This window comes from Rubrivivax gelatinosus, from assembly GCF_004340905.1.
Lineage (GTDB): Bacteria > Pseudomonadota > Gammaproteobacteria > Burkholderiales > Burkholderiaceae_C > Rubrivivax > Rubrivivax gelatinosus.
In genome coordinates, this window is sequence record NZ_SLXD01000001.1 from 1 (window position 1) to 112913 (window position 112913).

103 protein-coding genes, 2 tRNA genes and 2 pseudogenes (1 of these 107 running past the window's edge) are annotated in these 112913 nt (G+C 71.1%); 48 read left to right on the plus strand and 59 right to left on the minus strand.

Annotation, left to right across the window (positions count from 1 at the left end; translation table 11 throughout):
• Positions 1–90: 90 nt before the first annotated feature.
• The gene (locus EV684_RS00005; protein ID WP_132644162.1) at positions 91–348 is read right to left on the minus strand and encodes a hypothetical protein; all 258 of its coding nucleotides are present in this window, start codon (positions 346–348) and stop codon (positions 91–93) included.
• Between the two features lie 470 nt (positions 349–818).
• Positions 819–4031, minus strand: a complete 3213-nt coding sequence (locus EV684_RS00010) for a DUF3427 domain-containing protein (protein WP_132644163.1) — start codon at positions 4029–4031, stop codon at positions 819–821.
• A gap of 143 nt (positions 4032–4174) precedes the next feature.
• Between EV684_RS00010 and EV684_RS00015 the strand changes: the two genes are divergently transcribed.
• Positions 4175–4360, plus strand: coding sequence for a hypothetical protein (locus EV684_RS00015; protein WP_132644164.1), 186 nt, complete (start codon positions 4175–4177; stop codon positions 4358–4360).
• A 111-nt stretch (positions 4361–4471) separates the two neighbouring features.
• On the opposite strand, the gene EV684_RS00020 is transcribed toward EV684_RS00015, so the two are convergent.
• From EV684_RS00020 to hrcA, 3 genes are all read right to left on the minus strand, one after another.
• Positions 4472–4548, minus strand: a tRNA-Ile gene (locus tag EV684_RS00020).
• Positions 4549–4569: 21 nt separating this feature from the next.
• On the minus strand, positions 4570–8256 hold the full coding sequence (locus EV684_RS00025) for a response regulator (protein WP_242478639.1): 3687 nt from the start codon (positions 8254–8256) through the stop codon (positions 4570–4572).
• 245 nt (positions 8257–8501) lie between these two features.
• Complete coding sequence (gene hrcA / locus EV684_RS00030) at positions 8502–9527, minus strand: heat-inducible transcriptional repressor HrcA (protein WP_132644165.1); 1026 nt, start codon at positions 9525–9527, stop codon at positions 8502–8504.
• A 47-nt stretch (positions 9528–9574) separates the two neighbouring features.
• Here hrcA and EV684_RS00035 point away from each other — a divergent pair, with 47 nt between their 5' ends.
• The 4 genes from EV684_RS00035 to EV684_RS00050 are packed head-to-tail and all read left to right on the plus strand — an operon-like array spanning position 9575 to position 13635.
• Entirely contained in the window at positions 9575–10450 is an 876-nt protein-coding gene (locus tag EV684_RS00035; RefSeq protein WP_132644166.1) for an NAD kinase, read from the plus strand.
• A gap of 2 nt (positions 10451–10452) precedes the next feature.
• Complete coding sequence (gene recN / locus EV684_RS00040; RefSeq protein WP_132644167.1) at positions 10453–12111, plus strand: DNA repair protein RecN; 1659 nt, start codon at positions 10453–10455, stop codon at positions 12109–12111.
• Entirely contained in the window at positions 12108–13031 is a 924-nt protein-coding gene (gene rapZ, locus EV684_RS00045; RefSeq protein ID WP_132644168.1) for an RNase adapter RapZ, read from the plus strand. The genes recN and rapZ overlap by 4 nt, the downstream gene beginning before the upstream one ends.
• Complete coding sequence (locus tag EV684_RS00050; protein ID WP_132644169.1) at positions 13024–13635, plus strand: LON peptidase substrate-binding domain-containing protein; 612 nt, start codon at positions 13024–13026, stop codon at positions 13633–13635. The genes rapZ and EV684_RS00050 overlap by 8 nt, the downstream gene beginning before the upstream one ends.
• Here EV684_RS00050 and mutY read toward each other — a convergent pair.
• From mutY to mutM, 3 genes are all read right to left on the minus strand, one after another.
• Positions 13625–14683 (minus strand): A/G-specific adenine glycosylase, encoded by a 1059-nt coding sequence (mutY, locus tag EV684_RS00055; protein WP_132644170.1) that lies wholly within the window; start codon positions 14681–14683, stop codon positions 13625–13627. The two genes, EV684_RS00050 and mutY, sit on opposite strands and share 11 nt — an antisense overlap.
• Positions 14683–16635 carry a dynamin family protein gene (locus tag EV684_RS00060; RefSeq protein WP_132644171.1) on the minus strand — a complete coding sequence of 651 codons (1953 nt, stop codon included), beginning with the start codon at positions 16633–16635 and terminating at the stop codon, positions 14683–14685. The genes mutY and EV684_RS00060 overlap by 1 nt, the downstream gene beginning before the upstream one ends.
• Positions 16636–16710: 75 nt before the next feature.
• Positions 16711–17535 (minus strand): bifunctional DNA-formamidopyrimidine glycosylase/DNA-(apurinic or apyrimidinic site) lyase, encoded by an 825-nt coding sequence (mutM, locus tag EV684_RS00065; RefSeq protein WP_132644172.1) that lies wholly within the window; start codon positions 17533–17535, stop codon positions 16711–16713.
• Positions 17536–17551: 16 nt separating this feature from the next.
• Between mutM and EV684_RS00070 the strand changes: the two genes are divergently transcribed.
• From EV684_RS00070 to EV684_RS00105, 8 genes are all read left to right on the plus strand, one after another.
• Positions 17552–19378, plus strand: a complete 1827-nt coding sequence (locus tag EV684_RS00070) for a tetratricopeptide repeat protein (protein WP_242478640.1) — start codon at positions 17552–17554, stop codon at positions 19376–19378.
• Positions 19379–19391: 13 nt separating this feature from the next.
• Positions 19392–19898 carry an outer membrane lipoprotein LolB gene (locus EV684_RS00075; RefSeq protein WP_242478641.1) on the plus strand — a complete coding sequence of 169 codons (507 nt, stop codon included), beginning with the start codon at positions 19392–19394 and terminating at the stop codon, positions 19896–19898.
• A 58-nt stretch (positions 19899–19956) separates the two neighbouring features.
• Positions 19957–20838 (plus strand): 4-(cytidine 5'-diphospho)-2-C-methyl-D-erythritol kinase, encoded by an 882-nt coding sequence (gene ispE, locus EV684_RS00080; RefSeq protein ID WP_132644741.1) that lies wholly within the window; start codon positions 19957–19959, stop codon positions 20836–20838.
• Positions 20839–20876: 38 nt separating this feature from the next.
• Positions 20877–20953 (plus strand) — tRNA-Gln (locus EV684_RS00085).
• Between the two features lie 50 nt (positions 20954–21003).
• Positions 21004–21966: a ribose-phosphate pyrophosphokinase gene (locus EV684_RS00090; protein ID WP_132644175.1), complete on the plus strand. Its 963-nt coding sequence runs from the start codon at positions 21004–21006 to the stop codon at positions 21964–21966.
• 80 nt (positions 21967–22046) lie between these two features.
• Positions 22047–22691 carry a 50S ribosomal protein L25/general stress protein Ctc gene (locus EV684_RS00095; RefSeq protein ID WP_132644176.1) on the plus strand — a complete coding sequence of 215 codons (645 nt, stop codon included), beginning with the start codon at positions 22047–22049 and terminating at the stop codon, positions 22689–22691.
• 92 nt (positions 22692–22783) lie between these two features.
• Positions 22784–23425 (plus strand): aminoacyl-tRNA hydrolase, encoded by a 642-nt coding sequence (pth, locus tag EV684_RS00100; RefSeq protein WP_132644177.1) that lies wholly within the window; start codon positions 22784–22786, stop codon positions 23423–23425.
• Between the two features lies 1 nt (position 23426).
• Positions 23427–23792: a hypothetical protein gene (locus tag EV684_RS00105; RefSeq protein ID WP_132644178.1), complete on the plus strand. Its 366-nt coding sequence runs from the start codon at positions 23427–23429 to the stop codon at positions 23790–23792.
• Here the strand turns inward: EV684_RS00105 and EV684_RS00110 are convergent.
• From EV684_RS00110 to EV684_RS00180, 15 genes are all read right to left on the minus strand, one after another.
• Positions 23789–24046, minus strand: a complete 258-nt coding sequence (locus EV684_RS00110; RefSeq protein ID WP_132644179.1) for a YfhL family 4Fe-4S dicluster ferredoxin — start codon at positions 24044–24046, stop codon at positions 23789–23791. The two genes, EV684_RS00105 and EV684_RS00110, sit on opposite strands and share 4 nt — an antisense overlap.
• Before the next feature lies 1 nt (position 24047).
• Positions 24048–24551, minus strand: a complete 504-nt coding sequence (coaD, locus tag EV684_RS00115) for a pantetheine-phosphate adenylyltransferase (RefSeq protein WP_132644180.1) — start codon at positions 24549–24551, stop codon at positions 24048–24050.
• Position 24552: 1 nt separating this feature from the next.
• Positions 24553–25146, minus strand: a complete 594-nt coding sequence (rsmD, locus tag EV684_RS00120) for a 16S rRNA (guanine(966)-N(2))-methyltransferase RsmD (protein WP_132644181.1) — start codon at positions 25144–25146, stop codon at positions 24553–24555.
• Positions 25143–25922 carry an imidazole glycerol phosphate synthase subunit HisF gene (hisF, locus tag EV684_RS00125; RefSeq protein WP_014427077.1) on the minus strand — a complete coding sequence of 260 codons (780 nt, stop codon included), beginning with the start codon at positions 25920–25922 and terminating at the stop codon, positions 25143–25145. The genes rsmD and hisF overlap by 4 nt, the downstream gene beginning before the upstream one ends.
• 33 nt (positions 25923–25955) lie before the next feature.
• The gene (hisA, locus tag EV684_RS00130; protein WP_132644182.1) at positions 25956–26702 is read right to left on the minus strand and encodes a 1-(5-phosphoribosyl)-5-[(5-phosphoribosylamino)methylideneamino]imidazole-4-carboxamide isomerase; all 747 of its coding nucleotides are present in this window, start codon (positions 26700–26702) and stop codon (positions 25956–25958) included.
• Between the two features lie 34 nt (positions 26703–26736).
• A complete protein-coding gene (gene hisH, locus EV684_RS00135) occupies positions 26737–27378 on the minus strand; it encodes an imidazole glycerol phosphate synthase subunit HisH (RefSeq protein WP_132644183.1) in 642 nt (213 codons plus the stop codon).
• Positions 27375–27980 carry an imidazoleglycerol-phosphate dehydratase HisB gene (gene hisB / locus EV684_RS00140; protein ID WP_014427074.1) on the minus strand — a complete coding sequence of 202 codons (606 nt, stop codon included), beginning with the start codon at positions 27978–27980 and terminating at the stop codon, positions 27375–27377. The genes hisH and hisB overlap by 4 nt, the downstream gene beginning before the upstream one ends.
• 9 nt (positions 27981–27989) lie before the next feature.
• Entirely contained in the window at positions 27990–29078 is a 1089-nt protein-coding gene (gene hisC, locus EV684_RS00145; RefSeq protein WP_132644184.1) for a histidinol-phosphate transaminase, read from the minus strand.
• Positions 29079–29135: 57 nt separating this feature from the next.
• Positions 29136–30458, minus strand: a complete 1323-nt coding sequence (gene hisD, locus EV684_RS00150; protein WP_132644185.1) for a histidinol dehydrogenase — start codon at positions 30456–30458, stop codon at positions 29136–29138.
• Positions 30455–31096, minus strand: a complete 642-nt coding sequence (gene hisG / locus EV684_RS00155; protein ID WP_132644186.1) for an ATP phosphoribosyltransferase — start codon at positions 31094–31096, stop codon at positions 30455–30457. The genes hisD and hisG overlap by 4 nt, the downstream gene beginning before the upstream one ends.
• Positions 31093–32358 (minus strand): UDP-N-acetylglucosamine 1-carboxyvinyltransferase, encoded by a 1266-nt coding sequence (gene murA / locus EV684_RS00160; RefSeq protein ID WP_132644187.1) that lies wholly within the window; start codon positions 32356–32358, stop codon positions 31093–31095. The genes hisG and murA overlap by 4 nt, the downstream gene beginning before the upstream one ends.
• An 82-nt stretch (positions 32359–32440) precedes the next feature.
• Complete coding sequence (locus EV684_RS00165) at positions 32441–32701, minus strand: BolA family protein (protein WP_132644188.1); 261 nt, start codon at positions 32699–32701, stop codon at positions 32441–32443.
• Positions 32701–33306, minus strand: a complete 606-nt coding sequence (locus tag EV684_RS00170; protein ID WP_132644189.1) for a ClpP family protease — start codon at positions 33304–33306, stop codon at positions 32701–32703. The genes EV684_RS00165 and EV684_RS00170 overlap by 1 nt, the downstream gene beginning before the upstream one ends.
• A gap of 57 nt (positions 33307–33363) precedes the next feature.
• Positions 33364–34134, minus strand: coding sequence for an ABC transporter permease (locus EV684_RS00175; protein ID WP_132644190.1), 771 nt, complete (start codon positions 34132–34134; stop codon positions 33364–33366).
• Positions 34131–35042, minus strand: coding sequence for an ABC transporter ATP-binding protein (locus tag EV684_RS00180; RefSeq protein ID WP_132644191.1), 912 nt, complete (start codon positions 35040–35042; stop codon positions 34131–34133). The genes EV684_RS00175 and EV684_RS00180 overlap by 4 nt, the downstream gene beginning before the upstream one ends.
• A gap of 57 nt (positions 35043–35099) precedes the next feature.
• Between EV684_RS00180 and EV684_RS00185 the strand changes: the two genes are divergently transcribed.
• The 7 genes and pseudogenes from EV684_RS00185 to EV684_RS24145 form a co-directional block, all read left to right on the plus strand.
• Positions 35100–35756 carry a TetR/AcrR family transcriptional regulator gene (locus tag EV684_RS00185; protein ID WP_132644192.1) on the plus strand — a complete coding sequence of 219 codons (657 nt, stop codon included), beginning with the start codon at positions 35100–35102 and terminating at the stop codon, positions 35754–35756.
• Positions 35756–36532 carry a tetratricopeptide repeat protein gene (locus tag EV684_RS00190; protein ID WP_132644193.1) on the plus strand — a complete coding sequence of 259 codons (777 nt, stop codon included), beginning with the start codon at positions 35756–35758 and terminating at the stop codon, positions 36530–36532. The genes EV684_RS00185 and EV684_RS00190 overlap by 1 nt, the downstream gene beginning before the upstream one ends.
• A gap of 291 nt (positions 36533–36823) precedes the next feature.
• Positions 36824–37333, plus strand: coding sequence for a sigma-70 family RNA polymerase sigma factor (locus tag EV684_RS00195; protein WP_132644194.1), 510 nt, complete (start codon positions 36824–36826; stop codon positions 37331–37333).
• A gap of 122 nt (positions 37334–37455) precedes the next feature.
• Complete coding sequence (locus EV684_RS00200) at positions 37456–38421, plus strand: FecR domain-containing protein (protein WP_165908351.1); 966 nt, start codon at positions 37456–37458, stop codon at positions 38419–38421.
• Between the two features lie 201 nt (positions 38422–38622).
• Positions 38623–41154: a TonB-dependent siderophore receptor gene (locus EV684_RS00205; protein WP_132644196.1), complete on the plus strand. Its 2532-nt coding sequence runs from the start codon at positions 38623–38625 to the stop codon at positions 41152–41154.
• A 107-nt stretch (positions 41155–41261) separates the two neighbouring features.
• A pseudogene (locus tag EV684_RS24505) lies at positions 41262–41501 on the plus strand (DUF190 domain-containing protein); the annotation flags it as partial.
• Between the two features lie 75 nt (positions 41502–41576).
• Positions 41577–42126: pseudogene (locus EV684_RS24145) on the plus strand (IS5/IS1182 family transposase); the annotation flags it as partial.
• 158 nt (positions 42127–42284) lie between these two features.
• Here the strand turns inward: EV684_RS24145 and EV684_RS00215 are convergent.
• Positions 42285–43745 carry a wax ester/triacylglycerol synthase family O-acyltransferase gene (locus EV684_RS00215; protein ID WP_132644197.1) on the minus strand — a complete coding sequence of 487 codons (1461 nt, stop codon included), beginning with the start codon at positions 43743–43745 and terminating at the stop codon, positions 42285–42287.
• An 84-nt stretch (positions 43746–43829) separates the two neighbouring features.
• On the opposite strand from EV684_RS00215, the gene EV684_RS00220 reads away from it, so the two are divergent.
• The gene (locus EV684_RS00220; RefSeq protein ID WP_014427063.1) at positions 43830–44084 is read left to right on the plus strand and encodes an acyl-CoA-binding protein; all 255 of its coding nucleotides are present in this window, start codon (positions 43830–43832) and stop codon (positions 44082–44084) included.
• A 140-nt stretch (positions 44085–44224) separates the two neighbouring features.
• On the opposite strand, the gene EV684_RS00225 is transcribed toward EV684_RS00220, so the two are convergent.
• From EV684_RS00225 to EV684_RS00235, 3 genes are read right to left on the minus strand one after another with little or no spacing between them, the layout of a single operon-like run.
• Complete coding sequence (locus EV684_RS00225; RefSeq protein ID WP_132644198.1) at positions 44225–44542, minus strand: polyhydroxyalkanoic acid system family protein; 318 nt, start codon at positions 44540–44542, stop codon at positions 44225–44227.
• A complete protein-coding gene (locus EV684_RS00230) occupies positions 44539–45618 on the minus strand; it encodes an aminopeptidase (RefSeq protein ID WP_132644199.1) in 1080 nt (359 codons plus the stop codon). The genes EV684_RS00225 and EV684_RS00230 overlap by 4 nt, the downstream gene beginning before the upstream one ends.
• Positions 45618–47663 (minus strand): molybdopterin-containing oxidoreductase family protein, encoded by a 2046-nt coding sequence (locus EV684_RS00235; RefSeq protein WP_132644200.1) that lies wholly within the window; start codon positions 47661–47663, stop codon positions 45618–45620. The genes EV684_RS00230 and EV684_RS00235 overlap by 1 nt, the downstream gene beginning before the upstream one ends.
• Before the next feature lie 146 nt (positions 47664–47809).
• Here EV684_RS00235 and EV684_RS00240 point away from each other — a divergent pair, with 146 nt between their 5' ends.
• The 4 genes from EV684_RS00240 to EV684_RS00255 all read left to right on the plus strand — a co-directional run bounded on the left by EV684_RS00240 (position 47810) and on the right by EV684_RS00255 (position 51093).
• The gene (locus EV684_RS00240) at positions 47810–49006 is read left to right on the plus strand and encodes a M20 aminoacylase family protein (protein WP_132644201.1); all 1197 of its coding nucleotides are present in this window, start codon (positions 47810–47812) and stop codon (positions 49004–49006) included.
• 114 nt (positions 49007–49120) lie between these two features.
• Complete coding sequence (locus tag EV684_RS00245; protein WP_132644202.1) at positions 49121–49678, plus strand: cysteine hydrolase family protein; 558 nt, start codon at positions 49121–49123, stop codon at positions 49676–49678.
• On the plus strand, positions 49675–50646 hold the full coding sequence (locus EV684_RS00250) for a GlxA family transcriptional regulator (RefSeq protein WP_132644203.1): 972 nt from the start codon (positions 49675–49677) through the stop codon (positions 50644–50646). Before EV684_RS00245 ends, EV684_RS00250 begins: the two co-directional genes overlap by 4 nt.
• A gap of 30 nt (positions 50647–50676) precedes the next feature.
• Positions 50677–51093 carry a cytochrome C gene (locus tag EV684_RS00255; RefSeq protein ID WP_242478642.1) on the plus strand — a complete coding sequence of 139 codons (417 nt, stop codon included), beginning with the start codon at positions 50677–50679 and terminating at the stop codon, positions 51091–51093.
• Between the two features lie 9 nt (positions 51094–51102).
• On the opposite strand, the gene pgi is transcribed toward EV684_RS00255, so the two are convergent.
• Positions 51103–52692 (minus strand): glucose-6-phosphate isomerase, encoded by a 1590-nt coding sequence (pgi, locus tag EV684_RS00260; protein ID WP_132644204.1) that lies wholly within the window; start codon positions 52690–52692, stop codon positions 51103–51105.
• A complete protein-coding gene (tal, locus tag EV684_RS00265; RefSeq protein WP_132644205.1) occupies positions 52689–53642 on the minus strand; it encodes a transaldolase in 954 nt (317 codons plus the stop codon). The genes pgi and tal overlap by 4 nt, the downstream gene beginning before the upstream one ends.
• A gap of 152 nt (positions 53643–53794) precedes the next feature.
• Between tal and EV684_RS00270 the strand changes: the two genes are divergently transcribed.
• The 4 genes from EV684_RS00270 to EV684_RS00285 all read left to right on the plus strand — a co-directional run bounded on the left by EV684_RS00270 (position 53795) and on the right by EV684_RS00285 (position 58592).
• The gene (locus EV684_RS00270) at positions 53795–55387 is read left to right on the plus strand and encodes an ExeA family protein (protein ID WP_132644206.1); all 1593 of its coding nucleotides are present in this window, start codon (positions 53795–53797) and stop codon (positions 55385–55387) included.
• Between the two features lie 4 nt (positions 55388–55391).
• Positions 55392–56096 carry a general secretion pathway protein GspB gene (locus EV684_RS00275; protein ID WP_132644207.1) on the plus strand — a complete coding sequence of 235 codons (705 nt, stop codon included), beginning with the start codon at positions 55392–55394 and terminating at the stop codon, positions 56094–56096.
• Between the two features lie 94 nt (positions 56097–56190).
• Positions 56191–57636, plus strand: coding sequence for a glucose-6-phosphate dehydrogenase (zwf, locus tag EV684_RS00280; RefSeq protein ID WP_132644208.1), 1446 nt, complete (start codon positions 56191–56193; stop codon positions 57634–57636).
• A 59-nt stretch (positions 57637–57695) separates the two neighbouring features.
• Positions 57696–58592: a MurR/RpiR family transcriptional regulator gene (locus tag EV684_RS00285; RefSeq protein WP_132644209.1), complete on the plus strand. Its 897-nt coding sequence runs from the start codon at positions 57696–57698 to the stop codon at positions 58590–58592.
• 6 nt (positions 58593–58598) lie between these two features.
• Here EV684_RS00285 and EV684_RS00290 read toward each other — a convergent pair whose 3' ends face one another.
• The 18 genes from EV684_RS00290 to EV684_RS00375 form a co-directional block, all read right to left on the minus strand.
• A complete protein-coding gene (locus EV684_RS00290; RefSeq protein ID WP_132644210.1) occupies positions 58599–58859 on the minus strand; it encodes an STAS domain-containing protein in 261 nt (86 codons plus the stop codon).
• Between the two features lies 1 nt (position 58860).
• On the minus strand, positions 58861–59481 hold the full coding sequence (locus EV684_RS00295; RefSeq protein WP_132644211.1) for an MlaC/ttg2D family ABC transporter substrate-binding protein: 621 nt from the start codon (positions 59479–59481) through the stop codon (positions 58861–58863).
• Between the two features lie 68 nt (positions 59482–59549).
• The gene (locus EV684_RS00300) at positions 59550–60317 is read right to left on the minus strand and encodes an MlaA family lipoprotein (RefSeq protein WP_132644212.1); all 768 of its coding nucleotides are present in this window, start codon (positions 60315–60317) and stop codon (positions 59550–59552) included.
• Complete coding sequence (mlaD, locus tag EV684_RS00305; protein WP_132644213.1) at positions 60314–60808, minus strand: outer membrane lipid asymmetry maintenance protein MlaD; 495 nt, start codon at positions 60806–60808, stop codon at positions 60314–60316. Before mlaD ends, EV684_RS00300 begins: the two co-directional genes overlap by 4 nt.
• Positions 60809–60830: 22 nt before the next feature.
• The gene (gene mlaE, locus EV684_RS00310; protein ID WP_132644214.1) at positions 60831–61613 is read right to left on the minus strand and encodes a lipid asymmetry maintenance ABC transporter permease subunit MlaE; all 783 of its coding nucleotides are present in this window, start codon (positions 61611–61613) and stop codon (positions 60831–60833) included.
• Positions 61610–62422, minus strand: coding sequence for an ABC transporter ATP-binding protein (locus EV684_RS00315; RefSeq protein WP_132644215.1), 813 nt, complete (start codon positions 62420–62422; stop codon positions 61610–61612). Before EV684_RS00315 ends, mlaE begins: the two co-directional genes overlap by 4 nt.
• 153 nt (positions 62423–62575) lie before the next feature.
• Complete coding sequence (locus tag EV684_RS00320) at positions 62576–64042, minus strand: glutamate synthase subunit beta (RefSeq protein ID WP_132644216.1); 1467 nt, start codon at positions 64040–64042, stop codon at positions 62576–62578.
• Positions 64043–64064: 22 nt separating this feature from the next.
• Positions 64065–68798, minus strand: a complete 4734-nt coding sequence (locus EV684_RS00325) for a glutamate synthase-related protein (RefSeq protein ID WP_132644217.1) — start codon at positions 68796–68798, stop codon at positions 64065–64067.
• 342 nt (positions 68799–69140) lie between these two features.
• Positions 69141–69809 carry a transposase gene (locus EV684_RS00330; protein ID WP_132644218.1) on the minus strand — a complete coding sequence of 223 codons (669 nt, stop codon included), beginning with the start codon at positions 69807–69809 and terminating at the stop codon, positions 69141–69143.
• A gap of 3 nt (positions 69810–69812) precedes the next feature.
• Positions 69813–70964: a deoxyguanosinetriphosphate triphosphohydrolase gene (locus EV684_RS00335; RefSeq protein ID WP_132644219.1), complete on the minus strand. Its 1152-nt coding sequence runs from the start codon at positions 70962–70964 to the stop codon at positions 69813–69815.
• The gene (gene aroB, locus EV684_RS00340) at positions 70961–72052 is read right to left on the minus strand and encodes a 3-dehydroquinate synthase (RefSeq protein ID WP_132644220.1); all 1092 of its coding nucleotides are present in this window, start codon (positions 72050–72052) and stop codon (positions 70961–70963) included. The genes EV684_RS00335 and aroB overlap by 4 nt, the downstream gene beginning before the upstream one ends.
• A gap of 32 nt (positions 72053–72084) precedes the next feature.
• Positions 72085–72663 (minus strand): shikimate kinase, encoded by a 579-nt coding sequence (locus EV684_RS00345; protein WP_132644221.1) that lies wholly within the window; start codon positions 72661–72663, stop codon positions 72085–72087.
• Positions 72660–74768: a hypothetical protein gene (locus EV684_RS00350; protein WP_132644222.1), complete on the minus strand. Its 2109-nt coding sequence runs from the start codon at positions 74766–74768 to the stop codon at positions 72660–72662. The genes EV684_RS00345 and EV684_RS00350 overlap by 4 nt, the downstream gene beginning before the upstream one ends.
• Positions 74769–74798: 30 nt before the next feature.
• Positions 74799–76955, minus strand: a complete 2157-nt coding sequence (pilQ, locus tag EV684_RS00355; protein ID WP_132644223.1) for a type IV pilus secretin PilQ — start codon at positions 76953–76955, stop codon at positions 74799–74801.
• On the minus strand, positions 76952–77470 hold the full coding sequence (locus tag EV684_RS00360) for a pilus assembly protein PilP (protein WP_132644742.1): 519 nt from the start codon (positions 77468–77470) through the stop codon (positions 76952–76954). Before EV684_RS00360 ends, pilQ begins: the two co-directional genes overlap by 4 nt.
• Before the next feature lie 11 nt (positions 77471–77481).
• The gene (locus EV684_RS00365) at positions 77482–78171 is read right to left on the minus strand and encodes a type IV pilus inner membrane component PilO (RefSeq protein ID WP_132644224.1); all 690 of its coding nucleotides are present in this window, start codon (positions 78169–78171) and stop codon (positions 77482–77484) included.
• A 7-nt stretch (positions 78172–78178) separates the two neighbouring features.
• Positions 78179–78802 carry a PilN domain-containing protein gene (locus tag EV684_RS00370; RefSeq protein WP_132644225.1) on the minus strand — a complete coding sequence of 208 codons (624 nt, stop codon included), beginning with the start codon at positions 78800–78802 and terminating at the stop codon, positions 78179–78181.
• Positions 78799–79878, minus strand: coding sequence for a pilus assembly protein PilM (locus tag EV684_RS00375; RefSeq protein ID WP_132644226.1), 1080 nt, complete (start codon positions 79876–79878; stop codon positions 78799–78801). The genes EV684_RS00370 and EV684_RS00375 overlap by 4 nt, the downstream gene beginning before the upstream one ends.
• A gap of 265 nt (positions 79879–80143) precedes the next feature.
• Between EV684_RS00375 and EV684_RS00380 the strand changes: the two genes are divergently transcribed.
• Positions 80144–82525: a penicillin-binding protein 1A gene (locus EV684_RS00380; RefSeq protein ID WP_132644227.1), complete on the plus strand. Its 2382-nt coding sequence runs from the start codon at positions 80144–80146 to the stop codon at positions 82523–82525.
• 26 nt (positions 82526–82551) lie between these two features.
• Here the strand turns inward: EV684_RS00380 and cyaY are convergent, their stop codons facing one another.
• Complete coding sequence (gene cyaY, locus EV684_RS00385; RefSeq protein ID WP_242478442.1) at positions 82552–82875, minus strand: iron donor protein CyaY; 324 nt, start codon at positions 82873–82875, stop codon at positions 82552–82554.
• 26 nt (positions 82876–82901) lie between these two features.
• Between cyaY and lptM the strand changes: the two genes are divergently transcribed.
• Together lptM and lysA are read left to right on the plus strand one after the other, a co-directional pair.
• Positions 82902–83048, plus strand: coding sequence for an LPS translocon maturation chaperone LptM (gene lptM / locus EV684_RS00390; protein ID WP_207184346.1), 147 nt, complete (start codon positions 82902–82904; stop codon positions 83046–83048).
• Positions 83045–84319, plus strand: a complete 1275-nt coding sequence (gene lysA / locus EV684_RS00395) for a diaminopimelate decarboxylase (protein WP_132644229.1) — start codon at positions 83045–83047, stop codon at positions 84317–84319. The genes lptM and lysA overlap by 4 nt, the downstream gene beginning before the upstream one ends.
• On the opposite strand, the gene EV684_RS00400 is transcribed toward lysA, so the two are convergent.
• From EV684_RS00400 to EV684_RS00415, 4 genes are read right to left on the minus strand one after another with little or no spacing between them, the layout of a single operon-like run.
• Positions 84316–85284, minus strand: a complete 969-nt coding sequence (locus EV684_RS00400) for an ABC transporter ATP-binding protein (RefSeq protein WP_132644230.1) — start codon at positions 85282–85284, stop codon at positions 84316–84318. The genes lysA and EV684_RS00400 overlap by 4 nt on opposite strands.
• Complete coding sequence (locus tag EV684_RS00405; RefSeq protein WP_132644231.1) at positions 85281–86261, minus strand: ABC transporter ATP-binding protein; 981 nt, start codon at positions 86259–86261, stop codon at positions 85281–85283. The genes EV684_RS00400 and EV684_RS00405 overlap by 4 nt, the downstream gene beginning before the upstream one ends.
• Positions 86261–87205: an ABC transporter permease gene (locus tag EV684_RS00410; protein WP_132644232.1), complete on the minus strand. Its 945-nt coding sequence runs from the start codon at positions 87203–87205 to the stop codon at positions 86261–86263. Before EV684_RS00410 ends, EV684_RS00405 begins: the two co-directional genes overlap by 1 nt.
• Before the next feature lie 7 nt (positions 87206–87212).
• Positions 87213–88196, minus strand: coding sequence for an ABC transporter permease (locus EV684_RS00415; protein ID WP_132644233.1), 984 nt, complete (start codon positions 88194–88196; stop codon positions 87213–87215).
• A gap of 133 nt (positions 88197–88329) precedes the next feature.
• On the opposite strand from EV684_RS00415, the gene coq7 reads away from it, so the two are divergent.
• Positions 88330–88974, plus strand: a complete 645-nt coding sequence (gene coq7 / locus EV684_RS00420) for a 2-polyprenyl-3-methyl-6-methoxy-1,4-benzoquinone monooxygenase (protein WP_132644234.1) — start codon at positions 88330–88332, stop codon at positions 88972–88974.
• Here the strand turns inward: coq7 and EV684_RS00425 are convergent, their stop codons facing one another.
• Positions 88975–89397, minus strand: coding sequence for an OsmC family protein (locus EV684_RS00425; protein WP_132644235.1), 423 nt, complete (start codon positions 89395–89397; stop codon positions 88975–88977). It lies immediately after the preceding gene.
• A 325-nt stretch (positions 89398–89722) separates the two neighbouring features.
• On the opposite strand from EV684_RS00425, the gene ilvA reads away from it, so the two are divergent.
• Together ilvA and EV684_RS00435 are read left to right on the plus strand one after the other, a co-directional pair.
• Positions 89723–91264: a threonine ammonia-lyase, biosynthetic gene (gene ilvA, locus EV684_RS00430; protein ID WP_132644236.1), complete on the plus strand. Its 1542-nt coding sequence runs from the start codon at positions 89723–89725 to the stop codon at positions 91262–91264.
• 27 nt (positions 91265–91291) lie between these two features.
• Entirely contained in the window at positions 91292–92368 is a 1077-nt protein-coding gene (locus tag EV684_RS00435) for a nicotinate-nucleotide--dimethylbenzimidazole phosphoribosyltransferase (RefSeq protein ID WP_132644237.1), read from the plus strand.
• Positions 92369–92392: 24 nt separating this feature from the next.
• Here EV684_RS00435 and EV684_RS00440 read toward each other — a convergent pair whose 3' ends face one another.
• Positions 92393–93007, minus strand: coding sequence for a hypothetical protein (locus EV684_RS00440; protein ID WP_132644238.1), 615 nt, complete (start codon positions 93005–93007; stop codon positions 92393–92395).
• Between the two features lie 52 nt (positions 93008–93059).
• On the opposite strand from EV684_RS00440, the gene gspG reads away from it, so the two are divergent.
• Genes gspG through gspF form a run of 11 tightly spaced genes read left to right on the plus strand, consistent with a single transcriptional unit; the run spans position 93060 to position 103225 of the window.
• Entirely contained in the window at positions 93060–93488 is a 429-nt protein-coding gene (gene gspG, locus EV684_RS00445) for a type II secretion system major pseudopilin GspG (RefSeq protein ID WP_132644239.1), read from the plus strand.
• The gene (locus EV684_RS00450) at positions 93469–93942 is read left to right on the plus strand and encodes a prepilin-type N-terminal cleavage/methylation domain-containing protein (protein WP_132644240.1); all 474 of its coding nucleotides are present in this window, start codon (positions 93469–93471) and stop codon (positions 93940–93942) included. The genes gspG and EV684_RS00450 overlap by 20 nt, the downstream gene beginning before the upstream one ends.
• Positions 93939–94298: a type II secretion system minor pseudopilin GspI gene (gspI, locus tag EV684_RS00455; protein WP_132644241.1), complete on the plus strand. Its 360-nt coding sequence runs from the start codon at positions 93939–93941 to the stop codon at positions 94296–94298. The genes EV684_RS00450 and gspI overlap by 4 nt, the downstream gene beginning before the upstream one ends.
• Before the next feature lie 2 nt (positions 94299–94300).
• On the plus strand, positions 94301–94924 hold the full coding sequence (locus EV684_RS00460; protein WP_132644242.1) for a prepilin-type N-terminal cleavage/methylation domain-containing protein: 624 nt from the start codon (positions 94301–94303) through the stop codon (positions 94922–94924).
• Positions 94921–95871, plus strand: a complete 951-nt coding sequence (gene gspK, locus EV684_RS00465) for a type II secretion system minor pseudopilin GspK (protein ID WP_310733518.1) — start codon at positions 94921–94923, stop codon at positions 95869–95871. The genes EV684_RS00460 and gspK overlap by 4 nt, the downstream gene beginning before the upstream one ends.
• Positions 95872–95890: 19 nt before the next feature.
• Positions 95891–97129, plus strand: a complete 1239-nt coding sequence (gene gspL, locus EV684_RS00470; protein WP_132644243.1) for a type II secretion system protein GspL — start codon at positions 95891–95893, stop codon at positions 97127–97129.
• On the plus strand, positions 97126–97611 hold the full coding sequence (gene gspM, locus EV684_RS00475; RefSeq protein ID WP_132644244.1) for a type II secretion system protein GspM: 486 nt from the start codon (positions 97126–97128) through the stop codon (positions 97609–97611). Before gspL ends, gspM begins: the two co-directional genes overlap by 4 nt.
• A complete protein-coding gene (gene gspN, locus EV684_RS00480) occupies positions 97608–98411 on the plus strand; it encodes a type II secretion system protein N (protein WP_132644245.1) in 804 nt (267 codons plus the stop codon). The genes gspM and gspN overlap by 4 nt, the downstream gene beginning before the upstream one ends.
• Positions 98408–100585, plus strand: a complete 2178-nt coding sequence (gene gspD, locus EV684_RS00485; protein WP_132644246.1) for a type II secretion system secretin GspD — start codon at positions 98408–98410, stop codon at positions 100583–100585. Before gspN ends, gspD begins: the two co-directional genes overlap by 4 nt.
• Before the next feature lie 4 nt (positions 100586–100589).
• Complete coding sequence (gene gspE / locus EV684_RS00490; protein ID WP_132644247.1) at positions 100590–102008, plus strand: type II secretion system ATPase GspE; 1419 nt, start codon at positions 100590–100592, stop codon at positions 102006–102008.
• Entirely contained in the window at positions 102008–103225 is a 1218-nt protein-coding gene (gene gspF / locus EV684_RS00495) for a type II secretion system inner membrane protein GspF (RefSeq protein ID WP_132644248.1), read from the plus strand. The genes gspE and gspF overlap by 1 nt, the downstream gene beginning before the upstream one ends.
• Here the strand turns inward: gspF and EV684_RS00500 are convergent, their stop codons facing one another.
• From EV684_RS00500 to EV684_RS00515, 4 genes are all read right to left on the minus strand, one after another.
• The gene (locus EV684_RS00500) at positions 103226–104785 is read right to left on the minus strand and encodes a methyl-accepting chemotaxis protein (RefSeq protein ID WP_132644249.1); all 1560 of its coding nucleotides are present in this window, start codon (positions 104783–104785) and stop codon (positions 103226–103228) included.
• A gap of 114 nt (positions 104786–104899) precedes the next feature.
• Positions 104900–106468, minus strand: coding sequence for a methyl-accepting chemotaxis protein (locus EV684_RS00505; protein ID WP_132644250.1), 1569 nt, complete (start codon positions 106466–106468; stop codon positions 104900–104902).
• 151 nt (positions 106469–106619) lie between these two features.
• Positions 106620–108179 carry a methyl-accepting chemotaxis protein gene (locus EV684_RS00510; RefSeq protein WP_132644251.1) on the minus strand — a complete coding sequence of 520 codons (1560 nt, stop codon included), beginning with the start codon at positions 108177–108179 and terminating at the stop codon, positions 106620–106622.
• A gap of 49 nt (positions 108180–108228) precedes the next feature.
• Positions 108229–108438 carry a hypothetical protein gene (locus tag EV684_RS00515; RefSeq protein WP_132644252.1) on the minus strand — a complete coding sequence of 70 codons (210 nt, stop codon included), beginning with the start codon at positions 108436–108438 and terminating at the stop codon, positions 108229–108231.
• Positions 108439–108658: 220 nt separating this feature from the next.
• Here EV684_RS00515 and EV684_RS00520 point away from each other — a divergent pair, with 220 nt between their 5' ends.
• Positions 108659–109660 (plus strand): AAA family ATPase, encoded by a 1002-nt coding sequence (locus tag EV684_RS00520; protein WP_132644253.1) that lies wholly within the window; start codon positions 108659–108661, stop codon positions 109658–109660.
• Between the two features lies 1 nt (position 109661).
• Here the strand turns inward: EV684_RS00520 and EV684_RS00525 are convergent, their stop codons facing one another.
• Positions 109662–111461, minus strand: coding sequence for a diguanylate cyclase (locus tag EV684_RS00525; protein WP_132644254.1), 1800 nt, complete (start codon positions 111459–111461; stop codon positions 109662–109664).
• An 82-nt stretch (positions 111462–111543) separates the two neighbouring features.
• Here EV684_RS00525 and EV684_RS00530 point away from each other — a divergent pair, with 82 nt between their 5' ends.
• Positions 111544–112913, plus strand: the 5' portion of a protein-coding gene (locus EV684_RS00530) for a patatin-like phospholipase family protein (RefSeq protein WP_242478434.1). Its footprint extends 823 nt past the window's final position; 1370 of the gene's 2193 nt are visible here — the first part of the coding sequence; it begins with the start codon at positions 111544–111546; its stop codon lies beyond the right edge, outside the window.

The window sequence follows — 112913 nt, forward strand, 5'->3', positions numbered from 1 at the left end:
TTCATCGCCATCAGCGTCTCCTCGTGAGCGGTGCTGCCAGCGTAGAAGTTCACTGGCTCACTGCGTGAGACTGCTGAGGCACGTTGCTAATCAGGTCGGGTCTTCGAGCAGGCTGAGTGAGGTCGGGCCATCGTCGAAGCCGATCTCGGTGATGGTCCGGCCCTCGACGACGTGGCGGGCGGTGACGAATACGCCCTCGCCGACATGAAAGCATGTGCCGATTCCCTGCGCGCCGTCGAGGCCCTCGGTCGCAATGAATGCGACGCAACCCCGGTACTTCATGAACGCGTCATTGCCCCAGCGTGTCGCCGGGTCCCGAAGGATCCCAACCTGCTTCATCGTTGCCATGGCCGTGATGTACCCATCCATTCTTACGCGAAGCAAGCAGGGCCCATCGTGACAGTACCGGCATTGGACTCTTACTCTGCCGTAGTCGGCAATGTGACCCATATCGGCCATTGCGCGCAGGCCTGCCGAAGACAGCAACCGCTGTGGCGCCGAACTCCTCCAACCAAATTGAACTTCAGCTTCCTGCACCTTTCAGTCGCCGAGGAAGGATGCGCGTAGGGCAGCCATGGGTCGGCAGCGCCGGTTCGCAGTCGGCGAGAGCTGCCGCTGGCCGGTCGCGAGGTGCGGGCCCCGACAGGGTCGCCGACCTGATCGCCCGTACGACAGCTTTCGAAGGCACCGCGGCCAGCCGCCCAAACGGCACCGGATGGCAGGTTCGGGCAGTCAACGCCGTTCAGCGGCCGGATCCTAGGTGACGCCAGCCAGTCTATTGCTGACCTTCCTCCACCCAGACAGCAGCCCAGGCCCCCTCACGCACCCCTCAACACACTGAACTCCCTGAACCATCTCGCCGGCAGCGCCGCCACCAAGCGCCACACGATGCTCATCGGTCGATCCCCTTCCGCCGATTCCAGCACCACCCGCCCGCATGCCCGATAAGGCTCGCCCTTGCGCGGCCGCACGAACAGCTGGAACTGCCAGCCATTGGCCGCGCTGTCCAGGTAGCGCCGCCCGCCTGGCGTGTCGGGGCCGGCGCTGTTCTGGCTCTGCCAGTGGAAGCGCTCGGCGCTGATGGCGTAGTCACGGTAGGCGATGCGGTCGTGGTAGCCGGCGCTCTTGTCGAGGGTGACGAACAGCAGCTCGGTCTTGCGCTCGGCCAGCGGCAGCACCCCTGCCTGGAACGGTGCGCGGCGGCTGGCCGTCAACCAGCCCACCGCCGTCAGCACCTCGCGCACGCCGTAGGCGGCATGCAGGCACAGCGGCGTGTCTTCCAGACCTGGTACGGGCTGCGGGTTCAGGTTGCTGCGCGCCTGCAGCAGGGCCGACAACTCGGTCAGCTCGTCGCCGATGGCCGGGTGGGCGGCCAGGCGCTGCGCAAAGGCATCCGGCCCGGCAGCCTGGCGCTGGCCGCCGTCGATCTGGTACGCCAGCATCTGCACCTGAGTACGCAGCAGCGATGCGGCTCGCGGGCCGTCTGCCGCCGGTTGGGCTGCCGAAGCGGCCGGCGGCTGCTCCGCCAGCCGTGCCGGCAGGCTGCGGGCGGCCGCCATCGTCGCCAGGCGCGCGGGGTCGTCCACATGCAGCAGGTCGCCCAGTCGCCGGCTGAAGTAGTCCTCTTCCGGACCGGGCTCGGCCACCAGCAGGCCGGCGTCGCGGCGCAGCGCCGTCCAGCCGCTGCGGCCCTGGCCGGTGCCGCTGCGGTAAACGTCCTCCAGCTCCAGCGCCTGGTCGTGCAGAAATTCGGCCAGCCGCACCGTGCGGCCCTTCAGCGCCGCATAGCTCTGCAGCTCGGCCTTCAGCCTGCGCCAGTTCTGCGCCGTCAGCGCACGCAGGCTCTGCAGCACCTGCTCGCGTGTCTGGCGCTGCAGGTGGATGTGGCAGCCGGGCGGCAGGCTGCCGAAGCCTTGCTCCACACCGTCCACCAGTTCGCGGCGTGACAGGCCGGTCAGGCCGGACAGCAGGCGGTCGAAACGGAAGTCGGCGCGGTGCTGGCCCACGAAGTCCAGCACCAGGCAGCTCTCCTTGCCCGGCGCCAGCCGCAGGCCACGGCCGATCTGCTGCTGGAACAGCACCGGGCTTTGCGTGGGCCGCAGCAACAGCAGCGTGTCCACCATCGGCAGGTCCACGCCTTCGTTGTAGAGGTCCACGGTCACCAGCGCGCACAGCTCGCCGCTTTGCAGCCGCTGCGGCGCGCGGCGGCGTTCTTCGGCATCGGTGCTGCCCACCACGCAGGCCGCGGCCAGGCCGGCGCGGTTGAGCCAGTCGGTCATGAACTGCGCGTGTGCCACCGACACGCAGAACACGATGGCCCGGCTGCGCGCCGCGTCCGACGCCAGCCGCCGCCACTCGTTGACCACCAGGCGGGCGCGCACGTCGTTGGCGGTGACCAGTTTGTCCAGCGCCTCGCGCTCGCCCGGCTTGTCCCAGGGCACGGCCGAGAAGTCGGTGGTGTCGTCGCAGGCGTAGTACTCGAAGGGCGCCAACAGCTGCAGGTCCAGCGCATGCCACAGGCGCAGCTCCACCGCCGGGCTGCCGTCGGGGCGGGCGTCGAAGTAGCGCGCAATCGGCTGGCCATCGCTGCGCTCGGGCGTGGCGGTCAGGCCCAGCAGCAGGCGCGGGCGCACCGCGCTGGCGAAGGCGTCGAAGCGCTCGGCCGCCAGGCGGTGGCATTCGTCGATCACGACGGTGTGCCAGTGCTCGGCGCCCCTGCTTGCCACCAGATCGCGGCTGGTCACGCTGTCGATGGTGGCGAACAGGTGGTCCAGGCGCTGCGGCTGGTGGCTGCCCGTCAGCAGCTCGCCGAACTCCGGGTCGCGCAGCACCTCGCGGTAGGTGCGCAGCGCCTGGCGCAGGATCTCCTCGCGATGGGCCACGAACAGCAGCCGCGGCCGCCCGCCTTCGGCTTGGCAGGTGCGGCGGTAGTCGAAGGCGGCCACCACGGTCTTGCCGGTGCCGGTGGCCGCCACCAGCAGGTTGCGCATGCGGCCGCGGGCGCGTTCGGCTTCGAGCTGCTCCAGCATCTCCTGCTGGTAGGCCTTGGGCTGCAGGTCGAAGAAGCTGACGGGGGTCGACGTCTCGGCGCCGAAGGACTCGCGGCCCAGCGCGGCGGCCAGCGCCCGGCGGTGGCCTGCGTCGTCGGGGTCATAACGCTGGAACTCGCTGTCGGCCCACAAGGTCTCGAAGTGGGCCACGGCGCGCGCGAACAGCGCCTCCTGCCCACGCTGCGCCAGCTTCACCGTCCATTCCAGCCCACCGGTGAGTGCGGCGCCGGACAGATTGGCGCTGCCGACGTAGGCCGAGCCGAAGCCGGTCTTGCGGTGGAACAGCCAGGCCTTGGCGTGCAGCCGCGTGCGCCGGCCATCCAGCGACACCCGCAGCTCGCAGCCGGGCAGCCGGGCCAGCTCGTCCAGTGCGCGGGCCTCGGTGGCGCCGGTGTAGGTGGTGGTCAGGATGCGCAGCCGCGTCGCCGGCCTGGCCCGGGCGCCAAGCGCGGTGATCTGCTGCAGCACGTCCTGCAGCTTGCGCACGCCCGACACGGTGATGAAGCTGACCAGGATGTCCACCTGGTCGCTGGAGGCGAGTTCGCGCCGGATCTCCTGCAGCAGCGACGGCGATCCCTTGCCGGCGGTGAACAGCCAGGGCACGGCCAGGCCGATCTCGGGCGGCAGCGCGAACTGCCCGTCGCGCTGCACCGCGCGCAGCACGCGCAACGGCGGCGACAGCAGGTCGACCGCGCCATCCGGGGTGCCGCTGGCCGCGCCGGGGGAGTCGCGCTGCAGCCGGCGTCGCAGCATCACCAGCAGGTCGTTCACCAGCGCCAGCTGCTGCCGGGCCCTGTCGGGGTCGTCGCCGGGCAGGTCGTCGAGGATGGCCGCCAGCTGGCGCGAGACGGACTCGGCCAGTGCCTCGCCAACCTCGCCGTTCAGCGCCCTCACGTCGGCACGGTCGGCGCCGATACCGGCCAGCGACCGGGCCAGACTTTCGGTCAGCAGTTGGTCGTAAAGGCCGTCCGGTAATGCCATCGTGGGCTCTGCTCCCTCGGGACACGGTTGTACCAGGGTGCCCGTGGCCGCCATTTGCCGGCGACCAGCCTGTCCCGCCATCGAGCGGCAACCTCTGCAGGGCGGCGCTGGCTTTTCATCATGGCGATAACGCAGCCGCCGGGATGCAGATCGTGCTCAAGCGGACCACCCCAGGCCGGATGGCCGCAACCGGGCGCCAGCGCAGCTGCGCTGGCGCAGGACTCCGCGCGGATGCGCGCGATGTTCATGGCTGCCACCCGGATTTCACCGCAGTGCACGGCAGGCTGGCCGATGCGCAGCAGACGCTGAACGCCATCGGCGGGTCTTGATCAGGGCGTGGGCCGGCAGGACCGGACGAGCGGGCATCTGCCTCAGGACTGGCAGCAGTTGGAAGATTGTTTCGCGCGGTCAGTGGTCACTACCGCAGAACACCTTGCAACTGGTAGGCCGTCGGGGGCTCGAACCCCGGACCAAAGGATTATGAGTCCTCTGCTCTAACCGACTGAGCTAACGGCCCCCGCGCGCAAAGACGGCGATTCTAGGAGCCCTGGTCGGGCGCGGGCAGCGCGGCGCGCACGGCCTCGTCCAGCGCGGCCAGCGCGACCTCCAGGTCGGCCTGCTGGGCCTGCAGCCGCTCGGGGCCCGCGCCTTCGCGCAGCGACTGCTCCAGCGCCGCGGCCAGCGCGCTGACGGCGGCCGCGCCGATCTGCGCTGCACCCCCCTTCAGCGTGTGCGAGGCCAGGCGCGCGGCCGCCATGTCGCCCGTCGACAGGGCCTCGGCGAGGCGCGCCGCGGCGTTGGCCCGGCCTTCGGCAAAACGGCGCAGCAGCCGCTCGTACAACACGCGCCGGCCACCGGCCAGGCGCAGGCCGGTCTCGGTGTCCAGCACCCCGGTGTCGGCCTGCGCCACCGCGGCCGGCGCGGGCGCCGGCGGCGCGGGCCGGCGAAGCAGGCAGGCCTGCAGCTGCGAGGCCAGCCGGCGCGGGTCGATCGGCTTGGCGATGTGGTCGTCCATGCCGGCGTTCAGGCAGCGCTGCACGTCGCCCTGCATGGCGTTGGCCGTCATCGCGACGATCGGCAGCCGGGCGGCACCGGGCAGCGCCCGTATCGCACGGGTGGCGCTCAGGCCGTCCATCTCGGGCATCTGCATGTCCATCAGCACCAGGTCGTAGCGCCCGGCACGCACCTTCTCGACGGCGATGACGCCGTTGGCCGCGACATCGACCTCCATGCCCAGGCCGGCCAGCAGTTCGACGGCCACCTGCTGGTTCAGCTCGTTGTCCTCGGCCAGCAGCACGCGGTGGCCGCGCAGCGGCGCCGCGCCGTCGTCGGCGGCCGGCGCGGCCTCGGCCGCCGGGCGGCCGTCCGCCGGGTCCTCCAGCAGATGCATCAGCGTGTCCAGCAGCCGCGAAGGCGTCACCGGCTGGTGCAGCAGCACCAGGCCGGCGTCCTCGTCGGCGACGGCATTCGGCGCCGCGACGACGAGCAGGCGCGGCGCCGGCTCCAGGGCCAGCGCCTCGAGCGCCGGGGCCACGCCGCCGTCCCCGGCGAGCTGGCGCTCGACGACGGCCAGTTCGACGGGACGGCCGCACGCGGCCGCCTCGTGCAGCAGGCGCGCCGCGGCCGGCCAGTCCTCGGCCACGGCGACATGCAGGCCGAAGCCGCGCAGCATCGACACCATCACCTCGCGTGCCCGCGGATGCGCGTCGGCCACCAGCGCGCTGCGGCCACGCAGCGCGGCATCGCCCCAGCTGCGCACGCCACGCGACGCGGTGAGGCCGAGGTGCACGGTGAACCAGAAGTTCGAGCCCGCCCCCGGCGTGCTGTCGACGCCGATCTCGCCACCCTGCAGCTCCACCAGCCGCTTGGCGATCACCAGGCCCAGGCCCGTGCCGCCGTAGCGCCGGGTGATCGAGCTGTCGGCCTGCTGGAAGCTCTGGAACAGGCGTGCACGCTGCTCGGCGTCCAGGCCGATGCCGCTGTCCTGCACCGCGCAGCGCAGCATCACGCATTCGTCGGTGCGGCGCTGCACGCGCAGGCGCACGCAGACCCCGCCCTGTTCGGTGAACTTGACCGCGTTGCCGCACAGGTTCAGCAGCACCTGGCCCAGCCGCAGCGGGTCGCCGATCAGGCGCCGCGGCACCTCGGGCCCCAGGTCGACGACGAACTCCAGCCCCTTGGCCACGGCGCGCCCGGCCAGTTGGTCGCTGACGTCGCCGATCACGTCCTCGAGGTCGAACTCGCGGCGTTCGATCTCCAGCTTGCCGGCCTCGATCTTGGAGAAGTCGAGGATGTCGTTGATCGTCGCCAGCAGGCTGCGCCCGGCCGACTGGATCTTCTGCAGGTAGTCGCGCTGGCGCGGGCTGAGATCGGTGTTCAGCGCCAGCGCCGTCATGCCGATGATCGCGTTCATCGGCGTGCGGATCTCGTGGCTCATGGTCGCCAGGAACGAACTCTTGGCGGCACTGGCGGCTTCGGCCAGCTCCTGCGCACGCTTGAGGGGCGTGATGTCGGCCATCGTGACGACCGTGCCGTCGCCCAGCAACTGGCCGCCCACCAGCAGCACCAGCTCGACACCGCCGCGCGCCGTGGCACGGATCTCCATCTCGCGCAGGCGGCCGCCTTCGGCGCAGGCGCGTTCGACCGCCTCGCGCCAGGCCGTCTGCAGCCCGGCACGCGCGGCGGCATCGGCGCAGACCAGGCGCCACCAGGCGTCGAAGGTATCCAGGTCGCGTTCGTCGACGCCGAAGAGCTCGCGGAACGCGAGGTTGGCCGACTCGACGCTGTCGCCACGCAGGTAGAGCATGGGCACCGGTGCGGCGTCGCTCAGCGCCCGCAGCCGCAGGTCGCGCTCGGCGATGACCTCGTGTTCGCGCGCAAGCAGCAGCGCTTCCTCGGCGGCGCGGCGCCGGGTGATGTCGCGCGACAGCGTCAGCACGTGGCCCGCGTCCTTGCGTGTCGTCGACAGCTCGAACCAGTGCGGGCGGCCGTCGAGCTCGAGCTCCATCGTGCGGCCGTAGTCGGCGCCGTCGCGCAGCGCGGCGGCGATCGACTCCAGCACCGTGGCCGCGGCGACGGCGGGCAGCACCTCGTCGACACGCCGGCCGATGACCTCGTCGGGATGCCGGTACAGCAGCCGCGAGCTGGCACCCGAATAGATGTCGAGATAACGCCCGCTGGCGTCGAACTCGAACAGCAGGTCGGGGATGGCCGACAGCGTGGCGGCGAGGTTGGCGCGCACCGATTCGGCGGCCTTGTGCGCCTCGCGCAGCTCGCCCAGCGCGGTCTGCAGCTCGGCCGTGCGCCCGGCCACGCGCCGGCGCAGCGACACGTTCCACAGCAGCAGCGCCGCGCCCAGCGCCAGCACCGCCGGCCCGATCCACCAGAACTCGTCGGCGTAGGAGCTGACGCGCAGCGGAGCGCCGAACCAGGTCTGGCGCAGGGCGTTGTCCTCCTGCGGATCGATCGCGCCGACGCCGCGCTCCACCAGTTCCAGCGTCGCGGCGTCGCCCTTGCGCACCGCACGATGGAACTGGCCGGTGTACAGCTGGAACGCCTGTTTGAAGTCGCGCTCGGCGCCGAACTTGTAGAGGTAGAAGTTGGCCGGCGCCTGGTCCAGGCAGAACAGGCGCACCTCGGCGCGTTTGGCTCCGGCGATCAGCGCGTCGTAGTTGCGGTACAGCACCAGCGTGTCGATGCCGTGCTCGCGCAGCTTGTCGATGCAGGCGTCGCCCTCCTGCACCCCCACCGGCATGCCCTTGAGCGTGGCGACGCTGTTCACGCCGCTGAGGCCGACGTGGCTGTAGATGTTGACCGGCAGCTCGGCGTGCGGCGACGAGAAGTCGTAGATCGCCTCGCGCGCCGGGGTGCGGTAGATCAGGTCGATGACGTCGGCCTCGCCCGCCTGCACGCGGCGCTGGGCCTCGACCCAGCCGGTGGCGATCAGATCGACACGCACCCCGGTGCGCCGCTCCCAGAGCTTCCAGTAGTCGACCAGATAGCCCTGCATCTGACCGTCGACGTCGCGGAAGAGGAAGGGCGGGTAGTTCTCGTCGCTGACGACGCGCAGCACCCGCGCGCCGGCCTCCGGCGGGGCGGCAAAGGCGGCGCCGGCGCCGGCAACGGCAACGACAAAGCCCAGGACGGCCCGCACGAAGGCGGACGACAGCGTACGGACAGGCGCCAGGCCCAGGCTGCGCGCCAGGGCCCCAACGGATGCGAACAACCGAACTCCCGAATCGGGGTACCGGTGCGTGCACCCCGTTTGTATCGCCTCCGGCCTGCGTCTGTTGCGCCGAGTCCGTACCGGAGAAGACGGTGGCCGATAGAGAACCGCCCACGGCCTGGACGAGTTATACCGGCCACCCGTTACAGCGTGTACCGGGTGGCCCCCCGATGGGCCTGACAAATCTCAATGCGAATGGGCAATCCCTCACGGGGGCCTCGCATGGGCGGGGCCGACAGAGGCCCTCAGCGCGACGACAGCGCGTTGCCCACCAGCCGGGCCGTGATGTCGACGATGCGGATCATGCGGTCGTAGGCCATGCGCGTCGGGCCGATGACGCCCAGCGTGCCGACGATGCGGCCGTCGACCTCGTAGGGCGCGGTGACGACCGACAGTTCCTCGAACGGCACGACCTGGCTCTCGCCGCCGATGTAGATGCGCACGCCCTCCGCACGGCTGCTGACGTCGAGCAGCCGCATCAGCTCGGTCTTGTGCTCGAAGACGTCGAACAGCCGGCGCAGCCCGGCCATGTCGTGGCCCAGGTCCTGCACGCCCAGCAGGTTGTGCTCGCCGGAGACGACGACGTTCTCGCTTCGGCCGGCCAGCTCTTCGCCGGCCTGCACCGCGGCCTGCATCAGCTGGGCGATCTCGCCGCGCAGCGCGTCGACCTCGTGTTTCAGGCGCTCGCGCACCTCCTCGATCGCCAGCCCGGTGTAGTGCGCGTTGAGGAAGTTCGTGGCCTCGACGAGTTCGGTCTGGCTGTAGTCGCGCGCGGTGAAGATGACGCGGTTCTGCACGTCGCCGTCGGGCGCCACCAGGATCACCAGCACGCGGCGCTCGCCCAGGCGCAGGAACTCGATGTGGTGGATCAACCCGGCCTTGCGCGGCGCGCTGACGACGCCGACGAAGCTCGACAGGTTGGACAGCAGCGAGGCCGCCTGGGCGATGACACGCTGCGGCTGGTCGGGATGCAGCTGCTCGCGCGCGGCGGCCAGCTCGGGCGCGACGGTCTGCAGGTCGATCGGCCGCGCGGTGAGCATCGTGTCGACGAACAGCCGGTAGCCGCGCGCCGTGGGGATGCGGCCGGCGCTGGTGTGAGGGCTGGCGATGAGGCCGAGTTCTTCGAGGTCGGCCATCACGTTGCGGATCGTCGCCGGCGACAGGTCCAGCCCGGAGGCGCGCGACAGCGTGCGCGACCCCACCGGCTGGCCGTCGGCGATGTAGCGCTCCACGAGGGCTTTCAGCAGCGTCTTGGCGCGGTCGTCGAGCATGGTTTCGGATTGTAGGGAGCAGTTTTCCCTATGGTGTAATGCGCCGCATGCCGGCCCCGTTCCGCCACGCTGCCATCGTCGGAAAGTACCAGGCCCAGGGCATCGCCCCGGTGCTGATGGAGATCGCCCGTTTCCTGCAGGAGCAGGACGTGGCGGTGTACTTCGAGCGCGAGACGGCCGAGGCGACCGGCATCACCGAATTTGGCGCCCACGACGCGCCGGCGCTGGGCGAATGCTGTGACTTCGCCGTCGTCGTCGGTGGCGACGGCACGATGCTCGGCATCGCCCGCGAGTTCTCGCGCCACAACCTGCCGCTGGTGGGCATCAACCAGGGCCGGCTGGGTTTCATCACCGACGTGCCGGTGGGCCAGTACAAGGAAGCGCTGGCGACGATGATCGCCGGCGACTACGAGGAAGAGCACCGCTCGATGCTGGAGGGCCAGGTCTTCCGCAACGGCCTGCACGTCCACGAGGCGCTGTCGCTCAACGACGTGGTGGTGGCCCGCGGCGTGACGGCCAGCATGGTCGAGCTGCGGGTCGACGTCGACGACGACTTCGTCGCCAACCTGCGCTGCGACGGCCTGATCATCGCCACGCCCACCGGCTCCACCGCCTACGCGCTGTCGGCCGGCGGGCCCATCCTGCATCCGGGCATCGCCGGGCTGGTGTTCGCGCCGATCGCCTCGCACACGCTGTCCAACCGGCCGATCGTGCTGCCCGACAGCGCGACGGTGCGCATCACGCTGGTCGCCGGGCGCGACGCCTCGGCGCACTTCGACATGCACAGCCTGGCCAGCCTGGCGCACGGCGACTGCGTGCAGGTGCGGCGCTCGGCCTACAAGGTGCGTTTCCTTCATCCGCGCGGCTGGAGCTACTACGCCACGCTGCGCCGCAAGCTGCGCTGGTACGAAGGCGTGGTCTAGAGATGCTGCGCCGTCTTTCTCTTCGCGACGTCGTCATCGTCGAACGCCTGGAGATCGAGCTCGACGCCGGCTTCAGCGTGCTCACCGGCGAGACCGGTGCCGGCAAGTCCATCCTGATCGACGCGCTGCAGCTGGCGCTGGGCGCACGCGGCGACGCCGCGCTGGTGCGCGAAGGCGCGGCGCGCGCCGAGGTGGCCGCCGAGTTCGACGCCCCGGCCTCGCTGGCCGCCTGGCTGGACGAAGCCGGTTTCGCCGCCGAGCCGACGCTGCTGCTGCGCCGCACGATCGACGCCCAGGGCAAGAGCCGGGCGTGGATCAACGGCAGCCCGGCCACCGTGACGCAGCTGCGCGAGGCCGCCGACCACCTCGTCGACATCCACGGCCAGCACGCCTGGCAGAGCCTGACACGCCCGGCCGCGGTGCGTGCGCTGCTCGACGCCCAGGCCGGCGCCGACACCCGCGCGATGGCCGCACGCTGGGCCGCCTGGCGCCAGGCACTGGCCGCGCTGGACGCCGCCCGCGCGCAGCGCGACACGCTGGAGCGTGAACGCGAGCGCCTGGCCTGGCAGATCGCCGAACTCGACAAGCTCGCCCCCGGCGAACACGAGTGGGACGAGCTGAACGCCGAACACCAGCGGCTGGCGCACGGCCAGGCGCTGCTCGACGGCGCCCGCGCGGCGCTGGACGCCACCGCCGAAGGCGAACCCTCGGCCGACGCGCTGATCTCGCGCGCCATCGACGCGCTGGAGGAAGTGCAGCGTTACGACGCCGAGCTGGCCTCGGTCGTCGAGGTGCTGCGCGGCGCGCAGGCGCAGATCGAGGACGCGGCGCACACGCTGGGCGCCTATCTCGGCCGCCGCGAACCCGACCCCGAGCGTCTGGCCGAACTCGACACCCGCCTGGGCGCCTGGGTCTCGCTGGCGCGGCGCTACCGCCGCCAGCCGGCCGAGATTCCGGCGCTGCTGGCCGGCTGGAAGGCCGAACTGGCGGCGCTGGACGCCGCGGCCGACCTGGACGCCCTGGAACGTGCCGCCGCCGAAGCCGAACGCGCCTGGCGCGACGAGGCCAAGAAGATCGGCCGCGCCCGCGCTAAGGCGGCGCCGAAGCTCGCCGACGCGGTGACGCAGGCGATGCAGCAGCTGGGCATGGCCGGCGGGCGTTTCGAGGTCGCGCTGCTGCCGCAGGACGAGCCGCAGGCCTTCGGGCTGGAGACGGTCGAGCTGCGTGTCGCCGGCCACGCCGGCAGCACGCCGCGCGCGATCGCCAAGGTGGCCTCGGGCGGCGAGCTGTCGCGCCTGGCGCTGGCGATCGCCGTGACGACCGCCGCCGCGGCGCCCGGCGACGGCGCGCAGACGCTGATCTTCGACGAGATCGACGCCGGTGTCGGCGGCGCCGTGGCCGACAGCGTCGGCCGGCTGATGAAGCAGCTCGGCGGCTCGACGCAGGTGCTGGCCGTCACCCACCTGGCGCAGGTCGCGGCCTGCGCCGACCACCATTTCGTCGTCGCCAAGGCGCTGCAGGGCAAGGCGACGGTCAGCGAGGTTCACGCCGTCACCGGCGAGGCACGTGTGGCCGAGGTCGCACGCATGCTCGGCGGCGAACGCCTGACCAGCACCAGCCGCGCCCACGCCGAAGCGATGCTGGCGGGGAACAGCAGATGAGCGGCTTCGTCGACCCGCCGCCCAGCGAATGGGCGCCGCTGCCCGACGGCAGCGGCAACGAGGTCTTCCTCGTCACCGGGATCTCGGGCTCGGGCAAGTCGATCGCCTTGCACGCGCTGGAGGACGCCGGCTACTTCTGCGTCGACAACCTGCCGCCCGAGCTGCTGCGCGAGTTCATCCGCCTGGAGCACGAGCGCTGGACGCGGCGCGTGGCGGTGGCGGTGGACGTGCGCACCGTCGGTTCGCTGCCGCTGCTGCCGCCGCTGATCGACGCGCTGCGTGCCGAAGGGCTGAAGGTGCGCTCGCTGTTCCTGGACGCCAGCACCGACGCGCTGGTGCGGCGTTTCTCCGAGACGCGCCGGCCGCACCCGCTGTCCTCGGTGCCGGCCGGCGGCGACGCCTCGCGCGCGCTGGTCGAGGCGATCGAGCTCGAGCGCGAGCTGCTCGCCGGGCTGCGCGAGAAGTCCACCGTCATCGACACCAGCCAGCTGCGCCCCGGCGTGCTGCGCGCCTGGGTGCGCGGGCTGGCCGGCGCACGCGAGTCGGCGCTGACCCTGGTCTTCGAGAGCTTCGCCTTCAAGCAGGGCGTGCCGCTGGACGCCGACTTCGTCTTCGACCTGCGGGCGCTGCCCAACCCGTACTACGTGCGTGAACTGCGTGCGCTGAGCGGGCGCGACGAGCCGGTGGCGGCCTACCTGCGGGCGCAGAGCGACGCCGCCGAGATGCTCGAGCAGATCGCCACCTTCATCGAACGCTGGCTGCCGTCGTTCGAGGACAACCAGCGCAGCTACCTGACGGTCGCGCTGGGCTGCACCGGCGGCCAGCACCGCTCGGTCTACGGCGTCGAGCAGCTGGCGCGGCGCTTCGAAGGCCGCCAGGCGACCTTGATCCGCCACCGCGAACTGGACGCCCGTGGCTGAACCGCTGCCGCTGTTCCCGCTGCAGGCCGTGCTCTTCCCCGGCGGGCTGGTGGGGCTGAAGGTCTTCGAGGCGCGTTACCTGGATCTCGTCGCCCGCTGCCTGCGCGAAGGCACCGGCTTCGGCATCGTCTGCCTGCAGCAGGGGCGCGAGACGGGCAGCGCGGCGCAGGGCGTGAAGCTCGAACGCGTCGGCGTCGTCGTGCGGCTCGACGAGGTCGACGCCGACGGCCCCGGGCTGCTGCGCGTGCGCGGCACCGGGCTGGAACGTTTCCGACTCACCGGCAAGCCCGGGCAGCAGGCCGACGGGCTGTGGACCTGCGAGGTCGAGGACATCGCCGCCGACGCCTTGCGCGCGCCGGGCGAGGCAATGCAGCCGACCGTGCAGGCGCTGCAGGAGGCGATCCGCAAGCTCGACGAACAAGGCCACCAGCCGTTTGCCGAGCCCTACCGCTTCGACGACGCCGGCTGGGTGGCCAACCGCTGGTGCGAGCTGCTGCCGGTGCCGCTGTCGGCCAAGCAGAAGCTGATGGAACTGGAAGACCCGGTGATCCGGCTGTCGATCGTCGACGGCTATCTGCGCGACAAGTCGATCGTCATCGGCTGAGCGGCGCGTCGGCTTCGAGCAGGCGGCGCACCGGCGCCGGCAGCCCGGCGGCCAGCGCCTGGGCGCGTGTGAACCAGCGCCCGGCCGGCAGCGCGGCCTCGACCGCGCCCGGCTCGGCGGCCAGCGCCGGCGGCAGCGTCCAGCGCAGCGGCTCCAAGGTCCAGTCGAGGTGGGTCAGCACGTGCACGAAAGGGTCCAGCCACGCGCCCTGCCCGGGCCAGCCGGCGACCAGCGCCTCCAAGTCCTCGGCCGACTCGTACTCCGGCAGGCTCCACAGCCCCGCCCAGACACCGCTGTCGGGGCGCTGCACCAGCCAGACCGCGTCGCCCCGGCTCAGCCACAGCAACGCGTGGCGGCGCCGGCCGCGGCGCAGCGTGCGCGTCTTCACCGGGTAGCGTTCGGGCGCGCCTTCGGTACGTGCGACGCAGACTTCGGCCAGCGGGCACAGCAGGCACTGCGGCCGGCGCGCCAGGCAGACGGTCGCGCCCAGGTCCATCAGGCCCTGGGTGTAGCGTTCGATGCCCTGCTCGGGCAGCAGCGCCTCGGCCTCGCGCCACAGCGCGCGCTCCTCGGCCGGGCGCGCCAGGTCGCCGGCGAAGCCGATCGCACGCGTCAGCACACGCTTGACGTTGCCGTCCAGGATCGCGGCCCGCTCGCCGTAGGCGAAGGCGGCAATCGCCGCGGCGGTCGAGCGGCCGATGCCGGGCAGCGTGGCCAGCGCGGCGGCGTCGGGCGGGAACCGCCCGCCGTGGTCGGCGACGACGGCCTGGGCGCAGCGGTGCAGGTTGCGCGCGCGGCTGTAGTAGCCCAGCCCGCTCCACAGCGCCAGCACCTCGTCCAGCGGCGCGGCGGCCAGCGCGGCGACGTCGGGGAAACGCTGCAGGAAACGGTCGTAGTAGCCCAGCACCGTCGCCACCTGGGTCTGCTGCAGCATCACCTCGGACAGCCAGATGCGGTAGGGGTCGCGCGTGTTCTGCCACGGCAGCGTGTGGCGGCCGTGCTCGCGCTGCCAGCGCACGACACGCGCGGCGATCCCGGCGGCCGGCATCAGGCGGCGTCGAGCGCGGGCGGCGCCGTGGCCACGGCCTCGCGCGCGCTGGCGACGAGCTCGTCGACCAGGCGGTCCAGCCCGGCGTGCAGCGCCAGCAGGTGCTGGTCCTGCTGCTCGACCTCGGCGATGCGCGCCTCCAGTTCGCCGGCGGCGGCCTGGATGCGCTCCAGCGCCTCGCGGCGGCGGCGGAAGGCTCGGCGGCGCTCCCGCAGCTGCTCGTCGACCTGCGACGACTGCGACTTGCTCCAGACCTCGACGTCGTGCGCCGCGCTCTCGAACACCGTGCGCAGCGCCGCCAGCAGCATGCGGCGGAACTGCTCGCCCGCCCCGGGCAGCGCGAGGCGCCAGGCCTGCGTCAGGCCGAGGTGGCGGGCGTAGTTGCGCTCGAGCTGATCGAGCGCGTCGACATAGCGGTTGAGCGGCGGCGGCGGCTGCAGCGCGAAGGCGAAGCCGTGGTCGGCATTGAGCTGCACGAAGCTGGAGTCCAGCATGCGCCGCATCTCGTCGCCGAGCACGCTGGCGTCGGACAGCGCGGCACGCAGGCGCTTGAACAGCGTCGCGAAGGCCTCGCGCGCGCCGCCGGTGAAGGCACGCCCGCCGACGGCCGAGAGCATCGCCGACACCTCGGTGCGCAGCGCGTCGCTGCCCAGGCGGTCCTGCAGCGAGGCGAGCTGGCGGGACTGGACCGAACGCAGCGCAGCCAGACGCTTGACGCAGCCGTCGAACTCGTCCGACTCGGCGTCCACGCGTTCGAGCATCAGCCGCACCTTGGCCGCGCTCTTGCCGCGCAGGCCACGCAGCTCGAGCAGCTGCTCGGCGAGCTGGCGGCGACGGTCGGCCAGGCGGCGCGCGGCGGCACTGCGCATCTGCTGCGCGCTGCCGGCGGCGGCCTGCGCCAGCAGCTCGTGCTGGCGCGGGATCAGTTCGGCCGTCAAGGCCGCTTCCAGCGCCGGAAGGCGGCTGGCCGCCAGCGCGCGCGTGTCGCCGGCCACGCGCGCGGCCAGCGCCTCGCGCGCCGACAACGGGAACACGCGTGAGCGCGTGATGCCCAGCGCCGCGGCGCTGGCGTCACGCTGGCGCTCGATCTGCGCGGCCACGACGGCCGGCTCGGCCAGCGGGTCGGCCAGCGTGTCGATCTTGTTGAGCACGACGAAACGTTCCAGCCCGTCGCTGCCCAGGTGCTCGCGCCAGATCGCCAGGTCCGAGCGCGTGACGCCGGCGTCGGCGGCGAGCACGAAGACGCAGGCGTGCGCCGAAGGCAGCAGCGACAGCGTCAGCTCGGGCTCGGCGCCGATCGCGTTGAGCCCCGGCGTGTCGACGACGACCAGGCCGCGCGAGAGCAGCTCGTGCGGGAAGTTGATCAGCGCATGGCGCCAGGCCGGCACCTCGACCTGGCCGTCGGCCAGCACCGGCGGGTTGTCCTCGGCGCGCTCGTCGTGCCAGAAGCCGAGGGCACGCGCCTCGCCGACGCTGACGCGGCGCGTGCGCGTCACGGCGGCCAGCGTCGCGGCCAGCGCGTGCGGGTCCTGCGGGTCCAGCGGCAGCACCTGCCAGGACTCGTCGTGGCGGCGCAGCTCGGACAAGGCGTGCCCGGCCAGGCGGGTCTCGATCGGCAGCAGCGCCAGCCGCGGCGGCTGCGCCGGGTCGTGGAACAGCTCGACCGGGCACATCGTCGTGCGCCCGGGTGTCGCCGGCATCACGCGCCGGCCGGCGGCGGCGAAGAAGATCGCGTTGATCAGCTCGGACTTGCCGCGCGAGAACTCGGCGACGAAGGCCAGCACGATGCGCTCGCCGGACAGGCGCTCGCGCAACGAGGCCAGCAGCTCGGCCTGCGCGGCGTCGCTCAGCTCGTGGTCGGCGAGGAAACGCACGAACGCCGCCACGCGGCGGTCCACGCCGTGGCGCCAGGCGGCAAACGATTCGAGCGTCGAGACGAGTGGACTCTGCATCGGCCGGCGCATGCTAGCGCAGCCCCCCCGCGGACACGGGGCCTCGGCACGCCGGGGCTGCGCAATCCGTCTCGCTCAGGGCCGCTGGCAGGCGGCGCAATAGTAGGTGGCGCGTTGCGCCTGCACGATACGGCGCACCGCGGCGCCGCAGCGCGGGCAGGCTTCGCCGGCGCGGCCATAGACACGCGCGTGCTGCTGGAACGCACCGTCCATGCCGTGCGCGTCGCGGAAGTCGCGCAGCGTCGAGCCGCCGAGCTCGATGGCCTGTGCCAGCGTCTCGCGCAGCGCCTGCAGCAGCCGCGCGGCACGCACCGGGCCGATGCGCCGGCAGGGTGTCGCCGGGTGGATGGCGGCCGCATGCAGCGCCTCGCAGGCGTAGATGTTGCCGGCCCCGACGACGATGCGGCCCGACAGCAGCATCGCCTTGATCGGCGCCCGGTGGCGCTGCAGCGCGGCGTGGAAGGACGCCGGCGTGAGCGCCTCGTCGAAGGGCTCGGCGCCCAGCGTGGCCAGCAGCGTCGCGGCCGGCGCATCGACCGTCGAGGGCGACCAGACGACGGCGCCGAAGCGGCGCGGGTCGGTCAGCCGCAGCGTGCCCTGCGAGGTGACGAGGTCGAAATGATCGTGCGCGCCGGGCGGGGGTGCCACGGCATGCAGCGCCAGCGATCCGGACATGCCCAGGTGCAGCAGCAGCCCGCCGCCGCAGCCGCCGAGCAGCGGCAGCCAGAGGTACTTGCCGCGGCGCTGCACCGGCAGCACGCGGGCGCCGACCAGGGCCTCGGGGGCGACGCCCAGCCCCCAGCGCAAGGCCTTGCCCAGGCGCACCGCGAGCACCTGGGCGCCGCGCAGCGGCTCGTCGATGCCCCTGCGCGTGACTTCGACTTCGGGCAATTCGGGCATGCGGCATTATGTCGAGATGCCTTCCCGATCCCTTGCCGCCGCCCGCCGCCGCGGTGCCCGCCCGCTGGCCGCCGCGCTGGCCTTCGCCGCCGTCTCCGCCTGGGCCCAGGACGCCGCGCCGCCGGCAGCACCTGCGTCGTCGCCGCCGGCGCCGGTGCGCAACTCGCTGCTCGACGCGCCGCTCTTCTATCAGCTGCTGATCGGCGAGATCGAGGCGCGCCAGGGCCAGCCCGGCACCGCCTACCAGGTGATCCTGGACGCGGCGCGGCGCAGCCGCGACGAGACGCTGTTCCGTCGCGCCGTCGAGATCGCGCTGCAGGCGCGCGCCGGCGAGGAGGCGCTGACAGCCACACGCGCCTGGCGCGGCACGCTGCCGACCTCGCAGGAAGCCCTGCGCACCGAGCTGCAGATCCTGTCGGCACTGAACCGGCTGGACCAGGCCGCCGAGCCGCTGCGCGCACTGCTGCTGCTGGCCACGCCGGCCGAGCGCAGCGGACTCATCGCCGCCGTGCCCCGGTTCCTGCAGCGCGCGGCCGACCCGGCGCACGGCGCGCGCCTCGTCGAGGAGGTGCTCCAGCCCTACCTGGAGCAGCCGGTCACGCGTGTCGCCGCCCAGGTGGCGATCGGCCGCGGCTGGCTGGCCGCCGCCGACAGTGACCGCGCGCTGGCGCTGGCGCAGCAGGCGCACGCCGACGCCCCCACGGCCGAGGCCCCGGTGCTGCTGGCGCTGGAACTGCTGCCCACGCGCCGCGAAGCCGAGCCCATCGTCAACGACTACGTCGTGCGCCCCGACGCCGAGCCGGCGCTGTTGCTGCTGTACGCACGCGCCTTGATGACGCTGCAGCGCTACCCCGACGCGCTGCAGCAGCTGCAGACCGTCAGCCGACGCAAACCCGACCTGGCCCCCCCCTACCTGACGCTGGGCGCGCTGTACCTGGACCTGAAGCAGCCGGCCGAAGGCGAAGCGGCGCTGCAGCGCTACCTCGCGTTGACCGAGGCCAACGCCGACGCATCCGACGACGACGGCGCGGATGCCCCCGACGGTGCCGACGAGGCGCGCGCGTCGAGCCCGGCGCAGGGCCGGGTGCAGGCCTGGCTGATGCTTGCCGCGTCGGCCGACCAGCGCGGCGACTACGCCGCCGCCGAACGCTGGCTGGCGAAGGTCGATGACCCGCAGCGCGCGCTGGAGGTGCAGGCGCGGCGCGCATCGATGCTGGCCCGCCAGGGCCGTGTCGACGAGGCGCGCAGGCTGCTGCAGACGGCCCCCGAACGCGGCCCGCAGGACGCACGCGCCAAGCTCGACGCCGAGGCGGCCATGCTGCGCGAGGCCCGGCGCTGGAAGGAGGCCTACGACGTGATGGGGCAGGCGCTGCAGCGCGAGCCGGACGACCCCGAGCTGCTCTACGAACAATCGATGATGGCCGAGAAGCTGGGCCGCATCGACGAGATGGAGCGCCTGCTGCGCCGCGTCATCGAGCTCAAGCCCGACAACGCCCACGCCTACAACGCGCTGGGCTACTCGCTCGCCGATCGTGGCAAGCGCCTGGGCGAAGCCCGCGACCTGATCGCACGTGCGCTCGAACTCGCGCCCAACGACCCCTTCATCACCGACAGCCTGGGCTGGGTCGAGTTCCGCCTGGGCAACCGGGCCAGGGCGCTGGAACTGCTGCGCCGCGCCTACGCCTCGCGGCCCGACGCCGAGATCGCCGCACACCTGGGCGAGGTGCTGTGGGCCGACGGCCAGCAGGACGAGGCCAGACGGATCTGGGCCGAGGCGCGGCGCCGCGACGGCAGCAACGAGGTGCTCGCCGAGACGCTCAAGCGCCTGAAGGTGCGCCAGTGAGCGCCGCCGCATGATGCGTGCGTTGCTCGTGGCGGCGGCACTCACGCTCGCCGGCTGCACGACCGTGCCGCACGAAGCGGGCGGCTGGCTCGCCGGCAGGCTCTCGGTGGAGGTGCACCCGGCCGACGCGCCGCAACGCCGCATGGCCAGCGGCTTCGAGCTGCAGGGCGACGGCGAACGCGGCGAGCTGCGCCTGACTTCACCGCTGGGCAGCATCGTCGCCACCGCGCGCTGGGCGCCGGGCGAGGCGGTGCTGACGACCTCCGACGGCAGCACGCGTTACGGCGGCCTGGACGAACTCTCGCGCGAGGCACTTGGAGAGGCGCTGCCGCTGGCCGCCCTGCCCGACTGGCTGGCGGGCCGGCCCTGGCCCGGCGCCGAGTCGCAGCCGACCGCACGCGGCTTCGAGCAGATGGGCTGGACCATCGACCTCGCGCGCCGCGACGAAGGCTGGGTCGAGGCTTCGCGCGCCTCGCCGCCGCCGGTGATGGTGCGCGTGCGCCTGGAGACGCCGGGCTGAAGCGCGCTTGGCGGCGCGCAAGCGCCGGCCGCTGGGTGACGGCTTAGAGTCGCGGCCCATGACCTTGCGATCGCTGCTCGACGTCCCGGCCCCGGCCAAGCTGAACCTGTTCCTGCACATCGTCGGGCGCCGCGCCGACGGTTACCACCTGCTGCAGTCGCCGTTCGTGCTGATCGACTGGGCCGACCGGCTGCACTTCGAGCGCCGCGACGACGGCACGATCGTGCGCCACGACCTGGGCAGCGCGCTGCCGCCCGAGGACCTCTGCCTGCGCGCCGCGCGCGCACTGCAGGCCGCCAGCGGCACGTCGGCCGGTGTCGACATCACGATCGACAAGCAGCTGCCGGCCGGCGCCGGCATGGGCGGGGGCAGCTCCGACGCGGCGACGGTGCTGCTGGCGCTGAACCGCCTCTGGGGCCTGGACTGGCCGCGCGAGCGCCTGCTGGCGCTGGGCGCGACGCTCGGCGCCGACGTGCCCTTCTTCGTCGGCGGCCGCAACGCCTTCGTAGAAGGCATCGGCGAGAAGCTCACGCCGATCGTGCTGCCGCGCCAGTGGTACGCGGTCGTGAAACCCGCCGAAGGCATCTCCACGAAAGAAATCTTCGAACACCCCCTTCTCAAACGGGATACATCTGCTATAGTCTTGGGCTCTCCCGCAGAGGACAAAGTTGTCGCGGAATTCAGCGCAGGCTACGGTTGCAACGACATGCAGCCACCCGCGCAGGACCGATGCAGCGATGTGGCGCAAGCCCTGGGCTTTCTGGAGCAACGTTACGGCAACAGCCGCATGACGGGCTCGGGCAGCGCAGTCTTCGCGAGAGCTGGCACAGGCGATCGACCCCTGGCGACATTTTCGGAAGCCGAGCTTCCGGAAGGTTGGGTCGGACGGATGTGCCGCAGTCTGGAGCATCATCCGCTGGTCGGCTGGGCTCGTGACTGAGACGGTTTCAAGGGCACGGCGTCAGCCGGGTCCTGTGTAGGGGAGTCGCCAAGTTGGTTAAGGCATCGGATTTTGATTCCGACATGCGAGGGTTCGAGTCCTTCCTCCCCTGCCAAAATTCTCTCTGACGGCGCGTCGCCGTCAGCGCTCCCGGAGATCCCCATCGTGCTGTTCAATACCGTGCTCTTCACCGGCAACGCGAACCCGGTGCTGGCGCAGGAAATTGCCACGCATCTGAGCGTCGAGCTCGGGCGGGCCTCGGTGGGTCGCTTCTCCGACGGCGAGGTCACGGTCGAGATCCGGCAGAACGTGCGTGCCCGCGACGTCTTCGTCGTGCAGCCGACCTGCAGCCCGACCAACGAGAACCTGATGGAGTTCCTGATCATGGTCGATGCGTTGAAGCGCGCCAGCGCTCGCCGCATCACCGCCGTGATCCCGTACTTCGGCTACGCCCGCCAGGACCGCCGCCCGCGCAGCACCCGCGTGCCGATCAGCGCCAAGGTCGTCGCCAACCTGCTCGAGACGGTGGGCGTCGAGCGCCTGCTGACGATGGATCTGCACGCCGACCAGATCCAGGGTTTCTTCGACATCCCGGTCGACAACATCTACGCCAGCCCGGTGCTGCTGTCGGACCTGAAGAGCAAGGCCTACAAGGACCTGGTCGTCGTCTCGCCGGACGTCGGCGGCGTGGTGCGCGCCCGTGCGCTGGCCAAGCAGCTGGGCTGCGACCTGGCGATCATCGACAAGCGCCGCCCGGCGGCCAACGTCTCCGAGGTGATGCACATCATCGGCGAGATCGACGGCCGCAACTGCGTGATCATGGACGACATGATCGACACCGCCGGCACGCTGGTGAAGGCCGCCGAGGTGCTGAAGGAACGCGGCGCCAAGAGCGTCTACGCCTACTGCACGCACCCGGTGTTCTCCGGCCCGGCCGTCGAGCGCATCAAGAACTCGCAGATCGACGAGGTCGTCATCACGAACACGATCCCGATGAGCCCGCAAGCCAAGGCCTGCCCGAAGATCCGCCAGCTCAGCGTCGCCTTCCTGTTCGCCGAGACCATCCGCCGCATCAGCGACGGCGAGTCGGTGACCTCGCTCTTCGCCGAGCAGAACAGCAATTTCTGACGGGAAAGCGGGCTCGCTTCGCGAGCCCTTTCCTTTTTGGGGCCTGGTCGCGGGCCCTTTTTCGCAACTGTGGAGTCCACATGAAATTCACCGCTTTCGAGCGTAGCGTCCAGGGGACCGGAGCGAGCCGCCGCCTGCGCAACGCCGCCAAGGTTCCGGGCATCGTCTACGGTGCCGGCGAACCCAAGATGATCGAGCTCGATCACAACGCCCTGTTCTTCGCGCTGAAGAAGGAAGCCTTCCACTCGTCGATCCTCGAGATGGAACTGGCCGGCCAGGTCGAGAAGGTCCTGCTGCGCGACTTCCAGATGCACGCGTGGAAGCCGATCGTCATGCACGTGGACTTCCAGCGTGTCGACGAGACGACCCGCCTGCGCAAGAAGGTGCCGCTGCACTTCGAAGGCGAAGAGAACTCGCCGGCGGTGAAGACCGACAAGTGCGTGATCAGCCACGTCGCCACCGAACTCGAGATCGAGTGCCTGGCTTCGCAACTGCCCGAGTTCGTCACGATCGACCTGTCGGGCCTGGTGAAGAACCAGACCCTGCACCTCAACGACCTGAAGCTGCCGGCCGGCATCAAGGCCGTGCGCCACGGCACGCTGAACCCGGCGATCGTCTCGGTCGCGCTGCCCAAGGTCGAGGAAGAAGTGATCGCCGCACCGGTGGTCGCCGCCGAAAAGGGCAAGGGCAAGGCCAAGAAGGACGAGAAGCAGAACAAGAAGTGATGCCGCGGCCGGGCTTGCCCGGCCTCGCACACCGTTTGGGGCCCCACCTCGGTGGGGCTTCGTCGTTTCCGGCCTCCGGATAATCCTCGACCATGATTCGTCTGTTCGTCGGCCTGGGCAACCCGGGCCCTGAGTACGAGGCCACGCGCCACAACGCGGGCTTCTGGTGGCTGGAGGCACTGGCCGACAAGCTCGGCGCACGCCTCGTGCCCGAACGCGGCTACCAGGCGCTGGCCGCGCGCGTGAACACGCCGCAAGGCCCGGCCTGGCTGCTCGAGCCGATGACCTACATGAACCGCTCGGGCTTCTCGGTCGCGACGCTGGCGCGTTTCTTCAAGATCGCGCCGAACGAGATCCTCGTCGTGCACGACGAACTCGATCTGCAGCCCGGCGAGGCCAAGATGAAGCTCGGCGGCAGCGCCGCGGGCCACAACGGGCTGAAGGACATCCACAGCCAGCTCGGCACGCTGGACTTCTGGCGCCTGCGCCTGGGCATCGGCCACCCCGGCGTGCGCGCCGAGGTCGTCAACTGGGTGCTGAAGAAGCCCTCGCCCGACCACCGCGAGGCGATCGCCAAGGCGATCGAGCAGTCGCTCGCGGCTTCCGAGCTGATGCTCGCCGGCGAGATGGACCGCGCGCTGCAGAAGATCCACGCCAAGCCGCCACGTCCCAAGCCGCCGAAGCCGCCGCGCCCCGAAACGCCGCCGGCGCCGGACGTCCCGCCGGCCGACTGACATGCGCACCACGCTCGCCCTCGTCTTGTCGATGCTGGTGGGCGGCTTGGCCGAGGCGGCCGATGTGCAGCGCATCTGGCGCTGCGGGCCCGACGGGCGCGTGCTGCAGGACCGCCCCTGCCACGGCGGCGAAACACTGGCCGTGCGAGACCAGCGCCCCAGCGCCGCCGACGAAGCCGCCGCGCGTGAGGTGGCGCGTCGTGAAGCGGCACTTGCCGAACAGCTGCGTGCCGAACGCCTGGCGCGGGAACAGGAAGCCGTGCCGGCGCCCGGCGGTTTCGTCGAGCCCGAGAAACCCGCCGCGCAGAGTGTGCTGAAGAAGACCGCGAAGACGAAGCCGCGGAAGAAGAAGGCGCGCCGCGACTAACCGGCAGCGCCCGCCTGCAGCGCCCGGAACTTCAGCTGCAGCTGCTCAGGCGTCTCGACGTGCGCCGGGTTCACCGGGATGCACTCCACCGGGCAGACCTGCACGCACTGCGGCTCGTCGAAGTGCCCGACGCACTCGGTGCAGCGGCCCGGGTTGATCTCGTAGTGCTCCTCGCCCATCGAGATCGCCTGGTTCGGGCACTCGGGCTCGCAGACGTCGCAGTTGATGCACTCGTCGGTGATCCACAAAGCCATGTCACGTGCTGGGCTGGTTGACCCGTTCCTGCAGCCGCTGAAGCACCGACGGTGCCACGAACTTGGAGACATCGCCGCCGAGGGTGGCAATCTCGCGGATGAAGGTGGCGCTGACGAACTGGTACTGGTCCGAGGGCGTCATGAACACCGTCTCGACGTCGGGCATCAGCTGGCGGTTCATGCCGGCCATCTGGAACTCGTACTCGAAGTCGCTGACCGCACGCAGGCCGCGCACGATGACCTTGGCGCCGTTGGCGACGACGAAGTCGCGCAGCAGGCCGCGGAAGGCGACGACCTCGACGTTGGCGTAGGGCGCCGCGATCTCGCGCGCCATGGCCAGCCGCTCCTCGACCGTGAACATCGTGCGTTTGTGGTGCCCGGCCGCCACCGCCAGGATCAGCCGGTCGAACAGGCGCGAGCCGCGGCGCATCAGGTCTTCGTGGCCCAAGGTCATCGGGTCGAAGGTGCCGGGATAGACCGCGGCAAGCGGGGTGACGGTGGTCACGTCAGGGTCCTGTAACGGAAACCGGCGCAGTGTAGCCGCGGCGCAGCAGCTGGTAGTGCACCGCACCGGCGCGGCCTTCGCGCCAGGGCTCCAGCCCGGGCGGCAGTTCGGCCAGCGCCTCGCCGCTCTCGACGTAGACGAAACCGCCCGGCACGACCAGGCGCGCGGCCGCGTGCGCGGCCGGCAGCGCGAGCCCGGCGGCGAACGGCGGGTCCAGCAGCACCAGTTCCCAGGACTCGGGCACGGCCGCGGCCATCCAGGCCATCGCATCGGCGCGGCGCGCTTCCAGCCCGGCGGCACCCAGGCGTTGCGCATGGGCCTTGAAGCCGGCGACGAGCTGCGTGTCCTGCTCCAGCAGCAGCACCTGCGCCGCACCGCGCGACGCGGCCTCGAAACCGAGCGCGCCGCTGCCGGCGAAGGCGTCGAGCACGCGCCAGCCGGTGAGGTCCTGGCCCAGCCAGTTGAACAGCGTCTCGCGAACGCGGTCGGGTGTCGGCCGCAGGCCGGGCCGGTCGGGCACCGGCAGCTTGCTCCGCTTCCAGGCGCCGCCGATCAGCCGCACCTCGTTCGGGCGGCCGCGCTGCGGCGGCTTCACGGGCGGACCGGGATGCCGTCGCGCGCCATCAGCGCCTTGGCCTGGGCGACGGTGAACTCGCCGTAATGGAAGATGCTGGCGGCCAGCACCGCGTCGGCGCCGCCCAGGCGGATGCCTTCGGACAGGTGCTCCAGCGTGCCCACGCCGCCCGAGGCGATCACCGGCACCGGCACCGCGTCGCTGACGGCGCGCGTGAGTTCCAGGTCGAAGCCGCTCTTCGTGCCGTCGCGGTCCATGCTGGTCAAGAGGATCTCGCCGGCGCCGTGTTCGGCCATGCGACGCGCCCACTCGACGGCGTCCAGGCCGACGTTCTTGCGCCCGCCGTGGGTGTAGACGTCCCAGCCCGGGCCGCGCGCGGCCAGGTCCTCGCCCTGGCGGCGCTTGGCGTCGATCGCGACGACGATGCACTGCGCGCCGTACTTCTCCGACGCGTCGCGGATCACCTGCGGGTTGGCCACCGCCGCCGAGTTGAAGCTCACCTTGTCGGCGCCGGCGTTGAGCAGCCGGCGAACGTCCTCGACCGTGCGCACGCCGCCGCCCACCGTCAGCGGGATGAAGACCTGCGAGGCCACGGCCTCGATGATGTGCAGGATCAGGTCGCGGCCGTCGCTGGTCGCGGTGATGTCCAGGAAGGTCAGTTCGTCGGCGCCCTGCTCGTTGTAGCGTGCGGCGATCTCGACGGGGTCACCCGCGTCGCGCAGTTCGACGAAGTTGACGCCCTTGACGACCCGGCCGCCGGTGACGTCCAGGCAGGGAATGATGCGTTTGGCCAGCATGGGAACGCCCGGCGAGGGGCGGCGCGAAAGAGGTTAGGCGGCGCCGTTGAGCTCGTCGGCGCGCGCCTGCGCGGCGGCGAAGTCGAGCGCGCCGGTGTAGATGCTGCGCCCGCAGATGACGCCTTCGACGCCCTCCGGCTCGACGCCGCACAGGCGTTCGATGTCCGCCAAGTCCGACAGGCCGCCCGAGGCGATGACGGGAATGGACAGCGCCTGTGCCAGCTTGACGGTGGCCTCGATGTTGATTCCGGTGAGCATGCCGTCGCGGCCGATGTCGGTGTAGACCACGCCTTCGACGCCGTAGTCCTCGAATTTCTTCGCCAGGTCGACGACCTCGTGGCCGGTCAGCTTGCTCCAGCCGTCTGTCGCGACCTTGCCGTCCTTGGCGTCCAGGCCGACGATGATGTGGCCGCCGAAGGCCGTGCAGGCGTCCTTCAGGAAACCCGGGCTCTTGACCGCCGCGGTGCCGATGATGACGTAGCTGATGCCGTCGTCGAGCAGGCGCTCGATCGTGTCCAGGTCGCGGATGCCGCCACCCAGCTGCACCGGGATCTCGTCGCCGACCTCACGCAGGATGGCCTTGACGGCCACCTCGTTGATCGGCCGGCCGGCGAAGGCACCGTTGAGGTCGACCAGGTGCAGACGGCGTGCGCCGGCGTCTAGCCAGCGGCGCGCCATCGCGGCAGGGTCGTCGCCGAAGGTCGTGGAAGCGTTCATATCGCCCTGTTGCAGGCGGACGCACTTGCCGTCCTTCAGGTCGATGGCGGGGATCAGCAGCATGGCTCGTCGGCGCCGTGGAGAGGGGAAAGACGGATCACGGTTTCCAGCCCAGGAAGTTGCGGTACAGCGCGAGGCCGTGCGCAGCGCTTTTCTCGGGGTGGAACTGGGTGGCAAAAATATTATCCCGCGCGATAGCGCAGGTAAAGCGCGCGCCGTAGTCGGTTTCGCCCGCCGTGTGGGCGGGATCTGCCGGTGACGCGTAATAACTGTGTACGAAATAGAAGAAAGCGCCGTCGGGCACGCCGTGCCACAGCGCGTGCGGGCGCTGCCAGACCTGGTTCCAGCCCATCTGCGGCACCTTGAAGCGGCTGCCGTCGTCCTGCAGCCGGCCTTCGAGGCGGAAACGCTTGACCTCGCCGGGGATCAGGTCCAGCCCGGGCGTGTCCTGCTCCTCGCTGTGCGTCAGCAGCATCTGCATGCCGACGCAGACACCCATCAGCGGCTTGTTCGCGGCGGCGTCGAGCACCGCCTCGAGCAGGCCGGAATCGCGCAGCTCGCGCATGCAGTCGCGGATCGCGCCCTGCCCCGGCAGCACGATGCGCTCGGCGGCGAAGACGTCCTCGGGCCGCGAGGTGACGACGACCTCGTGCCCGGTGCCGGCGGCGACGTGCATCACCGCCTGCGACACCGAGCGCAGGTTGCCCATGCCGTAATCGACGACGGCGACGACGCTCACAAACAACCTTTCGTCGACGGCACGATGCCGGCCGCACGTTCGTCGGCGGCGAGCGCCATGCGCAGCGCGCGGCCGAAGGCCTTGAACACCGTCTCGCACTGGTGGTGCGCGTTGACGCCCTTCAGGTTGTCGACGTGCAGCGTGACCAGCGCGTGGTTGACGAAGCCCTGGAAGAACTCGTAGACGAGCTGGGTGTCCAGCGCGCCGATCATGCCGGCGCTGAACTTGACGTCGAAGGCCAGCCCGGGGCGGCCGGAGAAGTCGACGACGACACGCGACAGCGCCTCGTCCAGCGGCACGTAGCTGTGGCCGTAGCGCGTGATGCCGCGCTTGTCGCCCACCGCCTTGGCCACCGCCTGGCCCAGCGTGATGCCGATGTCCTCGACGCTGTGGTGGCCGTCGATGTGCAAATCGCCCTCGCACTCGACTTCCAGATCGATCATGCCGTGGCGCGCCACCTGGTCGAGCATGTGGTCAAGAAAGCCGATGCCGGTGGCGAGCTTGGCGTCGCCGCGGCCGTCGAGGTCGACGCGCACGCGGATGCGCGTCTCGCGGGTGTCGCGCCGGACTTCGGCAGTGCGGGCGTCGGTGCGGGTGTCCATGGCGTCCTTCTACAGGCTGGCGCGCAGCGCGTCGATCAGTCGGGTCGTCTCGTCGGGGGTCCCGACGGTCAGGCGAAGACAGTTGGCGAGCGAGGGGTGCAGCGCCGAGACGTTCTTCACCAGCACGCCGCGCGACTTGATGCCGGCGAAGGCCGCTGCGGCGTCGGGCACACGCGCGAGGATCATGTTCGCTTCGCTCGGCCAGGGGTGCACGCCGGGCATCGCCAGCAGCGCCTCGTACAGGCGCTGGCGCTGGGCGCGGATCTCGGCGGCTTGGCGCGCGTACTCGTCGGCGTGTTCCAGCGCGAACAGCGCGGCCTCGGCGTTGAGCACGCTGACGTTGAACGGCGGGCGCAGCTTGTCGATCTCGGCGATCAGCGCGCTGCGGCCCATCAGGTAGCCGATGCGCACGCCGGCCAGGCCGAACTTGCTCATCGTGCGCATCACCAGCACGTGCGGGTGGGCCGCCAGCCGCGCCATCGAGTCGCGCGCGGCGAAGGGCTGATAGGCCTCGTCCATCACGACCAGACCGCCGGCTTCGCCCATCGCCGCGATCAGGCGGTCGACGACGGCGTCGTCCCAGAGGTTGCCGGTCGGGTTGTTCGGGTAGGAGAGATACAGCAGCGAAGGCCGGTGCTCGGCGATCGCCGCCAGCATCGCCTTCTCGTCGAGCTCGAAGTCGGCGGCCAGCGGCACGCCGACGAAACGCACGCCCTGCAGCGCCGCCGACAGCCCGTACATCACGAAGCTGGGCAGTGGCGACATGAAGACCGCGCCCGGCACCGCGCAAGCGAGGCTCAGCATCGTGATGAGCTCGTCGGAGCCGTTGCCCAGCGTCAGCGCGCAGCCTTCGGGCAGGCCGGCGAACGCCGCCAGCGCCGCCTTCAGGTCCTCGGTGCGTTCGGCCGGGTAGCGGTGGATCGCCACGCGGCCCAGGCGCTCGCCCAGCGCCTGCTGCAGCGCCGGCGGCAGCGGGAACGGGTTCTCCATCGTGTCCAGCTTGACGAAGCCGGCCGAGGGCTGCACCGCGTAGGCGTGCAGGCCCTGGATGTCCTGGCGCACGACACGGGCCATCAGGGACGGGAGATCGGGAGTCATCGCGGGCTTTCCGGCCTGGGGCTGCGAAGGGATCGTCGGGTTGAGCTCAGGCCGCGCTCAACAAGGCTTCTTCAGACGGAACTCGGCAGCCTGGGCGTGGGCCTGCAGCCCTTCGCCGTAGGCCAGTTCGGCGGCGATCGGGCCCAGCACCTGGGCACCGGCTTCGCTCACCTCGATCAGGCTGCTGCGCTTCTGGAAATCGTAGACGCCCAGCGGCGACGAGAAGCGCGCGGTGCCCGAGGTCGGCAGCACGTGGTTCGGGCCGGCGCAGTAGTCGCCCAGGCTCTCGCTGGTGTAGGCGCCGAGGAAGATCGCGCCGGCATGGCGCAGCAGCGGCTCCCAGCGGCCGGGTTCGGCCGAGCTGACTTCCAGGTGCTCGGGCGCGACGCGGTTGGCGATCTCGCAGGCTTCTTCCATCGAGCGCGTGTGGATCAGCGCGCCACGGCCTTCGAGCGAGGCGCGGATCGTCGCCTGGCGCGGCATCGTCGGCAGCAGGCGCTCGATGGCGGCCTGCACCGCGGCGATGTAGCCGGCGTCCGGGCACAGCAGGATGCTCTGCGCGAGTTCGTCGTGCTCGGCCTGGCTGAACAGGTCCATCGCCACCCAGTCGGCCGGCGTCGTGCCGTCGGCCAGCACGAGGATCTCGCTGGGGCCGGCGATCATGTCGATGCCGACCTGGCCGAAGACGCGGCGCTTGGCGCTGGCGACGTAGGCGTTGCCCGGGCCGGTGATCTTGTCGACCCGCGGCACGGTCGCCGTGCCGTAGGCCAGCGCGGCCACGGCCTGGGCGCCGCCGATCGTGAAGACGCGGTGCGCGCCGGCGACCGCGGCCGCGGCCAGCACCAGCGCGTTGCGCTCGCCGCCGGGCGTCGGCACGACCATCACGATCTCGCCGACGCCGGCCACCTGGGCCGGGATCGCGTTCATCAGCACGCTCGACGGGTAGGCCGCCTTGCCGCCGGGCACGTAGATGCCGACGCGGTCCAGCGGCGTGACCTTCTGGCCCAGCAGCGTGCCGTCGGCGTCGCGGTAGCTCCAGCTCTGGCCGCAGGCCTGGAGCTGGCGCTGGTGGTAGTCGCGCACCCGCTCGGCGGCGGCTTCGAGCGCCGAGCGCTGGGCCGGCGTGATCGAGGCCAATGCGGCGCGCAGTTCGTCGGCGCCGATCTCCAGCGCGGCGACCGAGTCGGCCTGCAGGCGGTCGAAACGTGCCGTGTATTCCAGCACCGCGGCGTCGCCGCGCTGGCGCACGTCGTCGAGGATGCCGGCGACGCGGCCCTCGATCTCGGCGTCGGTCTCGGCCGACCAGTGCAGCACACGCTGGAAACCGGCTTCGAAACCGGCGTCGGCGGTGGACAGGCGGGTGATCGCAACTGGGCTCATGCGCGGGACTCCACGGCTTGCTCGAAGGCGTCGATCAGCGCGCGCAGCGGGGCGCGCTTCAACTTCAGCGCGGCCGGGTTGACGACCAGGCGCGACGAGATGTCCATGATCTTCTCGACCTCGACGAGCTGATTGGCCTTCAGCGTGCTGCCGGTCGAAACCAGGTCGACGATGGCATCGGCCAGACCGGTCAGCGGCGCCAGCTCCATCGAGCCGTAGAGCTTGATCAGGTCGACGTGCACGCCCTTGGCGGCGAAGTGCTGGCGCGCGATCTGGGTGTACTTGGTGGCGACGCGGATGCGGGCGCCCTGGCGCACGGCGCTCGCGTAGTCGAAGTCGGCACGTGTGGCGACACTCATGCGGCAGCGTGCGATGCGCAGGTCCAGCGGCCGGTACAGGCCGTCGCCGTGCTCCAGCAGCACGTCCAGGCCGGCGACGCCCAGGTCGGCGCCGCCGTGCTGCACGTAGGTCGGCACGTCGCTGGCGCGCACCAGCACGACGCGCACGTCGGGCCGCGTGGTGCCGATGATCAGCTTGCGGCTCTTCTCCGGATCCTCCAGCACCTCGATGCCGGCGGCCGCCAGCAGCGGCAGCGAGTCCTCGAAGATGCGGCCCTTGGACAGTGCGAGCGTGATCATCGGATTCTCTCGATGTCCGCCCCGAGGGCGCGCAGCTTGGCTTCCATGCGGTCGTAGCCCCGGTCGAGGTGGTAGATGCGCTCCACCGTGGTCTCGCCTTCGGCCACCAAGCCGGCGATGACCAGGCTGGCCGAGGCGCGCAGGTCGGTCGCCATCACGGTGGCACCCGAGAGCGTCGGCACGCCCTGGATCATCGCCGTGTGGCCGTCGACCTGGATGCTCGCGCCCAGGCGCACCAGCTCGTTGACGTGCATGAAGCGGTTCTCGAAGATCGTCTCCGAGACCTTGGCCGCGCCTTCGGCGACGCAGTCCACGGCCATGAACTGGGCCTGCATGTCGGTCGGGAAGGCCGGGTACTCGCTGGTGCGGAAACTCACCGCCTTCGGGCGCGCGTCGGCGCGCACGCGGATCCAGCCCTCGCCCGCTTCGATCGCGACGCCGGCCTCGCGCAGTTTGGCGATGACGGCGTCCAGGTGCTCGGCACGCGCGTCGCGCAGCACGGCCTCGCCGCCGGCGGCGGCCACCGCGCAGAGGAAGGTGCCGGCTTCGATCCGGTCGGGCACGATGCGGTGCGGCGCGGCCGGCGCGTGCAGGCGCTCGACACCCTGGATGCGGATGCGGCCGCTGCCGTGGCCTTCGATCTTCGCGCCCATCGAGATCAGCAGCTCGGCCAGGTCGGTGACCTCGGGCTCCTGGGCAGCGTTCTCCAGCACCGTCTCGCCTTCGGCCAGCGCCGCGGCCATCAGCAGGTTCTCGGTGCCGGTGACGGTGATCATGTCGGTTGTGATGCGCGCGCCGCGCAGGCGGCCGGCGCTGGCGACGATGTTGCCGTGTTCGACCTTGACCGTCGCGCCCATCGCCTGCAGGCCCTTGATGTGCTGGTCGACCGGGCGCGAGCCGATCGCGCAGCCGCCGGGCAGCGACACCGTCGCGCGGCCGAAACGTGCCAGCAGCGGGCCGAGCACGAGGATCGACGCGCGCATCGTCTTCACGAGCTCGTAGGGCGCGACCGGGTCCAGGCTGTCGGGCGCGGCGAGCGTCACGCGGGCCGGCTGGTCCTCGGGGCGCTCGACGGCGACGCCCATGCGGCGCAGCAGCGACAGCATCGTCGCCACGTCCTGCAGGCGCGGCACGTTGTCCAGCGTCAGCGGCCCGGCGCACAGCAGCGCGGCGCACAGCTCGGGCAGCGCCGCGTTCTTGGCGCCGGAAATCGACACCTCGCCTTGGAGGCGGCGTCCGCCGCGGATCAGGAGTTTGTCCATGCTGGTGCTCGGAAAAAGCACGCGGCACGGGACGGGCGGCAGCGCAGCACGCGGCCACCCGCGGCGCGCCGCAGGTGCCGTGTCAGGGGTGGTGGGTGGCGCCTTGGGCCGAGTACTCGGCCGGCGTGAGCGTCTTCATCGACAGCGCGTGGATCTGCTCGCGCATTCTATCGCCCAGGGCCGCGTAGACCCGCTGGTGGCGGCGCACGCGGTTCAGGCCCTCGAAGGCCGACGAGACGATGGTGGCGAAGAAGTGGCGGCCGTCGCCTTCGACCTGCAGGTGCTCGCAGGGCAGCCCGGCCTGGATGTAGCCGCGGACCTCGGCGACGGTCGGCTCGGCCATCAGGCGAGTTCCGTCTGACGTTCGATGACGCGCGAGACGATGCCGTAGGTGATGGCCTCGTCGGCGCTCATCCAGTAGTCGCGCTCCATGTCGGCCATGACCTTCTCGATCTTCTGGCCGGTCTGGGTGGCGACGACACGCGCGATGCGCTCGCGCGTCTTGATGATTTCCTTGGCCTGGATCGCGATGTCGGTGGCGCGCCCGCCGGCGCCGCCCGCGGGCTGGTGGATCATGAAACGCGTGTTCGGCAGGCAGACCCGGCGCTCCTTGGGCGCGGCCAGGTAGATGTGCGTGCCGGCGCTGGCGACCCAGCCGCTGCCGATGGTCGTCACCGGCGCGCTGATGAAACGGATCATGTCGTGGATCGCGTCGCCGCTTTCCACGTGGCCGCCCGGGCTGCTGATCAGCATGTGGATCGGCGCGTCGGAGTCCTGCGCCAGCGCGATCAGGCGCTCGCAGGTGGCGCGCGCCAGCTTGTCGTCGATCTCGCCGAAGACGAGGACGAAGCGCGACTTGAACGACAGCTGTTCCTGCAGGCCGCCGGCGGGCTTGGCGGCGTCCTTGTCGGCAGGCTTGGCGTCGCAGGCGGCGTGGATGTGCGTCATGCTCGGAGGCTCGTGCAGGGGTTGGAGGGCGATTATCTCAGGCCGCCGCGGCGGGCGTCAGGAGCGCAGCTTGTAGCCCGACGCCAGCAGGCGCAAGGCGATCGCCGAGACGAGGACGAAGCTGGTGCCGACGACCGCCAGGCTGAGCCAGGGCGAGACGTCGCTGGCGCCGAAGAAGCCGCGGCGGAAGCCGTCGATCATGTAGAAGAAGGGGTTCAGGTGGCTCACCGCCTGCCAGACGCCGGGCAGCGACTTCACCGAGTAGAAGACGCCCGACAGAAAGGTCATCGGCATGACGATGAAGTTCTGGAACGCGGCAAGCTGGTCGAACTTCTCCGCCCACAGCCCCGCGATCAGCCCGAGCGCGCCCAGCATGCCGGCGCCGAGCGCGGCGAAGACCAGCACCCACCACGGCTCGGCCAGGTGCAGCGGCGCGAACCAGACGGTGACCCCCAGCACGCCCAGCCCGACGACCAGCCCGCGCACCGCCGACGCGCCGACGTAGGCGACGAACCAGGCCCAGTGCGACAGCGGCGTCAGCAGCAGGAACACGAGGTTGCCGGTGATCTTGCTCTGGATCAGCGAGGAACTCGTGTTGGCGAAGGCGTTCTGCAGCACGCTCATCATCACCAGCCCGGGCACGAGGAAGCTCGTGTAGCCGACGCCGGGAAACACCTCGACGTGGTCTTCCAGCACGTGGCCGAAGATCAGCAGGTACAGCACCGCCGTCAGCACCGGCGCGGCGACGGTCTGGAAGGCCACCTTCCAGAAGCGCAGCACCTCCTTGCGGAACAGCGTGCCGGCGCCGGCGAGGTCGATGCCGCTCATCGTGCGCCCTCCCCGCCCATGATGCCGAGGAAGACGTCCTCGAGGTCGGCGCGGCCGATCTCCAGGTCCTCGACGGCGACGCCGGCCTGGCGCAGCGTGGCCAGGTCGTGTTCGACCTCGGCGGCGTCGTGGGCCTTGATCTGCACGATGCGGCCGGTGACGCGGGCGCGCGCGGCCAGCGCCGGCGGCAGCACGCCGTCGGTCTTGAAGCGCAGCATCGTGCTGGCCATGCCCGACAGCAGCGCCGAGGTGCTGTCCAGCGCGACGACGCGGCCCTGCTTCAACATCGCGATGCGGCCGCACAGGGCCTCGGCTTCTTCGAGGTAATGCGTGGTCAGCAGCACCGTGTGGCCTTCGCGGTTCAGGCGTGCGACGAAGTGCCACAGCGTCTGGCGCAGCTCGACGTCGACGCCGGCGGTCGGCTCGTCGAGCACGATGACCGGCGGCCGGTGCACCAGCGCCTGGGCGACGAGCACCCGCCGCTTCATGCCGCCGGAGAGCTGGCGCATGTTGGCGCCGCCCTTGTCGGCCAGGCCCAGGTTGGCCAGCAGCTCGTCGATCCAGTCGTCGTTGTGCTTGAGGCCGAAGTAGCCGCTCTGGATGCGCAGCGTCTCGCGCACGCTGAAGAAGGGGTCGAAGACCAGCTCCTGCGGCACGATGCCCAGCGCCCGGCGCGCGGCGGCAAAGTCGGCGACGACGTCGTGGCCCATCACCTCGACCCGTCCGCCGCTGGCTTGCGCCAGCCCGGCGAGGATGGAGATCAGCGTCGTCTTGCCGGCGCCGTTGGGGCCGAGCAGGCCGAAGAACTCGCCCGGCTCGATGTCGAAACTGACGCCGTCCAGGGCCTGGACGGTGCCGCGTGCGCCGCGGAAGGTCTTGGTGACGTGATCGAAACGGACAGCGGGCATGGGGGGCGGATTGTAGGCAGCGCACCCCAGACCCCACGGTGCACAATGCGCCGCACCATGCCGACGCCCAAGAAGCCGCGGCGCACCGCCGAACGCATCCTCGAGGTGACGCTGGACCTCTTCAACCGGTTCGGCGAGCCGAACGTCAGCACGACGCTGATCTCGGCCGAGCTCGGCATCAGTCCCGGGAACCTGTACTACCACTACCCGGCCAAGGACGAGCTGATCAACGCGCTGTTCGACCGTTACGAACGGGCGCTGGACGAGTTGCTGCGCGCCGCCGACGGCGTGCGCAACGTCGAGGACGCGTGGCTGTTCCTGCACATGTTCTTCGAGCTGGTCTGGCAGTACCGCTTCCTGTACCGCGACCTGAACGACCTGCTCAGCAAGAACCGGCGTCTGGAGACGCACTTCCAGTTCGTGCTGCGCCACAAGGGCGAGGCGGTGCGCCAGCTGCTGGCCGGGCTGTCGGGCGCCGGCGCGGTGCGGCTGACGCCCGAGGAGACCGAGCCGCTGGCCACCGCGATGGTCGTCGTGCTGACCTACTGGCTGAGCTACGAGTACGTGCGCGACCCGCGCCGCGCGCTGGAGCCCGAAGGCGCCGGCGCGGCACTGGCGCGTGGCGCCTGGCACACGATGAGCCTGCTGCTGCCTTATCTGGACGCCGAGTCACGCGCGCACCTGAACGCGCTGGCCGCGCCCTACCGCGCCTGATGGCGCGCTGGGTGCGTTTCCCCTGGCCCGACCCGGGCTACGTGCACGAGCCGGCGGCGCTGCGCCGGCGCTGGAAGCGGTTGCACCTGGGCGACACCGAGCCGCTGCCGCGCGATGCGGCACTGCTCGCGGCCTGGGCACGGTTCCACGCCGGCGAGTTCCGCGCCGCCTACGACGCCGCGCTGGCGCTGGGCCCGGCCGGCGTCTCGCTGGCCAACAAGGCCCAGGCGCTGCAGGCCACCTACCTCGAACGCACCGAACGCACGCGGCTGGCGATGTACGACGAGGTCGCGCGACGCGCGCTCGCCCAGCAGAAGGCCGAGCCCGCCAACCCGGCGGGCTGGTTCTGGCACGCCTACGCGCAGGGCCGGCGCGCCGAGTCGCTGGACCTGCTGAAGCTCGTCGCCGAACGCCTGGCACCGCAGGTGCGGCAGTCGCTGGAGCACACGCTGAAGCTGGCGCCCCGACACCCCGAAGCCCATCTGGCGCTGGCCACCTTCCACGCCGAGGCCATCACCCGCGTCGGACGGCTGCTGGCGATGACCGAAGGCGCCGATGCCGGCAAAGGCCTGGCGCACTACCGCCAGGCGCTGGCGCTGAACCCGGCAAGCGCGATCGTCAAGGTCGAGGTCGCGCGCGGGCTGCTGATCCTCGAAGGCGAGGCGGCACGGCCCGAGGCCCGGCGACTGCTCGCCGACGCAGCGCGCCACGTGCCGGCCGACGCGCTCGAACGGCTGGAGCTCGAGGCGGCGAAGCTGGCGCTGCAGGCGGCTTAGGCGCCATTACTGGAGGCGGTGTGGTGGTGGAGCTTCGTTCGCACCTGCCCACCCAGCGGCCAGTGCGCGTGATCGGCCCCACCCGGTCGACCTGCAGCTCATCGGCGGCGGCACGGGCATCGGCAGCCTGGGTTTCGGTCGTCGGTGACCTGGCAACTGGGGGGCCAGCGAGGGACCTCCCTTTGATCCCGGTGGGTCTCGGCAGAGCCTAGAGCAGTCGAGTTTCATCATCTGCTACGATGCGAATACGTCTCAATACCGCTTTACGACGCAAATCGCGATCGGCGTGTTATGTCGGCCAGCGAAACCTCACTGGATGTGCAAACCCTTTACAGTGACCACCACGGCTGGTTGCAGGGGTGGCTGCGCCGCAAACTCGGAAACGCACTCGATGCTGCAGACCTGGCGCACGACACCTTCGTGCGCGTACTGGGCAAAGGCCCGGACCAAGTCGTCCATGAACCCCGCGCCTACCTGAGCACCATCGCTGGCGGCCTGGTCGCCAGCCATTGGCGGCGCTACGCACTGGAACAGGCATGGCTCGAAGCGCTCGCCGCGCGGCCCGAGCCGCTCGCACCGTCACCGGAAGAGCGGTATCTCATTCTCGAGACCCTTGAAGAAATCGCAAGTCTGCTCGACGGCTTGCCCGCACAGGTGCGCGAAGCCTTCCTGCTGTCGCAGCTCGACGGCCAGACCTACCCGCAGATCGCCGCGCAGCTCGGTATCAGTGTCAACGTCGTGCAAAAGGCCATGACGCGCGCTGTGGCCCATTGCTACAAGGCGCTCTACGCCACCCGCTGACGCGGCGGCTTGCGGACGAAACACAGGAGGCAGCACTGTTTTCCTCACGCCAGGGTCCAAACCCCGGTGCCGCGGCCAACCATGATGACGACCCGGTTGCGGACGGCATCGTCGAGCAGGCTGTGGGTTGGTACGTTCGGCTCGCCTCTGGCCAACAAACTCCGCAGGACCAGGCCGAATTCGAGCAATGGCAGGCTGCGCATGCCGAGCACGCACGTGCCTGGCGGCGCTTGCAGTCCATGGGCGGACGGCTGCAGGCCAGTACCCTGCACGTTGCGCCGGACGTCTCGCGCGCCACGCTGGCCCGCGCTGCCGAACTCGAGCCCGCGCGGCGCCGCGCATTCAAGACGCTGATGTGGGTGGGCACCGGCGGCGCCGCCTTGTATCTGGTGCAGGATCAGGTGCCCTGGCGCGCCCAACTCGCATCGGCCATGGCCGACGAGCACACGGCCACTGGTGAGCGCCGCAGCCTGGTGCTGGTCGACGGCACACAACTGATGCTCAACACCGCCACGGCGCTGGACATCCAATTCACCGCGCAGCAGCGCCGCATTGTTTTGCGCACCGGAGAGATCCTGGTGACCACGGCCCCCGATGCGCAAGGACGACCCTTCGTCGTCTCGACCCGGGAAGGCACGCTCATCCCGGTGGGCACGCGCTTTTCCGTGCGCCGCGATGAAAGCCCGGCCGAAGGCAGCACGCGGCTCGCCGTTGCAGAAGGCGCTATGGAGGTTCGTTTGGCGGGGGCGGCTTCAGATGCCCCGACGCTCGTCAGGGCGGGTCAGCAGGTTCGTTTCAACCGGCAGCAGGTTTCGTCCGTTGAGCCGCTTCGCGATGCGGCCCTGTCCTGGGCCGACGAGGTCCTGACTGCGGAGAGCACGCCGCTGGGCGAGTTCATTGCCGACCTCGACCGCTACCGGCACGGCCGGCTGCGCTGCGCGCCGGAAGTCGCGCATCTGCGCATCACGGGCTCCTGGCCGCTGAGCGGCGTCAACCCCACCGAACGTATCCTTTCCTCGCTGGAGCGGCAGTTGCCGGTACGGGTGAACCGCGTGACGCGGTATTGGGTGACGGTTTCCGCGCGCTGAGACCTCCCGCGCGATGTGGTGCGGCCCTCCCCTCCGGCCAGATGCCGGCCCGGCTCTTCGGGCTGTTACAAATCAGTCGGCAGTTTTTTGAATCTCGTGCGGCTTTACATGTGAAGCCAGGCGAGACGGCGCCTCTGCCCAGGTAGTTGTCGTTTTGCTGTGCTTTCTTCCACAACAGCATTCGCACAAGGAAACCTGCACATGGCGGCCGTTCGCGCTCAATCTCCGATCACTCAGCCCGGCAAGCATTTGGACCAGCCGCGCGCAGCCACCGCCACGCGATTCCCGTTGACCCCTGTGGCACAAGCTCTGCTGGGCTTGCTGCTGAGTGCGGCTTTGGGGGCGCCTGCGCCCTCTGCCTGGGCCCAAGGCATCCCGGCGGCGGCAGATGCTCGCCGCAGTTTCGACGTTCCGGCCGGCTCACTCGACCAAGCGTTGAGCCGCTTCGGCCGCCAGGCCGGAGCCCAGATCGCGGTCAACGCTGAACTCACGGCAGGGTTGAAGAGCCCAGGGGCTACCGGTAGCCTGACTGAGGAAGAGGCTTTGCGCCAAGTGTTGGCCGGTACCGGCTTGCAGGCAGTGCGCGACACCAGCGGCGAATACACGCTACGCAAAGCTCCTGCGCTATCTCCGAGTGAAGCAACATTGCCTGAAGTCCGGGTGCGAGAAACGACTTTGCCGGCGGTGACGGTCAAGGCGAAAGCAGAGGTCAGCGCGACCACTCAGGGCAGCGGCAGCTACAGGGCGGCAGGCCCGAGCTCCACGGCCACGGGGCTGGCCCTGACGCAGCGCGAAACCCCGCAGTCGATCAGCGTCGTCACCCGGGAAAAAATCGACGACTACGCGCTGAGCAGCCTCAACGAGGTGCTGGAGCAGATGCCGGGCGTTCATGTTTCCTCGCTGGATTCCGAGCGGACGACTTACTCCGCACGCGGCTTCGGCATCGAAAATTTCCAGTACGACGGCGTCCCGACGACCATCAACTCCGCCTTCTCGGCCGGCAACAATCTGAGCAGTACGGCCATCTATGACCGCGTCGAAGTGCTCAAGGGCGCGGCAGGCCTTCTCACCGGTGCGGGACAGCCAGGCGCCATCATCAATCTCGTGCGCAAGAAGCCGACGGCGACATCGCAGAAGCAGGTCAGGGTCGGGGCGGGCTCCTGGGACAACTACAGCGCTGAACTCGATGTGAGCGCGCCGTTGAGCACCGACGGAAGAATCCGCGGTCGGGGCGTCGTCGCGTTTCAGGACCAGCATTCGTTCCTCGATGGCAGCCAGCGCAAGACCTCCGTGCTTTACGGCATGCTGGAAGCCGATCTGACGCCAGACACACTGTTGAGCATCGGATTCGATTATCAGAACACCGACCCGCAGCGATCGAGTTGGAGTGGCACCCGGCCCATCTACGACAGGTACGGCAACCGGATTTCCCTGCCCCGCTCGTACAACAGTGGCGCCAACTGGAGTGGCTGGGAACAGACTTCAGGCTCGGCATTCGCATCGCTCACGCAGTGGCTCTCGGACAGGTGGAAGCTCCAGGCCTCGTTGACCCACCAGTACAACGGCTATGACGCGAAGCTGGGGTCGATCCAGAGCGGTCCGTTTGCGGATGGCACGTCCACCATCTTCGCCAACAAGTATGTGGGGAGAACGAATACCGACACTTTCGATTTTGCAGTCGACGGCTCTTTCTCCTGGCTGGGGCGGGAGCACGAACTGGTGCTGGGTGGACAGGTCTCGCGAGCGCACTGGACGGGCACCACTTATGCGAACGTGAGCTATCCCCAGCGGATCGTCAGCGACTTCTGGAACTGGAATGGAGACATCCCGGAGCCGCTGTGGGGCACGCCTTCGTCGTACCAGGACGAGACAACGCGCCAGGAAGCCGTCTATGCGGCCACCCGCCTCTCCGCCACCGACTCCCTGAAAGTTCTGCTGGGAGGCCGGTTCGCCAACTACCGCTACACAGCGCCCAATTCATCCATCGACTTCCAGAAGAACGGCAATTTCGTGCCTTATGCCGGGCTCATTTATGAAATCAACAAGAACATTTCCTGGTACGCGAGCTACACGACCATCTTCAAGCCTCAGAGCTATCGCGACGTCAGCGGCAACCTGATCGACCCGCTGGAAGGCAAGAGCTACGAAACCGGGTTGAAAGGGGAATTTTTCGATGGCGCCCTGAACGCCAGCGCGGCGTACTTCGAGATCCACCAGGAAAACTATCCCGAGCAACTCGAAGACACCTACGCGCCCGACGGGAATCCAGCCTATCGCGGCATTCAGGGCGTGAAGGCCAAGGGCTTCGAAGCCGAGGTGACGGGCGCGCTGACGCGCAACAGCCAGCTTCAAGGCAGCTTCACCCATGTGAAGGCGCGCCAGGATGGAAAACTGGTCTCGACCACAGCGCCGGCCAACCAGTTCAAGCTGTACGCGAGCTACAGGGCTGATGCCCTGCTGCCGGGGCTGAAGCTGGGCGGCGGAGGCCGCTGGCAAAGCCGCACGTATCAGACCATCATGAACTACGGGCTGGGGCGGCAGGAAGAGTACAGCCAATCGGCCTATGCGGTTTTCGACCTGATGGCACGCCACGAAATTTCCAGGCAACTGACGGCGGGGTTGAAGATCAACAATGTCTTCGACAAGGCATACCGGACGAATGTCGGGTTCTATCGCACCACGTCCTATGGGGAGCCGAGGAACATTCACCTCAATCTCACCTATAAGTTCTGATGTCCGCTGCGCGCGCTCCAGCGCCTGCAGAAACACGGCCGGGTACCGGCAACTGAGGGACTTTCTGTCGCGCTGCTTCGTACCGCCCGCACTGCAGGAGGCTGACCATGAACGGCGACCAGATCACGTTCTTCACCGTCGAAGGGCGGCGCCACGGCAGGCAGCCGATGGGCCGCTGGCTGCTCGAGGCCGTCAAGGCGCTCGGCATCACCGGCTCGACGATGACGGCCGGCGTCGACGGGATCGGCCGCAACGGGCGGCTGCACTCGGCGCACTTCTTTGAACTGGCGGACCAGCCCGTGGAGGTGACCGTCGCCGTCACGGAGCTGCAATGGGAGGCGTTGCGCGAGCGGCTCGAGCACGAGCAGGCCAACGTCTTCTACGTGAAGACGGTCTTCGAGTACGGTGTCCTTGGCGGGCACCACTCGGTGTTCAGCAAGAACCGCGACCGGCTCATCGAGCACGACGCGGTAACGGACCTGTTCAACGAGACGGTAGAGATGGCGCACAAGCGCGACCTGCTGTCGGGCGAGCACTTCAGCGTCGATGGCACGCTCATCCAGGCCTGGGCCAGGCCAGCCAGGCCGATGGCACGGCCGAGCGACGTCGCCGCGCAGATGCTGACCGACGTCGCCAGCCCGGGCAAACGCGTGACGGTTGCCGCAGGCAAGGCGTACGACACCAAGGGCTTCGTCAAGGCACGCCGCGAGATGAACGTCACGCCGCACGTCGCGCAGAACACCGCCCGCAGCGGCGGCAGTGCCATCGACGGGCGCACGACGCGGCATCCCGGCTACGTCACGCAGAAAGCGCATCGAGCAGTGCTTCGGATGGGGCAAGGTCGTCGGCTCGATCCGCCAGGTGATGGTGCCGGGACTGGACAAGATCGACCAGCTTTTGACGCTGACGATGGCCGCCTACAACCTCTCGCGGTTGCGCACCTTGGCCCCACTGCGCCCGCAGTGCGCGTAATGAACGTCGGGATGGCCGAATGACCACCTTGAAGCGCCTGAATCCCGTCGAAATAGCCTGTCTTCGGCGTCGGCGACCGAAGCGTCGGGCTGTATGAGCGTTTCGACCTCGAACGCGGTGGGCGACCTCGGCTTCACGGGTGGTTTTTCAACGGCCTGTTAGGCGGCCGCCCCGTCCTCGCCCGGCCAGGGCAGCATCATCGTCAGCCAGAGCAGCTTCTCGAACTCGGGTTCGAAACGTTCGACGATGGCCTGCGGGTCAGGGCACAGCGCGGTGTCGGCGATCAGCCCGAACTGCACGCCGCCGCCGTAGCTGAGCACGCTGACGCCCAGGCCGACATCGCCCGAGGCCGGCACCCAGAACATGGTCTGGCGCAGCGTCGAGCCGCAGAACTTCAGCGGCTCGCGCGGGCCGGGCACGTTGGTCATCACCGCCGTCGTCTTGCGCGCGAACAGGTTCAGCACCGCGTCCTGCACCGGCTTGACGAGGAAACCCGCCATCGCCAGCACGGCGAAGGCCAGCAGCGGCTGGTAGCTGCCCTTCAGCTCGGCCATGCGCTGTCGCACCGCGTAGACCCGCTCGATCGGGTTGTCGATGCCGATCGGCAGTACCAGCGGCGCCAGCCCGAAGCGGTTGCCCAGCTGCCAGGCCTTGTCGCTCGAGCGCAGGTTGACCGGCACCATGGCCCGGATCTCCTTGCCCGCCGGGTCGTCGCCGAGATCGTGCAGGTAGCGGCCGATCGCGCCGGCGGCGCAGGCCAGCAGCACGTCGTTGATCGAGCAACCCAGGGCCTTGCCGACGGCCTTGACGGTGTCCAGCGGCAGCGGTTCATTCCAGGCGACGGCTTTCAGGCCGCCGGGTTTGCCTTTCAGCGCGGTCGGCGAGTCGTCGGTCATCAGCGCCAGCGCGGCGGCGTCGTGCACCACCTGCCAGCCGTGGCGCGCCACCGCCAGCGAACCGAGGAAACGCGTCTGCGGGTGCGCCAGCATCTCCATCGAACGCGCGACGCCGTTGCCGTACATGCCGATGGCCTTGACCGTCAGGTCCGTGATCGGGCGCAGCACCGCGTCGGCGAGCCAGTCGTGTTCGTGGCCGTGTTCATGGCCATGCTCCTGGCCGTGCGCGTGTCTCGGGTGCTTCGGCGGCTCGGCGCCGCCGTCGGTGATCGACAGCATCACCGAGATCAGCGCGATGCCGTCGGCGATGCAGTGGTGCAGGCGCACGACGATGGCCGAGCCACCTTCGTAGCGTTCGATCAGGTGGAACTGCCACAGCGGGCGCTGCGGGTCCAGCGGCGTCGCGGCCAGCTCCGCGCACAAGGCCTTCAGCGCCGCACGTTCGTCCTGGCCGCGGCGGCGCGGCAGCTTGGTGGTGACGACGTGGCGCGAGAGGTCGAAGTGCTCGTCCTCGACCCAGGAGGCGCCCAGCAGGTCGGGCACGGCACGCTGGCGAAAACGCGCGTAGCGCAGGAAGCGCTCCTCGACACGACGGCGCAGCGCCGCCAGCGTGATGCCGGGTTCCAGCAGCCAGACCCCGACGATCATCATCAGGTTGACGTCGTTGTCCATGCGCAGCCACGCGGTGTCCACGCGTGACATGCGCTCGGCGTCAAGACTCATGCGCTCCTCCGCTTTTTCGGGGCACGATGGCCGCTAACATCGGGAGCGTCAAGCCCGGATCACGGGTCAGAGGAGACCTGCACCATGCCGCAACTCAAGGCTGCGTTCGAAAAGGCCGTCGCGGAGAGCAAGTCGCTGCCGGCCAAGCCCGACAACGCGACGCTGCTGAAGATCTATTCGCTCTACAAGCAGGCCACGGTCGGCGACGTCGAGGGCGACCGCCCGGGTTTCACCGACTTCGTCGGCCGGGCGAAGTACGACGCCTGGGCAGGCTTGAAGGGCACGTCGGCGAACGAGGCGATGCAGCAATACATCGACCTCATCGAAGACCTGAAGTAGACGGCGCCCGCGGCCGCCTGGCGGCCGCCCCCCGAGGGGGCTCCGAACCCGACCGGGAGACCCGGATCGGGTCCGGCCCGCATGCAGAGGTCGCTCCCCCTGGTCGCCTGCGGCGACCTGTCCCCGGGGGGGGGAAGGCCTCAGCCGCGCTTCGTCGCATCGCCCGCATGGCGGGCGAGCTGCTGGTCGAGGTTGCTGCGGATCTCGCGTTCGATCGTCTTGCTGAAGGCGCCGAGCAGGAAGCCGAGCTTGGCGTCGAGGTCGAAATGATCGGCGGCGACGACGAGGCGGCCGTTGACGCCGCTGCGGCGGAACTCGACCGTGTCGCTCGTTTCGCCGCGCACGATGCGGCACTGCATGTCGAACTGCGTGCGGCACTGTTCTGCCCAGTCGTCGGCCACCGCGCGGGCCACGTCCAGGCCCAGCTCGTGTTCGCGTCGGATGCGGATATCGCTCACTCGTCAACTCCTGTCGCCGCGGCGGCGGCCAGTGCCGCACGTCGCTGGGCCTTGGGCAGCGCGGCCAGCCGCGCCACCTCGGCATAAAAACGTTTGAAATCGGCGCCTTGGGCCTCGAAGAGCCGCTCGAACGCCGGCACCCACTCGTCGTAGGCCGCCTGCACGCCCAGCGCCGCGTTGTTCGCATTGTCGAACCAGGCGTCGTAACCGGCATAACCCGCCCACTCGCCAGCCTTCAGCGCCGCGTGGCGCGCACGCATCGCGGCCATCAGCTCGGCCTTGCGGGCGCGTTTCGTCGCCTCGTCGGCGTCGCTGGCGTACAGCGTGCGCAGCGCCTCGCGCGTCTCGCCGACGAGCGCGCGGAAGGCGCGCCGGCGGGCGTCGAAACGTTCGTACTCGGCACGTGCCGCGGCGTCGGCCTGGGTGTCCAGCCAGCGCCGCACGCCCAGGCGCTCGACCGCGGTGGCGAAGGACTCGTTGAACGGCGTGTCGTCCTGCGCGTAGGCGACCTGGTGCGCGAGTTCGTGGAACACCAGCCGCGCCAGCTCGCCTTCGGACCAGCCGATGAAGGTCGACAGCAGCGGGTCGCCGCCCAGCCATTCGCTCCAGCCCAGTGACGAATACGCCGGCACGCCGTAGACCCAGACCTCGCGGCCGTCGGCACGCAGCTCGGCGGCCAGCGCGTCGGCGCCTTGGCGGCTGAAGTAGCCGCGGTAGCCGACGCAGCCCATCACCGGCCAGCACCAGGTCTGCAGCTTCAGCGACAGCTCGGGCGCGGCGACGACGTTCCAGACGACGGCCTTGCGGTCGAGCTCGGCGTAGCGCTTGTAGCTGCGGTTGTCGGGCAGCTTCAGCTCGCTGACAGCGAAGGCACGCAGACGCTGCGCCAGCGCCAGCCGGGCCTGCAGCGTCGGTGGCGTGGCCGGGTCGGCCAGCCAGTCCTCGACGGGGCGAGAACGCTGCAGCAGGTCCAGGTGACCTTGCAGCGCCTGGGCGACGTAGCCGACGTTGCTGCAGCCGGCCAGCGCCGCCACGGCGGCCAGCGCCACGATCAGGCCCGCACGTCGCCCGCGCATCAGGCGGCCGCCACCTCGACGAGGCAGTCGTAGAAACTCGGTGCGCGGCCGATGTCGGTCAGGCGCTGGTGCGTCAGCTCGTTGACATTGGTGCCGTCGCGGCCCAGCTTGCGCCACCAGACGCCCAGCCCGACGACGACGCCCGGCCGCGCCCGCGTGCTGACCGCTGCGGCACAGCGGTACTCGCCGCGTTCGTTGAACACCCGCACCTCGGCACCGTCGGCGATGCCGCGTGCGGCGGCGTCGTCGGGGTGGATTTCCAGCAGCGGCTCGCCTTCGACGGCGCGCAGGCTCTTCACGTTGACGAAGGTCGAGTTCAGGAAGTGGCGCGCCGGCGGCGAGATCATCGCCAGCGGGAAGCGCGCCGCCAGCTCGGGCGTCGTCTCCGCGCATTCGTGGTTCGGCACGTGGTCGGGCACACCCAGCCCCGGCACGTCGACGACGGCCTTGCCCGACGGCGTCGGAAAGCCCTTGGCGAACGGCGCGTCGGCCACGTCGAGCTTGGCCCAGCCGCGCTGCTCCAGCGAACCGAGGTCGACGCGGTCGGCGAGGAAGGCGCGCCGCGCCAGCGTCTCGTCGTCGTCGGCAAAACACGGGTCGTCGAAACCCATCCGTTCGGCCAGCGCGCGGAAGATCGCGGCGTTGGAGCGCGCTTCGCCCAGCGCTTCGATCGCGGGTTTGTTCAGCAGCGCGTAGGTGTGGCCGTAGGCGGTGTGCGCGTCCCAGTGTTCGAGCTGGGTCGTGGCCGGCAGCACGAAGTCGGCGTGGTCGGCGGTGTCGGTCAGGAAGTGCTCGAGCACGACGGTGAACAGGTCCTCGCGCGCGAAGCCGGCAACGACCTTGCGGCTCTCCGGCGCCACCGCCACGGGGTTGCTGTTGTAGACGACGAGCGCCTCGATGCGCGGGCCGAAACCGGGCGAGGCCTCGCGCAGCAGGTCGTCGCCGATCGTGCTCATGTTGATCGTGCGCGGCTGGCGGCCGGCCAGCAGGTCGGGGCGCTGCAGCCAGGCGTCGTCGCGCCGGCCGGCGAACCAGCCCGAGGCCGACAGCAGCAGGCCGCCGGCGCGGTGGCGCCAGGCGCCGGTCAGGCAGGGCAGCAAGGCGATCAGCCGCACCGCGCTGCCGCCGCCGTGCACACGCTGCATGCCGTAGTTCAGGCGGATCGCGGCCGGTTGGGTCGTGCCGTAGTCGCGCGCCAGGCCGCGGATCTGCTCGACGGTCAGCCCGCAGACCGCGGCGGCGCGTTCGGCCGGCCACTGCAGCGCACGTTCACGCAGCGCCGGCCAGCCGTCGACGTAACGTTCCAGGTAGTCGTGGTCCAGCCAGTCGTGGGCGATCAGTTCGTGCATCAGCGCCAGCGCCAGCGCGCCGTCGCTGCCCGGGCGCAGCGCCAGGTGCTCGTGGCACTTCTCGGCGGTTTCGGTGCGGCGCGGGTCGATGCAGACCAGCTTGGCGCCCTGGCGTTTGGCGGCCTGGGCGATGGTCCAGAAGTGCAGGTTCGAGGTGATCGAGTTGCTGCCCCAGATCAGGATCAGCCGGCTCTCGGCGAAGTGCTCGACGTGCATGCCGGCCTTGATGCCGTAGGTCGCCAGCAGCGCTTCGCTGCCGGCCGAGGCGCAGATCGTGCGGTCCAGCCGCGACGCGCCGAGCTTGTTGAAGAAACGCGCGGCCATGCTCTCGCCCTGCACCAGGCCCATCGTGCCGGCGTAGCTGTACGGCAGGATGGCCTCGGGGTCGCGTGCGGCGATGGCCTTCAGGCGTGCGGCGATCGTTTCCAGCGCCTCGTCCCAGGACACCGGCACGAACTCGCCGCGACCCTTGGGGCCGATGCGCTTGAGCGGCGTCAGCACACGTTCGGGGTGGTAGGTGCGCTCGGGGTAGCGGCTGACCTTGGTGCACAGCGCGCCGTTCGTCGTCGGGTGCTCCGGGTCGCCCTGCACACGCACCGCGCGGCCGTTCTCGACGGTGACCAGCATCGCGCAGGTGTCGGGGCAGTCGTGCGGGCAGGCGGCGTGCACGACGCGGGTCTCGGGGGCGGCATTCATGGTCGGGGCGTGGCGGGTGGCGGCGCGAGGCCGGCATGGTGCCACGCACACGGCCGCCCGCCCCGCGACGCGGCCATGCCCCCGGCGCCCGAGCGCGCACCGGAACGGGGCTAGCATCGCCTTTTGAGCCGCCTCCGCCCTGCCCGATGAAACTGATCGATTCCATCGTCGCCGACGCCGCCGGCATCGCCACGCTGCGGCGCGACCTGCACGCCCACCCCGAGCTGTGTTTCGAGGAGCAGCGCACCAGCGACCTGATCGCCGCCGCGCTGGAAGGCTGGGGCATCCCGGTGCACCGCGGGCTGGGCAAGACCGGCGTCGTCGGCATCGTGAAGCACGGCAGCTCGGCACGCGCCGTCGGCCTGCGTGCCGACATCGACGCGCTGCCGATCACCGAGAAGAACACCTTCGCGCACGCCAGCCGCCACGCCGGGCGCATGCACGCCTGCGGCCACGACGGCCACACGGCGATGCTGCTGGCCGCCGCACAGCATCTGGCGAAGAACAGGAACTTCGACGGCACCGTCTACCTCGTCTTCCAGCCGGCCGAAGAAGGCGGCGGCGGCGCGCGCGAGATGATCCAGGACGGGCTGTTCGAGCGTTTCCCGATGGAGGCCATCTTCGGCGCGCACAACTGGCCAGGCCTCGAAGCCGGCCAGTTCGCCGTCAAGACCGGCCCGGTCTTCGCCAGCAGCAACGAGTTCAAGGTGACGATCCGCGGCAAGGGCGCGCACGCCGCGATGCCGCACAACGGCATCGACCCGGTGCTCGTCGCCTGCCAGCTGGTCAGCGCCTGGCAGGGCATCGTCACGCGCAACAAGCGCCCGATCGACACCGCGGTGATCTCGACGACGATGATCCACGCCGGCGAGGCGACCAACGTCATCCCCGACAGCGTCGAGCTGCAGGGCACGGTGCGCACCTTCACGACCGAGGTGCTGGACCTGGTGGAGCGCCGCATGAAGCAGGTCGCCGACGCCACCTGCGCGGCCTACGACGCGGCCTGCGAGTTCGAGTTCCACCGCAACTACCCGCCGACGATCAACCACCCGGCCGAGACCGAGTTCGTGCGCCGCACGCTGACCGAGGTGGTCGGCGCCGCGAACGTGCTCGAGTTCGAGCCGACGATGGGCGCCGAGGACTTCAGCTTCTACCTGCTGGACAAGCCCGGCTGCTACTTCGTCATCGGCAACGGCGACGGCACGCACCGCGAGGCCGGCCACGGCCTGGGCCCGTGCATGCTGCACAACCCGAGCTACGACTTCAACGACGAGCTGATCCCGATCGGCGCGTCGGCCTGGGTGCGGCTGGCCGAGGCCTGGCTGGCGCAGCCGCGGCCCTGACGCCCGGCCGGCGGATGTCCTGAAACGTCCGCCTCGCGTCCGGTTCGGGCCCGGCGGGTGCACACTGCGGCAGGCACGATGCGGTCACCCTTCACCACCGCACGAGGCCAGACGATGTCCACCGCCGTCCTGTTGATCGACGTCCAGCAGTCCTTCACCGCCCGCCCCTACTGGGACCCGGCGGCCGCGCCGGCTTTCCTGGCGCGTGTCAATGCGCTCGTCGCCGGCGCCGCCGAACGCGGCCTGCCGGTCGTGCGCATCCTGCACACCGACGGCCCGAAGAGCGCCGACAACCCGTTCGCGCTCGACAGCGGCCTGGTGCGCCCGCTGGACGGTCTGGCGCCTTACGACGCCGCGGCCAGCTTTCTGAAAGAACGCCACAGCGCGCTGGTCGGCACCGGCCTCACGGTCTGGCTGCACCAGCACGGCATCCGCCGGCTGATCGTCGCCGGCATCCGCACGGAGCAGTGCTGCGAGACGACGACGCGCCACGCCAGCGACGAGGGCTGGGAGGTCGACTACGTCACCGAAGCGACGCTGACCTTCGCGATGGCGACGCCGGCCGGCCGCTTGCTGAGCCCGGCCGAGCTCTACGAACGTACCGAGACCGTGCTCGCCGGGCGTTTCGCGACGATCTGCAGCGTCGAGCAGGCTTTGCATCGAGCCGCATGATCGACCTGGTCTTCGTCGTCCTGCCCGAGACGCTGCTGCTGGACCTGGCCGGCCCGGCGGAAGTCTTCCGCCTCGCCAACCAGCAGCTGGCACGGCGCGGCCGGCCGCCGGCCTTCCGGCTCCGCCACGTCGGCCCCGACGCGCAGGCCGCGAGTTCGGTCGGCGCGACGATCGCGGCGCTGGAGGCGCTGCCGGCAGGCTTCGAAGACGAGACCTGGGTCGTGCTGCTGGGCCAGCCCAGCGGCTGCGAAAGCGCGCTGATGCGGCCGCTGCCCGCGCACTGGGCGAGGACACGCCGCTGGCTGGCCGAGGCGGTGGCGCCGCGCCTGGGCGCCGGTGTCGAACTGATGACCGTCTGCGCCGGCGCGCTGCTGGCCGCCGACGCCGGGCTGCTGGCCGGGCGGCGCTGCACGACGCACCACGAGATGCTGGACGAGCTGCAGCGGCTGGCGCCGACGGCGCAGGTGCTGGCCAACCGCCTGTTCGTCGCCGACGGCCCGGTCGCGACCAGCGCCGGCGTCACCGCCGGCATCGACCTCGCGCTGCACGCGGTCGCACGGATCTGCGGCGAAGCGGTGGCGGCGGCCGTGGCGCAGACGATGGTCGTCTTCCACCGCCGCGGCAGCGAGGACCCGCAGCACTCGGCGCTGCTCGCCGGCCGCGAGCACCTGCACCCGGCGCTGCACCGCGTGCAGGACGCGGTGCTCGAGGCCCCGGCCGCCGACTGGCCGCTGGACAAGCTGGCGGCCCTCGCCCACGTCTCGCCGCGCCACCTGGCGCGGCTGTTCGCCGAACACGTGGGCAGCAGCCCACGCGCTTGGATCGAGGACCTGCGGGTCGCGTTGGCCGAACGTGCGCTGCGCGAGGGCCGCGCGACCAAGCAGGCGGTCGCCGAGGCAGGGCTAGGCGGCCCGCGCCAGTGGCGCCGGCTGCGCGCCCGACGCCGACCGGCTGAAACCCCGGGGTAGCCGGGGCGAAGCGGCCGCTACGATGGGCCGATGAACTGCCGCCCCGCCCTGCCCGCCCTGCTGCTGGCCGCCGTGCCGGCATTCGCCCAGGACACGCTGCCGCCGCTGCCCGCGAACCGCGGCGCGCTGCTCTACGACACGCACTGCGTCGCCTGCCACACGACGCAGATGCACTGGCGCGACAAACGCATCGCCACCGACTGGGACAGCCTGAAGGCCCAGGTGCGGCGCTGGCAGGCCACGGCCCACCTGGGCTGGAGCGAAGACGACGTCGACGCCGTCGCGCGCCACCTCGACGAGCGCATCTACCGTTTTGGGGCCCCCGGCCGCCGAGCGGCCGCCCCCCACGGGGGCTCCGAACCCGACCGGGGGACCCGGATCGGGTTCGGCGCGCATGCCAACGCCGCTCCCCTGGTCGCCGGTGGCGACCTGTCCCGAGGGACGTGAGAGAGGGGTTCAGCCGCGCAGCCGGGCCAGCAACGCCGCGGTGCTGGCGTCCAGCCCCCGGGTGTCGCCCGAGGCCAGGCGCGGCAGCAGGTCGCTGGCCAGCGCCTTGCCGAGCTCGACGCCCCACTGGTCGAAGCTGTTGAGGCCCCATAGCGCGCCGCTGGTCCAGACGCGGTGCTCGTACATCGCGACCAGCGCGCCCAGCGCGCGCGGCGTCAGCATGTCCAGCACGAAGGTCGTGCTCGGCCGGTTGCCAGGGAAGGTGCGGTGGCGCGCGAGCACCTCGCGGTCCAGCGTCGCCGACGCGGTCGGCACCGTCTCGCCACGCGCCGCCTCGGCGGTCTTGCCGAGCATCAGCGCCTGGCTCTGCGCCAGGCAGTTGGCGAGCAGCTTGGCGTGCAGGTCAGCGTGCGGGTGCGTCGGCCGGCGAACGGCGATGAACTCCACCGGGATCACGTCGCTGCCCTGGTGCAGCATCTGGAAGTAGGCGTGCTGGCCGTTGGTGCCGGGCTCGCCCCAGACCACCGGGCTGGTGGCATAGGGCAGCGGCTGGCCGTCGAGGTCGACGCGCTTGCCGTTGGACTCCATCTCCAGCTGCTGCAGATAGGCCGGCAGCCGGCGCAGGCCCTGGTGGTAGGGCGCGACGCTGCGGCTGGTGAAGCCGTGGAAGTTGCGGTACCAGACGTCGACGAGGCCCAGCAGCATCGGCAGGTTGCGCTCGATGGGCGCCTCGGCGAAGTGGCGGTCCATCGCGTGCGCGCCGTCGAGCAGCGCACGGAAGTTGGCCGCGCCGATGGCGATCGCGATCGGCAGGCCGATCGCGCTCCACAGCGAGTAGCGCCCGCCAACCCAGTCCCAGAAGCCGAAGGTCGTCGTGATGCCGAAGGCCGCCGCGGCGCTGACGTTGGTCGTCGTCGCGGCGAAGTGGCGCGCGATCTCCTCGACCGTGCCGCCGTGGGCCAGGAACCAGGCCCGCGCGACCTGCGCGTTGGCCATCGTCTCCTGTGTCGTGAAGGTCTTGGAGGCGACGATGAACAGCGTGCGCTTGGGGTCCAGCTTCGCCAGCACCGGCGTGATGTCGTGGCCGTCGACATTGCTGACGAAGTGCAGCCGCCGGCCCGGGTCGCCGTAGGACTCGAGCGCGGCGACGACCATCTGCGGCCCCAGGTCGCTGCCGCCGATGCCGATGTTGACGATGTCGGTGATCTGCGCGTCCAGCCGCACCTGCTCGGCGTAGGCCAGCATCGCCGCCAGCACCGCGTGCACCGCCTCGCCGTGCGGCGCGGCGCCCAGCGGCGCACGCAGCGCGGTGTGCAGCACCGCGCGGCCCTCGGTGAGGTTGGCGACCGCCCCGGCCAGCATCGCGTCGCGGCGTGCCGGCAGCTCGCACTCCTGCGCCAGGTCGGCGAGGAAATGAAGCGTCGCCGTGTCGAGCAGGTTCTTCGACAGGTCGGCGAAGACCTCCGGCGCCTGCAGCGACAGCGCCTCGAAGCGCGAGGCGTCGCGCGCGAAGGCTTCGCGCAGGTCCAGCGTGCGGCCGTGGGCCTCGTAGTGGCCGGCCAGCGCGCCCCAGGCTTCGGTGCGGTCGCAGCGTGTCATCGTCTTGCTTCCTCGATCAGCGCGTCCAGCGCGCGGGCGTCGGCGGCGAAGGCGCGGATGCCTTCGGCCAGCTTCTCGGTGGCCATCGCGTCCTCGTTGAGCGTCCAGCGGAACGTGGCTTCGTCCAGATGCACGGCGGGCAGGTCGGCGGCCTGGGCCTCGGCGAGCTCGAGCGCGCGGGCGACCGGGGCATCGCTCGCCTGCAGCTGGGCCAGCAGCTCGGGGCTGATCGTCAGCAGGTCGCAGCCGGCCAGCGCGAGGATCTGCTCGACGTTGCGGAAGCTCGCGCCCATCACCTCGGTGGCCAGGCCGTGGCGCTTGTAGTGGCGCCAGATCGTCGTCACCGACATCACGCCCGGGTCGGCGGCGCCGCTGTGCGCCGCGGCGTCCCAGGCGGCGCCGGCACGCGCCTTGTGCCAGTCGAGGATGCGGCCGACGAAGGGCGAGATCAGCGTCACGCCGGCGTCGCCGCAGGCCACCGCCTGGCCGAAGCCGAAGAGCAGCGTCAGGTTGCAGTGGATGCCTTCGCGCTCCAGCACCTCGGCGGCGCGGATGCCTTCCCAGGTCGACGCGATCTTCACCAGCAGGCGCTCGGGGCCGACGCCGGCCGCGCGGTACAGCGCGGCGATGCGCCGGCCACGTTCGATGGTCGCCGCGGTGTCGAAGGACAGGCGGGCGTCGACCTCGGTGCTGACGCGGCCCGGCACGACCTTCAGGATCTCCAGGCCGAAACTCACCAGCACCGCGTCGACGATCTCCTCGAGCGGCCGCGCGGCGTGCGCGGCCACGGTCTCGGCCAGCAGCGGCGCGTACTCGGGCTGGCGCACGGCCTTCAGGATCAGCGACGGGTTGGTCGTCGCGTCACGCGGCGCGAACTGGGCGAGCTGATGGAAGTTGCCGGTATCGGCGACGACGGTCGTGTACTGGCGGAGCTGGTCGAGCTGGTTCATGGGGAATCGGCGTGGAGTCTGGATTGCACCGGAGGCGAGCACGCAACCGTGTGACACGGGCGAGATGCAAAAGCGGCACCGGGCCTCGCTATGCTAGGCGTCTTCGCGCCCCCCGTCGCGCCAAGGCGCACCACGACCGTCCCCGGAAACCGATGTACGCGAGCTTCTACGGCCTGCAGCGCGAGCCCTTCTCGATCGCCCCCGACCCGCGTTTCCTCTACATGAGCGAAGCGCACCGCGAGGCGCTGGCGCACCTGCTCTACGGCCTGTCCGGCGGCGGCGGCTTCGTGCTGCTGACCGGCGAGATCGGTGCCGGCAAGACCACCGTCTGCCGCTGCTTCCTAGAGCAGGTGCCGTCGCACTGCGACGTGGCCTACGTCTTCAACCCCAAGCTGGACGCTCTGGAGCTGCTGCAGACCGTCTGCGACGAGTTCCGCCTCGAGGTGCCGGCCGGCGCAGCGACGGTGAAGGCCTACGTCGACGCGCTGAACCGCTTCCTGCTCGCCGCGCACGCCGCCGGCCGCCACGCGGTGCTGGTCATCGACGAGGCCCAGGCGCTGGCGCCCGAGGTGCTGGAGCAGCTGCGCCTGCTGACCAACCTGGAGACCGACGAGCGCAAGCTGCTGCAGATCGTGCTGATCGGCCAGCCCGAGCTGCGCACGATGCTGGCGCGGCCCGAGCTGGAGCAGCTCGCCCAGCGGGTCATCGCACGCTACCACCTGCCGGCGCTGGACGCGGCCGAGACCGCGGCCTACGTGCGCCACCGGCTGGCGGTCGCCGGGCTGGCCGGCGATCTGCCGTTCGACGACGACGCCATCGCGGCGCTGCACCGGCTGTGCGGCGGCGTGCCGCGGCGCATCAACCTGCTCGCCGACCGGGCGCTGCTCGGCGGCTACGCACGAGGACAGCGGCGTGTCGGCCGCGCCGTCGTCGAACGCGCGGCGCACGAGGTCTTCGGCACGGCGCCGGCGGCCCCGGCGCCGTCGCGTGCGCCGGTGGTCGCGGCGGTGCTGGGCGTCGCGGCGCTGGCCGTCGGCGCGCTGGTCTGGCAGGCCGGGCGTGGTGACGCCACGGCCGCCGAAGCCGGCCCGGTCTTGCCGGCGGCGCTGCCGGCAGCGGCCGCCGCGTCGGCTGCGGTGGTGGCTGCCGCGGCGCCGGCCGCATCGGCGCCGGTCGCTGAGGAACTGGACGCCGAGGCGCTGCTGGCCCGCGCCGCGGCCCGCGAGGCCGACGGCGTCCGGGCGCTGGCCGCACGCTGGAAGGTGCAAGCCGGCGCCGGCGAACCGTGCAGCGCACTGGCCGCCACCGGCCTGGCCTGCTGGCGCACGAAGACCGGCCTGGCCCAGGTGCGCGACCTCGGCCGCCCGGGCCTGCTGACGCTGCACGGCAGCGACGGCCGCAGCGGCGTCGTGCTGCTGACCGGGCTGGACAGCGAGCACGCGACGCTGGCGTTTGCCGATGGCGGCCAGGCGACGGTCGACCTGGCGACGCTGGCCACACTGTGGCGCGGCGAGTTCGCGACGCTGTGGCGGCCGCCGCCGGGCTGGGGCAGCCCGGGCGACCCGACGGTGCTGGCCGCCTGGCTGGACGAACGCCTGCCCGGCCGCGGCACGCTGGCGCCCCGCATCGTCGCCTTCCAGGTCGCGCACGGGCTGCAGCCCGATGGCCGCGCCGGGCCGCTGACGCTGATGCAGATCCTGCGGACCGACGGCGACACCGTGCCCCGGCTCGCGCTCACCCGCTGACACCATGTCCTACATCCTCGACGCCCTGCGCCGTGCCGACGCCGAACGCGAGCGTGGTGCCGTGCCCGGCCTGCATTCACAGCCCGCCACGCAGGCCCCGGCTGCGGCGCCTCCGGCGCCCCGGCGCGGCCCTTGGATCGTGTCCGCCGCCGCGCTGGCGGTCGTCGCGCTCGGCGGCGCCGTCTGGTGGAACACGCAGCGCCCGCCGCCGCCGGCCGTTGTCGTGGCGCAGGCGATGCCCACGCCCGCCGCGCCGCCCGCGGTGAGTGCCGAAACGCCGCCGGCCTCACCCGCCGCGGCATCGGCCGAGGCCGAACCCGTGCCGCGTGTCGGCCCGCCGCGCATCGTGCCGCCGCCGGCCACCACGGCCGAGGCGCCGCCGCGCCGGGCCGCGCCGGCCGTGCCGGCGCCCGGGCCGGCCGCCACGCCGGCCAACATGCCGGCGACCGCCGATGCGCGCCCGACGACGCCGGCGGCCGAACGCGCGATCCCAATCGAGCAGCTCTCGGCCGAACAGCGCCGCGGCCTGCCGCAGCTGACGATCGGCGGCGCGATCTATTCCGACCAGCCGGCGGCGCGCATGCTGCTCGTCGGCGGCCAGTTGCTGCACGAAGGCGACACGGCCGCGCCCGGCGTCACGCTGGAGCGCATCGGCCCGCGCTCGGCGGTGCTGCGCTGGCGCACGCTGCGTTACGAAGTGCCGTACTAGGCCCGACGGTGTCGCGCCGATCGCGCCCGCGGTTGACCGGCATGAAACCGCGGAGCATGATCCGGACGAAACTTAGTTACATGCACGCCCCGACATGTCCTTCGACCTCGTCTTCTTCGGTGGCACCGGCGACCTGACCTGGCGCAAGCTGCTGCCCGCGCTGTTCCAGGCCTGGCGCCACCACAAGCTGCCCGAGGGCGGCCGCATCCTCGCCGTCGCGCGCGACGAGCGCAGCGACGACGAATACCGCGCCTTCGTGCGCGAACGTTTTGCCGCCGTCGACAGCAGCAAGCGCCCGAACGAAGCCGAGTTCGACGAGTTCGCGCAGCTGCTGCACTACCGCCGCATGGACCTGTCCCGGCCCGAGGACTACACCGGCCTGAAGGCCTGGCTGGCCGAACGCGGCGCCGACACGGCGCTGATGTACCTGGCGACCAGCCCGTACCTGTTCCCGGTGATCTGCGAACAGCTCGGCGCCGCCGGCATCGTCGGCCCGCACGTGCGCATCGTGCTCGAGAAGCCGCTGGGCCACGACCTGGCGAGCGCGCAGCAGATCAACCGCGTCGTGCGCTCGGTGTTCGACGAGCGCCAGGCGCTGCGCATCGACCACTACCTCGGCAAGCCGGCGGTGCAGAACCTGATGGCGCTGCGCTTCGGCAACGCCTTGTTCGAGCCGCTGTGGCGGCGCGAGTGGATCGCCAACATCCAGATCACGCTGGCCGAGTCGCTGGGCGTGGGCACGCGCGGCGATTACTACGACCGCACCGGCGCGCTGCGCGACATGATCCAGAACCATGCGCTGCAGCTGCTGACGATGATCGCGATGGAGCCGCCCTCGTCCAGCGCCGCCGACGCGATCCGCGACGAGAAGCTGAAGGTGCTGCGCTCACTGCGCCCGTTCACCCCCGAGACGGTGGCACGCGACGTCGTGCGCGGCCAGTACCGCGCCGGCAGCGTCGCCGGCCAGGCGGTGCCGGGCTACCTGGACGAGGTCAAGGTGCCGGCCGGCAGCCGCTGCGAGACCTTCGTCGCGCTGCGCACCGAGATCCAGAACTGGCGCTGGGCCGGCGTGCCCTTCTACCTGCGCACCGGCAAACGCCTGGCCGGGCAGGACGCGCACATCGTCGTCAACTTCCGCGAGGTGCCGCACCCGATCTTCCCGGGAACGCGGCGCGCCAACCGCCTGGTCATCAAGCTGCAGCCCGAGGACGGGCTGGAGCTGCACCTGTTGGCGGCCACCGGCGGCAGCCGTGACGAGCTGCTGTCGCCGGTGTCGCTGGACCTGGACTTCGACCGGGCCTTCCCGAGCGAACGCGTGGGCGCCTACGAACGCCTGCTGCTCGACGCCATCGCCGGACGGCTGAACCTGTTCGTGCGCAGCGACGAGCAGGAGCAGGCCTGGCGCTGGGTCGAGCCGGTGCTCGACGCCTGGAACAACGACCCGACCGGCCCGCGCCCCTACGCGGCCGGCAGCTGGGGCCCGGCGGCCGCCAGCGCGCTCGTGGCGCGCGACGGCTGTGCCTGGGCCGAGGAACAATGAACACCTTCCCGCCCCCGACCCCGCGGCCCGTCCGCGATCCCGCCGCCGAACTGAGCCCGATGCTCGAACGCATCCGGGCCTCGATCCCGGCGCTGCCGCCGGCCGAACAGCGTGTCGCACGCCTGCTGCTGGCCGACGCCCGCGGCTTCGCCAGCCTGCCGGTCGGCGAACTCGCCGAACGCGCCCGCGTCAGCAAACCCACCGTCGTGCGTTTCTGCCGCAGCGTCGGCTACGACGGGCTGGCCGACTTCAAGATCAAGCTCGCCGGCAGCGTCAACGAAGGTGTTCCCTTCGTGCACCGCGCGGTCGAGGAGGACGACAAGCCCGGCGACCTGGTCGTCAAGGTCGTCGACAACGCCGTCGCGGCGCTGCTGCGCTATCGCAACGCCGCCGCCAGCCAGGCGATCGAAGACGCGATCAGCGCGCTCACCGAAGCCGGCCGCCACAGCCGGCGCATCGAGTTCTACGGCGTCGGCAACTCCGGCATCGTGGCGCTGGACGCGCAGCACAAGTTCTTCCGCCTGGGCGTCAACTCGATGGCCATCAGCGACGGCCACGTGCAGGTGATGAGCGCGACCATGCTCGCCGAAGGCGACTGCGCGGTCGTCATCAGCAACTCGGGGCGCAGCCGCGACATCCTGGACGTCGCCGAGATCGCGCGCCGCAAGGGCGCGACGGTGATCGTCATCACCGCCAGCGGCTCGCCGCTGGCGACGCTGGCGCTGGGCTCGCCCGGCCACATCCTGCTGGCCGCCGACCACCCCGAGGACGCCGACCGCTACAGCCCGATGGTCTCGCGGCTGCTGCACCTGACGATCGTCGACATCCTCGCCACCGGCGTGGCGCTGCGCCTGGGATCGGCCGCGCTGCGGCCGACGCTCGCGGAGATCAAGAAGAACCTGCGCAACCGCCGTTATTCCGACGGCCAGCGGCCGGCCGAGGACCGCGACGCCTGAGCCGGCTCAGCCCGCCTCGGCCGCGGGCAGGCCCAGCACCTCGTCGACGCCGTACAGGCGTGCCAGCTCGACGAGCTGGGCCGGAGCGCCGTCGACACGCAGCGTGCGCCCGCGCGCCGCGGCGCGGCGGCGGGCTTCCAGCAGCAGCGCGACCGCGGAGCTGTCGAACTCGGCAAGCCCGCTGGCGTCGACGACGTCGGTGTCGTCACCGAGCTGACGCAGCAGCTGCGGCGCCTGCGCCAGCATGGCGGTCGCGGGCAGCTTCATCTCAACCCTTCTTGGCCGGCTGGGCCGGGGCCTTGTTGCGCTCGACGAGCTTGGCGATCAGGCCGTCGATGCCGCCGGCGCCGAGTTCCTGGGCGAACTGCGAACGGTAGCTCTGCACCAGCCAGATGCCGCCGACGTTGACGTCGATGATCTTCCAGGCACCCTGCTGCTGGTCGAGGCGGTAGTCGAGCTTGATCGGCTCGCCCTTGCCGCGGACCTCGGACTGCACGACGACCTGCGTGCCGCCGGGCACCGGCTGGGTCTTGGTGATCTCGACGGTCTGGTCCTTCAGCTGCGTCAGCGCGCCGGCGTAGACACGCACCAGCAGGATCTTGAACTCGGCCTGCAGCTTGGCGCGCTGATCGGGCGTGGCGCTGCGCCACTGCGGGCCGACGGCCGAACGCGTGACGGTCTCGAAGGCCACCGCCGGCATCACCTTGTGGTCGACCAGCGCGACGATGGCGTTGATGTCGCCGGACTGGATCGCCTTGTCGTTCCTGGCCGTCGTGAGCACGTCGTTGGAGATCGTGCGCACGAAGGCGTCGGGCGCGCCGGGCTGGGCATTCGCGCCGGCGATCAAGAGGCCCAGCATCGCCAGGCCGGTGAGGAATTGCTTGAACATCGTCTGCCTTTCGGTTGCGGACACGCCGCGCGGCGTTGACGCATCAACGCAGCAACCGGGGTTGCGGTTCACTGCGCCGGCGCAGCCTCGCCGTCGCCGTAGCCGTCGTCGTCGTAGTCCACGAGCGGCGGAGCGCCGTCGTACACCTGGTCCAGCCGCCGTGACAGGTAGGCGTCGCGCACGAACGAATAGCGATCGAGCGCGACCCGGTCGAGCAGCTGGGTCGTCTCCAACAGATCGCTGCGCGCGTTCAACAGTTCCGTCGCCAGCACCGTGTAGCTGCCGGCATCGGTCTGCGGCAGACGCGACGGAGCGAACACGCGATCGACCGGCCAGGACAGGCCGTCGCGCACCGACGAAGGCCCGAGCAGCGGCAGCACGACGTACGGCCCGGCGCCCGCACCCCAGACGCCCAGCGTCTGGCCGAAGTCCTCGCTGCGGCGCTCCAGCCGCAGCTCGGTGCCCCAGTCGAGCAGGCCGAACAGGCCCATCGTCGTGTTGACGAGCACGCGCGCGCTCATCTCCAGGCCGTCGGCGGGCTTGCCCTGCAGGAACTGGTTGGCCGCCGACCAGACGTCGCGGATGTTGCCCAGCACGTTGCCGATGCCGGTGCGCACGATCTGCGGCACGTGATCACGGTAGGCCTCGGCCACCGGGCGCACGACCGCCTCGTCGACCTGGTCGTTGAAGGCGAAGACCTTGCGGTTCCAGTTCTCCCACGGGTCGGCGGGCGAGGCGGCGCGCTGCGGCGTGGCTTCGCCCGGCACGGGCGCCGGAGCGGTGGCGCAGCCGGTGGCCAGCGCGGTGACGGCGAGCGCGGCGGCCAGGCGCTTCACTGGGCGGCTCCCGGCGCGGTGGCGCCGCCGCCGGCTTCGGCGGCCTTGCCGGTCATGAACTGGCCGATCAGGTTCTCCAGCACGACGGCCGATTGCGTCTGCGCCACGGTGTCGCCCGACTTCAGGTTCTGGTCGTCGCCGCCGGGCTCCAGGCCGATGTACTGGTCGCCCAGCAGGCCGGAGGTCAGGATCTTGGCCGCCGAGTCCTTCGGGAACTGGAAGCGCTGGTCGACGTCCATCTCGACGACGCCCTGGAAGGTCTGCGGGTCCAGCGAGATCGACCTGACGCGGCCGACGACGACGCCGGCGCTGCGCACCGGCGCACGCGCCTTCAGCCCGCCGATGTTGTCGAAACGTGCCGTCAGCGAGTAGGTCTCGCCGTTGCTGCTGAAGCTGCCGAGGTTGGCCGCCTTCAGCGCCAGGAACGCGAACGCGCACAAGCCCAGCAGGACGAACAACCCGACGAGCGTCTCGATACCCTTCTTTCCCATTCTTTTCCTCAGCGGCGCCGGATCACGGCGTCGAGAACATCAGTGCGGTCAACAGGAAGTCCATTGCCAGCACCGCCAGTGAAGCGATGACCACCGTCCGTGTCGTCGCATGGGCCACGCCTTCGGGCGTGGCCTGCGTCTCGTAACCCTGGTACAGCGCCACCGCGGTGCAGATGACGCCGAAGACGAAGCTCTTGACGATGCCGTTGCCGACGTCACGCCAGACGTCGACGCTGCTCTGCATGATCGACCAGAAATTGCCGGCGTCGACACCGATCATCAGCACCGCGACGACCCACGCCCCCAGGATGCCGATGGCCGAAAACAGGGCGGCCAGCAGGGGCATCGAGATGATGCCGCCGAGGAAACGCGGCGCCAGCACGCGGCTGCGCGGGTCGATCGCCATCAGTTCCATCGCGGCCAGCTGCTCGCCGGCCTTCATCAGGCCGATCTCGGCGGTCAGCGAGGTACCGGCGCGGCCGGCGAACAGCAGCGCGGCGACCACCGGCCCGAGTTCGCGCACCAGCGACAGGTTGACCACCAGCCCCAGGCTCTCGGCGGCGCCGTAGGTCACCAGCGCGTAGTACATCTGCAGCGCGAGCACGAAACCCACCGCCATGCCCGAGGCCAGGATGATGACCAGCGAGCGGTTGCCGATGGCGTGGATCTGCGCGACGACGAGCGAGAAGCGGCGCAGCGCCGCCGGCGAGTGGCGCAGCAGGTCGACGAAGAAGTAGGCGGCGTGGCCGAGCGCACGCAGCCATTCCAGCGTGGAGCGACCGAGCAGCTGCAGCGCGGCCGTCATGCGCCGATCCCCAGGTCCTGCGCCAGCGGCGGCGCCGGGTAGTGGAACTTGACCGGGCCGTCGGGCTCGCCGCGGATGAACTGGCGCACCTCGGGGTCGTCCGAGCGCGACAGCTCGGCCGGCGTGCCTTCGGCCACGAGGGTGCCGCCGGCGCGCATCAGGTAGGCGTAGTCGACGATCTGGAAACACTCCTGCACGTCGTGCGAGACGACGAGCGAGGTGGAGCCGGTGGCGTCGTTGAGCTTTCGGATCAGGTTGGCGGTGACACCCATCGAGATCGGGTCCAGCCCGGCGAAGGGCTCGTCGTACATGATCAGTTCGGGGTCCAGCGAGATCGCACGCGCCAGCGCGATGCGCCGCGCCATGCCGCCCGACACCTGCGAGATGCGCAGCGCCGCCGCGCCGCGCAGGCCGACCGCGTTCAGCTTCATCAGCACGATGTCGCGGACCGCCGACTCGGGCAGATCCGGAAAGTGCTCGCGCAGCGGAAAGGCGACGTTCTCGAACACCGTCAGGTCGGTGAACAGCGCGCCGAACTGGAACAGCATGCCCAGGCGGCGACGCAGGCGGAACAACTGGTCCTTGTCGCGTGGGTCGATCTGCTGGCCGTCGAAGACGATGCGGCCCTGGTTGGGCGGGTACACGCCGCCGATCAGCCGCAGCAGCGTCGTCTTGCCGCAACCCGAGCCGCCCAGAATGGCCGTGACCTGGCCACGGCGGAAAGTCATCGAGACGTCGCGGAGGATCGTCCGTGCGGCGTCGTAGCCGAACGTGACGTGGTCGATCTCGATGAGGGCGTCGGACTTCAAGCGGAGCGTGTCGCGGCCTGTCGGCCCCGACCTAAACGAATCGTGGGTCGGTAATTTTCGCACGAGGCTACGGGAGCTGCGGGTTCGCCCGAACTCAGCCCCCGGTAAAGCCTTGTGAACGGCAACACGCTGCCGCGACCTGCGCTCGCGATTTCAGCGCGGCAGCAGCGACGAGCCGGTCAGGAACTCGTCGACCTCACGCGCGCACTGGCGGCCTTCGCGGATCGCCCAGACGACGAGCGACTGGCCGCGGCGCATGTCGCCGGCGGCGAAGACCTTGGCCACGCTTGTGCGGTAGCCGCCGGCGGCCTCGGTCGTGGCCGCGGCGTTACCGCGTGCGTCCTTGGCGACGCCGAAGGCCTCGAGCACGCTGGCCACGGGGTTGGTGAAACCCATCGCCAGCAGCACCAGGTCGGCCTTCCATTCGCGCTCGCTGCCGGGCACCTCGACCATCTTGCCGCCCTGCCACTGCACGTTCACCGTCTTCAGGCCGGTGAGCTTGCCCTTGCTGCCGACGAACTCCTTGGTCGCGATGGCGAACTCGCGCGCGCAGCCTTCCTCGTGGCTGGAGCTGGTGCGCAGCTTGCTCGGCCAGTACGGCCAGGTCATCGGCCGGTCTTCCTGCTGCGGCGGCATCGGCATCAGCTCGAACTGCGTGACGCTGGCCGCGCCGTGGCGGTTGCTGGTGCCGACGCAGTCGCTGCCGGTGTCGCCGCCGCCGATGACGATGACATGTTTGCCTTCGGCCCGGATCTGGCCCTTGACCTTGTCGCCGGCGACGACCTTGTTCTGCTGCGGCAGGAACTCCATCGCGAAGTGCACGCCGTCGAGATCACGCCCGGGGACCGGCAGGTCGCGCGACTGCTCGGCGCCGCCGGCCAGGATGACGGCGTCGAACTCGGCCTGCAGCTGTTCGGCCGACACCGTCTCCTTGGCGTCGTTCGTGACCTTGCTGCCCTTGGGCAGCGCGCCGACGAGCACGCCGGTGCGGAAGACCACGCCTTCGGCCTTCATCTGGTCGACGCGCCGGTCGATGTGCGACTTCTCGAACTTGAAGTCCGGGATGCCGTAGCGCAGCAGGCCGCCGACGCGGTGGTTCTTCTCGAACACCGTGACCTCGTGGCCGGCACGCGCGAGCTGCTGCGCCGCGGCCAGGCCGGCCGGGCCGGAGCCGACGACGGCGACCTTCCTGCCGGTCTTGTGCGCGGCCGGCAGCGGCCGGATCCAGCCTTCGGCCCAGGCGCGGTCGACGATCGCGTGTTCCAGGCTCTTGATGCCGACGGCGTCGCCGTTGACGTTGAGCGTGCACGCCGCCTCGCAGGGTGCGGGGCAGATGCGGCCGGTGAACTCGGGGAAGTTGTTCGTCGAGTGCAGCACCTCGATCGCGTTCTTCCAGTCGCCGCGGTAGACCAGGTCGTTCCAGTCGGGGATCAGGTTGTTGACCGGACAGCCGTTGTTGCAGAACGGCGTGCCGCAGTCCATGCAGCGTGCGCCCTGGATCTTCGCCTTCGGCTCGTCCAGGCCGATGACGAACTCCTTCCAGGTCTTCAGACGTTCGGCGACGGGCGTGTAGCCCTCCTCCTGGCGCTCGTACTCGAGGAAGCCGGTGACCTTGCCCATGATGGTTCTCGTCCTGTTCTGGTTACTTGGCGGCGACGGCGGCGGCGGAGGCCCGGGCCTTGCCGGTGGCGACCTCGGCCTGGGCCTTGGCGGCACGTTCGGCGAGCGCACGCTTGTATTCGTTCGGGAACACCTTGACGAACTTGGCACGCGAGGCGGCCCAGGCGTCGAGCAGCTCGCGCGCACGCAGCGAGCCGGTCCAGCGGTGGTGGTCCTCGATCAGCTTCTTCAGCAGCGACTCGTCGGCCATGCCGCGGTGCCAGGAACCGGCCTCGCCGGCCTGCTCGTCGCGCGGCAGCACCTTCTCCAGCGTGACCATGCTGGTGTTGCAGCGGCGCGCGAACTCGCCGTCCTCGTCGAAGACGTAGGCCACGCCGCCCGACATGCCGGCAGCGAAGTTGCGCCCCGTCCTGCCGAGCACGACGACGGTGCCGCCGGTCATGTATTCGCAGCCGTGGTCGCCGGTGCCTTCGACGACGGTCGAGGCGCCCGACAGCCGGACCGCGAAACGTTCGCCGGCGACGCCGCGGAAGAAGGCCTCGCCGCTGGTCGCGCCGTACAGCGCGGTGTTGCCGATGATGATGTTCTTGGTCGCGTCACCGCGGAACTCGATCGACGGGCGCACGACGACACGTCCGCCGGACAGGCCCTTGCCGGTGTAGTCGTTGGCGTCGCCGATCAGGTACAGCGTGATGCCCGGCGCGAGGAAGGCGCCGAAGCTCTGGCCGCCGGTGCCTTCCATCTGCATGAAGATCGTGTGGTCGGGCAGGCCTTCGGGGCGATGGCGCACCAGCTCGCCCGACAGCATCGCGCCGACGCTGCGGTTGCGGTTGCGTGCGTCCTCCATGAACTGCACCTTCTCGCCGCGTTCGATCGCCGGGCGGCAGCGTTCGATCAGCTTCAGGTCCAGCGCCTTCTCCAGGCCGTGGTCCTGGCTCTCGCAGTGCAGGCGCGGCACGTCGGCGGGCGCGGCCGGCAGGTGCAGCACGCGGCTGAAGTCCAGGCCACGCGCCTTCCAGTGCTCGATGCCCTTCTTCATGTCGAGCAGGTCGGCGCGGCCGATCAGCTCGTCGACGGTGCGCATGCCCAGCTGCGCCATGATCTGGCGCGCTTCCTCGGCGACGAAGAAGAAGTAGTTGACGACGTGCTCGGGCTTGCCGGCGAACTTGGCGCGCAGCACCGGGTCCTGCGTGGCCACGCCCACCGGGCAGGTGTTGAGGTGGCACTTGCGCATCATGATGCAGCCCTCGACGACCAGCGGCGCGGTCGCGAAGCCGAACTCGTCGGCGCCCAGCAGCGCGGCGACGACGACGTCGCGGCCGGTCTTCATCTGGCCGTCGGCCTGCACGCGGATGCGCCCGCGCAGGCGGTTGAGCACCAGCGTCTGCTGGGTCTCGGCCAGGCCCAGCTCCCAGGGCGTGCCGCAGTGTTTGATCGAGCTCCACGGCGAGGCGCCGGTGCCGCCGTCGTAGCCGCTGATGACGACGTGGTCGGCCTTGCACTTGGTGACGCCGGCGGCGACGGTGCCGACACCGACCTCGGACACCAGCTTGACGCTGATCGAGGCGCGCGGGTTGGCGTTCTTCAGGTCGTGGATCAGCTGCGCCAGGTCCTCGATCGAATAGATGTCGTGGTGCGGCGGCGGGCTGATCAGGCCGACACCCGGCACCGAGTAGCGCAGGAAACCGATGTACTCGGAGACCTTGCCGCCCGGCAGCTGGCCGCCTTCGCCGGGCTTGGCGCCCTGGGCCATCTTGATCTGGATCTGGTCGGCGGAGACCAGGTACTCGGTCGTGACGCCGAAGCGCCCGGACGCCACCTGCTTGATCTTCGAGCGCAGGCTGTCGCCTTCCTGCATCACGTAGTCGGCCTCGATGACCTTGCTGCCGACGACGTCCGACACCTTGGTGCCGGCGGCGATCCGGATGCCCTTCAACTCGTTGCGGTAGCGCGCCGGGTCCTCGCCGCCTTCGCCGGTGTTGCTCTTGGCGCCGATGCGGTTCATCGCCAGCGCCAGCGTCGAGTGCGCCTCGGTGCTGATCGAACCCAGCGACATCGCGCCGGTGGCGAAACGCTTGACGATCTCGGCGGCGGGCTCGACCTCCTCGAGGGGAATCGCCTTGCTCGGATCGACCTTGAACTCGAACAGGCCGCGCAGCGTCATGTGGCGGCGGTTCTGGTCGTTGATGATCTGGGCGTACTCCTTGTACGTCTCCCAGCGGTTGCCGCGTGTCGCGTGCTGCAGCTTGGCGATCGCGTCGGGCGTCCACATGTGCTCCTCGCCACGCGTGCGCCAGGCGTACTCGCCGCCGGCGTCGAGCATGGTCGCGAGCACCGGGTCGTCGCCGAACGCGGCCAGGTGCATGCGCACCGCTTCCTCGGCGACCTCGAAGACGCCGATGCCGCCGACCTGGCTGGCGGTGCCGCGGAAGTACTTCTGGACGAAGTCGCGCTGAAGGCCGATGGCCTCGAAGATCTGGGCACCGCAGTACGACATGTAGGTGCTGATGCCCATCTTCGACATGATCTTCGAGAGACCCTTGCCGACGGCCTTGATGTAGTTGTAGATCGCCTTGTCGGCCGACAGCGCACCGGGCAGCTCGGCGTGCATCGCCGCCAGCGTCTCCAGCGCCAGGTACGGGTGCACGGCCTCGGCACCGTAGCCGGCGAGCACCGCGAAGTGGTGCACCTCGCGCGCCGAGCCGGTCTCGACGACCAGGCCGGCCGTGGTGCGCAGGCCGGCACGCACCAGGTGGTGGTGGATGGCCGACAGCGCCAGCAGCGCGGGAATGGCCACCTGGCCGCGCGCCATGCGGCGGTCGGTGATGATCAGGATGTTGTGGTCGCTCTTGAGCGCATCCACGGCCTCCGCGCACAGCGAGGCCAGCTTGGCCTCGACGCCTTCACGGCCCCAGGCCAGCGGGTAGGTGATGTCCAGCTCGTAGCAGCGGAACTTGCCGTGGGTGTGCTTCTCGATCGAGCGCAGCCGCGCCATGGCGTCGAAGTCCAGCACCGGCTGCGTCACCTCCAGGCGCATCGGCGGGTTCACCGCGTTGATGTCCAGCAGGTTGGGTTTCGGGCCGATGAAGCTGTTCAGCGACATGACGATCGCTTCGCGGATCGGGTCGATCGGCGGGTTCGTCACCTGCGCGAACAGCTGCTTGAAGTAGCTGTACAGCGGCTTGTTCTTGTCCGACAGCACGGCCAGCGGGCTGTCGTTGCCCATCGAGCCGATCGCCTCCTCGCCGTTGGCGGCCATCGGGGCGAGCAGGAACTTGATGTCCTCCTGCGTGTAGCCGAAGGCCTGCTGGCGGTCGAGCAGGGTCTCGGCGAACGCGGCCGGCTCGGCGTTCACCTGCACGTCGTCCAGGCGCACGCGCACGTTGTCGATCCACTGGCGGTACGGGCGCGCGTTGGCGAACTGGTTCTTCAGTTCCTCGTCGTCGACGATGCGGCCCTGCTCCAGGTCGATCAGGAACATCTTGCCCGGCTGCAGGCGCCACTTCTTGACGATGCTGTTCTCGGGGATCGGCAGCACGCCGGACTCCGAGGCCATGACGACGATGTCATCGTCGGTGACGATGTAGCGCGCCGGACGCAGGCCGTTGCGGTCGAGCGTGGCGCCGATCTGGCGGCCGTCGGTGAAGACCATCGCCGCCGGGCCGTCCCAGGGCTCGAGCATCGCCGCGTGGTACTCGTAGAACGCGCGCCGGCGCGTGTCCATCAGCTCGTGGTTCTCCCAGGCTTCCGGGATCATCATCATCGCCGCGTGCGCGAGCGGGTAGCCCGACATCGTCAGCAGCTCGAGCGTGTTGTCGAAGGTCGCGGTGTCGCTCTGGTGCTCGAAGCTGATCGGGTAGAGCTTCTTCAGGTCGTCGCCGAGCACCGGCGACTTCATCACGCCCTCGCGGGCGCGCATCCAGTTGAAGTTGCCCTTGACGGTGTTGATCTCGCCGTTGTGCGCGACCATTCGGTACGGGTGCGCCAGCGGCCATTCCGGGAAGGTGTTGGTCGAGAAACGCTGGTGCACCAGCGCCAGCGCCGAGGTCGTGCGCGGGTCGGCGAGGTCGCGGTAGTACTGGCCGACCTGGTCGGCGAGCAGCAGGCCCTTGTAGATCACCGTGCGGCAGCTCATGCTGGGCACGTAGTACTCGCGGCTGTGGGTGAGCTTCAGGCGCTGGATCGCGGCCGAGGCGGTCTTGCGGATCACGTAGAGCTTGCGCTCCAGCGCGTCGGGCACGATGACGTCGTGGCCACGGCCGATGAAGACCTGGCGGATCACCGGCTCCTTCTTGCGCACCGTCGGCGACATCGGCATCTCGCGGTCGACCGGCACGTCGCGCCAGCCGAGCAGCACCTGGCCTTCGGCCTTGATCGCGCGCTCCATCTCCTGCTCGCAGGCCAGGCGCGAGGCGTGCTCCTTGGGCAGGAAGATCATGCCGACGCCGTACTCCCCCGGCGGCGGCAGTTCGATGCCCTGGTCGGCCATCTCGGCGCGGTACAGGTCGTCGGGGATCTGGATCAGGATGCCCGCGCCGTCGCCCATCAGCGCGTCGGCCCCGACGGCGCCGCGGTGGTCCAGGTTCTCCAGGATCTTCAGGCCCTGCTCGACGATCGAGTGCGCTTTTCGCCCCTTGATGTGGGCGACGAAGCCGACGCCGCAGGCGTCGTGTTCGTTGCGCGGGTCGTACAGGCCGCCTTGGGCGAGCTGGACTTCGTCGACGGTCGCGGGCGTGGCGGTGGCTGCGTCGCGCATGGCGATCTCCGGGCATTCAGGGGGGAGCGCGAGCCTAACCCACGCTCCCTATGAGGGCAAGCCCGAATAAATAGGGTCAGACACCACAACAAAGAGGCTCGTCGGTTGCGACTCTCTTTAATGGGGACAGAGTGATGCGCCGGGACGGTGCAGCCTGTTCGTGCGCGGTGCGCCGGCAGCGGAGAACGCCCGCCCAGGTCGCGCAGGGCACGCGCTTGCGACAAGGTTTGGTGCGAGACCGGCGCCGCCCGGCGGCGGCAGGCAGCCGACGGCGGGACGACGACTCGGGGAAAGTCCGGACCCGCCGCAGCCTGCGCGGCGGTCTTCCTCCCGCCGGGAGGTTCAGTTCAGCGGACGCGCCGGGGCCGGGCGCGGCGGCCGCCCGCGCGGCCGCGGGCGCAGCGGCCGGCTCGTCTGTTCGCCCAGACGGGCCAGGAAGGCCGGCCCGCCGGCCGCCCAGCCGCCCAGCGCCGCCTCGCGCAGGGCGGCCGCTTCGGCGGGTGCGACACCGGTCTCCAGCAGGCGGCGGTAAGCCGCCTCGCGTTCGAACGGCGTGTTGCCCAGCTGCCAGACTTCCGGCGGGTCGACGACCAGCGGGTCGCGCCCGCCGGTGCGGTGCGCCGCGCTGGACCACGGCGCCGCGGCGTCGACCAGCCGCAGCGCGGCCAGCAGCCACGCGCCCGGCTCGACCGGCGCGCAACGGTAGCGGCCGTCCCACAGCGTGCCGCGGCCGCCGTGGCGCTGGCGGTAGGCGGCGACGTAACGCCGGCCCAGCGCCTGCATCATGCGGCCCAGCGCGTCCTCGGCCGGTGGTGTCGCGACGATCTGGACCTCGGCGTCGGCCAGCGCGTAGGCATGGATCGCCACGCGGTGTGCCGCGGCCGCTTCGCGCAGCGCGGCGACGAAGGCGCGCCGGTCCTCGTCATCGGCGAACACGCTGCGCCCGTCGTGCCCGCGCTGGACGACGAGATGGCCGCAGCCGGGCAGCACGAGGCGCGGCAGCCGGGCCATCGTTCAGAGCGCGAACAGGTCGCGGCCGGTCAGCCGCTGGTGCTCGCGCAGCGCGAAGCGGTCGGTCATGCCGGCGATGTAGTCGGCCACCGCACGGTGGAAGTCGCTGGCGCCGGCAAAGTCGGCCGGCATCTCCTGCGGCGCGGCGACGTAGGCGGCGAAGAGTTCGGCGACGACGGTGCGCGCACGGGCCGTCACGTCGACGACCTGCGGATGGCGGTACAGCTCCTTGAACAGGAAACGCTTCAGCTCGGCCAGCGGCTCGCGCACCGCGTCGCTGAACGCGGCGATGCGCGGCAGCCGGCGCAGCGCGTCGGCGTCTTGCGGCCGGTGCCGGGCGAGCTGGCGGTGGGTCTCGTCGATCAGGTCGTAGACCAGCGCCGACAGCAGCCGCCGCAGCGTCTCGAACAGCAGCCGGCGCGGCGGCATCGTGGCCAGCCGCGGATGCGCGGCCAGCGCCTCGTCGCGAAAACGCGCGTACAGCGCCAGGCCGTCGAGCTGCTCCATCGTGATCAGCCCGGAGCGCACGCCGTCGTCGACGTCGTGGGCGTTGTAGGCCACCTCGTCGGCGAGGTTGACGATCTGCGCCTCCAGCGAAGGCTGCGTGCCGTCGAGGAAACGCCGCGCCGGGCCGTCGGGCTCGGTGGCGCACATCAGCTCCGCATGGCGCTGCGAGCAGTGTTTGAGGATGCCCTCGCGGGTCTCGAACGTCAGGTTCAGGCCGTCGAACTCCGGATAACGCTGCTCCAGCTTGTCGACGACCCGCAGGCTCTGCAGGTTGTGCTCGAAGCCGCCGTGATCGGCCATGCACTGGTTCAGCACGTCCTGGCCGGCGTGTCCGAACGGCGTGTGGCCGAGGTCGTGGGCCAGCGCCAGCGCCTCGATCAACTCCTCGTTCAGCCGCAGCTGGCGCGCGACGGAACGCCCGAGCTGGGCGACTTCCAGCGAATGCGTCAGCCGGGTGCGGAACAGGTCGCCTTCATGGTTGACGAAGACCTGGGTCTTGTAGACCAGGCGCCGGAACGCGGTGCTGTGAACGATGCGGTCGCGGTCGCGCTGGTGCTCGGTGCGCGGCGCCGACGAACCCTCGTCGATGCGCCGGCCGCGGCTGCGCCACGGATCGACCGCCCACGGAGCCAGCCCGGTGTCGTTCACGCCACGAGGTGGCGCTCGATCGCCTGGGCGACCAGCGCGTCGGGAGCCGCGCGCACGACGGCGCGGCCCGGGGCCTCGATCAGCACGAAGCGGATCTCGCCGCCTTCAGCCTTCTTGTCGACACGCATCAGCTCGAGGTAGCGCTCGATGCCCAGCCGCGGCCCGCGCACCGGCAGGCCGGCGCGTTCGCACAAACGCTGCAGGCGCTCGACGAAGGCCGCCGGCACCCGGCCGAGCAGCGCCGACAGCTCGGCGGCCATCACCATGCCGCAGCCGACGGCTTCGCCGTGCAGCCATTCGCCATAACCCAGGCCGGCTTCGATCGCATGGCCGAAGGTGTGGCCGAAGTTGAGGATCGCGCGCAGGCCGGCTTCGCGTTCGTCCTGGCCGACGACCTCGGCCTTGATCTCGCAGGAGCGCCGCACGGCAAACGCCAGCGCTGCGCGGTCGCGCGCGCGCAGCGCATCGACGTTCGCCTCGATCCAGTCGAGGAAACCGGCGTCGGCGATCGGCCCGTACTTGATGATCTCGGCCAGCCCGGCGCTCACTTCGCGCGCCGGCAGCGTGTCCAGCGTGTCGAGGTCGCAGATCACGCGGCGCGGCTGGTAGAACGCGCCGATCATGTTCTTGCCCAGCGGGTGGTTGATCGCGGTCTTGCCGCCCACCGAGGAGTCGACCTGGGCCAGCAGCGTGGTCGGCACCTGCACGAAGGGCACGCCGCGCATGTAGCTGGCCGCCGCGAAGCCGGTGATGTCGCCGACGACGCCGCCGCCGAGCGCGTAGAGCACCGTCTTGCGGTCGCAGCCGCGCCCGAGCAGGTGGTCGAAGATCAGGTTCAGCGTCTGCCAGGTCTTGTGCGCCTCGCCGTCGGGCAGCACGACGGTGCTGACGTCGCGGTGCAGCGGCGCCAGCGCGCGCCGCAGCGCGTCGCCGTGCAGCGGATCGACCGTGGTGTTGGTGACGATGACCGCCGAAGCCGAGCGCGGCAGGCCGGCCCACGACCCGGCCCGGGCCAGCAGGCCGCCAGCGATCAGGATGTCGTAGCGCGAATCGGGAGTGGCGACGGAGACGGTGACGGGCTCGGACATGCCACCAGTGTACGGGGCAGGCTGCGACCGCCTCAGCGCCGCGCGGCGGGCGGTTCGCCTGGCGGGTGGTCGATCGGCGAAGGCACGCGGTCCGGGTCGATGATGCCGGCCAGTTCCAGCTGCATCAGCACCATGCCGATCAATGCCGGCACCGAGGGCCGGGTGGTCTCGACGACGAAATGGGCGCAGCGGCGGTACAGCGGGTCGCGATCACGGAACAGATCGCGCAGCTTGCGCTGCGGGTCGGCCACCTGAAGCAGAGGCCGCGTGCTGTCGTGGCGCAGGCGGCGGAAGAGTTCTTCCGGCGTCGACCGCAGGTAGAAGACCTGGGTGCGGGCGTGCAGCGCCTCGCGGTTGGCCGGCCGCAGCACGGCGCCGCCGCCGGTGGCCAGCACGCAGCCCGGCTGGCGCGTCAGCTCGTCGATCGTGCGCTGCTCCAGGTCGCGGAACGCGTCCTCCCCCTGGGCAGCGAAGAAGTCGCGGATGCTGCCGCCGAGCTGGCGCTCGATCTCGGCATCACTGTCGACGAACCGAAGGCCAAGCTGCCGCGCCAGATGGCGCCCGACAGTGGACTTGCCACTGCCGGGCATGCCGACGAGGGAGACGATCACTGGATCGTGCAGGGCGTCGTGGGCGTCGACCTCGGGTCGACGGTGACGGTGTAGGTCGTGGTCAGGCCGCTCGGCGACTTGAACGACAGGGCGAGCGCCCCCGGGACGGTGGCGTCGTCGCCGAACTCGTAGCTGACGCCGACACCCGGGAACGGCGCGGTCGTGCTGACGACGGGCGAGCCACCCGCCACCTTCACCGTCAGGCCGGTGGTCTGGGCGGTGGCGCTCACCACCGTTGCGGCCGCCATCGGGTTGAAGCGGTAGGCGTTGTTGTCCGTCGCCGCGAAGTACAGACTGCCGGCGTAGGACCCGGTGTACACCGTGTCGCCACCCGACATCGCGACCTTGGTGACGCTCACCGCTGGCGAGGTGAGCGTGGGGCCGCTCGTCTTGGTGATCGCGTTGGCGGTGCAGGCGGCATTCGTCAGGCCGCTCGTGTCGAGCCAGACGGCGCCGGCCGCAGAGGTCGACAGCACGGTCTCCACCGAGCGCCGGACGTAGGTGCGCTGGGTCCAGGTGCCGTCACAGGTGGCCGGACGGCTCGGGATCCAGGCGTCTGCCCCGGCCGGGATCAGTTGCAGGATCGGGTAGGTCGAGCTGCGGTCGACACAGGCGCTGACATCGGCGCCGGTCAGCGAGACGAACTCGTCGAACGAAGCGTCGAACGTGGCGTCGAACAGCTTGTCCTTCGTGACGTCGCCCAGGTCCTGGAACGGCTCGGTGCTGTCCCAGACGTTGTCGCCGTCGAGGTCGATGAACGACTCTTCCCCGACCGCGTAGGCGACGATCGTGACCCGGCCGTCCGCGGGACGCGGCGCCTGCGACACGAAGTTGACCGTCGCCGAGGCGATCGAGCCGCTGAGCCGGGTCTGTGCGCTCGACGCGACCTGGCCACCCTCGGCCCAGAAGCTGATCGTCGTGCCGGCGGGCACCGGGTTGGCGCTGCGGTCCGCGGCGTAGATCGTGTAGGTGTTCGTCGTGCCGTCGATGTTGTAACCCTCGATGTTCAGCGTGTCCTGCGACAGCGAGAAGTTGAGTTGCGAGGGCAGGCCGACGGCCACCGCCAGGTTGCTGGAGACGGTGGAGACGCCGCTGGCGAGCGCGGCGGTCACGCGCACCGGGGTCGGCACGGTCCCGGAGTTCACCAGGACGCTGACCTGGCCGTCGTCGTCCGTCGTGCGCGTCACCGCGCTCTGGCCGCCCTGGATCGTCAGGCCGCCGGTGAAGGTCGTCAGCGACAGCGTCACCGACTGGTTGGGCAGCGGGTTGTCGGAGCGGTCGTTGACCTGGAAGACGACGGTCGACGAGGTCGTCAGGCCCGAGCCCTGGAGGTAGATCGTCTCGGGCGAGGCGCTGACGAACACGATGTTGTTGGCCGTCGGCGAGCCGATGAACAGACCCAGCGTCGAGGACACCGTGGTGCCCGAGATCGACGCCGTGACGGTGTCGGTGCTCAGCGTCGCGCCACAGCCTTCATCCTTGTACGTGAAGTACACCGGGCTGGTGGTGACCGTCGTGCTGGCCGGAGAGATCGTCGCCTTGCCGGCGGCGACGCAGGAGGAGGTGAGCGCCAAGGTGGCCGGTGCCGTCGTGCCGACGCCGCTCAGCGAGACCGTCAGCACGGTCTGACCGTAGGCGCTGACCGGCGAGCCGCTGGAGGTTCCGCTGTCGGCGGTCAAGCTCGTGATGGTCGAGTTGGTCGCGACGAGGCTGAAGCCCTTGGATGCGGTGACGGTCTCGTCACCGATCTCCGCCGTGGCCACCACCGTGTCGGCGCCGGCCGTCGTGGAGGACGCCGGCGACAGCGTGACCGTGGCCACGCCGTCCTCGTCGGACAAGGCGGTCTCGGCGCTCAGGCTGCCGTTGCCGTTGGTGGTCGAGAAGCTCACGACGACACCGGAGGCGGACTTGCCGGCGGCGGTCTTCAGCCTCGCGGTCACCGTCGCTGGCGAGGCCGCCGTCACGGTGCCCGAGGACAGCGACAGTGTCATCGACGCGGCACCGTCGGTGTCGTTGTCCGGCGCCTTGGGATTGCTGCTCCCCCCACCGCACGCGGCCAGGGCCAGCAAGGCCACCAGGGCGAACAGCCTCTTCAACATCGACATGGATTTCCTCCCCTCTGACGGGATATTGGGTCAGCGGACCGCGGCGCGGTCGGTGACGATCTTGGGCGTCAGGAACACCAGCAGCTCGGTCTTGCTGGAGGTGCGCGTCGTGCTGCGGAACAGCACGCCGAGCACCGGGATGTCGCCGAGCAGCGGCACCTTGCTGACGTCGTTGCTCTCGCTTTGCGTGTAGATGCCGCCGATGACGACGGTGCCGCCGTTCTCCACCAGCACCTTGGTCTTCACGTGCTTGGTGTCGATCGCGAAGCCCGCGGTCGTCGAGCGGCCGACGCTGTCCTTGTTGACGTCGACGTCCAGGATGACGTTGCCTTCGGGCGTGATCTGCGGCGTCACCTCGAGCTTCAGGCTCGCCTTGCGGAAGCTGATCGAGGTGGCACCGCTGGAGGTGCTCTCCTGGTACGGCAGTTCCTCGCCCTGCTCGATCAGCGCCTTCTCCTGGTCGGCGGTGATGACCCGCGGGCTGGAGACGATCTTGCCCTTGCCGTCGGCTTCCAGCGCCGACAGTTCCAGGTTCAGGAAACGCGTCAGGCTCGAGTTGAACAGCGACACCGCGAAGGTCGCCGCCGACGAGCCGCCGAAGTTCGACGACGAGACGTTGGCGCCCAGGTTCACGAACTGGGTGTTCGAGTAGTCGATCGTGTCGCTGACCTGGCCCGTCTGCACGCCGACGGCGTCGTAGTTGCCGCCGACGCTGACGCCGCCGTTGTTGCCGAAGCTGCTGCGCATGTCGCTGGCGCCGAGCTTGACACCCAGCGCGCGGCCGAAGGTGTCGTCGGCCTCGACGATGCGCGCCTCGATCATCACCTGGCGCACCGGGATGTCGATCTTGGCGATCAGCTGGGTGATCTCCTCGAGCTTGCCCGGGATGTCGGAGACGAAGAGCTGGTTGGTGCGCGTCTCGTAGATGACGCTGCCGCGCGGCGACAGGATGCGCGTGGTCTGCGACGAACCCGACCCGCCCTGCCCCTGGTTCTGGCCCAGCAGCCCCTTGGCCACGACCTCGGCCTTGGTGTAGTTGAGCTGGAAGGACTGGGTGCGCAGCGGCTCGAGCTCGGCGACCTTCTTCTTGGCCTCGAGGTCGACCTGCTCCTTGGCCGCCAGCTCCTCCTTCGGCGCGATCCAGAGCACGTTGCCGGACTTCTTCACGCCCAGGCCCTTGCTCTGCATGATGATGTCCAGCGCCTGGTCCCAGGGCACGTCCTTGAGCCGCAGCGTGACGGTGCCGGTGACGGTGTCGCTGGTCACGACGTTGAAGTTGGTGAAGTCGGCGATGACCTGCAGCAGCGCGCGCACTTCGATGTTCTGGAAGTTCAGCGACAGCTTCTCGCCCTGGTAGCCCGGGCCCTGCGTGAGCTTGTTCGGGTCCATCTTCAGCGGCCGGACCTCGAGCACGAACTGGTCGTCGGTCTGGTAGGCGCTGTGTTCCCAGGCGCCGGTGGGCTCGACGACCATGCGCACGCGGTCGCCGGCCTGCACCGTCGAGACGATGCGAACCGGGGTGCCGAAGTCGGTGACGTCCAGTCGGCGGCGCAGCGCATCGGGCAGCGACGCCCGCGGGAACTCGACGACGAGGTTCTGCCCCTGCTGGCGCAGGTCGACGCCGAGCTGCGCGCTCGGCAGGCTGACGACGATGCGGCCGGCGCCGTCGCTGCCGCGGCGGAAGTCGATGCCGCGGATGCTCTGCGTCTCGACGTTCTGCGACGGCGCGAAGTGCACCGCCTGCTCGGCGGCCGCGATCTGCGGCGCGACGGTGTCCAGCAGCAGCAGCAGCGCGTTGCCCTGCAGCTGGGCGCGGTAGCTCGTCGGCTGCTTCAGGTTAAGCACCAGGCGCGTGCGTTCGCCGGCCTGCGCGACGCTGACCGAACGCAGGTTGCCCTGGTTGACCTCCACGCTGTTGCGGCCCATCGCGTTGCCCACGCCCGGCAGGTCCACCGCGATGCGCGGCGGGTTCTGCACCGCGAAGCCGTTGGGCACCGCGGCCAGCGGCTCGCTGAGCTCGATGCGCACCACCTCGCCACCGGACTGCTGGGTGCTGCTGATGGACTGGATCGCCGGTTCGGCCCGGGCAGCCGGGGCGAGCAGCAGGCCGCTGGTCGCGAAGGCCGCAAGCACGGCACGCCAGTTGAACATCGTTCGAATCTCCTCGGTGTCCTTCAACGCCGTCATCGCGCCCTCTCCTGGAGTTGCAGCACGGCGGGCCGTTCGACCCACTCGCCGGCGGCGTCCTGCACGACCTCGCGCAGCGCGATCTCGGTTTCCGCGATGCGCGTCACCCGGCCGTAGTTCTGACCCAGGTAGTCGCCCAGCTTCACCTGGTACAGCAGGTTCTCGACGCGCAGCAGCGCGAACTGACGGCCGCCCCGCACGACACTGCCGACCATGGCCATGCTGTCCAGCGGGTAGGCCTCCAGCGGCTCGCGCCGCCGGTTCATTTCCGATGCCAGAAGGGAGTTCGGCTGCCGCGCTTCCTGCTTGAGGGCGACCGAGAGCTTCTGGTTGCTGAAAGGCTCGACGCCTTGAGCCTGCGCATACGGTTCGGGGTCGAAACGTTTGGGCGCCTGCAGCGGTTGCACGTTGGGCTTGACCTCGTGGCGCTGCTGGTCCATCCAGGCCTGCAGTTCGTCGGTGCGGTCGCCGCAGCCGGCCAGCAGCGCGGCCAGCGCCGCGATCACGGGCAGCATCCGGGTGGCGCTCACTTGCGGCCTCCCTTCTTCTTCTGCTGCGAGGCACTGGCCTTGCGGCGCTCCTCGACCTCGGCCGGATCAAGGTAGCGGTAGGTGCGCGCGGTGGCCTCCATCTGCAGCATGCCGTTGGCTTCCTTGGGCAGCTGGGTGATCGTGAGGTTCTGCAGCGTCACGATGCGCGACAGGTTGGCGACGTCGGCGGCGAAGGCGCCGACGTCGTGGTAGCGGCCCGAGACCTTGAGCGCGATCGGCAGCTCGGCGTAGTAGTCCTTGACCTCGACCTGGCCGGGCCGGAAGAGCTCGAACTGCAGGCCGCGGCCAAGGCCGGCCTGGTTGATGTCCGACAGCAGCGCGTCCATCTCGGCCTTGCCGGGCAGCTGGCGCTCGAGCTGGGTCACGTACTCCTGCACCTGCTCCTTCTGCTTGCGCAGCTCGGAGATGTTCACGGCCTGCGCGAGCTTGTTGCGGTACTCGGTCTTCAGCGCCGGCTCGCGGTCGCGTTCGGCCTGCAGTTCGTCGTTGGCCGCCGACAGCAGCAGGAACCAGCCGAGCACGACGACCGCCAGCGCCGCGGCACCCCAGGCCGCGGCCTTGGGCAGCGGCGGCCACTGGCCGGGCTCGTTGCGGTTGAGGCCGCGGAACTGGGAGGCCGCCCGTTCGAACAGGCCGCCGAGGTCGATGTTGACGTTACGGGCCATGCTCGCCTCAGGAAGACTTCGCGGCGGCGGCCGACGCACCCTTGGCGGGCGCGGCGGCGGCGGCCGGGGACTGCGGGCGCTTGAGCGTCACGCGCATCGAGAAGTCGAACAGGCGCGAGGTGTCGCGGCTGTTCGGCGCGGCGTTGCGCGCCTTGATCTCGACGAGTTCGGGGCGCTCCAGCCAAGGCGAGTTGTACAGCGCGTTGCGCAGGAACTCCGAGACGCGCTCGTTGGTCTGCGCGACCCCGGAGATGGCCACGGTCTGCCCGTTCTGGCGGATGGCGGTCAGGTAGACACCTTCGGGCGTCTGCTTGACGAGCTCGTTGAGCAGGTAGACCGGCGTGTTGCGGTCGGTCTGCAGGTCCTCGACCGCCTTCTGGCGCGACTTCAGCGCCTCGATCTCGGAGCGCAGCGTGGCGATGTCCTTGATCTCCTTGTCCAGCAGGGAGATCCTGGAGCGCAGGAACTCGTTGCGCTCCATCTGCGACGAGGTCAGCTGCTGCAGCCCGGTGTACCAGACGCCGACGATGCCCACCCCGGCGAAAGCCGCCAGCCCGAGGCCGACGACGAACGCACGCTTGCGCTGGCGCCGCTTCTCCTCGCGATGCGGCAGCAGGTTGATGAGGATCACTGCATGAACCTCCGCATCGCGAGGCCGCAGGCCGTCAGGTACGACGGCGCTTCGCGGCGCACGCGGCTCTCGCGCACGGCCGAGCCGAGCTGCATGTTGTCGAACGGGTTCACGACCTGCGAGGCGAAGCCGGTGAGTTCGGTGACGCGGTCCTTCAGCCCGGGCAGCGTCGCGGTGCCGCCGGCCAGCATCACGTAGTGCACCTTGTGGTGCGGCGTGCTGGTGAAGAAGTACTGCAGCGCACGCCCGATCTCCTGCGACAGGCTGTCGACGAAGGGCGCGAGCAGCGCGCTCTCGTAGTCCTCGGGCAGGTCGCCGGTGAGCTTCTTGGCCTCGGCCTCCTCGAACGAGAAACCGTACTGGCGGCTGATCAGCTGCGTGAGCTGAGAGCCGCCGAAGGCCTGGTCGCGGTCGTAGAGCATGTCGTCGTCGCGCAGCACCTTCAGGCTCGTCGTGTCGGCGCCGATCTCGAACAGCGCCACCAGCGCGTCGCGGCCCTCGTTGGGCAGCGCGGCGACGACCCGGCTCATCGCCAGGCGCGAGGCGTGCGACTCGATGTCCAGCACCACTGGCTTCAGCCCCGCGGCCTCGGCCAGGCCCTGGCGGTCCTGCACGCGGTCCTTGCGGCTGGCGGCGATCAGCACCTCGACGTCGCCGGCGGAGGTGGCGCTGGGGCCGATGACGCAGAAGTCCAGGCTCACCTCGTCGAGCGAGAACGGGATGTACTGGTTGGCCTCGGACTCGACCTGCAGCTCCATCTCCTCGTCGCGCAGCCCGGCCGGCAGCATGATCTTCTTCGTGATGACGGCCGACTGCGGCATCGCCATGACGACGTTCTTGCTGCGCGTGCCGCTCTTGGCGACGACGCGGCGCACGGCCTCGGCGACTTCGTCGAACTTCTCGATCTGGCCGTCGGTGATCCAGCCTTTCTCGAACGGCTCGGTGGCAAAACGTTCGAGCACGAACTCACCGGACGGCGCTCGCCCCAACTCGACGAGCTTGACGCTCGACGAGCTGATGTCCAGCCCGATCATCGGTGGGTGCTGGCGGCCCAGAAGATTGTCGAGAAAGCTCAAAGCTCACGCTCCCCAGGCAGGCGGGATCCAACCCGAGCTTGTTAAAGAGTTACTTGAATGCTAGCAGTAAAGCCTTTGTAAATCGCAGAGAAACGGGCGCAACTACTGCACGGACGGCGACGAATCGGGAGCCCCGCTGACGGCCCCGCAACACCCGGCGGGCGCCGGCCTCAGTGCCGGCGTGAGGAATGTCACGGGCCGTGCCGGGAGAGTCCCCAGCCCGGGCCCCTTCCTATAATCGCGCCGACCTGTCCACGGGATCCCCATGTCCTCTAACGATCCCGCGCCCGAGCGGGCGCCGGCGCCTTCCGGTGGCGCGTCCAAACCCCGTCCCCGTCGTACGCTCGGCAGCCTGCTGCTGATGGCACTGGCCTGGCTGGCCGGTCTGGCCGTGGCGGCCGTGCTGGCGCTCCTGATGGTGGTGGGCGTCGCGCTGGCGGTGGCCTATCCGCAGCTGCCCGAGATCGCCAGCCTCACCGACTACCGGCCCAAGCTGCCGCTGCGCGTGTTCTCCAGCGACGGCGTGCTGCTCGGCGAGTTCGGCGAGGAGCGGCGCAACTTCACGCCGATCGCGCAGATCCCGGCGGTGATGAAGAACGCGGTGCTCGCCGCCGAGGACGCACGCTTCTACGAGCACGGCGGCGTCGACTACAAGGGCGTGGCGCGTGCAGCGATCGAGAACCTGCGCGACGCGCGCAGCCAGGGCGCCTCGACGATCACGATGCAGGTGGCGCGCAACTTCTACCTGTCGACCGAGAAGACCTTCACGCGCAAGATCTACGAGATCCTGCTGGCGCTGAAGATCGAGCGCCAGCTCTCGAAGGACCAGATCCTCGAGGCCTACATGAACCAGATCTACCTCGGCCAGCGCGCCAACGGCTTTGCCGCGGCCGCGGAGATCTATTTCGGCAAGAAGCTCGCGGACGTGACGGTGGCCGAGGCGGCGATGCTCGCCGGGCTGCCCAAGGCGCCGTCGGCCTACAACCCGGTCGCCAACCCGAAGCGCGCCGAGCTGCGCCAGCGCTACATCATCGAACGCATGTTCGAGAACGGCTTCATCACCGAGGCCGAGCACGACACGGCGCTGGAGGAGAAGCTGCACTACCGGGTGCCGCGCGACATCGCGGTGCACGCCGAGTTCGTCGCCGAGCAGGTGCGCCAGCTGATCTTCGCCCAGTACGGCGAGGAGACCTACACGCGCGGCCTCAACGCCTGGGTGACGATCGACTCGACGCAGCAGATGGCCGCCTACCGGGCACTGCGCCGCGGCCTGATGGACTACGAGCTCAGGCGTGTCTACCGCGGCCCCGAGGCCTACATCGACCTGCCGGGCGACCTGGCGCTGGTCGACGCCCGCGTCGCCGAAGCGCTGTCCGACCACCCCGACAACGACGACCTGCGCAGCGCCGTCGTGCTCGAGGCGGCGCCGCGCAAGGTCGTCGCGATGCTGCAGTCCGGCGACACCATCACCGTCACCGGAGACGGCCTGAAGCCGGTCACCTCCGGGCTGTCGGACAAGGCCGGGCCGAAGAACCAGATCCGCCGCGGCGCGGTCGTGCGCGCGATGCAGGACGCCAAGGGCAACTGGACGCTGACCCAGTTGCCCGAGGTCGAGGGCGCACTCGTCGCCATCGACCCGCGCAACGGCGCGCTGCGCGCGATGGTCGGCGGCTTCGACTTCGGCAAGAACAAGTTCAACCACGTGACCCAGGCCTGGCGCCAGCCGGGTTCGTCGTTCAAGCCCTTCATCTACTCGGCGGCGCTGGACAAGGGCTTCACGCCGGCCACCGTCGTCAACGACGCGCCGCTGTTCTTCGACGCCACCGTCACCGGCAGCCAGCCCTGGGAGCCGAAGAACTACGACGGCAAGTTCGAGGGCCCGATGACGCTGCAGGCGGCGCTGGCGAAGTCCAAGAACATGGTGTCGATCCGGGTGCTGCAGTCGATCGGCGCGCCCTTCGCCCAGCAGTGGGCGACACGTTTCGGCTTCGAGGCCGAGCGCCACCCGGCCTATCTGACGATGGCGCTGGGCGCCGGCTCGGTGACGCCGATGCAGATGGCCAGCGCCTACGGCGTGTTCGCCAACGGCGGCTACCGCGTCACGCCGGTGCTGATCACGCGCATCACCGACGTCAAGGGCCGCGTGCTGCAGGAGACGCAGCTCAAGCCGCGCGACGAGTCCATGCGTGTGCTCGACGAGCGCAACGCCTTCGTGATGGGATCGCTGCTGCAGAACGTGGCGCGCGCCGGCACCGCCGCGCGCGCCCAGGCGACCCTCAAACGCCCCGACCTGTTCGGCAAGACCGGCACCACCAACGACTCGATGGACGCCTGGTTCGCCGGCTACCAGCCGACGCTGGTGGCGGTGGTCTGGATCGGCTACGACACGCCGAAGAAACTCGGCGACCGCGAGACCGGCGGCGGCCGCGCGCTGCCGGTGTGGATCGAGTACATGCAGACCGCGCTGCGCGGCGTGCCGGTGTTCGAACCGCTCGCGCCGCTGGGCGTCGTGCAGGCCGACGGCGTCTGGATGTACGAGGAGTACCAAGAAGGCGCCGGCGTGTCCAGCGTCGGCTTGAGCGACGCCGTGCCGCAGGCGCCGACGAACGAGGAACGCAAGACGATCCTCGACCTGTTCAACCGCTGAACGCCGGCTTTGCGCCGGCGCGCGGCTCAGAACACCACCGGCTTGCCGGCCTGGGTGCTGGCGTGCTGGCTGAGCGCCTCGAAGAACTCGCTGCCGTCGCGCGTGTCGGCCCAGCGGCCGTCTGCCCAGCGGTAGTGGAAGCCGCCGCCGCGCGCCGCCAGCCACAGCTCCTGCAGCGGCGGCTGGGTGTTGACGACGATCTTGCTGCCGTTCGGGAAGGACAGCTCCAGCAGGCCGCCGGTGCGCGTGGTGTCGATGTCGACGACGTCCTGCTGCAGCAGGCGGTCGGCGGTGGCCTCGATGCGCGCCAGCGCTTCCTGGGCCAGGCGGTGGTAGTCGGCGTCGGACAGGACCGTGCTCATAGAATCTTCCCGAAATGCGTCAATCCTCTCGGAACAGTGTAGTGCGCGGCGCCGCGGCGCTCCTGGCGGCCCTCGCCCTGACCCTGACGGCCGGATGCGGCCAGAAGGGCCCGTTGAAGCTGCCGGCGCCGGCCGGCGCGGCCTCGGGAGCGGCCAAGTGACGCTGCCCGGCCACCCCCACCTGGCGCGCGACGCCCAGGGCGAGCTGCGGCTGGAAGGCCATTCGCTGGCCGACCTGGCGCGCCGCCACGGCACGCCGCTGTACGTCTACTCGCGCACCGCGATGCTCGACGCGCTGGCCGGCTACCAGCGCGCGCTCGAGGGCCTGCCGCACCTGATCTGCTACGCGATCAAGGCCAACTCCAACCTCGCCGTGCTGCAGACCTTCGCACGCGCCGGCTGCGGCTTCGACATCGTCTCCGGCGGCGAGCTGGAGCGGGTGCTGGCCGCCGGCGCCGAGCCGTCGAAGATCGTGTTCTCCGGCGTCGGCAAGACCGCCGCCGAGATGCGCCGCGCGCTCGAGGTCGGCGTGCACTGCTTCAACGTCGAAAGCCTGGGCGAGCTCGAACGCCTGGCCGAGGTCGCCGCCGCCATGGGCCGGCGCGCGCCGGTCAGCCTGCGCGTCAACCCCGACGTCGACGCCGGCACCCATCCCTACATCTCGACCGGGCTGAAGGACAACAAGTTCGGCATCCCGCACGACGAGGCGCTGGCGGTCTACCGCCGTGCCGCCGCGCTGCCGTCGCTGCAGGTCGTCGGCATCGACTGCCACATCGGCTCGCAGATCACCCAGCTCGAGCCCTATCTCGACGCGCTCGGCCGCCTGCTCGACCTGGTCGAGGCGGTCGAGGCCGAAGGCATCACGCTGGCCCACGTCGACGTCGGCGGCGGCCTGGGCATCACCTACACCGACGAGGCCCCGCCCGCGCCCGAGACGCTGGTGCGCGGCCTGGCCGAGCTGATGCACGCGCGTGGCCACGGCCATCGCAAGCTGATCGTCGAGCCCGGGCGCTCGCTGGTCGGCAACGCCGGCGTGCTGCTGGCCGAGGTCCAGTACCTGAAGCCCGGCGAGACGAAGAACTTCTGCATCGTCGACGCGGCGATGAACGATCTCGTGCGCCCGGCGATGTACGAGGCCTGGATGGCGATCGAGCCCTGCCGGCCGCGTGCCGGCACCGCGGCCGTCACCTGGGACGTCGTCGGCCCTGTCTGCGAGTCGGGCGACTGGCTGGGCCGCGACCGCGAGCTGGCGGTCGCGCCGGGCGACATCGTCGCCGTGCTGTCCGCCGGCGCCTACGGCATGGCGATGGCCGGCAACTACAACAGCCGCCCACGCGCCGCCGAGATCCTGCTCGACGGCGACGCGGTGCACGTCGTGCGCGAGCGCGAGGACGCCCGGGCGCTGTTCGCGCTCGAACGCCTGCTGGCCTAGATCCGCCCCTCTTCCACCGCGTGGCAGGCCGTGCGGCCGCCGCTGCCGTCCTCGCGCAGCAGCGGGCGCTCGACGGCGCAGCGCGAGGCCGCATGCGGGCAGCGCGGGTGGAAGGCGCAGCCGGTCGGCGGCGCCAGCGGGTTGGGCACCTCGCCGCGCACCGGCGTGCGCGCGCGGCCGCTCATCGAGACGTCGGGGATCGCGTCGAGCAGCAGCCGCGTGTACGGATGGCGCGGCGCCGCGAACAGCGCCCGCTTGGGCGCCTGCTCGACCAGCCGTCCCAGGTACATCACGCCGACCGCGTCGGCGACGTGGCGCACCACCGCCAGGTTGTGCGAGATGAAGAGATAGGAGAGCCCGCGCTCGCGCTGCAGGTCCTTCATCAGGTTCAGCACCTGGGCCTGCACCGAGACGTCCAGCGCCGAGGTCGGCTCGTCGCAGACCAGGAACTCGGGCTCGGTGGCCAGCGCGCGCGCGATCGAGATGCGCTGGCGCTGGCCGCCGGAGAACTGGTGCGGGTACTTGGCGCCGTCGGCCGCCGCCAGGCCGACCGACTGCAGCAGCGCCGCGACACGCGCCTGCAGCTCGGCGCCGCGTGCCAGCCGGCGTTCGACCAGCGGCTCGGCGACGATGTCCTGCACCGTCCAGCGCGGGTTGAGGCTGGCATACGGGTCCTGGAAGATCATCTGCAGCCGCTGCCGCGCCGCGGCGTCCAGCGGCCGGCCGTCGAACTGCAGCGTGCCGGCGCTGGGCGCGTACAGCCCGACCAGCAGCCGTGCCACCGTGCTCTTGCCGCAGCCCGACTCGCCGACCAGCGCCAGCGTCGTGCCGCGTTCGATGTCGAAGGACACGCCGTCGACCGCGTGCACCACCTGGCGCGGCTTGCCGCCGACGACACGCTCCAGCCAGGGCGGCGAGACGTCGAAACGTTTGGCCAGGTCACGCACCTGCACCAGCGCCGTCATGCCGCCTCCTCGTCAGCGGCGACCAGCCAGCAGGCGGCGCAGGTCGTGCCCGCCGCCATCAGCTCGGGACGTTCGCTGCGGCAGCGTGCGAACGCGTGTTCGCAGCGCGGGTGGAAGGCGCAGCCGGCGGGGATCGCCCCCAGCCGCGGCATCGCGCCGTCGATCTGCGCCAGGCGCTCGCGCTCGACGTCCATCGCCGGGATCGAGCCCATCAGCCCGACCGTGTACGGATGGCGGGCGCGGTGGATCACGTCGGCCACCGGGCCGACCTCGGTGATGCGCCCGGCGTACATCACCGCGACGCGGTCGCAGGTCTCGGCGATGACGCCCATGTCGTGCGTGACCAGCATCACCGCGGCGCCGTGCTCGCGGCAGACGCGCTTGAGCAGGGTGATGATCTGCGCCTGGATCGACACGTCCAGCGCCGTCGTCGGCTCGTCGGCGACGATCAGCTTGGGCTCGGCGGCCAGCGCCAGCGCGATGACGACCCGCTGGCGCATGCCGCCGGAGAACTGGTGCGGGTAGTGTTCGATACGCTCGCGCGCCGCCGGGATGCCGGTCTCCTCCAGCAGCCGGATCGCACGCGCCCGCGCCTGCTCGGCCGACACCGGCAGATGGGTGCGGATCGTCTCGACGAGCTGGCGGCCGACGGTGTAGAGCGGGTTCAGCGAGGTCAGCGGGTCCTGGAAGACGGCGCCGATCGAACGCCCGCGCAGGCGGCGCATCGCCTCGTGCGGCAGGTTGTCGATGCGCCGTCCTTCGAGGCGGATCTCGCCGCCGGCGATGCGGCCCGGCGGCTCCAGCAGGCCGATGATGGCCGCGCCGGTCAGCGACTTGCCGGCGCCGGATTCGCCGACGACGCCGAGGATCTCGCCGGCGCGGATGTCGAACGAGATGTCGTCCAGCGCCCGCAGCGTGCCGCGGCGCGTCGGGAACTCGACGGCGAGGTGCCGGACTTCGAGCAGCGGGGTCTCCATCAGCGCAGCCTCGGGTTCAGCGCGTCGCGCAGCCAGTCGCCCAGCAGGTTCACCGACAACGCGATCAGCACCAGCATCAGGCCCGGGAAGATCGTGATCCACCACTCGCCGGAGAACAGGAAGTCGTTGCCGACGCGGATCAGCGTGCCCAGCGACGGCGAGGTCGGCGGCACGCCGACGCCGAGGAAGGACAGCGTCGCCTCGGTGAGGATGGCGGTGGCGACCTGGATCGTCGCCAGCACCAGCACCGGCCCCATCACGTTGGGCAGCACGTGGCGGCGCATGATGCGCAGAGGCGGCACGCCGATGATGCGCGCCGCCTGCACGTACTCCTTCTGGCGCTCGACCATCGTCGAGCCGCGCACCGTGCGTGCGTACTGCACCCAGCCGGTCAGCGCGATCGCCAGGATCAGCACGCCGAAGGCCAGCGTCTCGTGGGCCTGCGGGAACAGCGCCCGGCCGACGCCGTCGATCAAGAGCGCGACCAGGATTGACGGGAAGGACAGCATGACGTCGCAGACGCGCATGATGAAGGCGTCGGTGCGCCCGCCGACGAAGCCCGCCAGCAGCCCCAGGCCCACACCCAGCACCACCGACAGCGCCACCGAGGCCAGGCCGACGAGCAGCGAGATGCGCGCGCCGTACATCAGCGCCGACAGGATGTCGCGGCCCTGGTCGTCGGTGCCCAGCAGGTACTTCGTGCTGCCGCCGTCGATCCAGGCCGGCGGCAGGCGCGAGTCCATCAGGTCCAGCGTCGCCAGGTCGAAGGGGTCGTGCGGCGAGACCCAGCCGGCGAACAGCGCGCAGAACACGCAGACCGCGGCGATGGCCGCCGCCAGCATCGCCGTCGGCGACTGCTTGAAGCTGTGCCAGACGTCGCCGTCGAGGAAACGCGCGAGCCGGCCGGGCGGCCTGGTCAGGGAGGTGTCGGGAACGGGCGCCATCGCGGACTCAGTGGGCGGCCGCGGCGCGCTCGATGCGCAGCCGCGGGTCGACGACGAAGTACAGCAGGTCGACGACGAGGTTGATCAGCACGAAGATCAGCGCGATCAGGCAGAGGTAGGCCGCCATCACCGGGATGTCGGCGAACTGCACCGCCTGGATGAACAGCAGCCCCATGCCGGGCCACTGGAAGACGGTCTCGGTGATGATCGCGAAGGCGATCAGCGAGCCCAGCTGCAGCCCGGTGATCGTGATCACCGGCACCAGCGTGTTCTTCAGCGCGTGGCCGAAGTGCACCGCGCGGTCGCTGAGGCCGCGGGCGCGCGCGAACTTGATGTAGTCGCTGCGCAGCACCTCGAGCATCTCGGCGCGCACCAGGCGCAGGATCAGCGCCAGCTGGAACACCGACAGCGTCACCGCCGGCAGCACCAGGTGCTTCAGGCCGTCGAGCGTCAGCAGCCCGGTCGTCCAGCCGCCCAGCGCGACGACCTCGCCGCGGCCGAAGCTGGGGAACCAGTGCAGCTGGACCGCGAAGACCAGGATCAGCAGGATGCCGATCAGGAAGGTCGGCAGCGACACGCCCAGCAGCGACAGCGTCATCACCAGCTGCGCGCCGGCACTGCCGCGGCGCAGCGCCGCGTAGACGCCCAGCGGGATGCCCAGCGCCAGCGCCAGCAGCGCGGCCACCAGCGACAGCTCCAGCGTCGCCGGGAAGCGTTCGGCGATCAGCGCCGACACCTGGCGCCCCTGGCGCAGGCTGAGGCCGAACTCGCCCTGCGCGGCGTTGGCGACGAAATGGCCGAACTGGACCAGGAAGGACTGGTCCAGCCCGAGGTCGCGGCGCAGCTGGGCACGCTGCTCCTGCGTCGCGTCCTGGCCCAGCAGGTTGAGCACCGGGTCGCCGACGTACTGGAACAGCATGAAGGCGATGAACGCCACCGCCAGCATCACGACGAGGGCCTGGGCGAGCCGGCGGAGGACGAAGACGAGCATCGAGGGCGGCGGGGTGCGCGCGGCAAAAGCTGGCGATGATGCGCAAAACGCGTGCCCGGGCAAAGCGCAATGACCTCATGAGCCCCCTCGGACCCCCGGCCCGGGTGGCGCGCGGGCGACACTGCGCGGCGCTATGCTGCCGTGCATGAGCCCCGTCGACCGCCTTCTCGTCAGCGCCGACAACGCGCTGCGCACCCTGTCCGGCGCCGTGCACGCCGGCCGCGCCAACCCCGCCGGCCCGACGCTGGCCGACGCCGAACCGCCGGCCGAGGACGAGCGCCGCCTGTCGGCCGCGCTGATGCGCGTGAACCACGTCGGCGAGGTCTGCGCCCAGGCGCTGTACCAGGCCCAGGCGCTGACCGCCCGCAGCCCCGAGCTGCGCGAGCAGATGGCCGCCGCGGCGCGCGAGGAGATCGACCACCTCGCCTGGACCCAGCAGCGGCTGGACGAGCTCGGCGACCGCCCCAGCCTGCTGAACCCGCTGTGGTACGCCGGCGCCTTCGCGATCGGCCTGGCCGCCGGGCGCCTGGGCGACCGCGTCAGCCTGGGTTTCGTCGTCGAGACCGAGCGTCAGGTCGAGCAGCACCTCGCCGGCCACCTCGACCGGCTGCCGGCCGCCGACGAACGCTCGCGTGCCATCGTCGAGCAGATGAAGGACGACGAGCGCCGCCACGCCGACGGCGCCGAGGACGCCGGCGCCATCCCGCTGCCGATGCCGGTGCGCCTGGCGATGCGCGCGGCGGCCAAGGTGATGACCGTCACCGCGCACCGCGTCTGATCAGCCCTCGACGATCTCGTAGCCGGTCGTGATCTCGGCCGTGCGGGCCAGCATGATCGTCGCCGAGCAGTACTTCTCGTGCGACAGCGCGATCGCGCGTTCCACCGCCGGCGCCGCCAGGCCGCGGCCGGTGACGACGAAGTGAAGGTGGATCTTCGTGAACACCTTCGGGTCGGTGGCGGCACGTTCGGCCTGCAGCTTCACCTGGCAGCCGCGCACGTCGTGGCGGCCGCGTTTCAAGATCAGCACGACGTCGTAGGCGGTGCAGCCGCCGGCGCCCGCGAGCACCGTTTCCATCGGCCGAGGGGCCAGGTTGCGGCCGCCGCCGTCGGGCGCGCCGTCCATGGTCAGCAGATGGCCGCTGCCGGTCTCGGCGACGAAGCCCATGCCCGAGGCCGGGATCCAGTTGATCGTGCATTCCATGGCGTGAAACTCCGTGTGCGGCGCGAAAAGGCGTGCATTGTGCGCAGGTCCGGCGCGGGCGTCGCCGAAGCTTGCGCCAGGTCGGCATGCGGGGCAGTCGGGTTATTGCACTGCAGCAAGGCGATGGTAGACTGCCGCCATCGGTCGTTCAGAGCCTCCAGGCCTGCGACCCACCGGTTGTCTCCTCCACCTCCTCCAATGGTGGATTCAGGCCCGGGGCCGCAAGGTCCCGGGCTTCTTTTCTTCCGGCAGGCGCCGCCGGGCCGCGTCGTATGATGCTCGCCCCTCCCCGGTTATGCGCGCACCCCGTCTGCCCGCCGTCCCGATGTCCGCTGCCGAAACCGACGTCGCGAGCATCGCGGCCGGCTACCTGAAGAAGATCCTCACCGCCCGCGTCTACGACGTCGCCATCGAGTCCCCGCTGACGCCGGCCAAGAGCCTGTCGCGCCGGCTGGCCAACACGGTGCTCCTCAAGCGCGAGGACCGCCAGCCGGTCTTCAGCTTCAAGCTGCGCGGGGCCTACAACAAGATGGCGCACCTGTCGCCCGAGGCGCTGGCCGCCGGCGTCATCTGCGCCTCGGCCGGCAACCACGCCCAGGGCGTGGCGCTGTCGGCGCGCAAGCTCGGCTGCCGCGCCGTCGTCGTGATGCCGGTGACGACGCCGAGGCTGAAGATCGACGCCGTCGCCGCGCTCGGCGGCGAGGTCGTGCTGCACGGCGACAGCTACTCCGACGCCTACGCCCACGCCGTCGGCCTGCAGGCCGAGCAGGGCCTGAGCTTCGTGCACCCCTTCGACGACCCCGACGTCATCGCCGGCCAGGGCACGATCGCGATGGAGATCCTGCGCCAGCACCAGGGGCCGATCGACGCGGTCTTCGTCGCCATCGGCGGCGGCGGTCTGATCTCGGGCGTGGCCGCCTACCTGAAGGCGGTGCGCCCGGAGATCAAGGTCATCGGCGTGCAGACCGCCGACAGCGACGCGATGCTGCGCTCGGTGCGCGCCGGCCACCGCGTGACGCTCGACGACGTGGGCCTGTTCTCCGACGGCACCGCGGTCAAGCTCGTCGGCGAGGAGACCTTCCGCGTCGCCAGCGCGCTGGTCGACGACTTCGTCACCGTCGACACCGACGCCGTCTGCGCCGCGATCAAGGACGTCTTCCAGGACACGCGCAGCATCGTCGAGCCCGCCGGCGCGCTGGGCGTGGCGGCGATCAAGCAGTACGTGCACGAGCACAAGCTCAAGGGCAAGACCTTCGTCTCGATCACCTGCGGGGCGAACATGAACTTCGACCGCCTGCGCTTCGTCGCCGAGCGCGCCGAGCTCGGCGAGCAGCGCGAGGCGCTGTTCGCGGTGACGATCCCCGAGGAGCGCGGCTCGTTCCGCCGCTTCTGCAGCCTGATCGGCCCGCGCGCGGTGACCGAGTTCAACTACCGCATCAGCGACGCGCGTCAGGCCCACGTCTTCGTCGGCGTCGCGATCGCACGCCACGACGAGGCCGCGCGCATCGCCGCCAGCTTCGAGAGCCACGGTTTCAGCACCGTCGACCTGACCGACGACGAGCTCGCCAAGGAGCACGTGCGCCACATGGTCGGCGGGCGCAGCGAACTCGCGCGCGACGAGCGCCTGTTCCGCTTCGTCTTCCCCGAGCGCCCGGGCGCGCTGATGCGTTTCCTCGACGGCCTGCACCCGGACTGGAACATCAGCCTGTTCCACTACCGCAACCAGGGCGCCGACTACGGCCGCATCCTCGTCGGCATGCAGGTGCCCGCCAGCGAGGACGAGGAGCTCGGCCGCTTCCTGCAGACGCTGGCCTACCCCTGCGTCGAGGAAAGCGACAACCCCGTCTATCGGCTGTTCCTGCGCTGAGACCCCGGCGCCTACACTGAAGGCGCCATGGACCACAGCCGTTCGCTCGTCGCGCCGACCGCCGACCCGCCGCTGGAACGCGCGCTGCGCGACAAGCTCGCGCGGCGCAACGACGACAGCGGCAGCCTCGGCGAGCTGGAGCCGCTGGCGCTGCGCATCGGGCTGATGCAGGGCTCGCTGAAGCCGCGGTTTCACGAGCCGCAGCTGCTGGTCTTCGCCGCCGACCACGGCCTCGCGGTCGACGGCCTGCACGGCGCGCTGCGCTACACCACCGACGAACTCGTGCGCCGGCTGCTCGCCGAGCGGCTGCCGCTGGCGGTCTTCGCGCGCGCCAGCGGCCTGGCGCTGACGGTCGTGGACTGCGGCGTCGCCGAGACGCTGCCGGCCCACGAGCGCCTGCAGGCGCGCAAGATCGCCCACGGCACGCGCAACCCGCGGGTCGCCGCGGCGATGACGGTCGTGCAGGCCCACGCCGCGATGCGCGCCGGCATGGAGATCGGCGACCAGCTGCGCGGCAACCTCACGATCTGCGCCGGCCTGGGCGTGGGCTCGCAGGAAAGCGCGGCGCTGCTGCTGTCGCGCATCACCGAGCTGCCACTGCGCGCGCTGCTGGAGACCGGGCCGGCCATGGCGGCGGAGGAACTCGCCCACCAGCTCGCCATCGCGCAGGCGGCACTCAACCGCCATCGCGAGGTGGCCGAGCCGGTGGAGCTGCTGGCCGCGCTCGGCGGCTTCGAGGTCGCGGTGATGGTCGGCGTGATGCTGATGGCCGCCAGCAAGCGCCAGCTGCTGATGATCGACGGCCTGGCCGCCTGCGCCGCGCTGGCAATGGCCGCACGCATCGCGCCGCCGGTCACCGACTACTGCGTCTTCAGCCGCAGCCGCGAGCACCGCGGCCTGGACCTGGTGCACCGGCACCTGCGCGCCGCGACCCTGCCCGACCTGGGCCTGGACGGCCTGGACGGCACCGGCGCCGCGCTCGGCTGGCCGCTGGTGCGCAGCGCCGCAGCGTTGCTGACCGAAGTCGCCGAAGGCGAGGATGCGGGGCCGACGCGGCCCGGCCCGCTGGACGACGACGGTTTCCCCTCGACCATGGGGTTCTGAACCCCGCGCCCGCGGGGGCCGGGCTCACTCGGCCTGGACGTCGACCTCGGCCGATTCGTCGGCCTCGTGATCGGGCTGGCCCTGCACCTCGGGGCGTGCGGCCATCGGCGCGCGCCCCGGCATGCCCGGACGCATCCCGCCTTGGGGCGGCGCCCCGCCCGGCAGCGCGAGCGCACGCACCGGAGCCTGCGCGGCGCCCGGGGCCGGCAGACGCCCGGTGCTGGCCGGCGGCGGTGCCGTGAGGTCCAGCGACACGGTGGCGTCGCCGCCGCGCGGCCCCAGCAGCACCTCGCGCTGGCGCACCGACTGCACGACGGTGTCGCCGTCGACCGGTGCCCCGACGCGGAAGGCCTTGGGCGCCTTGCCGTCGACGGCGATCAGCGCCACGCCGTCGCTCTGCGCGCTGCGCGAGGCGACGACGCCCAGCAGCTCGAAACGCGAACTCTCGGGCGACTCGACCGGGCCGGCCTCCTCGGGCTCGGCACCGAGCACGCGCGACAGGTCGCCGCGCAGCGCACCGGCGGCCGCGACCACCGTCGCCTGCGGCGCGGGCGCCGGCTTCACGAGCTTCAGGGTCCAGTAGACGGCGCCGGCGGCCACCACCGCCCAGACACCGAAGGCCCACCAACGTGTCGTCATGCGCCGATTATGATTGACCGAACCCCTTCCCCGGCCCCGTCCAAAGCCTCCCATGATCTCCCTTTCCCGTTCGCGCCGCCGCGGCTTCACGCTGATCGAGCTGATGGTCGTGCTGGTGATCCTCGGCGTGCTGGCGGCGCTCATCGTGCCCAACGTTCTCAACCGTGCCGATGACGCCCGCGTGACCGCCGCCCGCACCGACATCCACAACCTGATGCAGTCGCTGAAGCTCTACAAGCTGGACAACCAGCGCTACCCGACGACCGAGCAGGGGCTGGAGGCGCTCGTGCGCCGCCCGGAGTCGGCGCCGGTGCCGCCGAACTGGAAGCCCTACGTGGACAAGCTGCCCAACGACCCCTGGGGCCACGCCTACCAGTACCTGAATCCGGGGGTCAAGGGCGAGATCGACGTCTTCAGCTACGGCGCGGACGGCCAGGCCGGCGGCGAAGGCAACGATGCCGATGTCGGCTCCTGGCAATAGGCCACGCGCGACGCCCGTTCCGCGCGGCTTCACGCTGATCGAGCTGATGGTCGTGATGGCCATCCTGGCGATCGGCGCCGGACTCGTCTCGCTGGCGATCCGCGACCCGGCCGGCACCCGGCTCGAGCTCGACGCCGCGCGTCTGGCCACGCTGCTGGAGACCGCGCGCACCGAGGCGCGCACCGGCCGCATCGCGGTGGCCTGGATCCCGACGAACGACCCGCAGCGCGACCCCTTCGTCTTCGCCGGGCTGCCGCCGGGCCAGGCGCTGCCGACACGCTGGCTGGACGCCGAGGTCAGCGCGCAGATCGTCGGCGGCAACCAGGTGGTGCTGGGCCCGGAGGCGATCCTGCCGCCGCAGCGCATCGTGCTGCGGCTGGACGACCGCCGGCTCGAAGTCGCCAGCGACGGCCTGTCGGCCTTCGCCGTGGTGCCGCCGGCCGAAACGCCATGAGACGCACGCGCGGCTTCACGCTGATCGAGGTGCTGGTCGCGGTGGCCATCGTCGCCGTCGCGCTGGCCGCGGGCCTGCGTGCCGGTGGCGCGCTGAGCGACAACGCCCAGCGCCTGGCCGACGTCAGCGCGGCCCAGTGGTGCGCCGAGAACCGCCTCGCCGCGCTGCGCCTGGCGCGCCAGCTGCCCGGCGTCGGCGACGCCGACTTCGAGTGCGAGCAGCTCGGCCGCCTGTACCGCGGCGTGGTCCAGACGCGGCCGACGCCGAACCCCAACTTCCGCCGCGTCGACGCGCGCATCAGCGACGCCGACGGGCGCCCGCTGCTGACGCTGTCGACCGTCGTCTCGCGTTACTGACGATGGCCCGCGCCCTGCGCCGCGTGCGCGGCTTCACGCTCGTCGAGGTGCTGGTCGCGCTGACCATCATGGCCGTGCTCGCCGGGCTGGCCTGGCGCGGCATCGACGCCATGGTGCGGGCACGCGAGATCACGACGCAGGCCGTGGACCGCGCCGCGCGGCTGAACACCATCCTGTCGCAGTGGCAGCAGGACCTGGAGTCGCTGCAGGACACCGGTGCCGCCCCGGCGCTGCAGTTCGACGGCCGCCACCTGCGCCTGACACGGCGTGTCGAGGGCGGCGTCGCGGTCGTCGTCTGGACGCTCGCCGACGGCGTCTGGCAGCGCTGGGCCAGCCCCGCGACGACCCGGCTGCAGCCGCTGCAGCAGGCCTGGCTGCGCAGCCAGCAGCTGCAGGGCACCGAGCCGCAGCAGGTGCGGCTGCTCGACGGCGTCGCCGACTGGCAGCTCTACTACTACCGCGGCAACGCCTGGTCCAACGCCCAGTCCAGCGCCGGCACCTCCACCGCCGACGACGGCGAGTCCAGCCCCGGCGAGGACCTGCCCGACGCCGTGCGCCTGGTGATCGACACCGCCGCCGGCCGCCTCACGCGCGACCTGGTGCTGCTGCCCGGGGGTGCCCCGTGAGGCGCGAACGCGGCGCCGCGCTGCTGCTGGCGATGCTGATCCTGACGCTGGTGGCGACGCTCGCCGCCGGCATGGCCTGGCAGCAGACGCGCGCAGTGCAGATCGAGGCCGCCGAACGCGCCTCGGTGCAGGCGGGCTGGATTCTCGACGCCTCGCTCGACTGGGCGCGGCTGATCCTGCGCGAGGACGGCCGCACCGGCAGCACCGACCACCTCGGCGAACCCTGGGCGACGCCGCTGGCCGAAGCGCGGCTGTCGAGCTTTCTCGCCGCCGACCGCGACAACACCGACACCGGTGGGCCCGAGGCCTTCATCTCGGGGGCCATCGCCGATGCACAGGCGAAGTACAACCTGCGCAACGTCGTGGACTCGGAGGGCAAGATCTCGCAGGTGGAGCTCAAGGCGCTGCAGCGCCTGTGCGAAGCCGCGGGCGTGCCGACCGACACGCCCGCGCGGCTGTCGCAGGGCCTGGCGGCGGCCTGGGCGGGGCAGAGCGCCGACGAGCGCGCCGATGCCCCGCTGGCGCCGCGCCGCGTCGCCGACCTGGTCTGGCTCGGGCTGGATGCGGCGACGGTCGCCCGGCTTTCGCCCTACGTGACGCTGCTGCCGTCGCAGACGCCGGTCAACGCCAACACCGCGGCACGCGAGGTGCTCGTCGCGGCCATCGACGGCCTGGACCTCGGCAGCGCCGAGCGCCTCGTGCAGGCGCGCCAGCGCAGCCCCTTCGACAGCCTCGAAGCCGTGAACGCGCTGCTACCGCAGGACGTCAAGGCGAGCGAAGGCCGGGTCGCGGTGCGGACCTCCTTCTTCGAGGTGCGCGGCCGCCTGCGGCTGGAAGAACGTGTGATCGAGGAGGAGTCGCTCGTCGAACGCCGCAGCGCCGACCAGGGACGCGGGGTCGTCACGCTGCGCCGCGAGCGCCACCCGCTGCACATTCCGCAACAGTGAGCCCGCCACAATAGACCCCATGGCCGTTCTCGTGCTCCAGATCCCTCCCCGCCAGCGCCTGGCATCGCGCGCGGCGGACGAGTCGGTGCCGCCGCGCTCGCTTGCCGAGCTCGACTACGTCTTCAGTCCCGACGGGCTGGCCGTCGGCTCGTCGGGCCGTGCCGCGCCGGCGCTGCTGCCGCGGGCGGACAGCGTGGTCGCGGTGCTCGCCGACGCCGACGTCGCCTGGCAGCGCATCACGCTGCCCAAGGCCCCGCCGGCACGGCTGCGCGCCGCGCTCGCCGGCATGCTGGAAGAAGCGCTGCTCGACGACGAGGACGCGCTGCACTTCGCACTGCCGCCGCAGGCCGCCAGCGGCAGCGAGGCCTGGATCGCCGTCGTGCACCGCGGCTGGCTGGCCGGCGTCGTGGCCGAACTCGAAGCCGCCGGCGTCGTCGTCGACCGTGTCGTGCCGGCCGCCGTGCCCGGCACGCCGGGCGGCCACTTCTGCCTGCCCGCGGACGCCGACGCCGATGCCGCGCCCTGGCTGACGCTGGTGCGCGAGGACGGCATCACCCGGCTGCGCACCGACGGCACGCTGGCGCGTGCGCTGCTGCCGGCCGACCCGGCGGCACAGCGCTGGACGGCAACGCCGGCGGCGGCCGCCGCCGCCGAACGGTTCCTCGGCCAGCCGGTGGAGGTGTTCGCCGAAGCCGGCCGGGTGCTGGACGCGGCCCGTTCGCCTTGGAACCTGCGCCAGTTCGAACTCGCGCCGCGCCGCCGCGGCCTGCGCGTGCTGCGCGAGCTGATGCAGCGCCTGATGAGCCCCGAATGGCGCCCCGTGCGCTGGGGCGCGCTGGCCCTGGTCGTCGTGCAGGTCGTCGGCCTGAACGCCCTGGCCTGGCAGCAGCGCCGGGCGATCGACGAGCGCCAGGCCCAGCTGACCACGACGCTGCAGCAGAGTTTCCCCGGCGTGCGAGCCGTCGTCGACGCGCCGCTGCAGATGCGCCGCGAAGCCGAGCGCCTGCGCGCCGCCGCCGGCCGCGCCGGCGATGGCGACCTGGAGGTGCTGCTCGGCGCCGCCGCCGCGGCCTGGCCCGAAGGCCAGGGCCCGGTGCAGACGCTGCGCTACGAGTCCGGCCGGCTGACGCTGGCGGCCGACGGCTGGAGCGAACCCGAGATCGCCGGCTTCCGTGCCCGCCTCGGCCCGGCCGGCTACGCGGTCGAGCTCGCCGACGGCCGCATCACGCTGACCCGCCGCGCCGGAGCCGCCGCATGAACGCCGCACGCCTGGCTCCGCTCAAGGCCTGGTGGGCACGCCTGGCGCCGCGCGAGCGTGTGCTCGTCGGCGCCGCCGCCACCATCGTCGGCCTGTACCTGGTCTTCGCCGTGGCGGTCCAGCCGGCCTGGCGCACCCTGGCCGCCGCGCCGGCCAAGCTCGAGGCGCTGGACGCCGAGCTGCAGGCCATGGACCGCCTGGCCGCCGAGGCGCGCGAGCTGCGCAGCGCACCGCCGGTCAACGCCGAGCAGGCCGCCGCCGCGCTGCGTGCCGCCAGCGAGCGCCTGGGGCCGCACGGCAGGCTGTCACTGCAGGGCGACCGCGCCGTGCTGACGCTGGACAACGTCGGCACCGCCGAGCTGCAGGACTGGCTGGCCGAGGTGCGTTCGGGCGCCCGCGCACGCCCGGTCGAGGCGACGCTGACTCGCGGCTCGGCCGGCTACAGCGGCAGCATCGTCGTCGCGATCGGAGGCGCCGGTTGACCGCAGCGCCGTACGACGGGTCGCGCAGCCGCCGCAGCACGCGGCGCTGGGCCGTGGGCGGCACCGCGCTGGGGGCGGCCGCGGCGCTGGTGGCGTTCGCGCCGGCGGCCTGGCTCACCGGTGCGCTGGCACGCGCCAGCGGCGAGCGCCTCGTGCTCGCCGACGCCCGCGGCAGCATCTGGAACGGCAGCGCCGTCGCGGTGCTCACCGGCGGCCCCGGCGCACGCGACGCCGCCGCGCTGCCCGGGCGCCTGCACTGGACGCTGCGTCCCGCCGCCACCGGCATCGTGCTGCGGGCCCGCCAGGCCTGCTGCATCGAGGGTGAACTCGCGCTGCGCGTGGACTTCGGCCTCGGGCGCTGGAAGATCACGCTGCCGCCCGGCCCGGTGGGCCGCTGGCCGGCAGCCTGGCTCGCCGGGCTGGGCACGCCGTTCAACACGCTCGGACTGGGCGGCTCGGTCGCGCTGGCCAGCCAGGGCCTGGTCGCCGAGTCGGCGGCCGGGCGCTGGAGCCTGGCCGGCGGTGCGACGCTGGTGCTGGACGACCTGTCCTCGCGCCTGTCGACGCTCGAGCGCCTGGGCAGCTATCGCCTGACGCTGGCCGGCGGCGAGGTGCCGCGGCTGACGCTGGCCACGCAACAGGGCCCGCTGCTGCTGTCCGGCGACGGCCAGTGGTCCGGCCGCGGCCTGCGTTTTCGCGGCGAGGCCGCTGCCGCGCCGGGTTCCGAACCGGTGCTGAACAATCTGCTGAACATCATCGGCCGCCGCCAAGGCACGAAGGCCGTCATTTCGATCGGATGAGCATGAAATCCTCGCGCCTCCTCGCCGTCGCGCTGTGCATGGCCGCCGCCGCCCAGATGGCCCCGCTGCCGGCCGCCGCACAGCGCCCGCGGGCGCCCGTCACGGTGAACTTCGTCAACGCCGACATCGACGCCGTCGCGCGTGCGTTCGCGGCGATGATCGATCGCCAGATCGTCGTCGACCCGCGCGTCAAGGGCCAGATCACCGTCTACAGCGAGCAGCCGCAGAGCGTGCAGGAGGCCTACCAGAGCTTCCAGTCGGCGCTGCGCGGCCTGGGCTTCGCGGTCATCGAGAGCGGCGGGCTGCTGAAGGTGGTGCCCGAGGCCGACGCCAAGCTGCAGACCGGCACCGTCTCGGTGGGCGAGGTCGGTGTGCGCGGCGACCAGGTCATCACGCAGATCTTCCGCCTGCGCTACGAGAACCCGAACAACCTCGTCGCGGTGCTGCGCCCGCTGATCAGCGCCAACAACACGATCAACTCCAACCCGGGTTCGAGTTCGCTGGTCATCACCGACTACGCCGACAACCTGCAGCGCATCGGCCGCATCATCGCCGCGCTCGACCAGCCCACCGCCACCGACCTGGAGGTCGTGCCGCTGGAGCACGCGGTGGCCAGCGACCTGGCGCCGCTGGTGCAGCGCCTGGCCGAGACCGGCAGCACCGTGACCGCACCGGGTGCCGCCGCCGGCGCCGGCGGCACGACGGTCGTGGCCGACGCGCGCAGCAACTCGCTGATCATCCGCGCGCCCAACGCCGCACGCCTGGCCGCGGTGCGCGCCGCGATCGCCAAGCTCGACCGCCCGGCCAGCGGCCTGGGCCCCAGCGGCGGGCTATGGGTGGTGCACCTGAAGAACGCCGATGCCGTGAAGCTCGCCACCGTGCTGCGCGCGGCCTTCGGCACCGCCGGCGGCTCGGGCGGCACGACCACGCCCACCGGCGTGAGCGGCGGCACGACGCCGGCCGCGCCGAGCAACCCCGCCGCGCCCGGCGCCACCGGCGCGACGACCAGCGGCGCGTCGGCGCAGTCCACCAGCCCGGTCACGCCCTCGGGCCAGCCGACGACCGGCGGCTTCATCCAGGCCGACCCGGCGACGAACTCGCTGATCATCACCGCGCCCGAGCCGCTGTACCGCCAGGTGCGCGCGATGATCGAGCAGCTCGATTCGCGCCGCGCCCAGGTCTACATCGAGAGCCTGATCGTCGAGGTCGCCGGCGACAACGCCGCCGAGTTCGGCTTCCAGTGGCAGGGCCTGCTGGGCAAGGACGGCGACTCGACCGGGCTGTTCGCCGGCACCAACTTCAGCAACAGCGGCGGCAACATCCTCAGCATCACCACCGCGGCGGCCAGCGGCGACGCCAGCGGCATCAGCGTCGGCGAGGGCCTGAACATCGGCCTGCTCAAACGCTACGGCGGCACCTACGCGCTCGGCGCGCTGGCCAACCTGCTGCAGAGCCAGACCAAGACCAACATCGTCTCGACGCCGAACCTGATCACGCTGGACAACGAGGAAGCGAAGATCGTCGTCGGCGAGAACGTGCCCTTCATCACCGGCCAGTACACCAACACCGGCACCTCGACCACCAGCCCCTTCCAGACCATCGAGCGCAAGGACGTCGGCATCACGCTGCGCATCCGGCCGCAGATCGGCGAAAGCGGCACGGTGCGCATGACGATCTACCAGGAGCAGTCCAGCGTGCTGACCACGGCCACCGTGGGCACCAGCAATGCCGGGCCGTCGACGACCAAACGTTCGATCGAGTCGCAGGTCGTCGTCGAGGACGGCCAGATCATCGTGCTCGGCGGCCTGGTGCAGGACAGTTATGTCGAGGAGAAGTCCAAGGTGCCGCTGCTGGGCGACATCCCGGGCCTCGGGGCGCTGTTCCGAAGCGAGAGCCGCACCAAGAAGCGCACCAACCTGATGGTCTTCCTGCGCCCGGTGGTGATGCGCGACGCCGACAGCACCGCCAGGCTGTCGCTGGACCGCTACGACCAGATCCGGGCGCGCCAGGAGGGCTCGCAGCCGACACCGAACTCGATCCTGCGCATCGACGAGGCCCCGGTGCTGCCGCCGCTGCCGAACCCCACGCCGCAGCCGGCGCAGCCGGCCAAGCCGCCGCTCGTGCAGCCGGTGGCGCCCGCGCCCAACGACGTCACCCCCGCCACCCCGTACTGAGCCGATGGCCACCCGACACCCGCTGCCCTACGCGTTCGCCAAGGCGAACACGCTGCTGCTGGAAGACGACGGCCAGCTCGTGCTGTGGGCCGGCGAGAGCACACCGCCGGCGGCGCTGGCCGAGGTCACGCGGCTGTTCGACGTCAGCGCCTTCGAGCACGAACCGAGCGCGACGCTGGCCCAGCGCATCGCCGCGGCCTATGCCGGCGGCGAGAGCAGCGCCGCGGCCGTGATCGGCGAGGTCGAGAGCGGCGTCGACCTGTCGCGCATGATGCAGGAGCTGCCGGCGGTCGAGGACCTGCTCGAAGCCGCCGACGACGCGCCGATCATCCGCATGCTCAACGCGCTGCTGACGCAGGCCGCCAAGGACGGCGCGAGCGACATCCACATCGAGCCCTACGAACGCAGCTCCAGCGTGCGCTTCCGCGTCGACGGCACGCTGCGCGAGGTGGTGCAGCCGAACAAGGCGCTGCACGCGGCGCTGATCAGCCGGCTGAAGATCATGGCCGAGCTCGACATCGCCGAGAAGCGCCTGCCGCAGGACGGCCGCATCAGCTTGCGCATCGGCGGCCGGGCGATCGACGTGCGGGTCTCGACGCTGCCCTCGGCGCACGGCGAACGCGCGGTGCTGCGCCTGCTGGACAAGGCCGAATCGAAGTTCACGCTCGAGGGCCTGGGCATGGACGGCGAGGTGCTGGCGCGTTTCGAGCGCCTGATCCAGCAGCCGCACGGCATCGTGCTCGTCACCGGCCCCACCGGCAGCGGCAAGACGACGACGCTGTACGCCTCGCTGGGCCGGGTGGACACCGCGACGACCAACGTGCTGACGGTCGAGGACCCGGTCGAGTACGAGCTGCCCGGCATCGGCCAGACCCAGGTCAACCCGAAGATCGACCTGACGTTCGCGAAGGCGCTGCGCGCCATCCTGCGCCAGGACCCGGACGTCATCATGATCGGCGAGATCCGCGACTACGAGACCGCGCAGATCGCGATCCAGGCCTCGCTCACCGGCCACCTGGTGCTGGCGACGATCCACACCAACGACGCGCCCTCCTCGGTCACGCGGCTGATCGACATGGGTGTCGAGCCCTATCTGCTGTCGTCGAGCCTGCTCGGCGCGCTGGCCCAGCGCCTGGTGCGCAAGCTCTGCCCGGCGTGCAAGCGCCAGGACGGCGAAGGCCGCTGGCACCCGGTCGGCTGCCCGGCGTGCAGCCACACCGGCTACAAGGGCCGCACCGGGGTGTACGAGCTGATGGTCGTCGACGAGGCGGTGCAGACGCTGATCCACGAACGCGGCTCCGAGCAGGACCTCGCCGCCGCCGCACGCGCCAACGGCCTGTGCTCGATGCGCGAGGACGGCGAGCGCCTGATCGCCGAGGGCCTGACCTCGGCCGAGGAAGTCATCCGCGTGACGAGAGACTGATGCCGGCCTACCGCTTCGAGGCACTGGACGCCGCCGGCAAGGCCCAGAGCGGCCTGCTCGACGCCGACAACGCCCGCGCCGCGCGCGCGCAGATCCGCGCCCGCAACCTGGTGCCGCTGTCGGTGGCGCCGGTCGGCGCGCCGGCCGCCGAAGGCACGAACGCGGCGCGTTTCTCGCGCCGGGTCTACAACGCCACCGGGCTGGCGGTCTGGACGCGCCAGCTCGCCGGGCTGGTCGGCTCGGGCCTGCCGCTGGAGCGTGCGCTCACCGCGCTGGCCGACGAAGCCGAGGACCAGCGCCAGCGCGAGCTGCTGGTGCACCTGAGGAGCGAGGTCAACGCCGGCAGCCCGTTCGCCCGCGCGCTGGGCACGGCGCCGCGCGAGTTCGACGAGGTCTACCGCGCGGTCGTCGCCGCCGGCGAGCAGAGCGGCGCGCTCGGCGCGGTGCTCGAACGGCTGGCGCAGGACCTGGAAGACCGCCAGGCGCTGCGCAGCAAGCTGCTCGGCGCGATGCTCTATCCGGCGATCGTCTCGGCGATCGCGCTGGTCATCGTGACCTTCCTCGTCACCTACGTCGTGCCGCAGGTGGCGACGGTGTTCAGCAACACCAAGCAGTCGCTGCCGATGCTGACGGTGGTGATGATGGCGATCAGCGACTTCGTGCGCCACTGGGGCTGGGCGGTGGTGCTGGGCGTCATCGCGGCCGTCTCGGCCTTCGTGTTCGCACGGCGCAGCGCGGGATTTCGCGAGCGCAGCGACGCCGCCTTCCTGCGCCTGCCGCTGGTCGGCCGGCTCTCGCGCGGCTACAACGCGGCGCGTTTCGCCGGCACGCTGGCGATGCTGGCCGGCGCCGGCGTGCCGATCCTGAAGGCGCTGCAGGCCGCCGCCGAGACGCTGGGCAACCGCGCGATGCGCGCCGACGCGCTCGACGCGCTGGTGCAGGTGCGCGAAGGCGCGCCGCTGGCCGCGGCGCTGGCGGCCAAGAAACGTTTCCCCGGCCTGCTGGCGATGTTCGCGCGCCTGGGCGAACAGACCGGCCAGCTGCCGGTGATGCTGCAGCGTGCCGCCACCCAGCTCGCAGCCGAGGTCCAGCGCCGCGCGATGGCCGTGGCCACCGTGCTCGAGCCGCTGTTGATCGTCGCGATGGGCGGCGTCGTGATGATGATCGTGCTGGCGGTGATGCTGCCGATCATCCAGCTCAACAGCTGGGTGCGCTGATCAGACCCGGGCCTCCTGGCCCAGCCTGAAGGTCGACACCAGCTCGGCGAGCTGCCCGGCCTGCTGGCGCAGGCTGCCGGCGGCGGCCGTGGCTTCCTCCACCAGCGCCGCGTTCTGCTGCGTCATCTGGTCGAGTTCGCCGACCGCGCCGTTGACCTGGTGGATGCCCTGGCTCTGCTCGATCGACGCGGCGCTGATCTCGGCGATGATGTCCGTCACGCGGCGCGCGTTGGCAACGATGTCGCCCATGGTCTGGCCGGCCTCGGCCGCCAGGCGCGTGCCCGACTCCACCTTGTCGACGCTGGCGCCGATCAGCGCCTTGATCTCGCGTGCGGCCTCGGCCGCACGCTGGGCAAGCGATCGCACCTCGCCGGCGACGACCGCGAAGCCGCGGCCCTGTTCACCCGCACGCGCCGCCTCGACGGCGGCGTTGAGCGCCAGGATGTTGGTCTGGAAGGCGATGCCGTCGATGGTGCCGATGATGTCGGCGATGCGGCGCGAGCTGGCGCTGATCTCGTCCATCGTCGTCACCACCTGGCCGACGACCTCGCCGCCGCGGCGCGCGACGTCGGCCGCAGCCACCGCCAGCTGGTTGGCCTGGGTGGCGGCGTCGGCGCTGGACTTGACGGTGCCGGTCAGCTGCTCCATCGCCGCCGCGGTCTGCTGCAGGTTGGACGCCGTGTGTTCGGTGCGCTGGCTCAGGTCCTGGTTGCCGGTGGCGATCTGGGCGCTGGCCGTGGCGATGCCGTCGGCCGCGCCACGCACCTGCTGCACCGTGCTGCGCAGCGCCTCGCGCATCGTGTCGATGGCGCGCAGCAGGCGGCCGGTCTCGTCGTTCGGGTAGTGGCTGCGGGCCGTGCCCGAGAGGTCCATCGCGGCGATCGCCTCGGCGGCTTTCTCGGCCTCGACGACCGGACGCACGATGCTCAGCGTCAGCCGCCGCGCCAGGAAGACACCGAGCAGCAGGGCGAAGACGCTGGAGCCGACGAGCGCCTGCACCGTGCGTGCGCGCAGCGCCTCGACGCGCGCGGCGGCGGCATCCAGCTGCGCCTGCTGCAGCGCGAGCAGCGCCTGGACCTTGGCCACGTACTTCCCGGCGGCACCCTCGAAGCGCTCGCCGAAGGCCCGGTCGGCGCCATCGGCGTCACCGGCCTTCTTCAGCGCGGAGATCTCTTCGCGCGCCGCGAGATAGGCCTTGCGCGCGCCACCGATCTCCTCGTACAGCGCGTGCTCCTCGGGCGTCTGCAGCGCCTCGCCGACGGACTTCTGCAGCGCCGAGGCCTCCTGGGTCGAGCGCGCCGACGTCGCGGCGAAGTAGGTCACCAGGCCGGCGTCGCTGCTCTTGGCGATGGCCGCCGAGCGCTGCACGGCGGCGTTGATCAGCAGCAGCCAGGCGGCGCTCGAACGCTCGACGCGCAGGCGGTGGGCGAGCATGTCGTCCAGCTCGCCCTGCAGCGTGCGCAGCATCAGCACGGAGGCCACGGCGGAGACCAGCGAAAGCGCCAGGATGGCCGCAAGAACAGCCGTCATGCGGCGGCCGATCGACAGACTTGAAAACATTTTTGACAGCTTCGGACTGGCCCGGGCCGATGCCGGGCGGATGTCCTCCACGTCGAATTCGGGCCTGTGGAGTTGAGCGCTGGCCCAGCGCAAGACCGCGATCCGAGGCTCAGATCACGTCGGGACAGCCCCCGTCTCGTGGCCGAGGCGGAAGGTCGACACCAGCTCGGCGAGCTGCCCGGCCTGCTGGCGCAGGCTGCCGGCGGCGGCCGTGGCTTCCTCCACCAGCGCCGCGTTCTGCTGCGTCATCTGGTCGAGTTCGTTGACCGAGCCGTTGACCTGGTGGATGCCCTGGCTCTGCTCGATCGACGCGGCGCTGATCTCGGCGATGATGTCCGTCACGCGGCGCGCGTTGGCAACGATGTCGCCCATCGTCTGGCCGGCCTCGGCCACCAGGCGCGTGCCCGACTCCACCTTGTCGACGCTGGCGCCGATCAGCGCCTTGATCTCGCGTGCCGCCTCGGCCGCACGCTGCGCGAGTGATCGCACCTCGCCGGCGACGACCGCGAAGCCGCGGCCCTGTTCACCCGCACGCGCCGCCTCGACGGCGGCGTTGAGCGCCAGGATGTTGGTCTGGAAGGCGATGCCGTCGATGGTGCCGATGATGTCGGCGATGCGGCGCGAGCTGGCGCTGATCTCGTCCATCGTCGTCACCACCTGGCCGACGACTTCGCCGCCGCGGCGCGCGACGTCGGCCGCAGCCACCGCCAGCTGGTTGGCCTGGGTGGCGGCGTCGGCGCTGGACTTGACGGTGCCGGTCAGCTGCTCCATCGCCGCCGCGGTCTGCTGCAGGTTGGACGCCGTGTGTTCGGTGCGCTGGCTCAGGTCCTGGTTGCCGGTGGCGATCTGGGCGCTGGCCGTGGCGATGCCGTCGGCCGCGCCACGCACCTGCTGCACCGTGCTGCGCAGCGCCTCGCGCATCGTGTCGATGGCACGCAGCAGGCGGCCGAGCTCGTCGCGCGGGTAGTCGCGGCGCGCCTGGCCCGACAGGTCCATCGCCGCCACCGCCTCGGCGGCACGCTCGGCCTCGACGACCGGGCGCACGATGCTCAGCGTCAGCCGCCAGGCCAGCAGCACGCCCAGCAGCAGGCCGACGATGCTGGCGCCGATCTGCACCTGCACCGTGCGCGTGCGCAGCGCCTCGGCGCGCTGGGCGGCCTCGTCCAGGCTGGACTGCTGCAGTTCGACCAGCGCCTGCACGGCGGCGACGTAGGCCTTGGACGCGGGCTCGAACTGCCCGGCGTAGGCGCGCTCGGCGGCGTCGGGGTCGCCCGACTTCTTGGCTTCGCTGACCGCGTCGCGCGCCGCGAGGTAGTTCTTGCGCGCCGTGCCGATGCGCTCGAACACCGCGCGTTCCTCGGGCAGCGTCAGCGCCTGATCGACACGCTTTTGCAGCTCGGCCGAGCCCTTGGAAGTCTCGGCGTTGATGGGCGCGAAGTAGTCGGCCAGCGTCGGGTCGCTGCTCTTGGCGATGGCTGCGGCACGCTGCACGCCGACGTTCAGGCGCTGCAGCCATTCGGCGCTCATGCGCTCGACCTGCAGACGGTGGCCGAGCATGTCCTCGAGTTCGCCCTGCAGCGTGCGCAGCATCAGCACGGAGGCGACGGCGGAGACCAGGGAAAGCGCCAGGATGGCCGAGAGAACGGCCGCCATGCGGCGGCCGATCGAAAGACGTTGGAGCATGACGGCGTGGGAGGCTGCCCGGTCAGGTGCCGGGCTTCTTCCCATCAGGTCGACATGCGGGGCGCCGGAGTTGAGCGCTTGATCTGCGTAAAGCCGCGATCCGTGACGGATGTCACGACATATGCCGCCGCCGCGGCTTCCGTCACGGCCCTCAGGCCATCGCCTCGCGCCCGAGGCGGAAGGTCGACACCAGCTCGGCGAGCTGCCCGGCCTGCTGGCGCAGGCTGCCGGCGGCGGCCGTCGCCTCCTCCACCAGCGCCGCGTTCTGCTGCGTCATCTGGTCGAGTTCGTTGACCGAGCCGTTGACCTGGGCGATGCCCTGGCTCTGCTCGTGCGACGCGGCGCTGATCTCGCCGATGATGTCCGTCACGCGCTGCACGCTGGCCACGATCTCGTTCATCGTGCTGCCCGCCTCGCCCACCAGGCGCGCACCCGACTCGACCTTCTCGACGCTGGTGCCGATCAGCGCCTTGATCTCACGGGCCGCCTCGGCGCTGCGCTGCGCCAGCGTGCGCACCTCGCCGGCCACGACCGCGAAGCCGCGCCCCTGTTCGCCCGCACGCGCGGCCTCGACGGCGGCATTGAGCGCCAGGATGTTGGTCTGGAAGGCGATGCCGTCGATGGTGCCGATGATGTCGGCAATGCGGTGCGAGCTGGTGCTGATCTCGTCCATCGTCGCCACCACCTGGCCCACCACCTGGCCGCCGCGGCGCGCCACGTCGGCCGCCGAGCCGGCGAGCTGGTTGGCCTGCGCGGCCGAGTCGGCACTGGACTTCACCGTGCCCGTCAGCTGCTCCATGGCGCTGGCGGTCTGCTGCAGGTTGGACGCCGTGTGCTCGGTGCGCTGGCTCAGGTCCTGGTTGCCGGTGGCGATCTGCTCGCTCGCGGTGGCGATGCCGTCGGCCGCGCCGCGCACCTGCTGCACCGTGCGCCGCAGCGCCTCGCGCATCGAGTCCACCGCACGCAGCAGGCGCCCGGTCTCGTCGTTCGGGTAGTGGCTGCGCGCCGTGCCCGACAGGTCCATCGCGGCGATCGCCTCGGCCGCGCGCTCGGCCTCGACCACCGGGCGCACGATGCTCTGCGTCAGCCGCCAGGCGAGAAAGGCGCCGAGCAGCAGCCCGACCAGGCTGGAGCCGACGAGCACCTGCACGGTACGCGTGCGCAGCGCCTCGACCCGCGCCGCCGCGGCGTCCAGGTTGGCCTGCTGGAGGTCCAGCAGCTTCTGGACGGTGGTGATGAAGACGGCCGTCACCGGCTCGAAACGTTCGGCGAAGACCTTCGCGGCGCCGGCTTCGTCGCCGGCTTTCTTCAGCCCGCTGACGTCGTCGCGTGCCGCCAGGTACTGCTTGCGCGCCTCGCCGATCTGATCGAAGAGCGCACGTTCCTCGTCGCTGTCGAGCGAGTCGCCGATCTTCTTCTGCAGTTCGCCGCTTTCCTTGCTCGACTGCTTGGAGACGGCGGCGAAGTACTCGACGAGGCTCGGATCGCTGCTCTTGGCGATCGCCGAGGCGCGCTGCGCGCCGGCGTTGATGCGCAGCAGCCAGGCGGCGCTGGCTCGCTCGACGACCAGGCGTTTGTTCAGCATGGTGTCGAGTTCGACCTGCAGCGTGCGCAGCATCAGGACCGAGGCGATGGCCGAGACGAGCGACAGCGTCAGGATGGCGGCAAGAACGACGGCCATCCGGCGGCCGATCGATAGGCGTTGCAGCATGCGGGTTTCCTCCGGAATGCGCCCGCGGGAACTCCGGGCGTCACCCGGATTAGTCGACGCCGCGCGCTCCGGACTGAAGCCCGCGAGCGTGACCGAGCACACGCCAGCCGCGCCGCAGTGCGGTCCGGGGCAGCTGCGGCTCGCGCAGGTCTTCGGCAAAGGCCTCGCTGCGATGGCAGACCCCCGCGGCCGGGGGTTCCGGGCGGGCGCGGTCTTCGGTCGGCGTCCAGCCGTGGGCGGCGGCGGTGGCTGCGTGCATCGTCGTCTCCGAGGGGCCCGGGGTGGGCCGTCGCGACATGCTCGGCGATGTCAGTTTCAGCGTCTTGACGTGACGATGTCGGCATCGTGACGGCGGCAACGGGCGCGGCTCTTGCTAAGACGCCGACATCAAGCCGGGTTTTGCCGCACGGTTCCGGGCTTGCCGAGCGGCCGCCGATGCTTGAATGATGTCAAGCGTGTCCTGGTCCCTGGAGGTGTGCATGTCGGAATCTCATGATCTGGTTCCGGTGGTGGCCGCTCGCGGCCGCATCCCGATCGCGCAGCTGCGCAGCGTCTACCGGTCCGACGAGGTCGAACAGCGCCTGACCCGGCTGCCGCCGCGCGAGCACGAAACGCTGCGCAGCACCTACGAACGCATGATCGAGAAGGGCGGCGAGCGCTTCCAGGTCAAACCTTCGGGGCTGCCGGCGATGGAGCACCTGTACGACGAACTGCCCAACTTCGCCGAGGTGCTCGACGACGTGAAGCGCCAGCTCGCGCTGTGCCAGGACAGCCGCGACGCGCTGGAGATCACGCCGATGCTGCTGCTGGGGCCGCCGGGCATCGGCAAGACGCATTTCGCGCGCGAGGTCGCGCAGCTGCTGGGCACCGGGCTGGGTTTCGTGTCGATGAGCTCGCTCACCGCCGGCTGGGTGCTGTCGGGCGCGTCCAGCCAGTGGAAGGGCGCACGCCCCGGCAAGGTCTTCGAGACCCTGGTCGAGGGCCAGTACGCCAACCCGGTGATGGTCGTCGACGAGATCGACAAGGCCCGCGGCGAACACGCCTACGACCCGCTGGGCGCGCTCTACAGCCTGCTGGAACACGACACCGCGCGCCAGTTCACCGACGAGTTCGCCGAGGTCGCGATCGACGCCAGCCAGGTGATCTGGGTGGCCACCGCCAACGACGAGCGCACGATCCCCGAGCCCATCCTCAACCGGATGAACGTCTTCGAGGTCCAGGCGCCCGACCTCGACGCCGCACGCTCGATCGCGCTGCGCCTGTACCGCGGCCTGCGCGAACGCCACGACTGGGGCCGGCGTTTCGACGAGCAGCCCGGCGAGGCGGTGCTCGAACGCATGGCGCAGATGGCGCCGCGCGAGATGCGCCGCGCCTGGATGACCGGTTTCGGCAACGCCCGCCTGGCCGGGCGCGAGGCGATCGAACTCGCCGACCTGCCCGGCAGCGGCGCGCGGCGCGGCGGCATCGGCTTCCTGCAGTAGATCAGACGGCCATGGCCGGCCCCTGAACGCCCTGCACGCGGCCCTTGCCGGCCTGCTTGCCGGCGTACATCGCCGCGTCGGCACGGCGCAGCAGCACGACGGCGTCGCGCCCGTCCTGCGGCGCGACCGCGAAACCGACGGTCAGGCCGATCACGCAGCGTCGGCCGTCGCAGTCGAAGGGTGCGGCGAAGGCGTCCACCAGGCGCTCGCCGAACTGCCTGGCGGCCTGGGCGTCGCCCAGGCCGTCGGCGAGCACGACGAACTCGTCGCCGCCCAGGCGCGCGACGAGGTCGTCCTGACGCAGCGCGGCGCGCAGGCGCTGGGCGACGAGCGCCAGCAGCAGGTCGCCGGCCGCGTGCCCGTGTTCGTCGTTGACGGCCTTGAAGCCGTCGAGGTCGGCGATGAAGACGGCGAGCGGGCGCTCGTCGTCGGCCCGCGCCAGCGCTGCGTCCAGCGCCTGTTCCAGGCCACGCCGGTTCGGCAGGCCGGTCAGCGCATCGCTGTGCGCGAGTGCCTGCAGCCGCAGGCGCTCGCGCTCGGCGTGTTCGGCACGCTCGCGCTGCTCGACGTCGCGCAGGTCGAGCACACGCAACCAGGCCAGCGCCTGCGCCAGCGCGCCGACCTGGTAGGCGTGCCGGGTCCAGCCCTCGAGGTCCAGCCAGCCGTGCAGCAGCAGCGCCAGCACGGTGGCACCGGCGGCGCTGGCGCCCCAGCCCAGGATCACGTAGGGCGCGGCGCGGTCGCCGGCGCGCCAGCGCCGTGCCGCCAGCGGCAGCGCGACGATCATCGGCAGCGGCCCCAGCACGCTGGCGACGAACTGCGCCTGCTGGTAGCCCAGCACGCCGGCCGCGAGCAGCAGGGCCGTCGTCGCCGCGAGGCCGCCGGCGAGCCGCGTCGCGGTGGCCAGCGGCGGCGACAGCACGTGGGCCTGGAAGAGCCCGTCGACGAGCCACAGCGCACCGGCCAGCCCGACGAGCACCGACAGCAGCGGGGCGAGGTCGTTGAACCACGCGCTCGCCGTCCACAGGTGCTGCGCGCCCAGGCCGGCGAACGAGAACAGGAACAGGCCCGAGCCGACGGTCGACAACGCGTAGTGCAGGTAGACCAGCTCGCGGCGGCCCACCGCGCGCACCAGCGCGAAGGCCACCAGGCACAGGCTGATGCCGGCGGCCAGGCCCTGCAGCATCTGCAGCCGCGACTCCTCGGCGTAGAAGGCGCCCGGTTTCATCAGGCGCACCGGCAGCAGCATCGCGCTCGTGGTCTGCACGCGCAGCAGCAGTTCGTGCTCCAGCCCGCGCTCCAGGATCAGCAGCAGCGCATGCGGCCGCGTGGGCAGCGGCCGCTGCACGAAAGGCATCGAGTCGCCCATCAGCGCGTGGCGCACGACCAGCCCGTCGGAGACGACGTAGGCGTCGACGCGGTCCAGCGGCGGGTAGTCCAGGTCCAGCAGCCAGCGGCCGTCGTCGGTCGCGGGCACCTCCAGCTGCAGCCGCAGCCAGACGGCGCCATCGTTGAGCCCGAGGTTGGCGCGTTTGCCGGCCGGCGGCCTGAACTCGCCGCGGCGCAACAGCACCTGCTCGACGTCGAGCCGGCCCCCGGGGTCGGCCAGCACCGTCAAACGCGGCCAGGCGTCGATCTCCTGGCGCTCGGGACCGAGCACCAGCCAGGGCACCGCCGCCGACGCGGAGCCGGCGGCCAGCAGCAGCCCCAGCACCAGGCGCCGCAGGCACGCCGCGACCCGCGCCACGGGCGACGTCGGCCGCAGCGACGCGGCCAGGCAGGCGAGAAGGCATCCCGGCATCTCCGTCTGCTATCGGAAGCGCGGCGCTCCGGCTTGAAGGCGGGGCCGTCGTCATCGGTCGGCTAACGGGAGAATGTCGCGCATGAAGCCGACTTCGCGCCGACTCGCCGCCCTCGCCTGCCTGCTGCTCGCGCTGCCGCCCGCGCTGCAGGCCGCCGACGCCCCGCCACGCCCCAAGGTCGGGCTGGTGCTCAGCGGCGGCGGCGCGCGCGGTGCGGCCCACGTCGGCGTGCTGGAGGTGCTGGACCGGCTGCACGTGCCGGTGGACTGCGTCGCCGGCACCAGCATGGGCGCGCTGGTCGCCGGCGCCTGGGTGGCCGGCGTCGCGCCGCAGACCATGCGCCAGGAGCTCGGCCGCGCCGACTGGAACGACATGTTCCAGGACAACCCCGAGTACGCGGAGCTGAACTTCCGCAACAAGCAGATCGAGCGCCGCTTCCTGTCGGGCACCGAGAGCGGCATCGGCACGGCCGGGCTGATCGGCGCGCAGGGCGTCGTCACGGGGCAGAAGATCAAGCTGTTCTTCAACCAGCTCGTGCGCGCGCAGGCCGGCGAGCGCGACATGGGCAGGCTGCCGCTGCCGCTGTCGATGGTCGCCACCGACATCGGCAGCGGCGAGCGTGTCGTGCTGCGCTCGGGCAGCCTGACGCAGGCCATGCGTGCGTCGATGGCGGTGCCCGGCCTGCTGCTGCCGCTGGACCTGGACGGCCGCCGCCTCGTCGACGGCGGCATCGTCGACAACCTGCCGGTGGGCGAGGTGCGCGAGCGCTGCGGCGCCGAGGTCGTCATCGCCGTCAACGTCGGTTCGCCGCTGCTCAAGGCCGAGGAGGTGACCGGCGTGCTGTCGCTGACGGCGCAGATGGTCGCCATCCTGACCGAGCAGAACGTCGCGCAGTCGCTGGCGACGCTGAAGGACGAGGACATCTACGTGAAGCCGGACCTGAGCGGCATCACGGCTGCCGACTTCGACCGCAGCGCCGAGGCCGCCGACCGTGGCCGCGCCGCCGCCGAGGCGCTGACCCCGGCGCTGCAGCGCCTGGCGGTGCCGGCCGAGCAGTACGCGGCCTGGCGGCGCCGGCTGGAGGACCATCGGCCCGACGTCGACCGCGTCGACGAGATCGAGATCGCCGGGCTGCAGCGCGTGGGCGCCGAGGCGCTGCGTCGCCACCTGTCGCAGCGCGAGGGTCAGCCGCTGGACGCCGAGGCGCTGAACCGCGACCTGGTGCGCGCCTACGGCGACGGCTACTACCAGGGCGTGGACTACACGCTGCTGACGCAGCGCGGCAAGCGCGTGCTGCGCATCACGCCGATCGAGAAGCCCTGGGGCCCGGACTACGTGCGCCTGGGACTGAACTTCGACTCCAACATCAGCCAGGGCTCGACCTACTCGCTGCGTGCCGGCTACCAGAAGACCTGGCTGAACACGCTGGGCGGCGAGGCGCTGCTGGAGGC

Bases quoted from the DNA above. Each gene is read 5' to 3' on its own strand.
- lptM (WP_207184346.1), top strand. From the start codon at position 82,902: ATGCGTCAATCCTCTCGGAACAGTGTAGTGCGCGGCGCCGCGGCGCTC.
- tal (WP_132644205.1), bottom strand. From the start codon at position 53,642: ATGAACCAGCTCGACCAGCTCCGCCAGTACACGACCGTCGTCGCCGAT.
- EV684_RS00435 (WP_132644237.1), top strand. From the start codon at position 91,292: ATGGACCACAGCCGTTCGCTCGTCGCGCCGACCGCCGACCCGCCGCTG.
- EV684_RS00060 (WP_132644171.1), bottom strand. From the start codon at position 16,635: ATGCAGAGTCCACTCGTCTCGACGCTCGAATCGTTTGCCGCCTGGCGC.
- EV684_RS00525 (WP_132644254.1), bottom strand. From the start codon at position 111,461: ATGCCGGGATGCCTTCTCGCCTGCCTGGCCGCGTCGCTGCGGCCGACG.
- EV684_RS00295 (WP_132644211.1), bottom strand. From the start codon at position 59,481: ATGTTCAAGCAATTCCTCACCGGCCTGGCGATGCTGGGCCTCTTGATC.
- EV684_RS00015 (WP_132644164.1), top strand. From the start codon at position 4,175: ATGCAGATCGTGCTCAAGCGGACCACCCCAGGCCGGATGGCCGCAACC.
- EV684_RS00165 (WP_132644188.1), bottom strand. From the start codon at position 32,701: ATGGCCGAGCCGACCGTCGCCGAGGTCCGCGGCTACATCCAGGCCGGG.
- EV684_RS00515 (WP_132644252.1), bottom strand. From the start codon at position 108,438: ATGCACGCAGCCACCGCCGCCGCCCACGGCTGGACGCCGACCGAAGAC.
- gspI (WP_132644241.1), top strand. From the start codon at position 93,939: ATGAGACGCACGCGCGGCTTCACGCTGATCGAGGTGCTGGTCGCGGTG.
- gspM (WP_132644244.1), top strand. From the start codon at position 97,126: ATGAACGCCGCACGCCTGGCTCCGCTCAAGGCCTGGTGGGCACGCCTG.
- hisB (WP_014427074.1), bottom strand. From the start codon at position 27,980: ATGGACACCCGCACCGACGCCCGCACTGCCGAAGTCCGGCGCGACACC.
- EV684_RS00285 (WP_132644209.1), top strand. From the start codon at position 57,696: ATGCTCGAACGCATCCGGGCCTCGATCCCGGCGCTGCCGCCGGCCGAA.
- EV684_RS00290 (WP_132644210.1), bottom strand. From the start codon at position 58,859: ATGAAGCTGCCCGCGACCGCCATGCTGGCGCAGGCGCCGCAGCTGCTG.
- hisC (WP_132644184.1), bottom strand. From the start codon at position 29,078: ATGACTCCCGATCTCCCGTCCCTGATGGCCCGTGTCGTGCGCCAGGAC.
- EV684_RS00035 (WP_132644166.1), top strand. From the start codon at position 9,575: ATGCCGGCCCCGTTCCGCCACGCTGCCATCGTCGGAAAGTACCAGGCC.
- EV684_RS00275 (WP_132644207.1), top strand. From the start codon at position 55,392: ATGTCCTACATCCTCGACGCCCTGCGCCGTGCCGACGCCGAACGCGAG.
- hrcA (WP_132644165.1), bottom strand. From the start codon at position 9,527: ATGCTCGACGACCGCGCCAAGACGCTGCTGAAAGCCCTCGTGGAGCGC.
- EV684_RS00195 (WP_132644194.1), top strand. From the start codon at position 36,824: ATGTCGGCCAGCGAAACCTCACTGGATGTGCAAACCCTTTACAGTGAC.
- gspG (WP_132644239.1), top strand. From the start codon at position 93,060: ATGATCTCCCTTTCCCGTTCGCGCCGCCGCGGCTTCACGCTGATCGAG.
- EV684_RS00005 (WP_132644162.1), bottom strand. From the start codon at position 348: ATGGCAACGATGAAGCAGGTTGGGATCCTTCGGGACCCGGCGACACGC.
- EV684_RS00245 (WP_132644202.1), top strand. From the start codon at position 49,121: ATGTCCACCGCCGTCCTGTTGATCGACGTCCAGCAGTCCTTCACCGCC.
- hisD (WP_132644185.1), bottom strand. From the start codon at position 30,458: ATGAGCCCAGTTGCGATCACCCGCCTGTCCACCGCCGACGCCGGTTTC.
- ilvA (WP_132644236.1), top strand. From the start codon at position 89,723: ATGTCCGCTGCCGAAACCGACGTCGCGAGCATCGCGGCCGGCTACCTG.
- EV684_RS00360 (WP_132644742.1), bottom strand. From the start codon at position 77,470: ATGCTGCCCGTGATCGCGGCGCTGGCCGCGCTGCTGGCCGGCTGCGGC.
- EV684_RS00380 (WP_132644227.1), top strand. From the start codon at position 80,144: ATGTCCTCTAACGATCCCGCGCCCGAGCGGGCGCCGGCGCCTTCCGGT.
- EV684_RS00325 (WP_132644217.1), bottom strand. From the start codon at position 68,798: ATGCGCGACGCAGCCACCGCCACGCCCGCGACCGTCGACGAAGTCCAG.
- EV684_RS00440 (WP_132644238.1), bottom strand. From the start codon at position 93,007: ATGACGACACGTTGGTGGGCCTTCGGTGTCTGGGCGGTGGTGGCCGCC.
- EV684_RS00170 (WP_132644189.1), bottom strand. From the start codon at position 33,306: ATGACGCACATCCACGCCGCCTGCGACGCCAAGCCTGCCGACAAGGAC.
- EV684_RS00450 (WP_132644240.1), top strand. From the start codon at position 93,469: ATGTCGGCTCCTGGCAATAGGCCACGCGCGACGCCCGTTCCGCGCGGC.
- hisG (WP_132644186.1), bottom strand. From the start codon at position 31,096: ATGATCACGCTCGCACTGTCCAAGGGCCGCATCTTCGAGGACTCGCTG.
- EV684_RS00175 (WP_132644190.1), bottom strand. From the start codon at position 34,134: ATGAGCGGCATCGACCTCGCCGGCGCCGGCACGCTGTTCCGCAAGGAG.
- pilQ (WP_132644223.1), bottom strand. From the start codon at position 76,955: ATGACGGCGTTGAAGGACACCGAGGAGATTCGAACGATGTTCAACTGG.
- hisA (WP_132644182.1), bottom strand. From the start codon at position 26,702: ATGCTGCTGATCCCCGCCATCGACCTGAAGGACGGCAAGTGCGTCCGC.
- EV684_RS00255 (WP_242478642.1), top strand. From the start codon at position 50,677: ATGAACTGCCGCCCCGCCCTGCCCGCCCTGCTGCTGGCCGCCGTGCCG.
- gspD (WP_132644246.1), top strand. From the start codon at position 98,408: ATGAGCATGAAATCCTCGCGCCTCCTCGCCGTCGCGCTGTGCATGGCC.
- EV684_RS00205 (WP_132644196.1), top strand. From the start codon at position 38,623: ATGGCGGCCGTTCGCGCTCAATCTCCGATCACTCAGCCCGGCAAGCAT.
- EV684_RS00460 (WP_132644242.1), top strand. From the start codon at position 94,301: ATGGCCCGCGCCCTGCGCCGCGTGCGCGGCTTCACGCTCGTCGAGGTG.
- EV684_RS00410 (WP_132644232.1), bottom strand. From the start codon at position 87,205: ATGGCGCCCGTTCCCGACACCTCCCTGACCAGGCCGCCCGGCCGGCTC.
- EV684_RS00500 (WP_132644249.1), bottom strand. From the start codon at position 104,785: ATGTTTTCAAGTCTGTCGATCGGCCGCCGCATGACGGCTGTTCTTGCG.
- EV684_RS00230 (WP_132644199.1), bottom strand. From the start codon at position 45,618: ATGCGCGGGCGACGTGCGGGCCTGATCGTGGCGCTGGCCGCCGTGGCG.
- EV684_RS00095 (WP_132644176.1), top strand. From the start codon at position 22,047: ATGAAATTCACCGCTTTCGAGCGTAGCGTCCAGGGGACCGGAGCGAGC.
- aroB (WP_132644220.1), bottom strand. From the start codon at position 72,052: ATGTCCGAGCCCGTCACCGTCTCCGTCGCCACTCCCGATTCGCGCTAC.
- EV684_RS00405 (WP_132644231.1), bottom strand. From the start codon at position 86,261: ATGGAGACCCCGCTGCTCGAAGTCCGGCACCTCGCCGTCGAGTTCCCG.
- EV684_RS00240 (WP_132644201.1), top strand. From the start codon at position 47,810: ATGAAACTGATCGATTCCATCGTCGCCGACGCCGCCGGCATCGCCACG.
- EV684_RS00110 (WP_132644179.1), bottom strand. From the start codon at position 24,046: ATGGCTTTGTGGATCACCGACGAGTGCATCAACTGCGACGTCTGCGAG.
- EV684_RS00075 (WP_242478641.1), top strand. From the start codon at position 19,392: ATGCGTGCGTTGCTCGTGGCGGCGGCACTCACGCTCGCCGGCTGCACG.
- EV684_RS00320 (WP_132644216.1), bottom strand. From the start codon at position 64,042: ATGGGCAAGGTCACCGGCTTCCTCGAGTACGAGCGCCAGGAGGAGGGC.
- rapZ (WP_132644168.1), top strand. From the start codon at position 12,108: ATGAGCGGCTTCGTCGACCCGCCGCCCAGCGAATGGGCGCCGCTGCCC.
- mutY (WP_132644170.1), bottom strand. From the start codon at position 14,683: ATGCCGGCCGCCGGGATCGCCGCGCGTGTCGTGCGCTGGCAGCGCGAG.
- EV684_RS00070 (WP_242478640.1), top strand. From the start codon at position 17,552: ATGCCTTCCCGATCCCTTGCCGCCGCCCGCCGCCGCGGTGCCCGCCCG.
- hisF (WP_014427077.1), bottom strand. From the start codon at position 25,922: ATGCTGGCCAAACGCATCATTCCCTGCCTGGACGTCACCGGCGGCCGG.
- EV684_RS00425 (WP_132644235.1), bottom strand. From the start codon at position 89,397: ATGGAATGCACGATCAACTGGATCCCGGCCTCGGGCATGGGCTTCGTC.
- EV684_RS00505 (WP_132644250.1), bottom strand. From the start codon at position 106,468: ATGCTCCAACGTCTTTCGATCGGCCGCCGCATGGCGGCCGTTCTCTCG.
- zwf (WP_132644208.1), top strand. From the start codon at position 56,191: ATGTCCTTCGACCTCGTCTTCTTCGGTGGCACCGGCGACCTGACCTGG.
- recN (WP_132644167.1), top strand. From the start codon at position 10,453: ATGCTGCGCCGTCTTTCTCTTCGCGACGTCGTCATCGTCGAACGCCTG.
- EV684_RS00235 (WP_132644200.1), bottom strand. From the start codon at position 47,663: ATGAATGCCGCCCCCGAGACCCGCGTCGTGCACGCCGCCTGCCCGCAC.
- EV684_RS00185 (WP_132644192.1), top strand. From the start codon at position 35,100: ATGCCGACGCCCAAGAAGCCGCGGCGCACCGCCGAACGCATCCTCGAG.
- EV684_RS00105 (WP_132644178.1), top strand. From the start codon at position 23,427: ATGCGCACCACGCTCGCCCTCGTCTTGTCGATGCTGGTGGGCGGCTTG.
- EV684_RS00365 (WP_132644224.1), bottom strand. From the start codon at position 78,171: ATGGCCCGTAACGTCAACATCGACCTCGGCGGCCTGTTCGAACGGGCG.
- EV684_RS00220 (WP_014427063.1), top strand. From the start codon at position 43,830: ATGCCGCAACTCAAGGCTGCGTTCGAAAAGGCCGTCGCGGAGAGCAAG.
- EV684_RS00400 (WP_132644230.1), bottom strand. From the start codon at position 85,284: ATGACGGCGCTGGTGCAGGTGCGTGACCTGGCCAAACGTTTCGACGTC.
- ispE (WP_132644741.1), top strand. From the start codon at position 19,957: ATGACCTTGCGATCGCTGCTCGACGTCCCGGCCCCGGCCAAGCTGAAC.
- EV684_RS00270 (WP_132644206.1), top strand. From the start codon at position 53,795: ATGTACGCGAGCTTCTACGGCCTGCAGCGCGAGCCCTTCTCGATCGCC.
- EV684_RS00010 (WP_132644163.1), bottom strand. From the start codon at position 4,031: ATGGCATTACCGGACGGCCTTTACGACCAACTGCTGACCGAAAGTCTG.
- pgi (WP_132644204.1), bottom strand. From the start codon at position 52,692: ATGACACGCTGCGACCGCACCGAAGCCTGGGGCGCGCTGGCCGGCCAC.
- mutM (WP_132644172.1), bottom strand. From the start codon at position 17,535: ATGCCCGAATTGCCCGAAGTCGAAGTCACGCGCAGGGGCATCGACGAG.
- gspF (WP_132644248.1), top strand. From the start codon at position 102,008: ATGCCGGCCTACCGCTTCGAGGCACTGGACGCCGCCGGCAAGGCCCAG.
- gspE (WP_132644247.1), top strand. From the start codon at position 100,590: ATGGCCACCCGACACCCGCTGCCCTACGCGTTCGCCAAGGCGAACACG.
- EV684_RS00330 (WP_132644218.1), bottom strand. From the start codon at position 69,809: ATGGCCCGGCTGCCGCGCCTCGTGCTGCCCGGCTGCGGCCATCTCGTC.
- EV684_RS00180 (WP_132644191.1), bottom strand. From the start codon at position 35,042: ATGCCCGCTGTCCGTTTCGATCACGTCACCAAGACCTTCCGCGGCGCA.
- EV684_RS00250 (WP_132644203.1), top strand. From the start codon at position 49,675: ATGATCGACCTGGTCTTCGTCGTCCTGCCCGAGACGCTGCTGCTGGAC.
- mlaD (WP_132644213.1), bottom strand. From the start codon at position 60,808: ATGGGAAAGAAGGGTATCGAGACGCTCGTCGGGTTGTTCGTCCTGCTG.
- EV684_RS00510 (WP_132644251.1), bottom strand. From the start codon at position 108,179: ATGCTGCAACGCCTATCGATCGGCCGCCGGATGGCCGTCGTTCTTGCC.
- EV684_RS00520 (WP_132644253.1), top strand. From the start codon at position 108,659: ATGTCGGAATCTCATGATCTGGTTCCGGTGGTGGCCGCTCGCGGCCGC.
- EV684_RS00215 (WP_132644197.1), bottom strand. From the start codon at position 43,745: ATGAGTCTTGACGCCGAGCGCATGTCACGCGTGGACACCGCGTGGCTG.
- gspL (WP_132644243.1), top strand. From the start codon at position 95,891: ATGGCCGTTCTCGTGCTCCAGATCCCTCCCCGCCAGCGCCTGGCATCG.
- EV684_RS00415 (WP_132644233.1), bottom strand. From the start codon at position 88,196: ATGCTCGTCTTCGTCCTCCGCCGGCTCGCCCAGGCCCTCGTCGTGATG.
- EV684_RS00190 (WP_132644193.1), top strand. From the start codon at position 35,756: ATGGCGCGCTGGGTGCGTTTCCCCTGGCCCGACCCGGGCTACGTGCAC.
- EV684_RS00350 (WP_132644222.1), bottom strand. From the start codon at position 74,768: ATGTCGATGTTGAAGAGGCTGTTCGCCCTGGTGGCCTTGCTGGCCCTG.
- coq7 (WP_132644234.1), top strand. From the start codon at position 88,330: ATGCTGCCGTGCATGAGCCCCGTCGACCGCCTTCTCGTCAGCGCCGAC.
- mlaE (WP_132644214.1), bottom strand. From the start codon at position 61,613: ATGACGGCCGCGCTGCAGCTGCTCGGTCGCTCCACGCTGGAATGGCTG.
- pth (WP_132644177.1), top strand. From the start codon at position 22,784: ATGATTCGTCTGTTCGTCGGCCTGGGCAACCCGGGCCCTGAGTACGAG.
- murA (WP_132644187.1), bottom strand. From the start codon at position 32,358: ATGGACAAACTCCTGATCCGCGGCGGACGCCGCCTCCAAGGCGAGGTG.